The 113720-nt window shown below is 53.8% G+C and carries 111 protein-coding genes, 3 tRNA genes and 2 pseudogenes (1 of these 116 only partly in view); 51 read left to right on the plus strand and 65 right to left on the minus strand.

Annotated features, from left to right (window positions below; genetic code table 11):
* Together ACI2I2_RS09355 and yjjY are read right to left on the minus strand one after the other, a co-directional pair.
* Positions 1-233 carry the 5' portion of a tRNA/rRNA methyltransferase gene (locus ACI2I2_RS09355; RefSeq protein WP_404657664.1) on the minus strand. The gene continues 454 nt to the left of window position 1, outside the view, so only the first 233 of its 687 coding nucleotides appear in the window; it begins with the start codon at positions 231-233; the stop codon falls past the left edge of the window.
* Positions 234-632: 399 nt separating this feature from the next.
* Positions 633-773, minus strand: a complete 141-nt coding sequence (gene yjjY, locus ACI2I2_RS09360; RefSeq protein ID WP_001541509.1) for a protein YjjY — start codon at positions 771-773, stop codon at positions 633-635.
* A gap of 95 nt (positions 774-868) precedes the next feature.
* On the opposite strand from yjjY, the gene arcA reads away from it, so the two are divergent.
* A complete protein-coding gene (arcA, locus tag ACI2I2_RS09365; protein WP_312626023.1) occupies positions 869-1585 on the plus strand; it encodes a two-component system response regulator ArcA in 717 nt (238 codons plus the stop codon).
* A gap of 50 nt (positions 1586-1635) precedes the next feature.
* On the opposite strand, the gene creA is transcribed toward arcA, so the two are convergent.
* Entirely contained in the window at positions 1636-2109 is a 474-nt protein-coding gene (gene creA / locus ACI2I2_RS09370) for a protein CreA (protein WP_404657665.1), read from the minus strand.
* Between the two features lie 208 nt (positions 2110-2317).
* Between creA and robA the strand changes: the two genes are divergently transcribed.
* Positions 2318-3187: an MDR efflux pump AcrAB transcriptional activator RobA gene (robA, locus tag ACI2I2_RS09375; RefSeq protein ID WP_404657666.1), complete on the plus strand. Its 870-nt coding sequence runs from the start codon at positions 2318-2320 to the stop codon at positions 3185-3187.
* On the opposite strand, the gene gpmB is transcribed toward robA, so the two are convergent.
* A complete protein-coding gene (gene gpmB, locus ACI2I2_RS09380) occupies positions 3184-3831 on the minus strand; it encodes a 2,3-diphosphoglycerate-dependent phosphoglycerate mutase GpmB (RefSeq protein ID WP_330982239.1) in 648 nt (215 codons plus the stop codon). The two genes, robA and gpmB, sit on opposite strands and share 4 nt — an antisense overlap.
* A gap of 53 nt (positions 3832-3884) precedes the next feature.
* Between gpmB and yjjX the strand changes: the two genes are divergently transcribed.
* Positions 3885-4400, plus strand: a complete 516-nt coding sequence (gene yjjX, locus ACI2I2_RS09385) for an inosine/xanthosine triphosphatase (RefSeq protein WP_330982238.1) — start codon at positions 3885-3887, stop codon at positions 4398-4400.
* Here the strand turns inward: yjjX and trpR are convergent.
* Positions 4391-4720, minus strand: coding sequence for a trp operon repressor (gene trpR, locus ACI2I2_RS09390; RefSeq protein ID WP_404657667.1), 330 nt, complete (start codon positions 4718-4720; stop codon positions 4391-4393). The two genes, yjjX and trpR, sit on opposite strands and share 10 nt — an antisense overlap.
* Positions 4721-4808: 88 nt before the next feature.
* Complete coding sequence (gene sltY / locus ACI2I2_RS09395) at positions 4809-6746, minus strand: murein transglycosylase (protein WP_404657668.1); 1938 nt, start codon at positions 6744-6746, stop codon at positions 4809-4811.
* 252 nt (positions 6747-6998) lie between these two features.
* Here sltY and ettA point away from each other — a divergent pair, with 252 nt between their 5' ends.
* Positions 6999-8666, plus strand: coding sequence for an energy-dependent translational throttle protein EttA (ettA, locus tag ACI2I2_RS09400; protein ID WP_404657669.1), 1668 nt, complete (start codon positions 6999-7001; stop codon positions 8664-8666).
* A gap of 153 nt (positions 8667-8819) precedes the next feature.
* On the opposite strand, the gene nadR is transcribed toward ettA, so the two are convergent.
* The 3 genes from nadR to serB all read right to left on the minus strand — a co-directional run bounded on the left by nadR (position 8820) and on the right by serB (position 12515).
* Positions 8820-10052, minus strand: coding sequence for a multifunctional transcriptional regulator/nicotinamide-nucleotide adenylyltransferase/ribosylnicotinamide kinase NadR (gene nadR, locus ACI2I2_RS09405; RefSeq protein WP_404657670.1), 1233 nt, complete (start codon positions 10050-10052; stop codon positions 8820-8822).
* Between the two features lie 96 nt (positions 10053-10148).
* On the minus strand, positions 10149-11531 hold the full coding sequence (gene radA, locus ACI2I2_RS09410; RefSeq protein WP_404657671.1) for a DNA repair protein RadA: 1383 nt from the start codon (positions 11529-11531) through the stop codon (positions 10149-10151).
* A 12-nt stretch (positions 11532-11543) separates the two neighbouring features.
* Positions 11544-12515, minus strand: a complete 972-nt coding sequence (serB, locus tag ACI2I2_RS09415; RefSeq protein ID WP_404657672.1) for a phosphoserine phosphatase — start codon at positions 12513-12515, stop codon at positions 11544-11546.
* 104 nt (positions 12516-12619) lie between these two features.
* On the opposite strand from serB, the gene ACI2I2_RS09420 reads away from it, so the two are divergent.
* On the plus strand, positions 12620-13267 hold the full coding sequence (locus ACI2I2_RS09420) for a YtjB family periplasmic protein (protein ID WP_404657673.1): 648 nt from the start codon (positions 12620-12622) through the stop codon (positions 13265-13267).
* Positions 13268-13303: 36 nt separating this feature from the next.
* Positions 13304-14320 (plus strand): lipoate--protein ligase LplA, encoded by a 1017-nt coding sequence (gene lplA, locus ACI2I2_RS09425; protein ID WP_404657674.1) that lies wholly within the window; start codon positions 13304-13306, stop codon positions 14318-14320.
* Here the strand turns inward: lplA and yjjJ are convergent, their stop codons facing one another.
* The 5 genes from yjjJ to deoC form a co-directional block, all read right to left on the minus strand.
* Positions 14321-15649, minus strand: coding sequence for a type II toxin-antitoxin system HipA family toxin YjjJ (gene yjjJ / locus ACI2I2_RS09430; RefSeq protein ID WP_404657675.1), 1329 nt, complete (start codon positions 15647-15649; stop codon positions 14321-14323).
* 149 nt (positions 15650-15798) lie between these two features.
* The gene (gene deoD, locus ACI2I2_RS09435) at positions 15799-16518 is read right to left on the minus strand and encodes a purine-nucleoside phosphorylase (RefSeq protein WP_065357047.1); all 720 of its coding nucleotides are present in this window, start codon (positions 16516-16518) and stop codon (positions 15799-15801) included.
* 97 nt (positions 16519-16615) lie between these two features.
* The gene (gene deoB, locus ACI2I2_RS09440; protein ID WP_404657676.1) at positions 16616-17839 is read right to left on the minus strand and encodes a phosphopentomutase; all 1224 of its coding nucleotides are present in this window, start codon (positions 17837-17839) and stop codon (positions 16616-16618) included.
* Between the two features lie 54 nt (positions 17840-17893).
* Positions 17894-19216, minus strand: a complete 1323-nt coding sequence (deoA, locus tag ACI2I2_RS09445; RefSeq protein WP_404657677.1) for a thymidine phosphorylase — start codon at positions 19214-19216, stop codon at positions 17894-17896.
* A 122-nt stretch (positions 19217-19338) separates the two neighbouring features.
* Positions 19339-20118 (minus strand): deoxyribose-phosphate aldolase, encoded by a 780-nt coding sequence (deoC, locus tag ACI2I2_RS09450; protein WP_404657678.1) that lies wholly within the window; start codon positions 20116-20118, stop codon positions 19339-19341.
* 228 nt (positions 20119-20346) lie between these two features.
* Between deoC and ACI2I2_RS09455 the strand changes: the two genes are divergently transcribed.
* Both ACI2I2_RS09455 and ACI2I2_RS09460 read left to right on the plus strand, forming a co-directional pair.
* A complete protein-coding gene (locus ACI2I2_RS09455; protein ID WP_404657680.1) occupies positions 20347-21885 on the plus strand; it encodes a YjjI family glycine radical enzyme in 1539 nt (512 codons plus the stop codon).
* On the plus strand, positions 21857-22720 hold the full coding sequence (locus ACI2I2_RS09460; RefSeq protein ID WP_404657681.1) for a YjjW family glycine radical enzyme activase: 864 nt from the start codon (positions 21857-21859) through the stop codon (positions 22718-22720). The genes ACI2I2_RS09455 and ACI2I2_RS09460 overlap by 29 nt, the downstream gene beginning before the upstream one ends.
* On the opposite strand, the gene ACI2I2_RS09465 is transcribed toward ACI2I2_RS09460, so the two are convergent.
* Positions 22715-23992 (minus strand): NupC/NupG family nucleoside CNT transporter, encoded by a 1278-nt coding sequence (locus ACI2I2_RS09465; RefSeq protein ID WP_404657682.1) that lies wholly within the window; start codon positions 23990-23992, stop codon positions 22715-22717. The two genes, ACI2I2_RS09460 and ACI2I2_RS09465, sit on opposite strands and share 6 nt — an antisense overlap.
* 161 nt (positions 23993-24153) lie before the next feature.
* Positions 24154-24933: a TatD family hydrolase gene (locus tag ACI2I2_RS09470; protein WP_404657683.1), complete on the minus strand. Its 780-nt coding sequence runs from the start codon at positions 24931-24933 to the stop codon at positions 24154-24156.
* 436 nt (positions 24934-25369) lie between these two features.
* Between ACI2I2_RS09470 and ACI2I2_RS09475 the strand changes: the two genes are divergently transcribed.
* The 8 genes from ACI2I2_RS09475 to ACI2I2_RS09510 all read left to right on the plus strand — a co-directional run bounded on the left by ACI2I2_RS09475 (position 25370) and on the right by ACI2I2_RS09510 (position 32885).
* Positions 25370-25924 carry a fimbrial protein gene (locus tag ACI2I2_RS09475; RefSeq protein WP_404657684.1) on the plus strand — a complete coding sequence of 185 codons (555 nt, stop codon included), beginning with the start codon at positions 25370-25372 and terminating at the stop codon, positions 25922-25924.
* Between the two features lie 76 nt (positions 25925-26000).
* On the plus strand, positions 26001-26561 hold the full coding sequence (locus ACI2I2_RS09480; RefSeq protein ID WP_404657685.1) for a fimbrial protein: 561 nt from the start codon (positions 26001-26003) through the stop codon (positions 26559-26561).
* A gap of 59 nt (positions 26562-26620) precedes the next feature.
* Positions 26621-27325, plus strand: a complete 705-nt coding sequence (locus ACI2I2_RS09485; RefSeq protein WP_404657686.1) for a fimbria/pilus periplasmic chaperone — start codon at positions 26621-26623, stop codon at positions 27323-27325.
* A 39-nt stretch (positions 27326-27364) separates the two neighbouring features.
* Positions 27365-29992, plus strand: coding sequence for a fimbrial biogenesis usher protein (locus tag ACI2I2_RS09490; RefSeq protein WP_404657687.1), 2628 nt, complete (start codon positions 27365-27367; stop codon positions 29990-29992).
* Entirely contained in the window at positions 29989-30531 is a 543-nt protein-coding gene (locus tag ACI2I2_RS09495; RefSeq protein WP_404657688.1) for a fimbrial protein, read from the plus strand. The genes ACI2I2_RS09490 and ACI2I2_RS09495 overlap by 4 nt, the downstream gene beginning before the upstream one ends.
* A 13-nt stretch (positions 30532-30544) precedes the next feature.
* The gene (locus ACI2I2_RS09500; RefSeq protein WP_404657689.1) at positions 30545-31072 is read left to right on the plus strand and encodes a fimbrial protein; all 528 of its coding nucleotides are present in this window, start codon (positions 30545-30547) and stop codon (positions 31070-31072) included.
* A complete protein-coding gene (locus ACI2I2_RS09505) occupies positions 31038-31787 on the plus strand; it encodes a molecular chaperone (RefSeq protein ID WP_404657690.1) in 750 nt (249 codons plus the stop codon). Before ACI2I2_RS09500 ends, ACI2I2_RS09505 begins: the two co-directional genes overlap by 35 nt.
* 27 nt (positions 31788-31814) lie before the next feature.
* Positions 31815-32885 carry a fimbrial protein gene (locus tag ACI2I2_RS09510; protein WP_404657691.1) on the plus strand — a complete coding sequence of 357 codons (1071 nt, stop codon included), beginning with the start codon at positions 31815-31817 and terminating at the stop codon, positions 32883-32885.
* Positions 32886-32924: 39 nt separating this feature from the next.
* On the opposite strand, the gene ACI2I2_RS09515 is transcribed toward ACI2I2_RS09510, so the two are convergent.
* The 7 genes from ACI2I2_RS09515 to ACI2I2_RS09545 all read right to left on the minus strand — a co-directional run bounded on the left by ACI2I2_RS09515 (position 32925) and on the right by ACI2I2_RS09545 (position 38537).
* Complete coding sequence (locus ACI2I2_RS09515; RefSeq protein ID WP_404657692.1) at positions 32925-33998, minus strand: patatin family protein; 1074 nt, start codon at positions 33996-33998, stop codon at positions 32925-32927.
* A gap of 113 nt (positions 33999-34111) precedes the next feature.
* Entirely contained in the window at positions 34112-34273 is a 162-nt protein-coding gene (locus tag ACI2I2_RS09520; protein ID WP_071777480.1) for a DUF1328 domain-containing protein, read from the minus strand.
* 111 nt (positions 34274-34384) lie between these two features.
* Entirely contained in the window at positions 34385-34999 is a 615-nt protein-coding gene (gene osmY, locus ACI2I2_RS09525; RefSeq protein ID WP_404657693.1) for a molecular chaperone OsmY, read from the minus strand.
* Between the two features lie 334 nt (positions 35000-35333).
* Positions 35334-36923, minus strand: a complete 1590-nt coding sequence (gene prfC, locus ACI2I2_RS09530; protein WP_404657694.1) for a peptide chain release factor 3 — start codon at positions 36921-36923, stop codon at positions 35334-35336.
* 90 nt (positions 36924-37013) lie between these two features.
* Positions 37014-37688 carry a pyrimidine 5'-nucleotidase gene (gene yjjG, locus ACI2I2_RS09535; protein ID WP_404657794.1) on the minus strand — a complete coding sequence of 225 codons (675 nt, stop codon included), beginning with the start codon at positions 37686-37688 and terminating at the stop codon, positions 37014-37016.
* A gap of 20 nt (positions 37689-37708) precedes the next feature.
* The gene (rimI, locus tag ACI2I2_RS09540; protein WP_404657695.1) at positions 37709-38155 is read right to left on the minus strand and encodes a ribosomal protein S18-alanine N-acetyltransferase; all 447 of its coding nucleotides are present in this window, start codon (positions 38153-38155) and stop codon (positions 37709-37711) included.
* A complete protein-coding gene (locus tag ACI2I2_RS09545; protein WP_404657696.1) occupies positions 38124-38537 on the minus strand; it encodes a DNA polymerase III subunit psi in 414 nt (137 codons plus the stop codon). The genes rimI and ACI2I2_RS09545 overlap by 32 nt, the downstream gene beginning before the upstream one ends.
* A gap of 129 nt (positions 38538-38666) precedes the next feature.
* Between ACI2I2_RS09545 and rsmC the strand changes: the two genes are divergently transcribed.
* The 4 genes from rsmC (at position 38667) to ACI2I2_RS09565 (ending at position 40181) form a co-directional block, all read left to right on the plus strand.
* The gene (gene rsmC, locus ACI2I2_RS09550; RefSeq protein ID WP_404657697.1) at positions 38667-39695 is read left to right on the plus strand and encodes a 16S rRNA (guanine(1207)-N(2))-methyltransferase RsmC; all 1029 of its coding nucleotides are present in this window, start codon (positions 38667-38669) and stop codon (positions 39693-39695) included.
* 170 nt (positions 39696-39865) lie between these two features.
* Positions 39866-39951: transfer RNA gene (locus ACI2I2_RS09555), tRNA-Leu, on the plus strand.
* 27 nt (positions 39952-39978) lie between these two features.
* A tRNA-Leu gene (locus tag ACI2I2_RS09560) sits at positions 39979-40065 on the plus strand.
* A gap of 30 nt (positions 40066-40095) precedes the next feature.
* Positions 40096-40181 (plus strand) — tRNA-Leu (locus ACI2I2_RS09565).
* Between the two features lie 38 nt (positions 40182-40219).
* Here ACI2I2_RS09565 and ACI2I2_RS09570 read toward each other — a convergent pair.
* The gene (locus tag ACI2I2_RS09570; protein WP_404657698.1) at positions 40220-40498 is read right to left on the minus strand and encodes a DUF1435 domain-containing protein; all 279 of its coding nucleotides are present in this window, start codon (positions 40496-40498) and stop codon (positions 40220-40222) included.
* A gap of 217 nt (positions 40499-40715) precedes the next feature.
* Here ACI2I2_RS09570 and ACI2I2_RS09575 point away from each other — a divergent pair, with 217 nt between their 5' ends.
* A complete protein-coding gene (locus tag ACI2I2_RS09575) occupies positions 40716-41780 on the plus strand; it encodes a GGDEF domain-containing protein (RefSeq protein ID WP_404657699.1) in 1065 nt (354 codons plus the stop codon).
* Positions 41781-41875: 95 nt separating this feature from the next.
* On the plus strand, positions 41876-42664 hold the full coding sequence (gene fhuF, locus ACI2I2_RS09580; protein ID WP_404657700.1) for a siderophore-iron reductase FhuF: 789 nt from the start codon (positions 41876-41878) through the stop codon (positions 42662-42664).
* 65 nt (positions 42665-42729) lie between these two features.
* Here fhuF and ACI2I2_RS09585 read toward each other — a convergent pair whose 3' ends face one another.
* Positions 42730-44073, minus strand: coding sequence for a PTS sugar transporter subunit IIC (locus ACI2I2_RS09585; RefSeq protein WP_404657701.1), 1344 nt, complete (start codon positions 44071-44073; stop codon positions 42730-42732).
* A 341-nt stretch (positions 44074-44414) separates the two neighbouring features.
* On the opposite strand from ACI2I2_RS09585, the gene ACI2I2_RS09590 reads away from it, so the two are divergent.
* On the plus strand, positions 44415-44873 hold the full coding sequence (locus ACI2I2_RS09590; RefSeq protein WP_404657702.1) for a YbaK/EbsC family protein: 459 nt from the start codon (positions 44415-44417) through the stop codon (positions 44871-44873).
* On the opposite strand, the gene ACI2I2_RS09595 is transcribed toward ACI2I2_RS09590, so the two are convergent.
* The 4 genes from ACI2I2_RS09595 to pobA all read right to left on the minus strand — a co-directional run bounded on the left by ACI2I2_RS09595 (position 44815) and on the right by pobA (position 48508).
* Positions 44815-45522 carry a LuxR C-terminal-related transcriptional regulator gene (locus ACI2I2_RS09595; RefSeq protein ID WP_404657703.1) on the minus strand — a complete coding sequence of 236 codons (708 nt, stop codon included), beginning with the start codon at positions 45520-45522 and terminating at the stop codon, positions 44815-44817. The genes ACI2I2_RS09590 and ACI2I2_RS09595 overlap by 59 nt on opposite strands.
* On the minus strand, positions 45483-46205 hold the full coding sequence (locus ACI2I2_RS09600; protein ID WP_404657704.1) for a LuxR C-terminal-related transcriptional regulator: 723 nt from the start codon (positions 46203-46205) through the stop codon (positions 45483-45485). The genes ACI2I2_RS09595 and ACI2I2_RS09600 overlap by 40 nt, the downstream gene beginning before the upstream one ends.
* 215 nt (positions 46206-46420) lie before the next feature.
* On the minus strand, positions 46421-47308 hold the full coding sequence (locus ACI2I2_RS09605) for a helix-turn-helix domain-containing protein (protein WP_404657705.1): 888 nt from the start codon (positions 47306-47308) through the stop codon (positions 46421-46423).
* Positions 47309-47323: 15 nt separating this feature from the next.
* Positions 47324-48508, minus strand: a complete 1185-nt coding sequence (gene pobA, locus ACI2I2_RS09610) for a 4-hydroxybenzoate 3-monooxygenase (protein WP_404657706.1) — start codon at positions 48506-48508, stop codon at positions 47324-47326.
* Between the two features lie 276 nt (positions 48509-48784).
* On the opposite strand from pobA, the gene ACI2I2_RS09615 reads away from it, so the two are divergent.
* The 6 genes from ACI2I2_RS09615 to opgB all read left to right on the plus strand — a co-directional run bounded on the left by ACI2I2_RS09615 (position 48785) and on the right by opgB (position 54431).
* Entirely contained in the window at positions 48785-49561 is a 777-nt protein-coding gene (locus ACI2I2_RS09615) for a threonine/serine exporter ThrE family protein (protein WP_404657707.1), read from the plus strand.
* On the plus strand, positions 49552-50025 hold the full coding sequence (locus ACI2I2_RS09620) for a threonine/serine exporter (RefSeq protein WP_404657708.1): 474 nt from the start codon (positions 49552-49554) through the stop codon (positions 50023-50025). Before ACI2I2_RS09615 ends, ACI2I2_RS09620 begins: the two co-directional genes overlap by 10 nt.
* 100 nt (positions 50026-50125) lie before the next feature.
* On the plus strand, positions 50126-50665 hold the full coding sequence (gene dnaT / locus ACI2I2_RS09625; RefSeq protein WP_404657709.1) for a primosomal protein DnaT: 540 nt from the start codon (positions 50126-50128) through the stop codon (positions 50663-50665).
* A gap of 2 nt (positions 50666-50667) precedes the next feature.
* Positions 50668-51405, plus strand: a complete 738-nt coding sequence (gene dnaC / locus ACI2I2_RS09630) for a DNA replication protein DnaC (protein WP_404657710.1) — start codon at positions 50668-50670, stop codon at positions 51403-51405.
* A 60-nt stretch (positions 51406-51465) separates the two neighbouring features.
* Positions 51466-51954 (plus strand): DUF2501 domain-containing protein, encoded by a 489-nt coding sequence (locus ACI2I2_RS09635; protein ID WP_404657711.1) that lies wholly within the window; start codon positions 51466-51468, stop codon positions 51952-51954.
* 185 nt (positions 51955-52139) lie between these two features.
* Complete coding sequence (gene opgB, locus ACI2I2_RS09640) at positions 52140-54431, plus strand: phosphatidylglycerol--membrane-oligosaccharide glycerophosphotransferase (RefSeq protein WP_404657712.1); 2292 nt, start codon at positions 52140-52142, stop codon at positions 54429-54431.
* A 76-nt stretch (positions 54432-54507) separates the two neighbouring features.
* Here opgB and tsr read toward each other — a convergent pair whose 3' ends face one another.
* On the minus strand, positions 54508-56178 hold the full coding sequence (gene tsr, locus ACI2I2_RS09645; protein ID WP_404657713.1) for a methyl-accepting chemotaxis protein: 1671 nt from the start codon (positions 56176-56178) through the stop codon (positions 54508-54510).
* A 351-nt stretch (positions 56179-56529) separates the two neighbouring features.
* Here tsr and ACI2I2_RS09650 point away from each other — a divergent pair, with 351 nt between their 5' ends.
* The 4 genes from ACI2I2_RS09650 to yjiA all read left to right on the plus strand — a co-directional run bounded on the left by ACI2I2_RS09650 (position 56530) and on the right by yjiA (position 62380).
* The gene (locus ACI2I2_RS09650; protein ID WP_404657714.1) at positions 56530-58731 is read left to right on the plus strand and encodes an inverse autotransporter beta domain-containing protein; all 2202 of its coding nucleotides are present in this window, start codon (positions 56530-56532) and stop codon (positions 58729-58731) included.
* A 229-nt stretch (positions 58732-58960) separates the two neighbouring features.
* Positions 58961-61114 carry a carbon starvation CstA family protein gene (locus ACI2I2_RS09655; RefSeq protein ID WP_404657715.1) on the plus strand — a complete coding sequence of 718 codons (2154 nt, stop codon included), beginning with the start codon at positions 58961-58963 and terminating at the stop codon, positions 61112-61114.
* A 95-nt stretch (positions 61115-61209) separates the two neighbouring features.
* Positions 61210-61413 carry a YbdD/YjiX family protein gene (locus ACI2I2_RS09660; protein ID WP_330982175.1) on the plus strand — a complete coding sequence of 68 codons (204 nt, stop codon included), beginning with the start codon at positions 61210-61212 and terminating at the stop codon, positions 61411-61413.
* Between the two features lie 10 nt (positions 61414-61423).
* Positions 61424-62380 carry a GTPase gene (gene yjiA / locus ACI2I2_RS09665; protein ID WP_404657716.1) on the plus strand — a complete coding sequence of 319 codons (957 nt, stop codon included), beginning with the start codon at positions 61424-61426 and terminating at the stop codon, positions 62378-62380.
* Between the two features lie 59 nt (positions 62381-62439).
* Here the strand turns inward: yjiA and ACI2I2_RS09670 are convergent, their stop codons facing one another.
* The 3 genes from ACI2I2_RS09670 to ACI2I2_RS09680 form a co-directional block, all read right to left on the minus strand.
* Positions 62440-62748, minus strand: coding sequence for a type II toxin-antitoxin system YafQ family toxin (locus tag ACI2I2_RS09670; RefSeq protein ID WP_330982173.1), 309 nt, complete (start codon positions 62746-62748; stop codon positions 62440-62442).
* Positions 62732-63004, minus strand: a complete 273-nt coding sequence (locus tag ACI2I2_RS09675) for a type II toxin-antitoxin system RelB/DinJ family antitoxin (protein WP_404657717.1) — start codon at positions 63002-63004, stop codon at positions 62732-62734. The genes ACI2I2_RS09670 and ACI2I2_RS09675 overlap by 17 nt, the downstream gene beginning before the upstream one ends.
* Before the next feature lie 173 nt (positions 63005-63177).
* Complete coding sequence (locus ACI2I2_RS09680; RefSeq protein ID WP_404657718.1) at positions 63178-64533, minus strand: esterase-like activity of phytase family protein; 1356 nt, start codon at positions 64531-64533, stop codon at positions 63178-63180.
* Positions 64534-64898: 365 nt separating this feature from the next.
* Between ACI2I2_RS09680 and ACI2I2_RS09685 the strand changes: the two are divergent.
* Both ACI2I2_RS09685 and ACI2I2_RS09690 read left to right on the plus strand, forming a co-directional pair.
* Positions 64899-65249: pseudogene (locus ACI2I2_RS09685) on the plus strand (type I restriction-modification system endonuclease); the annotation flags it as partial.
* A 274-nt stretch (positions 65250-65523) separates the two neighbouring features.
* Positions 65524-65859 carry a SymE family type I addiction module toxin gene (locus ACI2I2_RS09690; RefSeq protein WP_404657719.1) on the plus strand — a complete coding sequence of 112 codons (336 nt, stop codon included), beginning with the start codon at positions 65524-65526 and terminating at the stop codon, positions 65857-65859.
* 72 nt (positions 65860-65931) lie between these two features.
* Here ACI2I2_RS09690 and ACI2I2_RS09695 read toward each other — a convergent pair whose 3' ends face one another.
* Genes ACI2I2_RS09695 through ACI2I2_RS09705 form a run of 3 tightly spaced genes read right to left on the minus strand, consistent with a single transcriptional unit; the run spans position 65932 to position 67245 of the window.
* The gene (locus ACI2I2_RS09695; RefSeq protein WP_404657720.1) at positions 65932-66417 is read right to left on the minus strand and encodes an Hcp family type VI secretion system effector; all 486 of its coding nucleotides are present in this window, start codon (positions 66415-66417) and stop codon (positions 65932-65934) included.
* 14 nt (positions 66418-66431) lie between these two features.
* Complete coding sequence (locus ACI2I2_RS09700) at positions 66432-66872, minus strand: DUF1493 family protein (protein ID WP_404657721.1); 441 nt, start codon at positions 66870-66872, stop codon at positions 66432-66434.
* Positions 66799-67245 (minus strand): STM2901 family protein, encoded by a 447-nt coding sequence (locus ACI2I2_RS09705; protein WP_330982165.1) that lies wholly within the window; start codon positions 67243-67245, stop codon positions 66799-66801. Before ACI2I2_RS09705 ends, ACI2I2_RS09700 begins: the two co-directional genes overlap by 74 nt.
* 299 nt (positions 67246-67544) lie before the next feature.
* Here ACI2I2_RS09705 and ACI2I2_RS09710 point away from each other — a divergent pair, with 299 nt between their 5' ends.
* Entirely contained in the window at positions 67545-69428 is a 1884-nt protein-coding gene (locus tag ACI2I2_RS09710; protein WP_404657795.1) for a potassium transporter Kup, read from the plus strand.
* A gap of 45 nt (positions 69429-69473) precedes the next feature.
* Entirely contained in the window at positions 69474-70754 is a 1281-nt protein-coding gene (locus ACI2I2_RS09715; RefSeq protein WP_404657722.1) for a DUF445 domain-containing protein, read from the plus strand.
* Between the two features lie 31 nt (positions 70755-70785).
* On the opposite strand, the gene ACI2I2_RS09720 is transcribed toward ACI2I2_RS09715, so the two are convergent.
* Both ACI2I2_RS09720 and ACI2I2_RS09725 read right to left on the minus strand, forming a co-directional pair.
* Entirely contained in the window at positions 70786-70947 is a 162-nt protein-coding gene (locus tag ACI2I2_RS09720; protein WP_404657723.1) for a hypothetical protein, read from the minus strand.
* Between the two features lie 481 nt (positions 70948-71428).
* Positions 71429-71593 (minus strand): DUF1127 domain-containing protein, encoded by a 165-nt coding sequence (locus ACI2I2_RS09725; protein WP_404657724.1) that lies wholly within the window; start codon positions 71591-71593, stop codon positions 71429-71431.
* Between the two features lie 176 nt (positions 71594-71769).
* Here ACI2I2_RS09725 and ACI2I2_RS09730 point away from each other — a divergent pair, with 176 nt between their 5' ends.
* Positions 71770-73182, plus strand: a complete 1413-nt coding sequence (locus ACI2I2_RS09730; RefSeq protein WP_404657725.1) for a PLP-dependent aminotransferase family protein — start codon at positions 71770-71772, stop codon at positions 73180-73182.
* A 40-nt stretch (positions 73183-73222) separates the two neighbouring features.
* Here ACI2I2_RS09730 and ACI2I2_RS09735 read toward each other — a convergent pair whose 3' ends face one another.
* The gene (locus ACI2I2_RS09735; protein ID WP_404657726.1) at positions 73223-73753 is read right to left on the minus strand and encodes a DUF4136 domain-containing protein; all 531 of its coding nucleotides are present in this window, start codon (positions 73751-73753) and stop codon (positions 73223-73225) included.
* Positions 73754-73993: 240 nt separating this feature from the next.
* Between ACI2I2_RS09735 and ACI2I2_RS09740 the strand changes: the two genes are divergently transcribed.
* On the plus strand, positions 73994-74665 hold the full coding sequence (locus tag ACI2I2_RS09740; RefSeq protein ID WP_404657727.1) for a helix-turn-helix domain-containing protein: 672 nt from the start codon (positions 73994-73996) through the stop codon (positions 74663-74665).
* A gap of 6 nt (positions 74666-74671) precedes the next feature.
* Here the strand turns inward: ACI2I2_RS09740 and ACI2I2_RS09745 are convergent.
* Together ACI2I2_RS09745 and ACI2I2_RS09750 are read right to left on the minus strand one after the other, a co-directional pair.
* Positions 74672-77776: pseudogene (locus ACI2I2_RS09745) on the minus strand (efflux RND transporter permease subunit).
* 3 nt (positions 77777-77779) lie between these two features.
* Positions 77780-78949 carry an efflux RND transporter periplasmic adaptor subunit gene (locus ACI2I2_RS09750; RefSeq protein WP_404657728.1) on the minus strand — a complete coding sequence of 390 codons (1170 nt, stop codon included), beginning with the start codon at positions 78947-78949 and terminating at the stop codon, positions 77780-77782.
* A 287-nt stretch (positions 78950-79236) separates the two neighbouring features.
* Here ACI2I2_RS09750 and ACI2I2_RS09755 point away from each other — a divergent pair, with 287 nt between their 5' ends.
* Positions 79237-79626, plus strand: a complete 390-nt coding sequence (locus tag ACI2I2_RS09755; RefSeq protein WP_404657729.1) for a Spy/CpxP family protein refolding chaperone — start codon at positions 79237-79239, stop codon at positions 79624-79626.
* Between the two features lie 56 nt (positions 79627-79682).
* On the opposite strand, the gene fos is transcribed toward ACI2I2_RS09755, so the two are convergent.
* Entirely contained in the window at positions 79683-80090 is a 408-nt protein-coding gene (gene fos / locus ACI2I2_RS09760) for a fosfomycin resistance glutathione transferase (RefSeq protein WP_404657730.1), read from the minus strand.
* Between the two features lie 830 nt (positions 80091-80920).
* Here fos and ACI2I2_RS09765 point away from each other — a divergent pair.
* The 7 genes from ACI2I2_RS09765 to ACI2I2_RS09795 all read left to right on the plus strand — a co-directional run bounded on the left by ACI2I2_RS09765 (position 80921) and on the right by ACI2I2_RS09795 (position 87793).
* Complete coding sequence (locus tag ACI2I2_RS09765) at positions 80921-81478, plus strand: fimbrial protein (RefSeq protein WP_404657731.1); 558 nt, start codon at positions 80921-80923, stop codon at positions 81476-81478.
* Positions 81479-81535: 57 nt separating this feature from the next.
* A complete protein-coding gene (locus ACI2I2_RS09770; protein ID WP_404657732.1) occupies positions 81536-82288 on the plus strand; it encodes a fimbria/pilus periplasmic chaperone in 753 nt (250 codons plus the stop codon).
* A 97-nt stretch (positions 82289-82385) separates the two neighbouring features.
* Entirely contained in the window at positions 82386-84800 is a 2415-nt protein-coding gene (locus ACI2I2_RS09775; protein WP_404657733.1) for a fimbria/pilus outer membrane usher protein, read from the plus strand.
* Between the two features lie 13 nt (positions 84801-84813).
* A complete protein-coding gene (locus ACI2I2_RS09780; RefSeq protein WP_404657734.1) occupies positions 84814-85905 on the plus strand; it encodes a fimbrial protein in 1092 nt (363 codons plus the stop codon).
* Positions 85906-85910: 5 nt separating this feature from the next.
* Complete coding sequence (locus tag ACI2I2_RS09785; protein ID WP_404657735.1) at positions 85911-86651, plus strand: molecular chaperone; 741 nt, start codon at positions 85911-85913, stop codon at positions 86649-86651.
* Between the two features lie 15 nt (positions 86652-86666).
* Positions 86667-87326 carry a helix-turn-helix transcriptional regulator gene (locus ACI2I2_RS09790; protein WP_404657736.1) on the plus strand — a complete coding sequence of 220 codons (660 nt, stop codon included), beginning with the start codon at positions 86667-86669 and terminating at the stop codon, positions 87324-87326.
* 80 nt (positions 87327-87406) lie between these two features.
* The gene (locus ACI2I2_RS09795) at positions 87407-87793 is read left to right on the plus strand and encodes a VOC family protein (RefSeq protein ID WP_404657737.1); all 387 of its coding nucleotides are present in this window, start codon (positions 87407-87409) and stop codon (positions 87791-87793) included.
* Between the two features lie 427 nt (positions 87794-88220).
* Here ACI2I2_RS09795 and ACI2I2_RS09800 read toward each other — a convergent pair whose 3' ends face one another.
* The 19 genes from ACI2I2_RS09800 to flgB all read right to left on the minus strand — a co-directional run bounded on the left by ACI2I2_RS09800 (position 88221) and on the right by flgB (position 106195).
* Complete coding sequence (locus ACI2I2_RS09800; RefSeq protein WP_404657738.1) at positions 88221-88727, minus strand: chemotaxis protein CheW; 507 nt, start codon at positions 88725-88727, stop codon at positions 88221-88223.
* On the minus strand, positions 88724-90664 hold the full coding sequence (gene cheA / locus ACI2I2_RS09805) for a chemotaxis protein CheA (RefSeq protein ID WP_404657739.1): 1941 nt from the start codon (positions 90662-90664) through the stop codon (positions 88724-88726). The genes ACI2I2_RS09800 and cheA overlap by 4 nt, the downstream gene beginning before the upstream one ends.
* Positions 90651-91556, minus strand: coding sequence for a flagellar motor protein MotB (motB, locus tag ACI2I2_RS09810; protein ID WP_404657740.1), 906 nt, complete (start codon positions 91554-91556; stop codon positions 90651-90653). The genes cheA and motB overlap by 14 nt, the downstream gene beginning before the upstream one ends.
* Complete coding sequence (gene motA / locus ACI2I2_RS09815) at positions 91553-92449, minus strand: flagellar motor stator protein MotA (protein ID WP_404657741.1); 897 nt, start codon at positions 92447-92449, stop codon at positions 91553-91555. Before motA ends, motB begins: the two co-directional genes overlap by 4 nt.
* A gap of 84 nt (positions 92450-92533) precedes the next feature.
* Positions 92534-93112: a flagellar transcriptional regulator FlhC gene (gene flhC / locus ACI2I2_RS09820; protein WP_404657742.1), complete on the minus strand. Its 579-nt coding sequence runs from the start codon at positions 93110-93112 to the stop codon at positions 92534-92536.
* Complete coding sequence (gene flhD / locus ACI2I2_RS09825; protein WP_404657743.1) at positions 93105-93464, minus strand: flagellar transcriptional regulator FlhD; 360 nt, start codon at positions 93462-93464, stop codon at positions 93105-93107. The genes flhC and flhD overlap by 8 nt, the downstream gene beginning before the upstream one ends.
* A 357-nt stretch (positions 93465-93821) precedes the next feature.
* Positions 93822-94550, minus strand: coding sequence for an RNA polymerase sigma factor FliA (locus ACI2I2_RS09830; RefSeq protein WP_404657796.1), 729 nt, complete (start codon positions 94548-94550; stop codon positions 93822-93824).
* A gap of 156 nt (positions 94551-94706) precedes the next feature.
* Positions 94707-96344 (minus strand): methyl-accepting chemotaxis protein, encoded by a 1638-nt coding sequence (locus ACI2I2_RS09835; protein ID WP_404657744.1) that lies wholly within the window; start codon positions 96342-96344, stop codon positions 94707-94709.
* A gap of 81 nt (positions 96345-96425) precedes the next feature.
* A complete protein-coding gene (gene flgL, locus ACI2I2_RS09840) occupies positions 96426-97316 on the minus strand; it encodes a flagellar hook-associated protein FlgL (protein ID WP_404657797.1) in 891 nt (296 codons plus the stop codon).
* An 11-nt stretch (positions 97317-97327) separates the two neighbouring features.
* Complete coding sequence (gene flgK / locus ACI2I2_RS09845; RefSeq protein WP_404657745.1) at positions 97328-98968, minus strand: flagellar hook-associated protein FlgK; 1641 nt, start codon at positions 98966-98968, stop codon at positions 97328-97330.
* A 107-nt stretch (positions 98969-99075) separates the two neighbouring features.
* Positions 99076-99987: a flagellar assembly peptidoglycan hydrolase FlgJ gene (gene flgJ, locus ACI2I2_RS09850; RefSeq protein WP_404657746.1), complete on the minus strand. Its 912-nt coding sequence runs from the start codon at positions 99985-99987 to the stop codon at positions 99076-99078.
* On the minus strand, positions 99987-101114 hold the full coding sequence (locus tag ACI2I2_RS09855) for a flagellar basal body P-ring protein FlgI (RefSeq protein ID WP_404657747.1): 1128 nt from the start codon (positions 101112-101114) through the stop codon (positions 99987-99989). The genes flgJ and ACI2I2_RS09855 overlap by 1 nt, the downstream gene beginning before the upstream one ends.
* Before the next feature lies 1 nt (position 101115).
* Complete coding sequence (locus ACI2I2_RS09860; protein ID WP_404657748.1) at positions 101116-101820, minus strand: flagellar basal body L-ring protein FlgH; 705 nt, start codon at positions 101818-101820, stop codon at positions 101116-101118.
* Positions 101821-101875: 55 nt separating this feature from the next.
* Positions 101876-102658: a flagellar basal-body rod protein FlgG gene (gene flgG, locus ACI2I2_RS09865; protein ID WP_404657749.1), complete on the minus strand. Its 783-nt coding sequence runs from the start codon at positions 102656-102658 to the stop codon at positions 101876-101878.
* 20 nt (positions 102659-102678) lie between these two features.
* Positions 102679-103416 carry a flagellar basal body rod protein FlgF gene (locus tag ACI2I2_RS09870; protein WP_404657750.1) on the minus strand — a complete coding sequence of 246 codons (738 nt, stop codon included), beginning with the start codon at positions 103414-103416 and terminating at the stop codon, positions 102679-102681.
* Between the two features lie 12 nt (positions 103417-103428).
* The gene (flgE, locus tag ACI2I2_RS09875; protein ID WP_404657751.1) at positions 103429-104643 is read right to left on the minus strand and encodes a flagellar hook protein FlgE; all 1215 of its coding nucleotides are present in this window, start codon (positions 104641-104643) and stop codon (positions 103429-103431) included.
* A 28-nt stretch (positions 104644-104671) separates the two neighbouring features.
* Positions 104672-105361 (minus strand): flagellar hook assembly protein FlgD, encoded by a 690-nt coding sequence (locus tag ACI2I2_RS09880; RefSeq protein WP_404657752.1) that lies wholly within the window; start codon positions 105359-105361, stop codon positions 104672-104674.
* Between the two features lie 9 nt (positions 105362-105370).
* A complete protein-coding gene (gene flgC, locus ACI2I2_RS09885; RefSeq protein WP_404657753.1) occupies positions 105371-105775 on the minus strand; it encodes a flagellar basal body rod protein FlgC in 405 nt (134 codons plus the stop codon).
* Positions 105776-105781: 6 nt separating this feature from the next.
* Positions 105782-106195, minus strand: coding sequence for a flagellar basal body rod protein FlgB (gene flgB / locus ACI2I2_RS09890; RefSeq protein WP_404657754.1), 414 nt, complete (start codon positions 106193-106195; stop codon positions 105782-105784).
* A gap of 258 nt (positions 106196-106453) precedes the next feature.
* On the opposite strand from flgB, the gene flgA reads away from it, so the two are divergent.
* From flgA to ACI2I2_RS09905, 3 genes are all read left to right on the plus strand, one after another.
* Positions 106454-107155 carry a flagellar basal body P-ring formation chaperone FlgA gene (gene flgA / locus ACI2I2_RS09895; RefSeq protein WP_404657755.1) on the plus strand — a complete coding sequence of 234 codons (702 nt, stop codon included), beginning with the start codon at positions 106454-106456 and terminating at the stop codon, positions 107153-107155.
* Between the two features lie 73 nt (positions 107156-107228).
* Positions 107229-107525 carry a flagellar biosynthesis anti-sigma factor FlgM gene (gene flgM / locus ACI2I2_RS09900; protein WP_404657756.1) on the plus strand — a complete coding sequence of 99 codons (297 nt, stop codon included), beginning with the start codon at positions 107229-107231 and terminating at the stop codon, positions 107523-107525.
* Positions 107526-107545: 20 nt separating this feature from the next.
* Complete coding sequence (locus ACI2I2_RS09905; RefSeq protein ID WP_404657757.1) at positions 107546-107989, plus strand: flagella synthesis protein FlgN; 444 nt, start codon at positions 107546-107548, stop codon at positions 107987-107989.
* A 127-nt stretch (positions 107990-108116) separates the two neighbouring features.
* Here ACI2I2_RS09905 and ACI2I2_RS09910 read toward each other — a convergent pair whose 3' ends face one another.
* From ACI2I2_RS09910 to fliD, 3 genes are read right to left on the minus strand one after another with little or no spacing between them, the layout of a single operon-like run.
* Complete coding sequence (locus ACI2I2_RS09910) at positions 108117-108437, minus strand: flagellar protein FliT (RefSeq protein WP_404657758.1); 321 nt, start codon at positions 108435-108437, stop codon at positions 108117-108119.
* Positions 108430-108837 carry a flagellar export chaperone FliS gene (gene fliS, locus ACI2I2_RS09915; protein ID WP_404657759.1) on the minus strand — a complete coding sequence of 136 codons (408 nt, stop codon included), beginning with the start codon at positions 108835-108837 and terminating at the stop codon, positions 108430-108432. The genes ACI2I2_RS09910 and fliS overlap by 8 nt, the downstream gene beginning before the upstream one ends.
* A 43-nt stretch (positions 108838-108880) precedes the next feature.
* Positions 108881-110401, minus strand: a complete 1521-nt coding sequence (gene fliD, locus ACI2I2_RS09920) for a flagellar filament capping protein FliD (protein ID WP_404657760.1) — start codon at positions 110399-110401, stop codon at positions 108881-108883.
* A 314-nt stretch (positions 110402-110715) separates the two neighbouring features.
* Between fliD and ACI2I2_RS09925 the strand changes: the two genes are divergently transcribed.
* Positions 110716-112173, plus strand: coding sequence for a flagellin (locus ACI2I2_RS09925; protein ID WP_404657761.1), 1458 nt, complete (start codon positions 110716-110718; stop codon positions 112171-112173).
* Positions 112174-112419: 246 nt separating this feature from the next.
* On the opposite strand, the gene ACI2I2_RS09930 is transcribed toward ACI2I2_RS09925, so the two are convergent.
* Positions 112420-113601: a methyl-accepting chemotaxis protein gene (locus ACI2I2_RS09930; RefSeq protein ID WP_404657762.1), complete on the minus strand. Its 1182-nt coding sequence runs from the start codon at positions 113599-113601 to the stop codon at positions 112420-112422.
* Positions 113602-113720 lie beyond the last annotated feature (119 nt).

The following is a 113720-nucleotide window of genomic DNA, read 5'->3' on the forward strand; positions in this document are numbered from 1 at the left end:
GTTGTCGCCACGGTAAAGTCCACATCCACCAGCGCGTCAGCAAGCGTTTTATACGTTTTTATATTTTCCAGAATATCGCCGGAGCCATGGGCAACCCACTGCGCAGCGGGTTCAAGGTGTGCCGTACTGTCGACAATACGCATTTCTGCAAATCCCATGGTCTTCATAGCACGGGCGGCGGCACCGATATTTTCGGCTCTGGCGGGGGAAACCAGCACGATTGATAAGCGCATGTAATCTTCTCTTTTTTGGGCTCACGCCGCGACAATGTGATGCACATCAACATATTGCGCGTCGCGAATTTACTTAATTGCAACAAAAAACGGTGAAAAGGTGTTTCTTAACATATAAATAAGGTTAAACTATTATCTAAGAATCGACCTATTCGGTATGTTAACAGAACGGCTATATCCTTATGTTCTTATAGGGTATTTGAAATAAGATTATCGCTCATCTTTTGGATTCAATTTATTAATCAGTTCCTCTTCGCAACCAATCCAAATGTTGAAAAAATGTGACAAAAGCTAGCATTTGGATGCGAGGATTTCACAAGACTGTTAACGTGCTACAATTGAACTTGATATATGTCAACGAAGCGTAGTTTTATTGGGTATCAGTCGTCTCTTTGCCTGTTATGTTGCTGTTAAAATGGTTAGGATGACAGCCGTTTTTGACACTGTCGGGTCCAGAGGGAAAGTACCCACGACCAAGCTAATGATGTTGTTGACGTTGATGGAAAGTGCATCAAGAACGCAATTACGTACTTTAGTCATGTTATGCCGGTCATGTTAATTTTCGACATGCATCAGGCGGGTCAGGGACTTTGGTACTTCCTGTTTCGATTTAGTTGGCAATTTAGGTAGCAAACATGCAGACCCCGCACATTCTTATCGTTGAAGACGAGTTGGTAACACGCAACACGTTAAAAAGTATTTTCGAAGCAGAAGGTTACGATGTGTTCGAAGCCACCGATGGCGCGGAAATGCATCAGATCCTGTCTGAAAATGATGTCAATCTTGTCATCATGGATATCAATCTGCCAGGTAAAAACGGCCTTCTGCTGGCGCGTGAACTGCGTGAGCAAGCCAACGTTGCCCTGATGTTCCTCACCGGTCGTGATAACGAAGTCGACAAAATTCTCGGTCTGGAAATCGGCGCGGATGATTATATCACCAAGCCTTTCAACCCGCGTGAACTGACTATCCGTGCACGTAACCTGCTCTCACGTACCATGAATCTGGGTACCGTTAGCGAAGAACGTCGCAGCGTGGAAAGCTACAAGTTCAACGGCTGGGAGCTGGACATCAACAGCCGCTCTCTGATTAGCCCGAACGGCGAACAGTACAAGCTGCCGCGCAGTGAATTCCGCGCGATGCTGCACTTCTGCGAAAACCCGGGCAAGATCCAGTCCCGTGCAGAACTGCTGAAGAAAATGACCGGCCGTGAGCTGAAGCCACACGACCGTACGGTTGACGTGACCATCCGTCGCATCCGTAAACATTTCGAATCCACGCCGGATACCCCGGAAATCATCGCTACCATTCACGGCGAAGGTTACCGCTTCTGCGGCGAACTGCAGGAATAATTCCGCAGTCCAGAATACAAAAACGGCGCAACGCGCCGTTTTTTTCGTCCTTACTCTTTCCACGGCATGACAGGCACCGCGCTAATCGCGTTCTTCGGTGAACCGTCAACAACCTTGTCTGAGTAAGTCAGGTAGATCAACGCATTGCGTTTCGCATCATAAAAACGAACTACCTGCAGCTTCTTGAAAACCAATGACGTTCTTTTCTGGAACACAACATCGCCCTGGGTTTTGCCGTTTTTAATCTTATCGCTTAACTCAATGGGCCCCACCTGTTGGCAGGAAATGGCCGCATCCGACGTATCTTCAGCCAGCCCAAGCCCACCTTTAATCCCGCCCGTTTTTGCCCGGCTGATGTAGCAGGTCACATTCTTCACATCCGGATCGTCAAACGCCTCGATCACAATCTTGTGATCCGGGCCGATCATCTTGAAGACCGTATCCACCGAACCAATCTGCTCGGCATGCGCGACGCCACCTAACACTGTCAGCAAAATTCCTGCAATTAACTTCTTGTATTTCATATTGTTACCATATTTGAAAATGACGCTTCGTGATTATTCAGTATCTTAAGAGAAAAGGTTTATAGATCACAGCTTTACAAAATCCGGGTCCAAAAATGGGCTAAAAACGCACGTTAGAGCAAAAAAAACACTGAATGCTAAAACATCAAAAAATGTTATTATCCGCTACCCTAGTTACAGGCACCTGCGTAAAGGATGAGGACATTATATGGATCAGGCTGGGATAATTCGCGATCTGCTTAGCTGGCTTGAAGGGCATCTCGATCAACCTTTATCACTGGATAATGTTGCGGCAAAAGCGGGCTATTCCAAGTGGCATCTGCAAAGGATGTTCAAGGATGTTACCGGCCATGCTATCGGCGCCTACATCCGCGCACGTCGTCTGTCAAAATCTGCGGTTGCGCTGCGTTTAACTTCGCGTCCCATCCTCGATATTGCACTGCAATACCGTTTTGATTCTCAGCAAACCTTTACTCGCGCATTTAAAAAACAGTTCAACCTGACACCAGCACTCTATCGCCGTTCGCCGGACTGGAGCTCATTCGGTATGCGTCCGCCGCTGCGCCTGGGCGAATTCACCATGCCGAAATATGAGTTTATCACGCTGCCAGAAACCCACCTGGTCGGCGTGACGCAAAGCTATACCTGCAAGCTGGAAGAGATTTCTGAATTCCGTCAGCAGATGCGCGTGCAGTTCTGGCGTGAGTTCCTCGGCAACGCACCGTCAATTCCACCGATGCTTTACGGTCTGCATGAACCACGACCAAGTCTTGAAAGAGATGACGAGCAGGAAGTGCTTTATACCACGGCATTAACGCCTGAAATGGCCAACGGTCATCTGCAGGATGCTCATCCGGTGAAACTGGAAGGCGGTGAATACGTGATGTTCACCTATGAAGGGCTGGGAACCGGTTTGCAGGAATTCATTCTGACCGTCTACGGCACCTGCATGCCAATGCTGAGCCTGACCCGTCGTAAGGGCCAGGATATTGAGCGTTTCTTCCCACAGAAAGACGCGATGAATCAGGAGCCGCCTATTCAGTTGCGCTGCGAGTACCTGATCCCGATTCGTCGTTAACGCTGCAGTTCATCCAACGCAGGGGCGTCCAGATGCGTGACGTCACCTGCGGTCTCAACGATCCAACCTGGTGCCAGCCACGGGCTTTGCTGATAATCCACTCGCGAAATTGAACAGTTGCGCAGACGCAGACGACGCTCAGCATAAGCAGGCAAGCCAAGAATGGTGCTCACCAGACAGCCTAGTGCCATGCCATGGCTCACCAGCAATGGGCGACTCCCTTCCGGCAATTCCAGACAATCTTTCAGGGCCGCGTTCATACGATCGCCCAATTCCTGCATCGACTCGCCTTCCGGAATTCGGCCATCCTCGGTACCGTTCACCAGCGTGCGACGCCAGCCCTCTTCTTCTGCGGTCAGCGAATCAATCAGGCGACGCTCCAGCACGCCCATGTCGAGTTCACGCAGGCGCGGATCGTAGGTCACACCACATCCGCAGGCCTCAGCGATGATTTCCGCAGTACGACGAGTACGGCCAAGATCGCTTGAGATGATGTGGGTGATGCCCAACTCTTTGACACGCTCTCCCACTTGACGGGCTTGCTGCTCACCTTTTTCGGTCAGCGGGCTGTCGGACTGGCCCTGAATACGTCGCTCGGCGTTCCACTGCGTCTCACCGTGGCGAACAAGGTATACCTGTAACATGCTAATTATCCGTTATACTGCGATGATGATTTTCTGTTGTAAGTGTACTGATTATGCACAATGTTGTCTCAGCCACCACCAATCCCGCCAAAATTAAGGCTATTCTGCAGGCTTTTAACGAGATCTTCGGCGAAGGATCCTGCCATATTGATGCCGTTTCCGTCGAGAGCGGCGTGCCCGAACAGCCCTTTGGAAATGAGGAAACGCGCGCTGGCGCACGGAATCGGGTCCAGAATGCCCGACTGGCCCGACCTGATGCTGATTTTTGGGTCGCCATTGAAGCCGGCATTGATGACGGCAGCACGTTTAGCTGGGTCGTGATTGAAACTCGTGAACAGCGAGGGGAAGCCCGCTCCGCCACCTTACCTTTACCCGCAGCCATCCTCGAACGCGTGCGTGCAGGTGATGCACTCGGTCCGGTGATGTCGGAATACACTGGCATCGACGAGATTGGGCGTAAAGAAGGGGCTATCGGCGTGTTCACTGCGGGTAAACTCACCCGCAGCAGTGTCTATCATCAGGCTGTAATTCTGGCGTTAAGCCCGTTCCACAATGCAGCCTATTTGTGAGTCTCTGGCAGCGTCAGTTCAAGCCACTGGCGCAGTTCAGCAGGTGCTGATTTCAGGCTGTTCGACCCACGAGTGATGGTTGCAATACCGGCGCCGAGCTCACTTTTCAGCTCGCGCTGGCTCATTTCCCCACGCAGTAACTCTTCAATGATCCTCACACGGGTACCCAGCGCTTCGCGCTCGTCCGGCGTCATCATCAGGTTCAATAGCGGCAGGTGAAGATCCGCTTCAAAGGCCTGGCGCATCAGTTCCACGAAGCGAAGCCACTCCTGGTTGCGCTGTTCCGCATTTGCAGCTGAATAAGGGGATTGTTGAGTCATGTTACGCCACCATGTTGAGGCGGACGGCACAGGGCCATCCACCGGATGTACTCTTTAGCGAGTACAAGCATAACATACTTACTGAAGATCAGTAACGCTGCTTCCACTCATCGTCCGTCAGGATCTGCGGCTTCTCACCCATGAAATAGCGGTAGTAAGCATCGTACGCCAGTACGTTTTTCACATAGCCTCGGGTTTCAGAGAACGGAATGCTTTCGACAAAGGCCGCGGCATCAATGCGTCCTGCGCTGTTGCCCTGCCAGGTTTTCACCCGTCCAGGACCGGCGTTATAGGCCGCTGAAGCGTAGATGCGGTTATTGCCAAACTGCTGATAGACATACTGCAAATAGCTGGTGCCGATATTGATGTTGGTCTCCGGATCCAACAACTGATTAGCCCCGCTGTAACCCGGAATATTGAACATCTTCACGGTGTGCGTGGCCGTGCCCGGCATTATCTGCATCAGACCCGTGGCGCCTACAGGTGAGCGTACTTTTGGATTCCATGCACTTTCCTGGCGGGCAATCGCCATCGCATAGCTTTTGCTGATCCCTTTATCGCTGGTATAGCGGGTAAACAGATCTTTGTAGGCCAGCGGGAAACGCTCTTCAAGATTGTCCCAGAGCTTACCGGCAATGGTCGCCTGCACGCTCAAATCCCACCAGCCTTCGTCAAAGGCATATTTCGCCAGTTGGCCTTGTTCATTGCGAGTGCGGCTGGAGACCAGGTTTGCCCACTCGCTGCGCGCGGTATTGTCCTGGTTCCAGTACATTAACTCACGCACACGAGCCATTTCCGGGCCGCTGACCAGCAGAGGCGCAACAGTGCCTTCAGGCTTCTCGACACGAATCGGATAATCTTCGCCAAGACGCTGGGCGGCCACCATCGGGTAAAAACCTCGCTGTTGCATCAGCGAATGCAAAATGTCTTTTGCTTCCTGATCGCGACCACGCTCCATCAGCAAGTCGGCCTGCCAGTAACGCCACTCGTCTTTGTCTTTCGCTTCCATTGGCAAGCGAGCGAGCCAGGTGTTCAGCCCACGGCGATCGCCATTACCAATGGCCATGCGAACACGACGTTCCACCAGCGAGGTAGACTGCGAACGCATGATGGCGTCATCGCGCCAGCGAGCCTGTTCGTCGGTGATATCCGTGCCCATCAGACGCCAGGCCACAATATCTCGCAGCTCCTGGGTTTGATCTTCATTCAGCTTCTGCGCCTGCACCAGTGAAGGGATCAACAGGCGAGCGTTTTCTGCATCCTGACGCGCCACGCTGGCGAACGCTACCGCCGCCATTTGGCGAGTAAAATCTGTTGCGCCCGTACTCTGAGCAAAGGTCAGCACGCTGTTGGGATTGTTCGCAAGACTGACCACCGCAGACGCGATGGTTTGATAATCTGCAGGCATCTGATTCGCCAGTGATGACACCAGACTGGTGTTACCCGCTTTCATCGCAAGGCGAATTCGTTCGAGGTAAGCCAGAGGATCCTGCGCGCCAGAAGTGCGCCACGCATTGAATAAATTGCCGCAGGCATTGGGCTGGTTCTTCCCAGTGAGCCAGAGATCTTTCGCGCCATCCCAGGCTTCCTGAGTCTGACCCACGCTGTACTTGGCATAATAGTAATTACACTGCGCTTCGGTGGTGGTGGGCTTTTCCGGGCTAAACGCCAGCAGTCCTCGCCAATCCTCCCGACGAGCCAGTTCGTTCACAAAGCGGTTTCTTAACGTGCGGGCCGCAGGCAACGTTGGATTGGCCTGCACGAAATTGCTCACGCTGACAGCAGGCTCATTCATCAGATCGTCAGTTAACTGGCGATACTCGAGATAAGGATAAAGCGGGTAGTCTTTCAGCGTCGGCATCAGGCTGTCGACCACATCCATTTGGTGATTATCCCAGGCCTGTTTAATCTGGGCGTAGCGGCTACGTTGTTCATCCAGCGAATCGGCATGCACCGCGCTGCTGACTGTCAGCAAAGCAATGCCTGCAGCCAGAAGACGCCACGTCATGGGTTTAGCTTTTTCCACAAGCGCTCCTCTTAAAGTGTGTCAATGCAGCATCATGCCGCTTCAAAAAGCTGTGTCCGGTAATTCTTCTTCCTTCTCGCAGAGTTACCGGACGCAGCCTCTCTTTATGCTAATCAGACAACCAAAATCGCGCCACGTTTCGAACACTTTTTTCCCGGAACTGTTATCGCCAACGCTTGCTGGGATTAGCGTCTGAAAAAGGCTACACTTCGCCTTTACTCCAACATCAAAATAAAAGAGGCGAAGTCCAACGTGGCTCAATTCGTTTATACCATGCATCGCGTCGGCAAGGTGGTTCCGCCGAAGCGTCATATTCTGAAAAACATCTCGCTGAGCTTCTTCCCTGGCGCAAAAATCGGGGTTCTGGGCCTGAACGGTGCCGGTAAATCTACCCTTCTGCGCATCATGGCCGGTATCGATACCGACATCGAAGGTGAAGCTCGCCCGCAGCCAGGTACCAAAATTGGCTACCTGCCGCAGGAACCTCAACTTAACCCGGAACATACCGTTCGCGAATCCGTTGAAGAAGCCGTTTCAGAAGTGGTTAACGCCCTGAAAGGCCTTGATGAAGTCTATGCGAAGTATGCCGAGCCGGATGCCGATTTCGACAAACTGGCCGCTCAGCAGGGCAAATACGAAGAGATTATCCAGGCGCACGACGGTCACAACCTGAACGTGCAGCTGGAGCGTGCAGCCGATGCACTGCGTCTGCCTGACTGGGATGCAAAAATCGCCAATCTTTCCGGTGGTGAACGCCGCCGTGTCGCGCTGTGCCGCCTGCTGCTGGAAAAACCAGACATGCTGCTGCTCGACGAACCCACCAACCACCTGGATGCGGAATCCGTGGCGTGGCTGGAACGCTTCCTGCACGACTTCGAAGGCACCGTGGTGGCGATCACCCACGACCGTTACTTCCTCGACAACGTAGCGGGCTGGATCCTGGAGCTGGACCGCGGCGAAGGCATTCCATGGGAAGGCAACTACTCCTCCTGGCTGGAGCAGAAAGATCAGCGTCTGGCACAGGAAGCTTCTCAGGAAGCGGCTCGTCGCAAATCTATCGAGAAAGAGCTGGAGTGGGTGCGTCAGGGTGCGAAAGGCCGTCAGTCTAAGGGCAAAGCCCGTCTGGCACGCTTTGAAGAGCTCAACAACACCGAATACCAGAAACGTAACGAAACCAACGAACTGTTTATTCCACCTGGAGCACGTCTGGGGGATAAAGTGGTTGAAGTCAGCAACCTGCGCAAATCCTACGGCGATCGCCTGCTGATTGAAGACCTGACCTTCTCCGTGCCGAAAGGGGCGATTGTCGGCATCATCGGTCCGAACGGTGCGGGTAAATCCACCCTGTTCCGCATGATGTCCGGTCAGGAACAGCCTGACAGCGGCAGCATCACGCTGGGTGAAACCGTCAAGCTGGCTTCCGTGGATCAGTTCCGTGACTCTATGGACAACAGCAAAACCGTGTGGGAAGAAGTGTCCGGCGGTCTGGACATCATGAAGATTGGCAACACCGAGATGCCAAGCCGTGCCTACGTGGGCCGCTTCAACTTCAAAGGCACCGACCAGGGTAAACGTGTTGGCGAGCTGTCTGGTGGTGAGCGCGGTCGTCTGCATCTGGCGAAACTGCTGCAGGTTGGCGGCAACGTCCTTCTGCTCGATGAACCAACCAACGACCTGGATATCGAAACCCTGCGCGCGCTGGAAAACGCCCTGCTGGAATTCCCAGGCTGTGCCATGGTTATCTCGCACGACCGTTGGTTCCTTGACCGTATCGCCACGCACATTCTGGATTATCAGGATGAAGGCAAAGTGGAGTTCTTCGAAGGGAACTTCACCGAATACGAAGAGTACAAGAAACGCACCCTCGGCGCAGACGCGCTGGAACCGAAGCGTATCAAGTACAAGCGTATCGCGAAATAAAAAGCAAAAAGGCAACCTCTGGTTGCCTTTTTTAATGTTTGCCCCCTCTCCCCGTGGGAGAGGGGATCTGTCCGGGACATTCTGCGCTTTTCTCCTTCTCCCTGAGGGCTGAGGGTCGGGGAGAGGGGGAAATATCAAAGAAGAAACCGGCGCTTACCCCTGCTCGCCCATCATCTGTTTTACCAGCTCAACGCAGCGCAGGAACCGGGCATCGTAGTCCGGCTCTTCCACATGAACAAATTCAATGTTGTTCTCATGGAGCATCTCCTCCAGCATGGTCTGGAATTCTTTCCTGTCTACCGAACTCCCCAGGCTGCGCAGGCCATCGGCGACCCACGGCGTGTTATTTTCCAGCAGGATCACCAGGTCAAAACGATACTCGTCGATCAGCGCCTGCACGAACGGATGCTCACGCCCTTCGTACTTCTTACAAAACGCCTGCGTGGTGACGAAATCGGTATCAATGAACGCCACCTTATTCGCATATTTCACCGCAAAATCAATGTACTGTGCATGACCCAGCGCGATTTTGTCGTAATCGGAATACTGCAACGCCATCTCATCACCGCCGAGATGGGAGAAAACGTAATCCCGCCCGTACTCCCACGCACTGGTGGTGTTGAAGATGTTCGCCAGTTTGTTCACCAGCGTTGATTTCCCGCTGGACTCACCGCCCAGAATGGCCACGGTGCGTACGAAGAACGGCTTCACCTCAGTTGGAATGTATTCCCAGTAGCGGGACGGGTTCTCACGAATTTGTGCGCCACTGATGTTCATAAACGTGCGCTGAGGATCGATAAGCACCGTTTCGATGCCCAAATGCTGACGGAACTGCGGCGCATCAGCCTCCTCGGAGGTGTAGATCCAATTTGGCTGAATCCCCTTCTCTTCCATAAACGCATTGATCCCGTTGCTCCACACGTCCCAGCCATGCGGGTACGGCTCCATGCCCTCTTCGTTAAAGGCATGAATACGAATGTTTTTCTGGTATTTGAAGGTTTGCAGTAACCAGCGCAGGCGATCGGACACCGTTGGCTGTTGCGACATCGCACTGTCTTCGAACAGAGCGCGGTCGCGCGTGTCGTCGTAACCCATGATGATATGCAGTTCATCCACCTGGCTACAGGCACGTTGGATAAGATAAATATGCCCTGTGTGCAGTGGGTAAAACTTACCGAACACCACACCGACATTCTTCTGCTGGCGAGGAAACTCCAGCCCAAGAAAACGGTGCAGCGCTTCTAATTTCTGCGCGCTCGGGCTTTTGATTTTGGCATTCAATAACTGGCTCAGATAGCCCTTGGTCATCCCGCTGGCGTCCGCCACCTGCTGCAACGTGCAGCCTTTCTGACGGATAGCGGTTTTGATGTAATCGAATGATGACAAAGGAGCCTCCTGCCTGCTGGGTTGCCCGAAACGGGCTGAAAAAACGTTGGGGCGGGTCAGCGTCAGCGCCACCCGCCAAAAGAGATAACGCTATGATTATAAGTCGTCAAAGACGTTTAATGCATCGGAAAGCTTTTTAACCCCGAAAACCTTCATGCCTTCCGGCAGTTTTTTCGGCACATTGGCCGCAGGAACAATGGCTCGCTTAAAGCCGTGTTTCGCCGCTTCGGAGATACGTTCCTGGCCGCTCGGCACCGGGCGAATCTCCCCGGCAAGCCCTACTTCGCCAAACACCACTAAATCCTGCGGCAACGCGCGATTTCGCAAGCTGGACACCATCGCCAACAGCAAGGCCAGATCCGCACTGGTTTCAGCCACTTTCACGCCGCCAACCACGTTCACGAAGACGTCCTGATCCGCCATCTGCAAACCGCCGTGACGATGCAGCACTGCCAGCAAGATAGCCAGACGGTTCTGCTCCAGCCCGACAGCCACACGGCGTGGGTTAGACATCATCGATTGGTCGACCAGGGCCTGAATCTCGACCAGCAACGGACGCGTGCCTTCCCAGACCACCATCACCGAACTGCCCGGCGTGATTTCATCGCCACGGCTCAGGAAAATGGCGGAAGGGTTGCTGACTTCGCGCAGGCCCTGCTCTGTCATGGCGAAGACACCAAGCTCATTGACCGCACCGAAACGGTTCTTATGGCTGCGCAACGTACGGAAACGGGAATCGGCGTCGCCATCCAGCATCACCGAACAGTCAATACAGTGTTCGAGGACCTTCGGGCCAGCGAGAGAACCATCTTTAGTGACGTGACCGACCATGATGATCGCCACACCGCGCGTTTTCGCAAAACGGGTAAGATAAGCCGCAGATTCACGCACCTGAGCCACACTGCCCGGCGAAGACTGCACGTCCGCCATGTGCATCACCTGAATGGAGTCGATAACCATCAGCTTCGGCTGCTCTTCTTCGGCAATCGCGCAGATTTGCTCGATGCCCGTTTCAGACAGCATATTCAGGTTGGTGGCAGGCAGGCCAAGGCGGTGAGCGCGCATCGCAACCTGCTGCAACGACTCTTCACCGGTGACATACAGGGTTTTCATCTGTTCGCTAAGCTTGCACAGCGTTTGCAGCAGCAGCGTTGATTTACCCGCCCCCGGGTTACCGCCAATCAGGATGGCACTTCCCGGTACTACGCCGCCGCCGAGCACGCGGTCGAATTCTTTGAATCCGGTCGAAAAACGCGGCAGCTCTTCCAGGCTTATCTCAGAAAGTTTCTGTACTTTCGAGACGCCCGCACTGCCGGCATAACCACTCAGACGCTCATTTCGAGCCACAACAGGTGAGGCGGCGATGCGCATTTCAGTAATCGTGTTCCAGGCATGACAGGCACTACATTGCCCCTGCCAGCGCGGATAATCCGCGCCACACTCGTTACAGACAAACGCGCGTTTTGGTGCTTTCGCCACATTAACCTCTTATTACTTTTGGTTCAGGCTGCCAGACAGGATGCAGAACACGCCCATCAGGTCAGCATGCCGAATGGTGACTTCCGTCTGCTCATTCACTTTAGGTTTGGCATGATAAGCGATCCCAAGCCCTGCGGCTTTGATCATCGGCAGGTCGTTGGCGCCATCGCCAATGGCCACGGTCTGAGCAGCAGGAATTTCATAGATTTCAGCAAGTCGCTTCAGGGTGCTGGCTTTGTACTTCGCATCGACGATATCGCCGACAACATTGCCCGTCAGCACGCCATCACGGATTTCCAGCTCATTTGCAACGGCAGCTGTCAGGCGCAATTTGTCTTTCAGATAGTCTGCAAAAAACGTGAAACCACCTGAAGCAATCGCCACTTTCCAGCCCAGCGTTTCGAGTTTCAGCACCAGCGAAGTCAGGCCCGGCATTAACGGCAATGTATCGCGCACCTGACGCAGAATATTGGCATCAGCCCCTTTCAACGTCGCCACACGCTGGCGCAGGCTGGCGGTGAAATCGAGTTCGCCGCGCATCGCGCGTTCGGTCACTTCGGACACCAGTTCTCCGGTACCCGCGAGCTTAGCGATTTCATCAATGCACTCAATCTGAATAGCCGTAGAATCCATATCCATCACCAGCAGGCCTGGCGTGCGCAGGTGGGGGATTTTGCCCAGCGGCGCAACGTCCAGAGCGGCATCATGTGCCAGACGGGTGGCACGCGGCGTCAGCGAACCGGCGAGGCGGATTACCTGATAATCCTCAACGCACCAGGCGGCAACAATCACCATCGCCGCGCCCAGCTTATGCTGGTAATCGGTCAGGCGTTGTTTATCGAGGTGGCGGCCATACAGCAGCCATCCGCTGCGTCCGGCGTGGTAATCCAGCGGCATCACTTCATCACCACTGAGTGACAGCGGCAATCCTGGCCACAGGGAAACATCGTCGGGCAAATCGCACCAGGTCAAACTGTTCGGCATTACAGCTCCAGTAATCCAGATTCTCGGCAGGAAAATAACGCATGAGGCTACCTTGTATCCAGCGCTTCTGGCAACATTAAGCTGCAAATTTTCAAAGGTGGAATATGGTTCGCGCAAAACTGAAATTTCGGCTGCATCGCGCCGTGATCGTTCTGATCTGTCTCGCCCTGCTGGTCGCCCTGATGCAGGGCGCGTCCTGGTTCAGTCAAAACCACCAGCGGCAGCGAAATCCACAGATGGAAGAGCTGGCTCGCTCATTGGCCCATCAGGTCACACTGAACCTCGCCCCCTACATGCGTTCAGAAACGCCTGATGAGAAAAAGATTAATCAATTGCTTCAGCAGCTTACCACCAACAGCCGCTTGCTGGATGCCAGCGTCTACGATGAACAGGGCGATTTGATTACCCACGCGGGCGAAAGTGTGGATGTCCGTGACAGACTGGCGCTGGACGGCAAAAAAGCCGGGGGCTATTTCAATCAGCAACTGGTGGAACCTATTCAGGGGAAGAATGAGCCTCTGGGCTATCTGCGGCTGACGCTGGACACCCACACGCTGCCGACGGAAGCCAAACAGGTGGATAACACCACCAACATTTTGCGCCTTATGCTGCTGCTTTCGCTGGCAATCGGCGTCGTGCTGACGCGTACCCTCCTGCAGGGCAAGCGCACGCGCTGGCAGCAATCACCCTTCCTGCTGACCGCCAATAAATCGGTGCCGGAAGAGGATGAAGGCGAGAAGCAGGATAAGTGATAAATTAAGTGAATCATTCAGGAAAGGAAATCTGTTATGTCGACGCTGCGTCTGCTTATCTCTGATTCATACGATCCGTGGTTTAACCTGGCGGTAGAAGAGTGTATTTTCCGCCAGATGCCCGCCACACAACGGGTGCTTTTTCTCTGGCGTAACGCCGATACGGTAGTCATTGGTCGCGCGCAAAACCCGTGGAAAGAGTGCAACACACGTCGCATGGAACAAGATAATGTGCGCCTTGCCCGGCGCAGCAGCGGCGGTGGCGCGGTATTCCACGATCTGGGCAATACCTGCTTTACCTTTATGGCAGGCAAGCCCGAGTACGACAAAACCATTTCAACCGAGATTGTGCTGCAAGCGCTGAACGCTTTGGGGGTTACCGCCGAGGCATCCGGTCGTAACGATCTGGTGGTCAAAACCCCGGAAGGCGATCGCAAAGTGTCCGGGTCAGCTTATCGCGAAACCAAAGATCGTGGCTTCCACCATGGTACTTTGCTGCTGAACGCTGATCTCAGCCGTCTGGCTAATTATCTGAATCCTGATAAGAAAAAGCTTCAGGCGAAGGGCATTACTTCAGTGCGCGGTCGCGTGGCGAATCTTACCGAGTTGCTGCCAGGGATTACCCACCAGCAAATCTGCGAGGCCATTACCGAAGCGTTTTTTGCCTACTACGGCGAGAAAGTAGTGGCGGAAGTGATCTCCCCGGATAAAACGCCTGACTTGCCAAACTTCGCCGAAACCTTTGCCCGCCAGAGTAGCTGGGAGTGGAATTTTGGTCAGGCTCCGGCGTTTTCGCATCTGCTGGATGAGCGTTTCAGCTGGGGTGGCGTTGAGCTGCATTTCGACGTCGAGAAAGGCCATATCACCCGCACGCAGGTGTTCACCGATAGCCTGAATCCTGCCCCACTGGAAGCGCTTGCCGCTCGCCTTCAGGGCAGTCTGTACCGTGCCGATGTCCTGCAACAAGAGTGCGAATCACTTTTGACGGATTTTCCCGATCAGGAAAAAGAGCTGAAAGAACTTTCCGCGTGGATTGCTCAGGCCGTTCGGTAATCAGGCGAGCCGGTCAATAACCGGCTCTACTGCGACTAATTCCTTTTGCATCTCTTTCGCTATCTGCCTGAACGCTGCGCTGATTCTGGCATCGTCTGCAATCTGCTGCCAGAAAAGCGTGGCCTGTTCAAAGGCAAACAGCCATGCCCCGCGACTGACTAACGGCTCAATTTTCAACGCCATGCTTTCCTCCCGCATCGCCCCAGCGCTGGTTGGCGCAAAGGCCATCGGCAGCATGTCATACACGGGCGTTAATAAAAGCGGCGCGTCCGAAAGATAAAATGACAGGTTCCCTGCGTGCATGTCGCTGTTGGCGATGAGCCGCCCGAAGGCCCAAATCTTTTCGACACTCTGCGCGGTTGCAGGGGTGACTTGTTTTTGCTTCTCAAGCCCGGCAACAGTTTGCGGCCACTGGCTGGTTGAGGGGCCAAATTCACTTTGTACCGCTTCAAGCGAGACCAGAGCCCGACGTCCAACGACTCCCTCACAGTCAAAACGACGAGACTCGAGAAAAACCTGCCCAGCCTCGCTACGCAACACCTGCGCCTGGCTGGCCGCTATTCCGGCATTCCTCAAAACGTCCAGCGCAACGGATTCCGCTATCAGCAGATCAGCCCATCGCTGGGTGACGGCACCTGGCTGGGGAGCGGTGAATTTCACCAGCATTTGCACCGGCTGTGAATCTCGTTCTGCAAGGCAGGTAAATTTTGGCTGTTCGCCGCCCGCAGAAGAACCGACTACTTCACCCGCCAGTGCATCCCGGGCAAGTTCGGTATAGGCACGAATCTTTTCTTCTTCAGGAATGGGCGTCGGTTCAGTGGCTTGCAGCCATTGCTGGTAACCTGTTTCCCCTATCAGCCATCCGCCCTGATTTTCGCCGCTGAAAAGCGAGAGAGCGAAAAGAATATCGTCCTCCTGCCATAAGCGAATATCTTCGGGCAATGCCAGTTGAGCCGCGAGCCTGCGGCCCCAGGCACGGCCGATAAACCCCTGCGGGCGCAAATCGTTGAGATACCAGGGCAGCCCGGAAAACCACTGCCATTCCCCGTTGTTCAGTGCAATCAGGCAGCTCCCGCGCGGCCAGCAAGGCGTTAATACGCCAAACGTCCACGCCTTGCCTGCGTCATCTACCTGCCATAAAGGAAATTCGCTGATGCCTCGAACCGGGCGGCGAAGCGCATAACGAGTGGCGCGCGCACGACCAAACTGCACCACGTGTTCTTCGCCAGCAGCCAGGCGTGAAAACGTCGCCTGACTGATGCTCAGGTGGTTCCTGAGTTCAGGGGCAGAGCGTGGGCCTTGCAATAGCAGATCGGTGAATGCGCTCATCGGTGAATAGATTCATGAATAGATACTTGAATACATTTATAGCGCTATTTTGCTGAATAACAAAGAAACTTAGTGAGGAAAGAATAGAAGAGTGAATAGATACTTTTGAGAAAACCGGGCAGTCAGCGCTGCCCGGTTGAGTACAACACTTACTCTTTATCGCCCAGCAGAACGGATTCCAGCGCGATTTTGATCATGTCGTTGAAGGTGGTCTGACGCTCAGCGGCAGTGGTCTGCTCGTGAGTACGGATGTGGTCAGACACGGTGCAGATGGTCAGGGCTTTGGCACCGAATTCTGCTGCCACGCCATAGATACCCGCCGCTTCCATTTCCACGCCCAGAATGCCGTACTTTTCCATCACGTCGAACATTTCGCCGTCCGGGGAGTAGAACAGGTCTGCAGAGAAGAGGTTACCAACGCGTGCGTCAACGCCCAGCGCTTTCGCAGCATCAACGGCGTTACGTACCATGTCAAAGTCAGCGATAGCGGAGAAATCGTGATCTTTGAAACGGATACGGTTTACTTTGGAATCGGTGCAGGCACCCATACCGATAACCACGTCGCGCAGTTTCACGTCCATACGCACAGCGCCACAGGAGCCAACACGGATGATTTTCTTCACGCCAAAGTCAGTGATCAGCTCTTTGGTGTAGATGGAGCAGGATGGGATACCCATGCCGTGGCCCATGACAGAAATCTTGCGGCCCTTATAGGTGCCGGTGAAACCCAGCATGCCGCGTACGTTGTTCACTTCACGGACATCTTCGAGGAAAGTTTCTGCAATATGCTTCGCACGCAGCGGATCGCCCGGCATCAGTACGACGTCTGCGAAATCACCCATTTCTGCGTTAATGTGTGGGGTTGCCATCTTTTATTCCCTTTTCTGGTTTTGCCGGGTGGCGCTTTGGCTTACCCGGCCTACGAGGCTGTAGGCCCGGCAAGCTTCGCGCCGCCGGGCAATGTCATCAGAACATGGCTTTGCCATATTCCATATCAGAGGTGCCAAAATACTTCGCCAGCGTCTGACCGATATCCGCGAAGGTTTCACGGTGTCCAAGCGAGCCCGCTTTCACTTTCGGGCCGTACACCAATACCGGAATGTGCTCACGGGTGTGGTCGGTACCGGTCCAGGTTGGGTCACAACCGTGGTCAGCGGTGAGGATAATGATGTCATCTTCACCCACCAGTTCCAGCAGTTCTGGCAGACGGCGGTCGAACAGTTCCAGACCAGCCGCATAACCTGCGACATCGCGGCGGTGACCCCAGGATGAGTCGAAATCGACGAAGTTAGTGAAGACGATGGTGTTATCACCCGCTTCTTTCATCTCTTTCACGGTCGCATCAAACAGCGCATCCAGGCCTGTTGCTTTCACTTTTTTGGTGATACCGCAGTTCGCGTAGATGTCCGCGATTTTACCCACGGAAACCACGTGACCGCCTTTCTCATCAACCAGTTTTTGCAGCACGGTAGGTGCTGGCGGCTCAACAGCCAGGTCATGACGGTTACCGGTACGCTCGAAGCTGCCTGCTTTGTCACCGATGAACGGACGCGCAATCACGCGGCCAATGTTATAGCCGCCTTCGGTCAGCTCTTCGCGCGCGATTTCGCACAGCTCATACAGCTTATCCAGACCGTAGGTTTCTTCGTGACAGGCAATCTGGAACACGGAGTCGGCAGAGGTGTAGAAAATCGGCTTACCGGTTTTCATGTGTTCTTCGCCCAGTTCGTCCAGAATGACGGTACCGGAAGAGTGGCAGTTACCCAGGTAACCCGGCAGGTTGGCGCGTTTCACCAGCTTATCGAGCAGCTCCTGCGGGAAGCTGTTGTGATGCTCCGGGAAATAGCCCCAGTCAAACAGCACAGGCACACCGGCGATTTCCCAGTGTCCGGACGGGGTGTCTTTGCCGGAAGACAGCTCATGTGCCCAGGCGTACGCGCCAGTCGCTTCAGCGTTGCCGTCCATACCCGCAGCAACTTTGCCTGTCGAACCTTCGTGAGCTTTCACGAGACCCAGACGGGTCAGATTTGGCAGGGTCAGCGGGCCTTTACGGCCTTTGTCTGCTTCCCCTTTTGCACAGGCTTCAGCGATGTGGCCCATGGTGTCCGCGCCCACGTCGCCAAAGCGTTCTGCGTCTTCAGTAGCACCGATGCCGAAGGAGTCCAGCACCATAATAAATGCACGTTTCATATTGTTCTCCGTACCTTGTGCTCTCTATAAAAAAGCGATCAGATCAGTATACTGCTATTCGGTGATTCGACGATAGACTGTTGGTGTTTCTTTCGGCGCGGCTTCGTTCAGTTTAATTGCCGCTTTCACCGCTTTCGCTGCTTCCTGCCAGCTGGCTTCGTCTTTCGCGTGGATCACTGCCAACGGACGTTGACCGTCAATGCTGTCGCCCAGACGTGTCATATCCGTGAAGCCTACGCTGTAGTCGAGCGCATCCGAGGCCTGACGACGACCGCCGCCCATTGCCACAACGGCCATGCCCAACGCGCGAGTGTCCATTGCGGAAACATACCCTTCCGTATCGGCGTAAACAGCTTTGCTGAGCATCGCGGTCGGCAGGTATTTCGCGTAGTTTTCGACGAAATCAGTTGGCCCTTTCTGCGCGGCAACCATACGGCCGAAGACTTCCGCCGCTTTGCCATTATCCAGCACCGCCTGAAGTTTCACGCGTGCTTCAGCTTCGTCTTTCGCCAGACGACCAGAAATCAGCATTTCCACACACAGCGCCATGGTCACGTCGAACAGACGCGGGTTGCGGTATTCACCTGTCAGGAACTGCACGGCTTCGCGCACTTCCACGGCGTTACCTGCGCTGGACGCCAGCACCTGGTTCATGTCGGTCAGCAGCGCGGTAGTCCGCACGCCTGCGCCGTTAGAAACACCCACGATAGCTTCAGCCAGCGCTTCCGACAGTTCGTACGTCGGCATAAATGCGCCGCTACCTACTTTCACGTCCATCACCAGCGCATCCAGCCCTTCCGCCAGCTTTTTGGCAAGGATAGAGGCGGTGATCAGCGGAATGGAATCCACTGTCGCGGTGATGTCGCGAGTAGCATAAAAACGCTTATCCGCTGGCGCGAGCGAGCTGGTCTGCCCAATTATCGCCACACCAACGTCTTTAATAATGTCGCGGAAACGGTTGTCGTCCGGGAAGATGTCAAAGCCCGGAATCGCTTCCAGTTTGTCGAGCGTCCCGCCTGTATGACCCAGACCACGGCCAGAGATCATCGGGACATAACCGCCGCAGGCAGCGACCATTGGGCCGAGCATCAGTGAAGTCACATCGCCCACGCCGCCGGTCGAATGTTTATCCACAATCGGGCCGTTCAGATTGAGGCTTTTCCAGTCGAGCACGGTCCCGGAATCCCGCATCGCCATGGTCAGCGAGACGCGCTCCGGCATGCTCATATCATGGAAGAAAATGGTCATCGCCAGGGCGGCAATCTGCCCTTCGGACACGGTGTTATCACGAATGCCGTTGATGAAGAAACGGATCTCTTCATCGCTCAGTGCGTGACCATCGCGTTTTTTACGAATAATTTCTTGTGCGAGAAACACGGTAACCCCCAGGGGAAAAAAGGAGAAGGCTATCAACAGGCCGGATAAGGCGTCGCCGCCATCCGGCACTAAAACAATTTGCCGGGTGGCGCTACGCTAACCCGGCCTACAAAGGGCGTAACTTAGTAGCTGCTTGCGCTCTTGCCATCGCCGTGACCCAGCGCTTTCAACAGGCTTGCCAGCAGGCTGGATGCGCCGAAGCGATAATGACGAGCGTCAGCCCAGTCAGCACCAAACAGCTCATCAGCAATGGCGAGGAATGCCTGAGCATCTTCAGCGGTACGCACGCCACCAGCCGGTTTAAAACCAACTGTTTTAGACACGCCCATATCGCGAATCACTTCCATCATGATGCGAGCGCTTTCCGGCGTAGCATTCACTGGCACTTTGCCGGTAGAGGTTTTGATGAAATCTGCGCCTGCCTTGATAGAAATTTCAGAGGCTTTGCGAATCAGCGCTTCTTCTTTCAGCTCACCGGTTTCGATGATCACTTTCAGCAGCACGTTAGCGGCGGCACAAGCATCTTTACAGGCTTTAACCAGATCGAAACCGACCTGCTCGTTACCGGCGATCAGCGCACGGTAAGGGAACACCACGTCAACTTCGTCCGCGCCATAAGCGATAGCCGCTTTGGTTTCTGCCAGCGCAATGTCGATGTCGTCGTTGCCGTGTGGGAAGTTGGTGACGGTTGCAATGCGCACATCCGGCGTGCCCTGCGCTTTCAGGGTCTTACGCGCAATCGGAATGAAACGCGGGTAAATGCAGACTGCTGCGGTGTTACCCACCGGGGTTTTTGCCTGATGGCACAGCGCGATCACTTTCGCATCGGTGTCATCGTCATTCAGGGTAGTCAGGTCCATCAGTTTTAACGCGCGCAGGCTGCTTGCAGTTAACTCAGTCATGTTATCTCCGGTGTTGAATTTTTACCTTGCGGGTCTGTGACTATTTTAACACCGACCCACGGTTGCACATCGATCCTCATCACAGTTAATGAAACACGCATGCATATTTGCATCACCATAATGAGAGTTAAATCACTCTTTATCACTGTACGAGTGGGATGGGATCAAAAGCCCGTCCGCTGCTTTTCTCTACAATGCCCTCATCGCCAACGCGTCTGAGGATCTTCTATGTCTGACTCATTTGAACAACGTTGCCAGAACATTGTGACAAGCCAAACCTTAAGCCCGGAACAAAAACGTCATTTCCTGGCCCTTGAGGCTGAAAATGCACTGCCCTACCCGGCCTTACCGCAGAGTGCTCAAGCGGCGCTGGATGAAGGCGTGATTTGCGATATGTTTGAAGGACATGCTCCTTTCAAACCTCGCTATGTCTTACCCGACTACGCGCGCTTCCTGGCTCACGGCTCGCAGTGGCTGGAGCTTGAAGGCGCGAAAGATCTGGATGACGCGCTCTCGCTGCTGACGATCCTTTTCCACCATGTCCCTTCCGTCACCTCGATGCCGGTTTATCTGGGCCATCTGGATCAGATCCTCTTGCCGTATGTTAAAATTCTAACACAAGAAGACATCGATATCCGCATAAAACGTTTCTGGCGCTACCTCGACAGAGTCCTGCCAGACGCCTTCACCCATGTAAATATCGGCCCACAGGATACGCCAGTCACACGCGCCATTTTACGTGCAGACGCTGAACTCAAGCAGGTTGCGCCAAACCTGACCTTTATCTACGATCCCGCTATCACGCCAGCAGATCTGCTGCTGGAGGTGAGTAAAAATATCTGTGAATGCAGCAAGCCGCACATCGCTAACGGACCAGTCAATGATAAAATATTCACAAAAAATCACTATGGCATTGTCAGCTGTTACAACTCGCTGCCGCTGGCCGGAGGGGGCAGCACACTGGTACGCCTCAATCTGAAAGAAGTGGCGAAACGCAGCGCCTCAACGGAAGACTTCTTCAACGTCCAGCTTCCACACTATTGCCGCCAGCAAATCAGCATTATTGATGCACGCTGTTCGTTCCTTTATGAGCACTCTCACTTCTTTGAGAATAGCTTCCTGGTGACGGAAGGGCTGATTGACCCGCAACGTTTTACGCCAATGTTCGGTATTTATGCCCTCGCAGAAGCCGTCAATGAACTGTGCGAGAAAACGAACAGCGCAGCCCGCTACGGTAATGATGAAGAAGCGAATGCCCTCGGCTGGCGCATCAGTGCGTGGCTTGCAGAGTTCGTTGAAAACACGCCGGTGAAATATGGCTGGCAGCAGCGCGCGTTGCTGCATGCACAATCCGGTATCAGTTCAGACAGTGGCACTACGCCGGGCGCGCGAATTCCTTACGGCAGCGAACCTGATCCAGTCAGCCACCTGCTCACCGTGGCGCCACATCATGCGTATTATCCTTCCGGCATCAGCGACATTTTAACGCTCGATGAAACCATTAAACGCAATCCGCAGGCCGTCATGCAGTTGTGCCTCGGCGCTTTTGCATCCGGGATGCGCGAGTTTTCCGCCAACGTCAGCGGCAACGATTTGGTTCGCGTCACGGGGTACATGGTGCGGTTATCCGATCTGGAAAAATACCGCGCCGAAGGTTCGCGAACCAATACCACCTGGCTTGGCGAAGAAGCTGCACGCAACACCCGCATTCTGGAACGTCAGCCAAGAGTAGTGAGCCATGAGCAGCAGATGCGCTTTAGTCAGTAACGTCATCCCCTTCTCCTGCGTCGACGGCCCCGGTAGCCGTCTGACGCTGTTTTTACAGGGCTGCAATCTGCGTTGTAAAAACTGCCACAATCCGTGGACGATGGGGCGCTGCAACGACTGCGGAGACTGCGCAGTGCATTGCCCGCACGGCGCACTTACGTTTCAGGCGGGTCGAGTGTACTGGCAGGAAGCGAACTGCCAGCAGTGCGACACCTGCCTGAAAATGTGCCCACAGCACGCCACGCCGATGGCGCAAATGCTGTCGGTGGAAGATGTCCTGAAACAGGTTTCACGCGCGGCCCCGTTTATCGAAGGGATTACCGTCAGCGGCGGTGAAGCCACCACTCAGTTGCCGTTTATCTGCGAACTGTTTACCGCGCTGAAAGCTACACCAGTACTGCGCCATCTCACCTGTCTGGTGGACAGCAATGGCGAGCTTGGCATAAGCGGTTGGGAAAAACTTAAACCACACTGCGATGGCGTGATGGTGGATTTGAAAGCCTGGGAAGACAGCACGCATCTGGCGCTGACCGGGCGAGGAAATGGGAGAATCAAAGAGAGCATTCGCTGGCTGGCGAAACAGAACCTTCTGGCTGAATTGCGCCTGTTGGTTATCCCGGAACACACCGACTATCTGCGTTTTATCGAGCCGTTAAGCCTGTTTATTCGGGAACTGGGAGAACTGCCGATACGGCTGAATGCGTTTCATGCTCAGGGTGTTTATGGCGAAGCGAAAGGCTGGCGAAGCGCCTGTGCAGAAGATGTGGAACCTCTGGCACAGGCGCTGAAGGTGCGGGGGATAAGCAACGTTATCCTCCCGGTACTTTACTTATAGCGCAAGGAACACGCCGGCGATGGTGGCGCTCATCAGGTTAGAGAGCGTCCCTGCCGCAACGGCTTTCAGGCCAAGCTGCGCGATATCGTGACGACGATTCGGTGCCATGCTGCCCAGGCCGCCAATCAGGATGGCAATGGACGACAGGTTGGCAAAGCCACACAGCGCGAAGGAGATGATCGCTTTAGTGTGAGCAGAAATCACCTGCAGGCCAGCCGCAGCAACCACCGCGTCTTCTTTCAGGTATTCACCGAAGTTCATGTACGCCACAAATTCGTTGATGATCAGCTTCTGACCGATAAACGAGCCCGCAACGTTTGCTTCACTCCATGGCACACCAATCACCCACGCCAGCGGTGAGAACACCCAGCCGAGGATCAACTGCATAGAGAGCTGTGGATAATCGAACCAGCCACCGATTCCGGACAGAATGCCGTTCAGCAACGCGATCAGCGCCACAAACGCCAGCAACATTGCACCGACGTTCAGCGCCAGTTGCATCCCGGAAGCCGCACCAGAAGCCGCCGCATCCAGCACGTTGGAAGGCCTGTCGATATCCGGATTCTGTTTTTCCAGATCCGGGGAATCGCTTGGGGTTTCCGTTTCAGGCAGGATGATTTTCGCAAACAGCAGACCACCCGGGGCCGCCATAAACGACGCTGCAATCAGGTATTCCAGTGGAACGCCCATTTGCGCATAACCCGCAAGAACAGAACCCGCAACAGACGCCAAACCACCGCACATGACCGCGAACAGCTCAGAACGTGTCATGGTGGCGATATAAGGACGCACCACCAGCGGCGCTTCAGTCTGACCGACGAAAATGTTCGCTGTGGCAGACAGTGATTCAGTACGGGACGTTTTCAGCACGGCACGCAGACCGCCACCCAGAATACGGATAACAAACTGCATGATGCCGAGGTAGTACAGCACCGCGATCAATGAGGAGAAGAAGACGATAACCGGCAGAACACGCAGCGCGAAGATAAAGCCGCCGCCGCCGAAGACTTCGAACATTTTGTCAGAAACCAGGCCGCCAAACAGGAAGCTGATCCCTTCATTACCGTAGGCGATAACGTTTGCTACACCTTCCGACATAGCCAGCAGAACCTGGCGACCCGCGGGGACGTAAAGGATCAATGCGCCGATACCGATTTGAATCAGCCAGGCACCGATAACGGTACGAAGGTTGATGGCACGGCGATTACTCGACAGCAGCAAGGCGATGGAAAGCAGCACCACCATGCCAATCAAGCCCATAAGGATTTGCATACAGAGTCCCTGTGTATTGAAAGTGATAAAAGGGGAGACGAATTCAAGCCCGCCGATTATAACGATCCGTCACTATTCTGTGCGTACACGTCACACGTTTTAGGCAATAAAATGAATGTAATAATAAATTATGAGATCTACATCACTGAAATTGGCGCTAATTATAATCCCGCAAATAATTTCAATGTGTTACCAGTAAGCGTTTCGGCAATTTCATCAGGCGATTCGGAACGCAGCTCGCACAGGCATTCAAAAACACGAGCAGCTTGTTCTGGGCGATTAGGTTGCCCTTGATAACCATTAAGCGGCATATCTGGCGCATCAGTTTCCAAAAGTAATGCAGAAAGTGGCAACTGTGCCATGACATCGCGTGTTTTGCTGGCGCGCGGATAGGTTATCGTTCCACCCACACCGATCTTATACCCCAACTGCACGAAACGCTCCGCCTGTTGCAGGCTGCCAGAAAACCCATGAACAACACCCGTTCGCGGGAGGTTGTGGCGTTTGAGCAACATCGCCAGTTTGTCGTGGGTACGACGTGAATGAAGGATAACTGGCAGGTCGTAACGCTTCGCCAGTTTGAATTGCGCTTCGAGGAAATAAACCTGACGTTCAAATTGAGGATCTTCACGGTAAAGATCGAGGCCAATTTCGCCAAGAGCCACCAGCTTTTGCGGCTTGCTTGCGATCTGCTCTGCCAGCAACTCAAGGCTCTCTTCAGTGTGCTTTTCAATGACAATAGGATGCAGGCCAAGCGCGGCATAGAGAGGCGAATGTGTCGCGGCCAAGGACAGCACACGCTCAAAACGTGACGCTTCGACCGCAGGCACGATGATTTTTTCCACGCCTGCCGCAGCCGCCTTTTTCAGACTGCCTTCGGCGTCATCAACAAACGGGGGGAAATCAAAATGACAATGGGTGTCGATAAACTGGAAACTCATGCCGCACCTCGGGTCCGCTAACATTCCTCGTTTAAGAATATCAAGTATAGGATCCTGAGGCGATGCCTTTATCCCCCCTAATAAAATAAGGATAAGAACAAACCTCCTTTTAATTTCAATTTCATTAAATTGAATTATCTAAAAAACTAAATTCAATATAATTACCAACCTAAAAGGTGGTAACACCTTGGTTTTAAAATACATAAATGTTTAAATTTAAACATATCAAAGAAAAACACTTAATTTTCAACAGATAAAATAAAAATGCAAAAAATGCATGATTGGTTACTTATTGACTCATAAAGCAATCTAATTAATCATCCGCGTCCTGTAGTGGACTTAAAATATTTATAACGGCATTCAGCCCTGAACGAATTTTAAGTTTCACGATGTAGGTACACTCTCAAGTATCAAATCAAATGGAATGGTTATATTCATGAAGAATAAAATTTTAGCTGTGGCTGTTACCGCAATTCTGGCGGGTGCAAGCATCAATATTGCTCAGGCTGCGGGTACTGAAACCACAGTTTCTGGTGGCATCGTTAACTTTACCGGTTCTGTGGTTGATGCGGCCTGTGCTGTTAATGCTGATTCCATCAATCAGACTGTCCAGATGGGTCAGGTTCGCCTGAAACGTATGGACGCAGAAGGGGCAACGTCGGGGACTAAAGTTCCGTTTAACATCATTCTGCAGGATTGTGAGACTTCCGTAAGTTCTCAGGTTGCAGTGACCTTTAAAGGGACCACCGATGCCACAGTGACCACGGCTCTGGCAAACACTGCGGGTCAAGGTGCTGCCCAGCAAGTTGCTCTGCAATTGTACGATCAGGCCGGTACTGAATTGACTCCGGGTGTTGAACAGTCCACGCCATTCTCGCTGCACGATGGTATCAACAACCTGACTTTCAGCGTTGATTATGTCGCAACAGGCTCGGCTGCGACCGCAGGTATTGTCAGCGGAACGACCACGTTCGACCTGCACTACCAGTAATGTTTTATGCGGCCCCAACGGCCACGGCTTGTGGGGCTGCATCTTAAGCATACGTTTATTGCAAAAGGATTGTGCGATGCGTACCAGACCAGATCACACCACTCTGATTGCTGCTGTTATCGGTTGTTGTTTACTCACCTTTAGCACACCAGGGTTAGCCAGTAGAGAAGTCTGGATTGCGGGCGGAAGAGTCGCCTTTCACGGGGGAGTCGTGAACGCTGCTTGCACCGTGGATACCGCCAGCGCACACCAAACCGTTCAAATGGGACAGGTTCGAAAAGAAGCCTTTCACAGCATTGGCGACTGGCAAGTCCCCACTGATTTTCAAATTCAGCTCGATGATTGCAGCACCAACGTGAGCAAAAACGTGTCGGTGATGTTTACCGGGCTTACCGATGGCAAAGATCCTCAAGTCTTTCAGGTTAGCGGCACCCCCAACGCAGCCCAGGGCATCGGAATTGGCATCTTTGATTCAACGGGCAACCTCGTTGTACCTAATTCAACTCCGCTTAGAAGCACCGTGCTTTTGAATGGAGAAACCGTATTGCATTTCAGCGCCAAATATCGGTCAACGGACCGGGATGTTAAGCCTGGAATAGCGCAATCAGAAGTGTGGTTTAACCTCTTATATCAGTAAATAAGCCACTTTCTATTCGGCTGGACTCTCTTTTAAAACTGAATAAATAGTAGGCAATTATGAAATTTAACACTGTCGCCAAAAATCATCGTCTAAAAGCTGCATTGGTTTCTGCTTTTCTTTTACTGACATCTCAGGCCGCGCATGCTGGCGGGATTGCGCTGGGTGCAACTCGCGTTATTTACTCGCAAGGCGAAAAGCAGGCCACGCTGCCGATTATTAACTCGACCGATAATGGCACATTCCTGATTCAGTCCTGGGTCTCTAAACCCGACGACAGCAAATCACCGGACTTCGTGCTAACGCCGCCCCTGTTTGTGATTCATCCGAAGAAAGAAAATACCCTGCGTATCATGTATACCGGGCCCAAATTGCCGACCGATAAAGAAAGCCTGTTTTATCTCAACGTGAAGGCCATTCCTTCGGTGGATAAAAGCCAGCTCAAAGGCAACACCTTACAAATTGCCACCCAGAGTGTGATCAAACTTTTTGTCCGCCCGAAGAACCTGCCGACTCAGGCGATTAACGCGCCAAAATCTCTGACCTGTAGCATTAGCGGTAGCAACCTTATCGTCAAAAACCCCACGCCTTATTACGTAACGATGGTCAACCTCTATGTCGGTGGGCAAAAGCTGCACAACACCATGGTGGCACCTCAAAACAAAGCTGAAGTCAGCATTCCTGGCGGCAAAACCGGTGCGGTCACCTTTGAAACAGTGAATGACTTCGGCGCTAACACACCTAAACAGAGCTGTGCGAAGTAAGGGGCTTCCCCTTTTTGCCAAAGACGATTCAGGGAATAAATGTCTATTTATCTGTCTACCAATCCGTTGAGGCTGTTCAGGCTGACGCCACTGGCGTTGCTTGTCGGCCTGTTTCCCATGGAGGGATTTGCGGATAACTATTTCAACCCGGCATTCTTGTCTGCTGACCCGAATGCCGTGGCTGATTTATCGCATTTTGAAAGCGACAGCCAGGCGCCCGGCGTCTATCGCGTCGACATCTATCTCAATCAGAAATTACTGGATGCCCGGGATATCACCTTTAAAGCTAAAGAGGCCCAGGGCGAAACGGGTGCGAAATCTGGCGATGGCACAGGGCTTTACCCGTGCCTGAAAATCAAATCACTTGAAGCCATGGGCGTCAATGTCAGAGCCATTGAGACGCTTAAAGACAAGCAGCCCGATGAGTGTGTGGATATCAGCAAAGTCATTCCGGACGCTCAGGCCTCTTTCAACTTTGAACAATTACGCCTTGATCTTAGTATCCCCCAGGCCGCGTTAGCGAACCAGGTGCGGGGATACATTCCGCCAGAGCAATGGGACAATGGGATCAATGCGTTATTGCTCAATTATCAGTTCACCGGCTCCAACAGCCGCAACCGTGGCGAGGCGGATGGCGGTAAACAGACCAGCTACTTCCTCAACCTTAACAGCGGGTTAAACATTGGCCCATGGCGCTTACGTGATGCGTCCACCTTTAGCTACAACAAAGACAATCAACACAGCGAGAAGTCCTGGGAGCACATCAGCACCTACGTTGAGCGCGCCATTATTCCGCTGCGTAGCACGCTGGTTATCGGCGATACCTATACCTCTTCGGAGATTTTCGATGGCATGAGCATTCGCGGCGCCAAAATGGAATCGGATGACAGCATGCTACCGGACAGCCAGCGTGGTTTTGCGCCAACGGTTCGTGGGATCGCCAAGAGCAATGCTCAGGTCACGGTCAAACAGAACGGCTACACCATTTATCAGAGTTATGTCCCACCCGGCGCTTTTGAAATCACAGACCTGTATGCGACGTCCTCAAGTGGTGACCTGACCGTTGAAGTTAAAGAAAACGACGGCAGCATTAACAGTTACACGGTGCCCTACTCTTCCGTTCCTCTTCTTCAGCGTGAAGGCAGAATGAAGTACTCCATAGTCGGTGGGCGCTATCGTAGCGGTAACGACCAGCAGGAAGATGTCAGTCTTGCTCAGTTCACCCTGATTTGGGGCTTACCGCATGGGGTGACGACTTATGGCGGATCACAGTTCACCAGGGATTACCGGGCTTTTGCTTTTGGTTTAGGGCTGAACATGGGGGATTACGGTGCCGTTTCTGCCGATATCACTCAGGCCACCAGCACGTTGATGGATGACTCCGTTCATCACGGGCAGTCTTTGCGTTTTCTGTATGCAAAATCGCTTAACGATGCAGGCACTAATATCCAGTTGCTGGGTTATCGCTATTCCACCAAAGGTTTCTACAGCCTGCAGGACACCACCTATAGCCATATGTCCGGCTACACCGTGCAGACGCAGGATGGTCCAGAGGATCACGAGCCCGCCTGGAGCGATTACTACAACCTCTATTACAACAAACGAGGCAAAGTCGAAGCCAACCTGTCACAGCAGGTCATGGATTTCGGTTCCCTGTATCTGACCGCCAGCCGTCAGAGCTACTGGAATACCGATGAGACCAACTCCCTGCTGCAGATGGGTTACAGCGGCAATGTTGGTAACGTCAATTACAACCTGAGCTACAGCTACAACCAGGCGCCGGGTTCTGACAGCAAAGACCAGATCTTCGCCCTTAGCTTCTCACTGCCACTCAGCCAGTGGCTGACGCCAGCGGATAACTCAGCCCTGCCGAAGCACAACGTTTACGCCACCCTGGGTATGAACAGCGACAGCCACGGCAATATGTCGCAAAACGCCGGTCTGAGTGGAACGTTGCTTGACGACAACAACCTTGATTACAGCGTTCAACAGGGCTACAGCAACCACGGTGGCGCGCTGAATGGCTCGGCGAACCTGAGCTATAAAGGCACCTATAACCAGGCCAATATCGGTTACAGCTATAACGACCACGGTGATTACCAGCAGGTGAACTATGGCATGTCAGGTGGCATCGTGGCCCATCGCCACGGGGTGACGTTCAGCCAGCCGTTGGGCGATACCAACGTGCTGATCGCCGCACCTGGTGCTTCCGATGTGCATATCGAAGGCAACAACGGTCTGCGCACCGACTGGCGTGGTTATGCCGTTGTGCCTTATGCCACCAACTATCGCCAGAACCGCATGGCCATCGACACCAACTCCCTCAGCAACAACGTGGATATCGATGATTCTGTTACCACCGTGATCCCGACGAAAGGCGCACTGGTGCTGGCTGAATTTAAAGCCCATGTCGGCCTGCGAGCGTTGATCACTCTGAAGCATAACGGCCGCTCGGTCCCGTTCGGGGCTACCGTTTCTCGTGATGATGAAGGCAGCGGCAGCCTGGTGGGCGATGACGGGCAGGTCTATCTCACCGCGCTGGCGCCGAAGGGCAAACTCACCGCCCAGTGGGGAAACAGCAGCAGCGCTCATTGCGAATTTGACTATGTTCTGCCGGAAGATGCAGAGCAGCAGATAATCACCCGACTCACCGGAGACTGTAAGTGAACACACGACTGTTGACGCTGGCACTGTCCTGCTTCCTGCTGGGTTTTACCCTGGATGCCGCCGGTGATGATACCGATATTGCGAACCTGGTTATTTCAGGAACCATCCTCCCGCAGACCTGTGATGTGGAAAGTGGCAGTCAAAACCAGACGGTGACGATCGGTGACTTCGCCGCCAAAGATTTCCCTTCCGTGGGGAGTGTGACCACCGCAAAAGACTTTCCGATCAATCTGACAGGATGCACTGCTGGCATCGAAGGTGCCAAAATCACCTTCACCGGAACGGCTGATACCACCGATCCCACGCTGCTGGCACTGAGCGATACCGAAGGGAATGGCACGCTGGCAACGGGCATTGGGGTGCAAATTATTGATGCCAACCAGCAGCCAATCTCAATTAACAACGCTGATTCAACTGTTTACCCGTTAACCGAAGGCGATAACCAGCTGAACTTCGCTCTGCGCTACAAATCCACCGCCGCCACCGTAACCAGCGGCGATGCGACGGCCGTTATGTACTTTGACCTCAGTTATCAATAAGGGTGACCTGACCATGAACATGAAACATTACGTCCCGGTTTTGGTTGCCAGTTTGATAGCGGCTTTGCCACTTGCCAACGCCGCAGATGGCACCATCAACGTCAAAGGCCACATCCAGGACAACACCTGTGAAGTGGCGGTCGACTCACAAAGCGTGGCCGTCAAACTGGGCAATGTCGCCAGTAAAGATTTCCGCGAAGCCGGGGATACCTCTTTGCCTCAGGCTTTCATCATCAATCTGGAGCAATGTGGCGCGGCCGTCAGCAACGTTAGCGTCACCTTTAACGGCACCGCAGATGCGAGTGACAGCACGCTATTGGCGATTCCCACAGGAACTGGCAATGCCGCAGGCCTGGGGATAGCCATCTACGATCGCGACAAGGCACTTCTGCCCATCAACACTGTCGGTGAAAGCACTAAGCTGGAAGCGAATCAGCCCGCCGTTGAACTGCTGTTCTACGCCAATTTTATGGCCAACGGTCAGCCTGTTGTCGCTGGTACGGTCAATGCTTCAGCCACTTTCACTCTGCATTATGCGTAACTTTTACCTTAGTCTTCTGCTGCTGTGCCTCACCGCCGCGAGTCATGCGGGGGTGATCATCGGCGGCACACGCTTTATCTATCATGAAGGGCAAAAAAGCCTGGGCGTGACGCTGCGCAATACCAGTAATCGAACGTGGCTGGTGAACACCACCCTTTACAGCAACGGAAAATGGGCAGGCACGCTTGCGCCAATGGCCAAACAAAATCCCGCCAGACTCAGCGCTGTTCCACCGCTTTTTAGCCTTAAGCCAGGAAGGGAAAACTCGCTACGCATCATTCAGACTTCCGCTGATTTACCGAAAGATCGCGAAACCCTGTTTACGCTGAGCGTGGCGGCTATTCCATCAGGTCACGCCAACGGTAACGCTGTGCAGATGGCGGTACGCACGAACTTAAAGCTGATTTATCGGCCTTCCGGTTTGAAAGGCGAATCCAGAGAGGCCTGGCGGCAACTCAAATGGATTCGTCAGGCCCATGGACTGCAAGTGAGCAATCCGACGCCTTACTACGTGACGCTTTTTAATCTGAGTTTCAACGGACATGCACACCCGGATGCTGGTGTCGTGGCCCCTTATAGCCAACGCACCTTCACAGACTGCCAGGCCACGGCGGGATGCCTGGTGAAATGGCAGACGCTAAACGACTTCGGCAAAATCATGCCGGTTGCAACCGCTGCACCGAGCGCTTTCGCGAATCCACGTTCCGATGACTGACTTTTAACGTTCAACCCTGACACCAACATGATGAAAAAACTATTACCCCTGATGTTCTCGCTGTTATGCCTGGGCGAACTCTTTTCCGGAGCTGCCCACGCAGCCTCAACCGGCCCTTGTAACCCTGAGGGCGGAACAGTTCCCGCCAGCTATGACTATGGCCCTAAGGAGATTAATGACCCGGACGATAATGCGTCAGGCACGTTAATCCCCGCCATTGAGCTTCAGGCGCCCAATGGCAGCATTAATATCGTTTGCAGCTGTACCGGTGGACCCTATCAGTGGCTGTGGCTGTGGGGAGACACTACACTCCCACTGGAAGATACGATTGGAGGATTAAATTTTTTCGGCATTCCTTCCAATGAATATCTCCAGGTAGCAATAGAATCAAACACTGTGGGTGGGACATATTACTCGTTTCCTTTCGAAGGTAAGCACAACTCATCCTCATCAAAACAGTATAAATGTGGGGCCTCTAACGCCATTGCAATTGGTGGGACACACACGGGGAGTCTGCTGCGCGTGACGCTGCGAATTAAAAAATCGTTCGTGGGTAATTCTTATCTGGCAAACACCTATGTGGGCTCAACTTACTGGACCATTGGCGATGTGGCAGCCCCCACCCATGGTGCCGTGGCGGCAGTCGACATGTTCATCTCCGGCAGCGTCACCGTGCCGCAAAACTGCACCATAAATGCGGGAACTAAGATTGTCGTGGATTTGGGAACCTCATTTAACGGCGACTTTAAAACTGCTGGGGAGAAAGCCAAAAACTTCACACCGAAGACCTTTAATGTGCCGGTGGAATGTAACGACGTTAATGCCTATGCCAATCTTCATCTCAGGGTGCAGGGCCGTGCCTCGAGCGATCGCCCCGAGGCGATTCAAAGCGATAACGACGATGTGGGAATTGTGATAACCAATAGCGACGGCACGATTCTCAAACCCAACGACTCGACTAGCTACGTCCCCTTCGCCCTCGACGGCTCCAGCCAGGCTAACGTGACGTTACAAACGTATCCCATTAGCACCACGGGTAAAATGCCCTCTGAAGGCACCTTCACCTCTCTGGCCCTGCTGCGCATCGATTTTGAGTGACGCTGAGGAGATCGTGGCGGCCCAAACCGCCACCTCGTTTTACGCTAACCCTTCATTATCAAAATTCGCGTCGTTAGCTTGTGGTGCATTCACCAACGCAGCCGCAGGCACATCGTTCGCTACCGCGGCTGGCGGCACGACCACGGGTGCAGGCGAAGCCACTCGCGGTTTGAAGCGATGCAAAGGGGGTTTCTCTGCGAGCATTTTTCCCATCGTTGCCAGGAAGTAGCGCCCGCACTGCCGCCCCACGTTGTAATCCTCGAGCAAGGCCGGAAGGCGGCTGCCCAGCGCCATGCTGTTGAGTGGCTTCGGCGGATAAATTTCAAGGATGCGAATTTTACCTGGTGGCGTCTCGATGAACTGCTGAATAGCGTGATACGTCTGCTCATGATGCTGAACCAGATTCACAAACGGCTGCAGGCTACTTTCCCCAAGCCAGCGTTCCATACGCTTGAACCACTGCGGGGTATAATACATCTGCGACGGCACGGTGCGGATAACCACCACCGTTTTAGCCCCACGTCTCACCGCTTCCTGTACAGGGATTGCATCGCTCACGCCGCCGTCTAACCAGTTCACCCCATCAAGCGTTACGCCTGGCCGGTAGAAACCCGGGATCGCACTGGAAGCACGAATCTGATCCATCCACGTTTCGCGTGTCGGGGAGAAATAGCCGGGCGAGTAGTCGTCTGCTCTTGAAGCACACATGTAGAAGGCTTTGCCTGCATCAAATTGGCGTGCCGCCACATCCATCGCTAAGGGCATTTTGCTGGCGGTCGCTTCAACCAGCCAATCAAGATCGATAAGGTTGCCGCCGCGCACAAAGCGCATCGGGTCGAAGAATTCGCGGGAGGTGGTGTAACGGGTGATGACTTTTCGGGCGTAGCCGGGCTGGTTGCACACATACGCGGAGAGGTTTTGCGCCCCGGCAGACGTGCCGAGAAAAAGGTCGAAAGGGTTAAATCGTGCGCGCATGAACTCATCCAGCACGCCTGCTGTGAAAATGCCACGTTGACCACCGCCTTCACACACCAGCGCAATTTCGCCGGGATTGAAAGGTTTTACGGCAAGCGGCGCAATATTGCCGAGCGTAACCGGAATTCGCTGTCCCACACTGCTTTCCCGTTTTGATTGTTCTGTTACTTCACCATAACGCAGATAAGGATTGTCTTAAACTGATAAAGCCAGCCCAATGGGCTGGCTTTTGTTACGAAAATTTAACGTCGCTATGGGCGCCGGCGTCCCATAAACAGACTGATCAGGAACAGAATGATACCGACGATAAAGACGATTTTGGCGGCGCCCGCGGCCGTACCCGCAAGACCACCAAAGCCCAGCGCGGCGGCAATTAACGCGATAACCAGAAAGATAATGCCCCAACGAAACATACGATGCTCCTTTACCATAGTTAATGTCGACCGCTTTGATGAACGCTCAGGCACTCAAAACGACAGACTCGTGCCCCCGGCAAGCTGCCGGGGAAGTATGTCTCTACAGACTTATTTCACTTTGAGGTCGTTCTTCACACTTTTTACGCCATCAACAGCTTTGGCGATGCTTTCAGCACGGGTGCTCTGTGCTGAGGAATCGACCGTTCCCGAAAGCTGAACCACACCGTCGGTGGTTTCGACTTTCACTTTACGGGAAGGCACGATGTCGTCGGCCAGCAGTTTGGCCTTGATTTCACTGGTGGTTGCGGTGTCGCCCGCATACCCCTGCATGCTTTGGTTTTTGCTGTCACGGACGTGCAGTTTGTCGCTGACGGAGGCTACGCCTTCCACGCCTTTCGCGACGCTCACCGCTTGCTCAGCCTGAGCCTGGCTTTCAACAAAACCACTCAGGGTGACCACTTTATTGTCGGTCTTCACCGAAATGTCCGTGCTTTTGATGGAGTCATGATCGACCAGCGCCGCTTTCACTTTCGCGGTGATGCTGCTGTCATCCATAAAGCCGCCAACTTTGTTCATCGAACTGTCGATGCTTTTGCCGGCGCTGTCGGCCGTGGATTGCGCTTTATCCATGGTGGATTCAGCCAGTGCAGTACCGCTCATCAGTGCCGTACCCAGCATCACAGCCAGCAGTGTTTTGGACATGTTTTTGCTTGTCATCATCATCGATTCCTGTGGTTTGCTCAGAATTTGAGCTCAGGCGATCTTCATGATCGCATTGCTGTAGGGGTGAAAATCACCGCAGTCGTACAGTTATTAATATCGCGATGGACAAGTACAGTGGGTTAATTCGCCATGTAGCACTAATTTATTAGCCAATTAAGCCAACAAACTTGTCATCACTTTGTTAAATATAGCCAACAATTTTGAGGCTGCCCGGCCAAACGGTTAAAAAGTGGCCTTTTACGGCAGGAATGGGCTCATTTAAGAACTTTCTGCAACGGAATCAACAGGCAGGAGAAAAGCGAGAGCACGGCGCAGGCCGTGCTCTGAGGAGGGATTAGTGCTCGCGGGTTTTGCGGAACTGAACGTCAGGGTAACGTTCCTGAGTCAGATTGAGGTTAACCATGGTTGGCGCGATATACGTCAGGTTATCGCCACCATCCAGCGCCAGCTGAATTTCGTTCTTGCGCTTGAATTCCTCGAACTTCTTCACATCTGAGCTTTCAACCCAACGCGCTGTCGCCACGTTAACGGATTCGTAGATGGCTTCAACGTTGTACTCGCTCTTCAGACGCGCCACCACTACGTCGAACTGCAGTACCCCAACCGCGCCAACGATCAGATCGTTGTTGGCGATTGGGCGGAAGACCTGCACCGCGCCTTCTTCTGATAGCTGAACCAGCCCTTTCAGCAGCTGTTTCTGCTTCAACGGATCTTTCAGACGAATGCGACGGAACAGTTCTGGCGCGAAGTTCGGAATGCCCGTGAACTTCATCATTTCACCCTGGGTGAAGGTGTCGCCAATCTGAATGGTACCGTGGTTATGCAGACCGATGATGTCGCCCGGGTAAGCTTCTTCCACGTGCGAACGGTCGCCCGCCATAAAGGTCAGCGCGTCGGAAATCACGACATCTTTGCCGATACGTACCTGACGCAGCTTCATGCCTTTCTCATATTTCCCGGACACCACGCGCATAAACGCCACGCGGTCGCGGTGTTTCGGGTCCATGTTGGCCTGAATCTTAAAGACGAAACCGGTGAATTTCTCATCCTTCGCTTCGACCAGACGGGTATCGGTGTTACGTGGCATTGGCGCAGGCGCCCACTCCACCAGACCGTCGAGCATATGGTCTACGCCGAAATTACCCAATGCGGTCCCGAAGAAGACCGGGGTAATTTCACCGGCCAGGAACAGCTCTTGATCGAACTCGTTGGAAGCGCCCTGCACCAGTTCAAGTTCATCACGTAGCTGCTGTGCCAGATCTTCGCCAACAGCGGCGTCGAGCTCCGGGTTGTTCAGCCCTTTGACGATGCGAACTTCCTGAATGGTGTGGCCTTTACCGGTCTGATAAAGATACGTTTCATCTTTATAAAGGTGGTACACGCCCTTGAACAGCTTACCGCAGCCAATCGGCCAGGTGATGGGCGCACAGCCAATTTTCAGCTCGCGCTCAACTTCATCCAGCACTTCCATCGGATCGCGGATATCACGGTCGAGTTTGTTCATGAAAGTCAGGATCGGCGTATCGCGCAGACGGGTGACTTCCATCAGCTTACGGGTCCTGTCTTCAACGCCTTTCGCGGCATCGATAACCATCAGACAGCAGTCAACCGCCGTCAACGTACGGTAGGTATCTTCCGAGAAGTCTTCGTGACCCGGGGTGTCCAGCAGGTTCACCAGGCAGTCGCGATACGGGAACTGCATCACCGAGGTAGTGATGGAGATCCCACGCTGTTTTTCCATCTCCATCCAGTCAGATTTTGCATGCTGGCTGGAGCCGCGGCCTTTCACCGTACCGGCGGTCTGGATAGCCTGTCCGAACAGCAACACCTTTTCGGTGATGGTTGTTTTACCGGCATCCGGGTGAGAGATGATGGCAAAAGTGCGGCGTTTCGCCACCTCTTGCAGATAAGGAGACAACGTCATAGTCAGTTCTTCTTAAGTAAACGCGGCACTAAGCCACGCATGTTGAATACGAAAATGCGGCTATTTTACCCGTACGGGAGGGGCTGACAATCAATGTTTACACAGGAGTTGCTCCAGCTCGCCGAGCGACGTTACGGTCCAGGTGGGCTTGATGTGTTCCGGCAGCACCTGCTGGTGTGCATTCAGCCAGCAGGTCGAAAGCCCTGCATTCATGCCACCCAGAATGTCAGAAGCGGCCGTATCACCCACCATCAGCACGCGCGAACGATCCGGATGACCGGCCTGTTCCAGCGCGTAATCAAAAATGCGAGCGTCAGGTTTTGCAACGCCCACTTCTTCAGAAATGATCAGCAAATCAAAATGATCGCGAAGCCCGGTACGTTCAAGACGGATTTGCTGCAAAGACGTAAACCCGTTGGTGATAATACCCATCTTCACCTTGCCCTGAAGCGAATCGAGCAGCGAAACCGCACCGGGTAATGGCGCACAAATCTCTGCCATCGCATTCATAAACGCGTCATTCAGGTCGCCAGGTTTGACGTTCAGACGAGCAGCCCAACTCTCAAAACGCTGATGCTGAAGCTGTAAAGACGTGATGGCACCATTCTGGTAATCGACCCACAGAGGCTTGTTCACGGCCTGATAGTCCTGGAAATCTTCCGCGGTAAACGTCACGCTATAGTCGAGAAACATCCGCTGTAAGCCGCTGAAAGAATCGAAGGTAAACAGCGTTTCATCGGCATCAAAGAAAATCCAGTCCCACATCTTCATCGTAAACCCTTGTCTTACATACTGATTGGCAGTGCCATTATGATGGCGTCCTCACGTCCTTCCGCGGTTGGATAGTAGTTACGTCGAACGGTTGCCTCGTTGAAGCCTAAGCTTTCATACAGGGCGATGGCGGCAACGTTCGATGCCCGGACTTCCAGCCACAGCGTGACAACGCCGCGTTTTTCTACCTCGTCGATCACCTGTTCCAACAGTTCACGGCCTAACCCACGGCGCTGAAAGGCCGGATCGACCGCAATGTTGAACAGGGTTGCTTCGTCGAGCACGATTTGCGTGATGGCGAAAGCCGCCATCTCACCGTCGACCGTCAGTTGCAGGTTCAGATAACGCTCCCCTTGATTGCTGGCTAGCGTCTGTTCGCTCCAGGGGAAAGCATGGGCGCGCTGTTCAATTTGCCAGGCGCGCGGTAAATCAGTCTGACTGAGGGAAGAAATCGTGTTCATGTGCGCAAATTTGTTGCCAGAGCGCAGCGCGAGCCGCGGTACTGGACTGAAGTTGTTCGAAGACCGGACTGTCGATGTGCGCGCCTTCCAGCGCCACGGGGTCGTTTTCACCCAAGCGCCAGCTGTTGCAACGCCCGCCCTGCGGCAGCATCGCAACCCTTTCCGGCGTAAGCTGAAGCACCTGGTCCGGCGTGACCGCCAGGGCACGGAGAATATCGCCCACCAGCGGTTCGGTCAGTGACGGCAGCGTTTCGGCCACCATCACCAGACGAATATGCTCAGGCAGAGAGATAGCGATTTCGCCCTGCAACACCGCGGGGCGACGCAATGACCACTGGGTAATGCCCAGTTGCTGTAGTTGCCAGTCTCGTCGGGATGTCATCGCGGGTTTCTCCTGTCTGTCAGGCGCGGAAATATAGCAAATTCGGCGAAGTTGCGCCAATAAAGCAGGGAGGCAGTCTTGCTGTAAACGTGTATAATCCCGCCCGTCTTCAATCCAGGATTATTTTTTATGTCTGCATTATCTCCGGCAAGTGAAGTCTTGCTGCGTCACAGTGATGATTTCGAACAAAGCCGTATTCTGTTTGCCGGTGATCTGCAGGATGACCTGCCCGCTCGTCTGGACAGCGCTTTTAGCCGTGCGCATACCCAGCAATATCACCACTGGCAGGTGCTTAGCCGCCAGATGGGTGAAAACGTTCGCTTTAGCCTGACCGCTGAAGCCGCGGACGTTGCCGAGTGCGATACGCTGATTTACTACTGGCCGAAAAACAAGCCGGAAGCGCTGTATCAGCTGACTAACATTTTGTCTCTGATGCCTGTCGGGACGGACATTTTTGTGGTCGGTGAAAACCGTAGCGGTGTGCGTAGCGCTGAGCAAATGCTCGCGGAATACGCGCCACTGAATAAAGTCGACAGCGCTCGCCGCTGTGGTCTGTACCATGGACGCCTCGAAAAACAGCCTGAATTTAACCCGGAAAAAGCCTGGGGCGAATATCAGCTCGAAGGTCTGACCGTGAAAACCCTGCCGGGCGTGTTCAGCCGTGATGGCCTCGATGTTGGCAGCCAGCTGCTGCTCTCCACCCTGACGCCACATACCAAAGGTAAAGTGCTGGATGTGGGCTGCGGCGCAGGCGTGCTCGCCACCGTGCTGGCGAGCCACTCGCCTAAAGTTCGTCTGACTCTGTGCGACGTGAGCGCACCAGCGGTTGAAGCCAGCCGCGCCACCCTGGCTGCCAATGGTTTTGAAGGCGAAGTGTTTGCCAGCAACGTCTTCTCTGAGGTCACTGGCCGCTTCGATATGATTATCTCAAACCCGCCGTTCCACGATGGGTTGCAGACCAGCCTGGAAGCCACACAGCAGCTGATTCGTGGTGCCGTGCGCCATCTGAACAGCGGCGGTGAGCTGCGCATTGTCGCCAACGCCTTTTTGCCTTACCCGAAAGTGCTGGATGAGATTTTTGGCTTTCACGAGGTGATTGCCCAGACTGGCCGCTTCAAAGTCTATCGCACTGTTATGACCCGCCAGGCGAAAAAGTAATCGCCCTGAAACGCCCGCAGGCCTTGTGCCCGGGCGTTTTGCTTTTCCTGCCGCTTAACGCCCACTTTTGCAACAATTAAAAAAAGCCGTGCAATTAACTGTTGACGAAAGTGCTAAAACCACTAGAATGCGCCTCCGTAGTAGAGATTCTTTTCAAGAGTCGATGAGTTGCGAAGGTGGCGGAATTGGTAGACGCGCTAGCTTCAGGTGTTAGTGTCCTTAGGATGTGGGGGTTCGAGTCCCCCCCCTCGCACCAACTACTACAAGATATTGCTCACACTGGGCGACGGTGGCGGAATTGGTAGACGCGCTAGCTTCAGGTGTTAGTGTCCTTACGGACGTGGGGGTTCAAGTCCCCCCCCTCGCACCAAAGAGGGCAATATCACGATAAGATTTCTGTGCGAAGGTGGCGGAATTGGTAGACGCGCTAGCTTCAGGTGTTAGTGTCCTTAGGATGTGGGGGTTCGAGTCCCCCCCCTCGCACCAGTCTCTTATCTCTCTCTTCTCTTCCCGGTTTGTCCTTTTTATCCCATCAGTTTCATATTCATCATCACCAGTATCATTCCGCTGATCAACGCGAACGCCGATGGCAGCAGCACGAAATGGCGTAATTGCCGGTGCCAGATCATGACGCAAGTCAGCAGCAAACCCAGAACAATAAGCCCTTTCCAGGTCTCGACAGAAAGACCCGCAAATCCCAACAGCGCCAACACGCCACCAGGAATCAACACGCCCCACCCACTGCCTAACGCTCGCTGCAACATGGTTTCATCTCTTAAATCGATAATGATAACCAATATCATATGATAATTTTTATCATTTGCAAGTTAAGTGAGAAAGCCCTTCCACTCTTTACTTTCACGCGAGTGACAGTCCTGGCTGAAGGTGATAAATTGTAAGAATAATCCGAATAGATTAGTGATCCTGAACAATAACTCGCGCGATTCGTTCCCGTGCGAATGTTGTCATTTCTGTCGGCTAGTGTTTCTGTAATCCCACAATAATTAATGATTTCCTGACATGACAGCACAATCCTGGCGTTCGTTGCGTATTAAAAAATATCAGTTTTCATTACGCCTGTTTTTATTCCTTAATTTAACCTCATCGCTCTTTTCGATGGTCAGCCCGGTGTATCACGTGGCGGCCGTAACACTTCCTTTGCTCACCATCACCTTGGGCAGCGCGGGTTTGCTCCTGAGCCATTGGGTCTGGCGTGAAAAGAAAATCAATATTCCGGCGATCTCAATCCTGTTTGGCTGTTTATGGGCCTGGCATGTCGCCATTAAATCACCGCTGATGCACCAGCCTAATTTCAGCTATTTGGTGATTGCCTTATTAAGCGTGCTGTTTGTCGGTGCGATTGCTTTTTCCAATAATATCATCGCGTTCACCTTACATTCGTTACCCGTTTTAACGGTTTGCCTGTTTCTCGGTGAGGGCGATCAGTGGGTCCGCATGGTCTTTTGCTTTGCCTTGCCGGTGATTGGGATAAGCATCCAGAGCGTTATCCAGAAGCGCAACGACAACTTTGCTCAAGGGCTCATGTTCAGACTGCTGGAAGAACGGCAGACGCTGAATGACCTGAGTATGCTCGACCCGCTGACCGGGCTGTACAACCGCCGCGGCCTGCAAAATCGCCTCGATACGCTGCTCTCGCTGGATGCCAGCGGGCATTACGTGTTGCTGCTCGATATCGACTACTTCAAAGCCTACAACGATCATTATGGCCACATGATGGGCGACCAGGCGCTGATTCAGGTGTCAGCCGCAGTCCGCGATGCCGTGCGTTCCAGAGACATTGTGACCCGCTACGGTGGCGAAGAGTTTATGGTCGTGCTCACCTCAACAACGGCAGAAGCCGCATTGCAAACCGCTGAGCGCATCCGTCAGCGTGTGTACGATCTTAAAATCCCACACATGTTCAACCACAGCGTAGCAACCAACGTAACCGTCAGTATTGGGCTTGCTCCATTGCTCGGGGAAGAGGTGGAGACGGCACTCGAACAGGCAGATAAAGCGCTTTATGAAGCCAAACATCTGGGGCGCAACAATATCCTTACCAGCGAAGCCTTAACCGGGCGTTGAAAACCTGCCGGGAAACGTAAAAACAGTTGCGATTGCGTTCACCTATAGCTAGGATTGGCAATCATTATCATTTAGATTTGTATCCAATCGCAGCCATGGCATACCGTTCCGCCCCTTTCAGTGAAGAGATCATCCGGCGTGCACCGCTCATTGAGCAGGGGCCGACGCTCGCTGATGCTTTGCGTGATAAAGTGGCCGAGCATCGCCCACACCTGCTCGATTTTATGCGGTTCAGCGAAACGCCTCCGCACAGCAGCATGACGCTCTCAACGTGGAGCCATCCCGCTGAACTCACTTCCCTGCTGGCGACCTATTCCGACCATATTTACCGCAACAACCTGACGCAGGCACGAGAAAACAAGCCTCTGCTTTCGTTGTGGGCGCAATGGTATTTCGGCTTACAGGTTCCTGCGTTGATGCTTTCGTTGCTGACGGAAGAGCGCGCACTCGATCTTTCCCCGCACCATTTTCACGTCGAGTTTCACGAAACCGGTCGTGCGGCCTGTTTCTGGGTCGATGTGCAGGAAGATCATGCCCTCACTCAGGCCTCCTCTATTGAGCGAATGGAACGCCTGGTGACGCAAGCCCTGATGCCTGTTGTCGCCACGCTGGAAGCAACGGGTGATATTAACGGGAAGCTCATCTGGAGTAATACCGGCTATCTGATTAACTGGTATCTGAATGAGATGAAGACGTTGCTGGGTGATGAGCAGGTCAATGCTCTGCGTGAGCATCTGTTCTTCTCAAAACAACTATCGGACGGCCAGGACAATCCACTTTGGCGAACTGTTGTCATGCGTGAAGGCGTGTTAGTGCGTCGCACCTGCTGCCAGCGCTACCGCTTGCCAGACGTGCAACAGTGCGGTGACTGCACGCTAAAATAAGCACATTCAGAATGCAAAAAGCCCCGGTCGCATCACGCTACCGGGGCTTTTTTGTTTTGCTTCAGTTATGCAGCCTGACCCGCTTCCTCAGCGGAACGTTGCGCTTCTTCAGCTTCCTGCGCCAACAGCTGTTTTTCATACACTTTGAAGAACGGATAGTAGATGACGGCGGAAACACAGGCCAGCAGCACCACCAGAATCACCGCACGGAAATCCCAGCCCAGCGCCCACGCAGCACCCACTGGCGCTGGCGCAGTCCATGGCACAACGGAGATGACGCGGCCAATCAAATCGAGTTTCATTGCCGCCCAGGCCAGCGTAGCGTTAACCATTGGGGCCAGCAGGAACGGAATGAAGAACACCGGGTTCATCACGATCGGCGTACCGAAGATAACCGGTTCGTTGATGTTAAAGATGCTCGGCACCACACCCAGACGCCCAATCGAACGCAGGTGCGCGGACTTACTGCGCAGATAGCAGAACACCAGACCCATAGTGGCACCGGACCCGCCGATAACAATAAAGAAGGTCCAGAAAGCTTCCATAAAGATGTGCGGCAGCGGAGCACTTTGCGCCAGTGCTGTCTGGTTCAGGCCCAGGTTGGTCAGCCAGAACATCTGCAGCATCCCGGAAACAATTGCCGCACCGTGGATACCCGCAAACCACAACAGGTGACCAATCAGCACCGCCAGCAGGATAGCCGGCAGGGAATCAGCGGCCGACACCAGCGGCTTAAACAGTGACATGATGGCCTGAGGGATCAGCATGTCGAACTGGCTTTGGATGAACAGACTCAGAGGATAGAGCGTTAACACCACTACCAGCACCGGGATCAGCAGGTCGAAGGAGTTTTTGATCATCGGCGGCACCTGATCGGGCAGGCGAATACCAATGTTACGCACCTTCAGGAAACGCATCATCTCTACGCAATAGATAGCCACCAGGATGGCGGTAAAGATGCCTGTACCGCCCAGGCTATGAACCGGCAGAGTGCCGTCTGTTTTCGGTGCAGCGACCAGCAGGAAAGCCATGATCGACAGCATCGCACTCATGAAGGGATCGATCTGAGCGCTTTTCTCGTAGTGCTTGCCAAGGTTGTAGGCAATGGCCGCACAGATATAAATGGACATAATGCCCATCGTCATATCGAACGGCGTCAGAATGCGGCCTTCAAATTGTTTTGCCATATCCAGCCAGGCTCTTGCGAAGCCCCAGGTGGTATCTGGAGAAAACGGCGGGTAAGCGAACACCAGCAGGAACGACCCCACAATCATGAACGGCATTGCGGAGATAAAACCATCACGAATAGCCATGACGTGACGCTGGGATGAAATGCGTCCCGCAACGGGGCTAACGTAGTTTTCTACAAAACGGAATATCAAGTTAAACGCGGCATGGTTAGCAGACATAGCAGCTCTCCTGACAGGCTATAGACGTAAGCACAACGACGGTTAGTGTGCCGCGATGCGCAATCCTGAACTGTGAGTTCACTACCACGCCGGGAAGTCGTCCCGAGTTGCAGTTTTTAGAGTGACATTTCATACACGGCTCTTATTTTTTTATCGATACAGAGGAAGTTACGCTCTCAGTATTAATCGCCTGCTCGTTGTTCTGCAACCGGTTACTGTAACCGGTTGCAGTGAATGTGAAGAGGATCGAGAAATCGATGAAATGCAGGGATGACGCATACTCTTATTTACAGCATGAATGGCTTATGCCAGATTTATTTGGTTTATGTCAGGAGAGAGCTATGAGTCTGCAATCCGTGCGGGAATTTTTCGCTGACCGCGCCCCCGATATCGAAATTATAGAACTTAATCAGAGTACTGCGACCGTCGCTCTTGCCGCCGCCGCCCATAACGTCCTGCCGGGGCAAATCGCCAAAACGTTGTCCCTCAAAGTGAAAAACGAGGTCATTCTTGTCGTCGCCAAAGGCGATGCCCGCCTTGACAATAAAAAGCTGAAAAATGCGTTCGGGGCGAAAGCCCGTATGCTGAGCAGCGACGAAGTGGTGACCTGGACGGGGCATCCTGTCGGTGGCGTCTGCCCTTTCGGCCTGGAAAATCCGCTGACCGTGTATTGCGACATTTCGCTGAAAGCGTTCCCCGAGGTGTTACCTGCCGCAGGCGCAACGCATAGCGCCGTTCGCCTCACTCCCGACAGGCTAGCGGAGCTGGCAGAAGCGACCTGGATTGACGTTTGTCTTTAAGAGTCGTGACTAAAGGGGTATGCAGTGGCTGATAACACAGGATGTCTGCCGCACACAGCAGGCCAGTATCATTACTGACGCCAAGTTTTGTCATCACATTAAACTTATGCGTGCGAATGGTTTTGGCGTTTCTTTCCATCCGCACCGCAATTTCGGCAATGGAAAGCCCTGTCCCCATGTAATACAGCAGCGTGCGTTCGGTGGGGCTCAATCCCACCGCGTCAGCCTCCACACTGCTCCCCGGCTTCAGCTTGCGGCTCAGCAGCGTTTTAGCCTGCAACAGCAGTTCCTTGGTCGTCATCGTTTTGATCAGCATGCCATGCAGAAAAATCGGCGATAAATGGTGAATCAACCGGGCCTGATGAGCATTTTCAGTCAATAACACCCTGAAAGTCCTCGGCGCGGCTTTCGCCAGATGCGTAAAAAATTGGATACATTGTTGCCGGGAGTCACGGGTATCGGCGACAGAGTAAATCGCAAAATCATAGGCAGGGTGCGCCGGGTGAGCAAACCAGTGTTCGCTGTCCCTGAAGGCATATAACTGGCACGGACAATTAAGCCTTTTCTGCAGCAGTTGCCGGAAGCCTTCCACCGTCAGTGCACAATTCTCTATGATAGCGACATGTCTTTTTGTGGTGTGATTTTCCATGGCATAGGTTCCTCCCTTATCGGAAGAAGGTTGAGCACCTTCATACCTTGAGTTGAATTGAGCCAGGCATACATCTCCGCGTTTCCTCGCAGCGCCAGGCGTCGCATTGCACTGTTCTTTTGAGCACTGACCGTTTTGTGGCTCTTTTTGAGCAACATGGCTATCTGATTCACCGCCCAGCCTTTCGCCAGTAACCGCAGCACCTGACGCTCAGAGTGGGTCAAGGTGACGATTTTCCCCATCGATGGCTCCACCGGCGATGAATCAGGGGAAAGCAGCAGCATGCTGATATGATCGATTTGGTCACTCTGCTTACGAATGGCATTCACCAGTTGCGGGACGGGCTCCGCTTCTGATAAAAGCGTGCTGGCTGGGCGCAGTAAATATTCAATGGCGAAGGGATATGCCGCCTGGCTGACCATAAATATCCAGCGGCTCTCTTTATATTGATTCATTAACGCATAATATCGCTCACAAAGAGATTTTTCCTGCAAGTGATCTGCTCGCAAATCAATAATAATCAGATTTGCTTTATCTAATTGAGTGGAGGTTAACGCCTCTACACTGGAATATTTCACCACTTCATACTCAGGGAAATTTTCCTTTATGATGGTACGAATGCCGGATTGATAAACCGGTAACTTGCTAATAATTAAGCAGAATTTTTTAAGGACCGCAGACATAACACCTCCCTTGCATGTTGCAGATTTTTTATGTGAATAACTCGATACTCATTAATCACTCATTGATTAACGCATAATGAAAACAATAGATTTATAGCGTATAAAGCAGTGATAAACATGAATGTAAATAACAAAAAACACACTAGCACACAATAAATAAATCCGCTATCCGCCGCGCGGATCAGGATATTAACACACAGAGTAAACAATATTATTTATGGGATATCTTTACTTCTTTTCATATTTTCCCTGAATATTTTTGGCGAGACCCCGGCATAGCGTCTGAAAAAACGAGAGAAATACGTCGCATCACTAAACCCCAAATAATCAGAGAGTTGAGTAACAGTCATGCTGGTATATTGCAGGCTTCGTTTCGCCTCAAGCATGAGGCGTTGATGTAACACATTCAGCGCACTGCAATCATAAAATTCGTGGCATAAATAATTAAGATGGGTCACGGACAGACCGATGGCTTGTGCGTAATCAGACAAAGGAAGGTGTTCGCGATAGTGGCTTTCAATCTGTCGGGCAAACTGCCGCATCACCGCGCGTCTGCGCTCCGCTTTATCCTCAACGGGCAGACTGCCCTGAACCTGACGATTCAACCAAACCAGAAGCGCACTCAACATCGCATGCAACATCAGTTCGCGCGCGTCGTTATCCTGCTGGTACTCATCCAGCAGCGTCGAAAAAAGCGTGCGAATATGCAGACGAGACTGTTTCACCGCAATGCAATGTGGCCGACTCAGCACCGCCATCTGGCGACCAAACTCCGCTTCAAAGCGGGTTAATAGCGGTAACGCCAGAGAAAGCACATAGCCTTGCGTACCAGGCGAAAAGCGGAAACCGTGGACACACAGCGAAGGGACAACCTGAATACAGGCTTCGGTGACCACGATTTTTTCGCCCTCAACTTCAATCTCTGCCTGCCCTTTATGCAGATAGAGAATCTGTACCAGCTCCGCATGCTGATGCACACGGATATGCCACTCATAGAGGCTGCTGCGCTGGTGAATGGACTCACAGTGCAGCAATTCAGGCGTCGGCCAGCCCATCTGCTCACCATAAAGCTTAAAAACAGGAACGATGCTGTGCTGTGCCATAACTCTCCTGTGCGGTTAGCGGACGGTCTCATAAGGCAAACCGACATAGTTTTCGGCAATGGTTGTTAATCCCGCCCGCGATCCGAGATAGTAGCGACGATCGGCCTCCTGCATTTTTCGGTCAAAAGGACTCTTGTCATGAAAATCGTGCAGCAGGTGCGTCATGAACCAGCTAAACCGTTCACCTTTCCAGACGCGATTCAGTGCATAACTGGAATAACTCGCCAGCAAATCTTCGCGCCCGTGATGGTAAAACTGGCACAGTACGCGCCATAAATAGTTCACATCTGACGCCGCCAGATTCAGCCCTTTTGCGCCCGTTGGTGGCACGATATGCGCCGCGTCACCAACCAGGAACAGCCTGCCGTATTGCATGGGCTCAACCACGTAACTGCGCAATGGCGCGATGCTTTTCTCAAGTGAGTGACCAGTCACTAACTTACTAGCCAGATCCTCTGGCAAGCGGCATTTCAGCTCCTGCCAGAAACGTTCATCGCTCCAGGCCTCCACGCTTTCGCTCAGCGGCACCTGCAAATAGTAGCGGCTTCGGGTTAGTGAGCGCTGACTACAAAGCACAAATCCGCGTTCGTGATGGGCGTAAATCAGCTCAGGATTCACCGGAGGCGTGTCCGACAACAACCCCAGCCAGCCAAACGGCCAGACGCTTTCGTATTCCCGCAGCACAGATTTCGGAATGCTTTGCCGCGCCACCCCGTGAAAGCCATCGCAGCCCGCAATAAAGTCAGACTCCAGCCGACACACTTCGCCCTCTTTTTCAAAAGTCACCGAGGGCTTATCCGTTTTCATGTCGTGCAGCTCAACGTTGCTCACGCCATAGATGATCGGCGCCCCGCTGCTGGCACGCGCTTCCATCAGATCACGGGTCACTTCAGTCTGCCCGTAAACCATCACACTCTTGCCTTCTGTCAGCTCACTCAGTGGGACGGGAATGCGCACCCCATCAAACAAAAACTCTACGCCGTGATGCACCAGCCCTTCCGCATCCATCCTTTTAGCGACACCGGCCTGACGCAGTAAATCGACGGTTCCGCTTTCCAGGATCCCCGCACGAATACGACCCAAAACGTACTCGGGTGTCTGGCGTTCGAGGATCACGGTCGCAATGCCTGCGTTATGCAGCAGTTGCCCTAACAACAGTCCTGACGGGCCCGCACCAATGATGGCAACCTGAGTTTTCATGATGGCTTCGCTCCAGAATGGTTAATTATTTGTTTGTTTTATGTTTCGATAAAGTGTCTTCATGCATTTTTGATAAGCAGAGCGTGAAAAAGAAGGGCATAAAACGAGCAAAACCTGCACTTTTCAACGATCTTGCAAAAGTGTGCGGCAGTTCAAAAAACAGCCACTCGCGCAGTTTGCTATCCGCAGGTTGTTTGATCTCGCCGGGCCATGGCTGGCGCGGGCTTCAGGTACAACGGTGTTTTGAGCGCGGTGAACGAGGGCTGGCGGAAAGTGATGGAAGCAGAACAAGCCATACAACGAAAAGTGACGCGGCTGTGTGTTCAGTGCGCGTTGCTGTTGTTGCAGCACGGCGCAGAAAGCGCCCTGGTGGACGAACTTTCCACGCGTCTGGGTTTAGCGCTGGGTATGGACAGCGTCGAAAGCGCCATTTCCTCAAACGCCATCGTATTAACGACGCTCCACAACGGCGAGTGCCTGACGACCACCCGCAAGAACAACGATCGCGGCATCAATATGCATGTGGTCACTGAAGTGCAGCACATCGTCATCATGACTGAACATAAGCTGCTGGATGCCAGTGGTGTGGAAAAACGCTTCGGGCAGATAAAACCACTGCGTTATCCGCGCTGGCTGGTTGTCACGCTGGTAGGCTTGTCGTGTGCGTGTTTCTGCAAACTCAATAACGGCGGTTGGGATGGCGCTTTCGTCACCTTCTGTGCCAGCACCGTGGCCATGTATGTCCGCCAGGTCCTGACGCACCGTTCCCTGCATCCGCAAATCAACTTCTGTATCACGGCCTTTGTGGCGACGACTGTTTCAGGCTTGATGTTGCGCCTGCCTGCTTTTGAACAAACGTCGACCGTGGCAATGGCCGCCAGCGTGCTGTTGCTGGTGCCTGGCTTTCCGTTGATCAATGCCGTCGCCGATATGTTCAAAGGCCATATCAATACCGGCCTGGCTCGCTGGGCGATAGCCAGTTTGTTGACGCTGGCGACCTGTATTGGCGTGGTAATGGCTATGACGTTATGGGGGTTACGAGGATGGGCGTAATACACTTCTTTCTGGCATTGATTCAGGACGCGGTTCTGTCGGCCATTCCCGCCGTCGGTTTTGCGATGGTGTTTAACGTGCCACAGCGTGCTTTGCCCTGGTGTGCGTTGCTGGGCGCCATCGGCCACAGCTCAAGAATGGCGATGATGCTGGCGGGTATGAACATCGAATGGGCCACGTTTATCGCCTCGCTGCTGGTTGGCAGCATTGGTATTCAGTGGTCGCGCTGGTATCTGGCGCATCCGAAAATCTTCACGGTAGCCGCGGTTATCCCCATGTTTCCGGGCATTTCGGCTTATACCGCCATGATTTCCGCCGTAAAAATCAGCCATATTGGCTACAGCGAAGCGCTGATGGTGACCCTGCTGGAGAATTTCTTAAAAGCCACCTCGATTGTGGGCGCGCTTTCTATCGGGCTTTCCATCCCCGGTTTATGGCTGTATCGCAAACGCCCGCGCGTTTGACTCTGCCCGGCAGAGCCTCTGCCGGGAATCTCCTCCCGCGACGCACTCTGTGCTACTATCAGGCCATGTTCTGCCTGTCCCGTTTTATTGAGTAACTGCCATGTCTTCCAGAGTGTTAACGTCCAGTGTTATCGGCATTGATGCGCTCCTGCGCGATCCCGAGAGTGTGCTAAAAAATGCCGATAACGGTGCTATCGCGGTCTTCGCCAACAATGCTCCGGCGTTTTATGCGCTGACACCTGAACGTCTGGAACAGCTGCTGGCGCTGGAAGCAAATCTGGCGCGTCCAGGCAGTGACGTCACCCTCGACGGGCAATTCTTTGATGAGCCCGTGGCCGCACCGATTGCCGTGCCGATGGGGAAATTTCCGATGTATGCCGACTGGCGTCCTGATGAAGATTTCCAGCGTATGGCGGCACTCTGGGGCATCGCCCTGACCCAGCCCGTCACGCCAGAAGAACTGGCCGCGTTTACGGCGTACTGGCAGGCGGAAGGCAAAGTTTTCCATCACGTGCAATGGCAGCAAAAACTGGCGCGAAGCGTGCAAATGGGCCGCGCGAGTAACGGCGGGCAACCGCGACGCGATCTCAATTCGCTTTCCGAGCCAGACAGTCAAATTCCACCTGGATTCCGAGGTTAACGATGAAAAATGTTGGTGATCTGATGCAACGCCTGCAAAAAATGATGCCGAAACATATCGAACCGGCATTCAAAACAGGTGAAGAGCTACTGGCCTGGCAAAAGGAGCAAGGCCAGCTTCGCTCTGCGGCGCTCGAACGTGAAAACAGAGCGATGAAAATGCAGCGCACGTTTAACCGTTCCGGCATTCGTCCGCTGCATCAAAACTGCTCATTTGATAACTATCGCGTTGAAAGCGAAGGCCAAATGAATGCGCTGTCCAAAGCTCGCCAGTATGTGGAAGAGTTCGACGGCAACATCGCGAGCTTTATCTTTTCTGGCAAACCGGGCACCGGTAAAAACCATCTGGCCGCCGCCATCTGTAATGAATTGCTGCTGCGCGGTAAATCCGTGCTGATCATTACCGTGGCCGACATCATGTCCGCCATGAAGGATACCTTCAGCAACCGCGAAACCAGCGAAGAACAGCTGCTTAACGATCTGAGCAATGTTGATCTGCTGGTGATCGACGAGATCGGCGTGCAGACCGAATCTCGCTACGAAAAAGTGATCATCAACCAGATTGTCGATCGCCGCTCGTCCTCCAAACGCCCAACCGGCATGCTGACCAACAGCAACATGGACGAAATGAACAAGCTGCTGGGCGAACGCGTCATGGATCGTATGCGCCTGGGCAACAGCCTGTGGGTGATTTTCAACTGGGACAGCTACCGTAGCCGTGTCACCGGCAAAGAGTATTGAGACGAATCTGATCGCACGCAGCGTTATACTGAGCGGGTTTCGTTCAACAGAGTCGATCTCATGAAAACTGCTAACTACTTTCTTTGCACAGCGGCGCTGACCAGCGCCCTGCTTTCCACCAGCGTCTTTGCCGTGTCGCTCACTGACACCCTTTCCAGCGCAGCAAGCCAGCTTAGCGGCCAGAGCGGAAGCACGCAGGGCGGCTCTTCGCTCTCTTCCCTGACCAGCCTGCTCGGCAACAGCCAGTCGTTAAGCGCGGACAACATGAACAACGCCGCAGGCATCCTGCAATACTGCGCTAAACAGAAACTGGCTTCCGCCACTGACGCCGAAAACGTCAAAAATCAGGTGCTCGGCAAACTGGGCCTGGACACACCCACGGAGCAAAAAGCCGATACCAACTATATGGACGGTATTCAGGGTCTGCTCAATGCGCAAAACGGCCAGCAGCTCAACCTGACCACGCTGGGCAATTCTGAGCTGGGAAAACAAGTTAAAACCAAGGCTTGCGATCTGGTGATGAAGCAAGGTCTTAATTTCCTCTCCTGATCCCCCGCAAAGACCCGCCCACAGGGGCTGTGAGCGGGTTAAAAATCACTCACTTTCAATACAATTCTGAAACACAGCACATTTTTTTGACGCTACAATTGCAGCATTATTGCACTGCAATTACAGTGTACGGTCGAAAAATGAGTCGCTGGTCAACGGATGGCCAGGGTAACTGAGGATGTGCTGTGTCCGAGCTTGTTTCTATCGCTCTGTTTCTCGCTTCTGTGGTGATCTACGCATGGAAAGCGGGCCGAAATACCTGGTGGTTTGCTTCCACCCTGACGGTGCTCGGCCTTTTTGTGGTGCTGAACCTGACGCTCTACGCCAGCGATTATTTCACCGGTGACGGCATTAATGACGCCGTGCTTTACACCCTGACTAACAGCCTGACCGGCGCGGGTGTCAGCAAATATATTCTTCCCGGTGTGGGCCTTGTGCTGGCGCTGGTGCTGGTTTTTGGCGGTTTGGGCTGGGTCTTGCGTCGCCGTCGCCATCATCCTCATCATTTCGGCTACAGCGTACTGGCACTGGTGCTGGCGCTTGCGTCCGTGGATGCCAGCCCGGCATTCCGCCAGATAACAGAACTGGTTAAATCCCAGTCTCGCGATGGCGACCCTGATTTTGCGGCCTATTACAAAGAGCCGTCGAAGACTATTCCCAATCCAAAACTCAACCTGGTTTACATCTACGGCGAAAGCCTGGAACGCACCTATTTTGATAACGAAGCGTTTCCTAATCTCACGCCAGAACTGGGCAAACTGAAAAACGAAAGTATCGATTTCAGCCACACTATGCAGCTGCCGGGCACCGATTACACCATCGCGGGCATGGTTGCGTCACAGTGCGGCATTCCGCTGTTTGCGCCCTTCGAAGGGAACGCCTCCGCGTCGGTGTCGAGCTTCTTCCCGCAGAATATCTGCCTTGGCGATATCCTGAAAAACTCCGGCTACCAGAACTACTTCGTGCAGGGCGCAAACCTGCGCTTTGCCGGAAAAGACGTGTTCCTGAAATCCCACGGCTTCGACAATTTGTACGGTTCCGAAGAGCTGAAAACCACCGTCGCAGACCCAACGTACCGTAACGACTGGGGTTTCTACGACGATACCGTGCTTGATGAAGTGTGGAAAAAGTACGAAGCGCTGTCGAAATCCGGCCAGCGTTTCTCGCTGTTCACCCTGACCGTCGACACGCATCACCCGGATGGCTTTGTCTCACGCACCTGTGACCGTAAAAAGTATGAAATTGACGGCAAGGTGAATCAGTCGTTCAGCGCCGTCACCTGTAGCCAGGAACACGTTGCTGCACTTATCGAAAAAATCAAAGCTTCGCCGTATTTCAAAAACACGGTGATCGTGGTGTCTTCCGATCATCTGGCGATGAAAAATACCGCCTGGGACTACCTCAACAAACAGGATCGCAGCAACCTGTTCTTCGTGATCCGTGGCGACAAGCCGCAGCAGGAAGTGATGGCAACCAAGCGCAGCACCATGGATAACGGCGCAACCGTGCTCGATATTCTCGGCGGCGACAACTACATCGGCCTGGGTCGCAGCAGCCTGTCGGGGCAGTCGCTGGCAGAAATCTTCCTCAATATGAAAGAGAAAGTGCTGGCGTGGAAACCCGATATCATTCGTCTGTGGAACTTCCCGAAAACCATCAAGGACTTCACCATCGACGAGCAGAAAAACATGATTGCGTTTTCCGGCTCGCACTTCCGCCTGCCGCTGCTGCTGCGTGTTTCCGACAACCGTGTCGAACCGCTGCCGGAAAGTGAATACTCCGCACCACTGCGCTATCAACTGGCAGATTTCGCCCCGCGCGACAACTTCATGTGGATTGACCGTTGTTACAAGATGGGCCAGCTGTGGGCACCGGAACTGGCGCTCTCCACGGACTGGTGTGTCTCTCAGGGCCAGCTTGGTGGGCAGCAAACCGTTCAGCACGTGGATAAAGCACAGTGGAAAGGCAAAGCCGCCTTTAAAGATACGATCATCGACATGGAACGCTACAAGGGCAACGTCGACACGCTAAAAGTGGTGGACAACGATATCCGCTACAAAGCCGACAGCTTTATTTTCAACGTCGCAGGCGCGCCAGAAGAAGTGAAGCAGTTCAGCGGTATTTCACGTCCTGAAAACTGGGGACGCTGGTCGAATGCGCAGCTCGGTAACGAAGTGAAAATTGAATACAAAGAACCGCTGCCACCGAAGTTCGATCTGGTGATCACCGCCAAAGCTTTTGGGCCGAACGCCAATAAACCGATCCCGGTTCGCGTGGGGAACAGCGAGCAGACGCTGACGCTGAGCAACGATGTCAGCACCACCACGCTGCATTTTGATAATCCCACCGGCAGCAATTTGCTGACCATTGCGCCACCGGACCCGCAGTCCACCAATGAAGGCAATATTCTCGGTCATTCGCCGCGCCAGTTGGGGATTGGGATGGTTGAAATTAAAGTGGTGAAATCAGAAGGGTAAAGCGGAATAACATCAGGATTTATAGGATATTGTAGGCCCGGCAAGCTTTAACGCCGCCGGGCATTTTCATCAGACGTCAGAACGTTTCCCAGTTATCACCGCTGTCCGTTACCGCGGCTTTGCGCAGCGTGGCAGGGGCTTGAGAGGACGTTTTTACGCTAGCCTGTTCACGCTTCGCCGCCAGCTGTGATTGCTGAATGCGGAACACCGCCACGGCCTGCGTCAGGCGGCTGGCTTGCTCTTCCAGCGCGGCAGCAGCAGAAGCAGACTCTTCCACCAGCGAGGCGTTCTGCTGTGTCACACGGTCCATTTCCGCCACTGCGAGGCCAACCTGGTCGATACCGCGGCTCTGCTCATCAGACGCAGAAGCAATCTCGCCCATGATGTCGGTCACGCGAGTTACCGCGTTCACAATCTCATCCATGGTTTCGCCCGCGCTTTCGACCAGCGTAGAACCCACTTCAACACGGCTAACAGAGTCTTCAATCAGACTCTTAATTTCGCGCGCTGCCTGAGCACTGCGCTGCGCAAGGTTACGCACCTCGCCCGCCACAACCGCAAATCCACGGCCCTGTTCACCTGCACGCGCGGCTTCCACCGCGGCGTTCAGTGCCAGAATATTGGTCTGGAAGGCAATGCCGTCGATAACGCTGATAATGTCGGCAATTTTCTGCGAACTGCCCGCGATATCGCGCATGGTCTGCACCACGTTATCGACCACTTTGCCGCCCTTCTGCGCGGTTTCTGAAGCGCTCAACGCCAGATGGCTGGCCTGACGGGCGTTCTCAGCGTTCTGTTTCACTGTCGCCGTCAGCTCTTCCATGCTCGCAGCGGTTTCTTCCAGAGAAGCGGCCTGCTGTTCAGTCCGAGAAGAGAGATCGTTATTGCCCATCGCGATTTCGCTGGCACCGCTGTAAATGGCATCGGCACCGTTACGCACTTCGCCTACGGTACGCACCAGTTCGCCCTGCATGTGACGCAGAGAATCCGCCAGTTGGCCCATCTCGTTGCTGCCATGCACGTCGATTGGCTTAAGCAAATCGCCGCCAGCAATATGACGAATGCTTTCGATCACGCGGGTAAGTGGGTTGATCAACGCTTTGTGGATCCCCGCCCAGACGCCGATGATCACCACCAATACCGCAAGCAGCACGCTTATCAGCACCCAGATCGCCTGGTTGTAAGAGCTGCTGTTATCCGCCACCGCAACTTCATACAGATGATCGTTTTGCTGGAAATAGCTCACGTATGCTTTCTCAAACCCATCCTGATAGCTCTGCGTTGGCTGATCGAAGAAGTCGTTGATCTTGCCCGCACCCAGCAACTGGATCAGTTCCGCCAGTGCGCCATGGTAGATATCGTAGTTACGCTTAATGTCGAGAGCCGCCGCTTCACTCTGACGAGGATCGCGTGGCTGCGCTTCATATTCCGCCCAGCGCTTCTCGGCATCGTCCAGCGATTTGCTGGCAATCTGCATCAGCTCAGCCACGGTAGCCCCGCTACCAATGTGGTTCTGATCCATCATGTAGCGGATCCCGGCGCGGTTAAGGGTATTTCGGGTTTGCAGGAGTGAAACCCAGCTGCCATTCAGCGTGGATTGCTGTTGGCGAATGGTTTGCAGAACAGTGAAGTTTTCTTTGTCGTGCTTCAGCGCGTTAAAGAACAAGCCACCTGATGTCAGTTGTAAAAGGCCAAATAAGACCAAAACCAGCACGAGGCTGGTGACAATTTTAATACGGTTTAACATTTTTTCTCTTTCCAGTGGGAAGTTAACAGTTATTCGGCCTGAGAAGAGAAAACTTTAAGGAAAAAAATGCTTTTGCTTGCTGCCTGAGCGAGCATTTCTACCTGTAATAGATTTCTTAAAGCAGAGTTTTTTAATAAATAGATTAAGGCGTTACTGCGTTGGTCCAGTCCGTTACACTGCGCCGCTCGTCAATCGACGCTGATGTCGATTGCTGGTGTGGCTACGTTTGGGAACTTTTGGGTACTTAAGGGACTAAGAGTGAGGGAACCTCAATCATATACTCACTGCGAATAACAGGATTGACCGACAGCCGCTCCGCGTAATTAACCGATTATTACCCTGGAAAAAAGCGTGCTGAAAACAAAATCGCCTGTCACCTCTTCCGTCGTCTGGCTCCTGACGACGCTGCAAATCTTGTTCCCCGTTGCCTCTTTCGCCGCCTCCGGTCACACAACCGAAGCGCCTGAAAGCTTTGCCTTAAGCGAACCCCTGACGGCTGCAGCACAAAACCTCTCGAGCCAGAGTAATGCGCCTCTCAAATCCACAGCCAAAACGCTCGCGACCGGGGCAACAGCCTCCACTGCCCAGGAATGGCTGAATCAGTTTGGTACCGCCCGTATTCAGCTCAACGTCGATGACAATGGCGATTGGGGAGACAGCTCCTTCGATTATTTACAGCCGATTTTCGACAATAAAAAGCTGACCCTGTTTGCCCAGTTAGGCCTCCGCGCCCCCGATGGACGTTTCACCAGCAACACCGGGCTTGGCGTGCGAACCTATTACGTCAATAACTGGATGTTCGGTGCCAACGTCTTCTTCGATCACGATTATGAAGGGAAAAACAGCCGCGTCGGTGTCGGCGGCGAAGCCTGGACGAATAACTTCAAACTCTCGGCTAACGGCTATGTCGGCACTACCGACTGGCATCGCTCCCGCGATTTTGACAACTACGATGAAAAACCAGCAGATGGTTTTGATGTACGAGCTGAAGGTTATTTGCCCGCCTACCCGCAACTGGGTGCCAGCGTGATGTATGAAAAATACTATGGCGATGACGTGGCGCTGTTCGACAAAGATCACCTGCAAAGCAATCCTTCCGCCGTGACCGTGGGCGTGAGCTACACGCCGGTTCCGCTGGTTACCGCGGGCGTCGATTACAAGCGCGGTCAGGATTCGCTGGACGAAGTGCATTTTTCCCTGAACTTACGTTATCAATTGGGCGAGTCCTGGCAGTCACAAATTTCGCCGGACCAGGTCGCGTTGCGTCGCAGCCTGGCAGGCAGCCGTTACGATTTGGTTGAGCGTAACAACACCATCGTGATGCAATATAAAAAGCAGGCTCAAACCGAAGAAGGTCTGGCGGACATGACCCTCAGCGTGGTGCAAAACAGCAGCCCGGCTGACGGCAAAACCGCCAATCAGGTTAGCGTGCATGCCGTCACCACCAGTGGTCAGCCAGCTAAAAACACAGCGGTAAGCTGGAGCGTCACCGGCAACGGAAAACTGAGTGCGGCAAGCAGCGTAACGGACAGCAACGGCAATGCTCAGGTCAGCGTCACCGACACCACCGCCGAAGCCGTCACTATTACCGCCACCGCAGGTTCGCTGATTCGCACCACCAGCACTTTCGCAACGTCCAGCGCAACGCTGAGTCTGGAACAGACAAAAGATAACAGCCTTGCGAATGGCGTTGATCAGAATCAGGGGCTGGTGACCGTGAAAGACAGCAATGGCAATGCGCTGTCTGGCGTGGCATTGAGCTGGAAGGTCAATAACGGCGCGACCATCGTGCAGAGCGACAGCAAAACGGACAGCCACGGGCAAGGCCGCATCAGCCTGACCAGCACCAGCGCAGGCCCGGTAAACGTCAGCGTCAGCAGCCAGAACGAATCCGCCTCAATGGCATCCCACTTCGCTGCGGCACAAGTCGCATCAGTGACCGTGACGATGAGCAGCAATAACAAGCCAGCCGACGGCACAACGCCCGCCGTGGCAAAAGCGCAGGTGCTCGACAGCAACGGGAAGCCGATGAAAGACGTCACGGTGAACTGGGCAGCGACAGGCAGTGCCATCGCCAAATCACCGACAACCGTGACCACTGACGCACAAGGCGAAGCCACATTTAGCCTGGCAGACAGCGTGATAGAAACCGTCGTGGTGACTGCTCAGGCAGGCAGTCAAACCGGGCACAGCAGCGCCGTCTTCACCACCAGCAACATCAAGGTTGCCACTATCGCGCTCACCGCAACGGGCTCCGGTAGCCAGAGCGATCCTGTGCGCTATACCGCCGTTGCCCGCAACACCGCGGGTGAAACAGTCCCAGGTGCACACGTTGTGTGGTCTGGAGGCATTGTCGAAAACCCGTCCATCATCTGTAACACCGGCGACAGCACCACCAACGGCAGCGGCAAAGCCAGCAAAAGCTGCTACAACAGCACTGCCACGCTGATTACGAATGTCACCACCAATATCGTCGTGGCACCGACTGACGTCGTGCACCCGATGGTTGAGGTCACAGACGGCGTGACGCAGGACTTTGCGCCAACGCCGTAGCCCTTTCACAGGAATATTATGTGACTGAATTCACATAATATTCCTGCTTCTTCCACCGGATAACCACTCACCGCCTCCAGCGACCACTCGTCACCCCATACAACCACTCACTCAGTTTCCCCACACCGCGCGCGCGAAGGTCTGGCACTATCGCCGCAGCATCAAAGCCACTACCTCGATTAAGCATTCGCATCATTTTATTCATTCTAAAAAAAACCGGGTTTTCACTATGGATATGAAAAAACTTCTCAAACATGTGCCCTGGGCCATCGTCGGGATCATCGGGGCATTTTGCCTGTCGGTGGTTGCGCTGCGTCGCGGGGAGCATATCAGCGCCCTGTGGATCGTCGTCGCGTCCGTGTCGGTCTATCTGGTGGCCTATCGCTACTACAGTCTCTACATCGCCCAGAAGGTGATGAAGCTCGACGAGACCCGCGCCACACCGGCGGTGATCAACAACGATGGTCTGAACTACGTGCCGACCAACCGCTACGTGCTGTTCGGCCACCACTTTGCCGCTATCGCAGGCGCAGGCCCGCTGGTTGGCCCGGTGCTTGCTGCACAGATGGGTTATCTGCCGGGCACATTATGGTTGCTGGCTGGTGTGGTGCTGGCAGGTGCGGTACAGGACTTTATGGTGCTGTTTATCTCCTCGCGCCGTAACGGTTCTTCGCTTGGCGAAATGGTGAAAGAAGAGATGGGCCGCGTGCCTGGCTCAATCGCGCTGTTCGGCTGCTTCCTGATCATGATAATCATCCTGGCGGTGCTGGCGCTGATCGTGGTGAAAGCCCTGGCTGAAAGCCCGTGGGGCGTATTCACCGTCTGCTCAACCGTGCCGATTGCGCTGTTCATGGGCATCTACATGCGCTTCCTTCGTCCGGGCCGCGTGGGTGAAGTGTCAGTTATCGGGATTGTGCTGCTGGTTGCTTCCATCTGGTTCGGTGGCGTCATCGCCCACGACCCGTACTGGGGCCCGGCGCTGACCTTCAAAGACACCACCATTACCTTCGCATTGATTGGCTACGCGTTTGTTTCTGCGCTGCTGCCAGTGTGGCTGATTCTGGCTCCGCGTGACTATCTCGCGACCTTCCTGAAAATCGGCGTCATCGTCGGTCTGGCGCTCGGCATCGTTATCCTTAATCCGGAACTGAAAATGCCTGCGGTCACGCAGTACATCGACGGCACCGGCCCACTGTGGAAAGGCGCGATGTTCCCGTTCCTGTTTATCACCATCGCTTGTGGTGCGGTTTCCGGCTTCCATGCGCTGATCTCCTCCGGCACCACGCCGAAGCTGCTGGCGAATGAAAAAGATGCGCGTCTGATTGGTTATGGCGCGATGCTGATGGAATCCTTCGTCGCAATCATGGCCCTGGTAGCAGCGTCCATCATCGAGCCAGGTATGTATTTTGCGATGAACACCCCGCCAGCAGGCCTCGGCATTACCATGCCAAACCTGCACGAAATGGGCGGTGAAAACGCAGCGATGATCATGGCACAGCTGAAAGATGCCAGCATTCACGCCGCGGCAACCGTTAGCTCCTGGGGCTTCGTGATTTCGCCTGAGCAAATCATGCAAACCGCGAAAGACATCGGCGAACCGTCCGTACTGAACCGTGCCGGTGGCGCGCCAACGCTTGCCGTCGGTATCGCACACGTGTTCCACAAAGTGCTGCCGTGGGCGGACATGGGCTTCTGGTATCACTTCGGTATTCTGTTCGAAGCGCTGTTCATCCTGACGGCACTTGACGCCGGTACCCGTGCGGGCAGGTTCATGCTGCAAGACTTGCTGGGTAACTTCGTACCATTCCTGAAGAAAACCGACTCCTTCATCGCAGGCGTTGCAGGCACCGCGGGTTGCGTAGGTCTGTGGGGTTATCTGCTGTATCAGGGCGTTGTCGACCCGCTCGGCGGCGTGAAGAGCCTGTGGCCACTGTTCGGGATCTCTAACCAGATGCTGGCGGCTGTCGCGCTGGTGCTCGGCACCGTGGTGCTGGTGAAAATGAAACGCACCAAATACATCTGGGTGACCGTGGTCCCTGCTCTGTGGCTGCTGCTGTGCACCACCTGGGCGCTCGGCCTGAAGCTGTTCAGCGCCAACCCGCAACTGGAAGGCTTCTTCTTCATGGCTAACCAGTACAAAGACAAAATTGCCACCGGTGGCGCAGACCTCACCGCCCAGCAGATTGCTAACATGAACCATATCGTGGTGAACAACTACACCAACGCGGGTCTGAGCATTCTGTTCCTGGTGGTGGTGTACAGCATCATCTTCTACGGCATCAAAACGTGGATGAAGGCTCGCAACATTGAAGCGCGCACGGACAAAGAAACCCCTTATGTTCCTGTGCCGGAAGGTGGCGTGAAGACTTCTTCACATCATTAACAGAGCTGCGGGTGGCGCGATGCTTACCCGCCCTACACTCTCCCGTAGGCCCGGTAAGCTTAGCGCCACCGGGCATTTACTTACCAGGATGAGCAATGTTTGGTAACTTAGGGCAAGCCAAAAAATACCTGGGTCAGGCGGCAAAGATGCTGATTGGCATCCCGGACTACGACAACTATGTCGAGCACATGAAAACCAATCATCCGGATAAGCCGTACATGACCTACAACGAATTCTTCCGCGAGCGACAAGAAGCGCGCTACGGCGGCAGTGGAGAAGGCGGCATACGCTGCTGTTAAAGGAGAAAGTATGACCCCGATTGCAGTCACCCTTCTGACAGGATTCCTCGGCGCAGGCAAAACCACCCTGCTGCGCCACATTCTCAACGAGCAGCACGGGTATAAAATCGCCGTCATCGAAAACGAATTTGGCGAAGTCTCCATCGACTCAGAACTGATTGGCGACCGCGCCACGCAGATCAAAACCCTGACCAACGGCTGCATCTGTTGCAGTCGCTCCAACGAACTGGAAGATGCCCTGCTGGACTTGCTCGACAGCCGCGATCGCGGTGATATCGAGTTCGACAGGCTGGTAATAGAATGCACCGGTATGGCCGATCCTGGCCCAATCGTACAAACCTTTTTCTCCCATGAGATCCTCTGCGAACGCTACCTGCTCGACGGCGTGATCGCCCTGGTCGATGCCGTGCATGCCGACGATCAAATGAACCAGTTCACCCTCGCGCAATCACAAGTGGGCTACGCAGACCGCATCCTGCTGACCAAAACCGACGTAGCGGGCGACACCGAAAAACTGCGCGAACGCCTTTCTCGCATCAACGCTCGCGCGCCTGTTTATACCGTCACCCATGGCGATATCGAACTATCACAACTGTTCAACACCAACGGCTTTATGCTGGAAGAGAACGTCGTACAACCGAAGCCACGTTTTCACTTTATGGGCGATAAACAGAACGATATTGCCTCTATCGTCGTCGAACTCGACTATCCAGTCGATATCAGCGACGTGTCACGAGTGATGGAAAACCTGCTGCTGTCGTTTGCCGACAAACTGCTGCGCTACAAAGGGATGCTGTGGATTAATGGTGAGCCCAACCGCCTGCTGTTCCAGGGCGTGCAACGCCTCTACAGCGCCGACTGGGACCGCCCGTGGGGCGATGAAACCCCGCACAGCGTGCTGGTGTTTATCGGCGTGCAATTGCCGGAAGAAGAGATTCTGGCGGCGTTTGCCGGGTTGAAACAGTAACGGCGCAGGGAAGTATCCCCTCTCCTCAATGAGGAGAGGATGGTGGGATAAAAGGAAGATTATTCGAAGAGTTCAGCGTGTGTGCCTAAATCGGTAAAAATGATCAGATGCCGGGCTTCATCGACTTTATAAACCAGCAGATAATCGCCGCCGATGTGAAGCTCTCTGTAGCCCTGCATTTCACCACTCAGAGCGTGATCGCTATATTCAGCGGGAAGTGGCTGTCCGGAAAGAACACGCGACATGATCGAAGCGGTCTCTTTCATGTCGCGGCGACCCGCTTTGTTGTAACGTTCCCAGGCTTTTATAAACGTCTTCGTATAGTCGGACCGGTAAGGAAGAGGGGCGCGTTTAGCTTTTTCCGTCATTTAAGCTGTCCATTAGCTCATCCACACCGTCAAAACGTCCATTCTGGTGTGACATCATTTCATCCGTCTCTTTCATGGCTCTGCGTAATCGGGCTGACGGATTACGTTTCACCTCAAAAGGGATCCCCTCGTTTTGTACTATTTGCTCGGCAAACAGCCGGATGGCCGTGCTCCAGTTTAACCCGCAGCTTTCGAGCACCGAGCCCGCCCGGGCCTTCAGCTCGCTATTGATTCGCGATCGAATGACAGAATCCATCGTTTCCTCCTTTGCAGTTGTAGCCACATTGTAGCCACAAAAAACGCATCAGCCCATAGAAAAGATGAAAAAAAGAGCAAAACTTATCTCCCTCACATCCGCCAGGACAGGAACTTTTTCTCCCTCTCCCTTTGGGAGAGGGCTGGGGAGAGGGGGAGCAGACCGCACAGTTGTTACATCAACGCCTCAGGCAACGTCACCACCCAAAGCTCGCTCTGCGACTCCGGTTTTTCCAGCGGCTTAATGCCGATCGTCGTCGCCACAACCTGATCATCCACGGTCAATTTCCCCTGATCGTTAACCCGATAATCTTTCAGCTTTTTCCCTTCCACCGGATCTTTCAGTGTGGTCTTCACGCCGAAGTCATTATCGTTCGCCACCGCCAGGGTTTTGCTGTCGATCAGCGCCAGCCCTTCTGCTTTTTCCTGCTGCCAGCCAAGCTTACGCAGATCGACTGCCAGCGTTTTCGTCGCTAACGTGATCCCGCGCTTCGCCAGTTGATCCGCTGTATCAAACTCAGGGTATTCGCCTGGTTTATCAAAGGCCGCCAGATCGCTCGCCTTGCTAAGATCGACTTTGTAGATGTTATTGCGCATCACATCGTTTTTATCGCCGCCCTGCTCTATCAGCAGGATGTGATTGTTATCCAGCGCCACGATGTCACCGATTTTGGCATCGCTGTTTTTGCTGTACACATCATCAATCGGGTAGCCATACATCGCCGTTTTCCCGCTCGCCGGATCAAAGCTCACCAGACGTGTAAAAACAGCCTTCTTCTTGCTCTTGCCGTCGATATCCAGCGTGCTCTGCACCGCCGCGATAATACGGCCATCCGGCATACGCGTGATGCCTTCAAAACCACGGTTCGGCTGACGCCACTTAATGATATTCGGCAAACCGCCCGCGATAGATTTCTCGCCATCCGCCGCCTGCGGGCCATGTATCGCCAGGATCTTGCCTTTGTTGTCGATATTAATCAGGAACGGGCCGTATTCATCGCACAGCCAAAAACCGCCCTTGCCGTCCGGAGTAATACCTTCGGTATCCAGCCCACGGTTATCACCGTTCAGTTTTTGCAGCGTGTCGCTCAGCGCCACTTCGTTAGTGGAGCCAATCACCCCGCTCTGCAACGGCAGGCCGTTGATCGGGCCTTTGTCATCATGCAAAGCACGCACGTCCGTCGCCTGCGCTTTGCCGTTTTCCACACGAATGGAAAGCAACTGCGGCGCAAAATCCGGCGTCACGAAAATCTTGGCTTCCTGTTTACCGACATTCGGCGAATCCGCATTGGGGCCACGATCCGTCACCGTCGCAAACGTCAGCGCATCGCCCTGCTTACCGGTAAACAGCAATCCAGAGCCAATCCCGACCGGCAGCCCATTAGGAAAAGCAGAGGCAAAAGCGCCGCTGTAATTGATGTGCGACCCTTCCGGGAAGCTCACCACATAACGTTCAGCGGTCGGTTCCACAGCCAGAGCAGGAAGAGAGAAAGCGGAGAGTAAAGCCAGAGAGATGAGTTTTAATTTCATGTTTTTCGTTTCCTTAACAAATGACGAAAAACATAGAGAAGGGAGATGACAGAAAAATGACACGATTTGACCTGCCCGAAATTCTAAAAAGAACCTCGCCTGTTTTTGAAATAATAAAAATCATATTCACCAAACAGATCATTTACACCTGATAAATCACTGGAAATTATACCTAAGCCATTGTTATTTATCGCTTTTCAATAAATAAATACCATGCAACTCCGTTTCCGTAATTTTATTCATCAGCAGGATAGACATTGCTCCGGGGAGCAGAGAGCCAAATGGAAAATCCCGGCTTTATTGATATGAACGGCGCAGCCAAGAGTCACGACCAATCTCATCAAGTCGATGCAATTCAGCAGGAACTTAGCGAGGAAGACACTCGTCAGCTTATTGATACTCAATTATGCAAAGCAGGATGGGAAGCTGACAGCAAGCGCCTGACATACGCACGAGGGGTGGTCCCTGAAAAGGGGCGAAATTTGGCTATTGCGGAATGGCCTACTGGTCTTGACGAAACAGGGAAAACGGGTTTTGCCGATTACGTCTTATTTATTGGGTTAAAGCCAATCGCTATTGTCGAAGCCAAACGTAACAACATCGATGTCAGTGCAAAACTGGCAGAATCCTATCGCTACAGTCAATGCTTTGATAACCAGTTCCTGAACCAGACACTCCAGTCACATTTTCCCTCTCATGAACTCCATGAAAATATCAGAAAAAGTGACGCGAAAGAAAGCCTGATACACTGTATATTCAACGCGCCTTCGGGTGCGTTTTTCATTATTAAATCCATCTGAACACATTAAGAAAAAACATAATAATAAAAGCCAATAAACGCCGAATTAAAAGAAAAAAATACCCCATTTAAAGATGGCTTTTATCCCCCCCACTGGATAAAGTAACAGTGAAATAAAAAAGACGCGAAACGAAGGTGCAGCAACACCCTCGCCCGCTAACCAAAAACCCTATTTCAAGAGAATAGAAATTATGGCTGAAATGAATCGTATAGAAGAGTGGATGAAACCGGTAGTGTTTCCTTCCAATTTGCGCAGTTATACCGTCTCTTATGTGAGCACGGCTTCAAAAACCGACAAAACCCCAGCGATTATTCTGCGCGGGCAGTGGCTGGAAAAAGCCTTTTTCCCGGCAGGGCGCAAAATTGAAGTCCGAGTGATGGACGAATGTATCGTCATTACCGCCAAAACCCTCAAGCCCACGCTGGAAGACACCATGTTCCGCATTCAGCAGCTCTCTGAACGCAAGCAGCAGCAAATCATGGAAATGATCGAGATGGTGGAGAGCAGCAAAAACACCTTTAACTGATCGCTCTACGGATCCGGGAGGTTAAGCCTCCCGGTATCATTGTGGGTATGTTGAGGACAAGTCACTTCGCTACTATGCCGTCACTCGTTCATTCCAGGCATCTGTATACTGAATATTCCCGTCACAATATTTCCATGTAATTTTTTCGTAGCGGAATTCAACTCGCTCCATGTGATTACATTTTTCAACAGTCTTCGTGTTGTACATCACCGGTGTCACGGCAACGATTTTTACGCCTTCAAGTAACATATTGAAGTACTCAACTTCCTGTCCTGCATCATTAATTTCATACCATTTAATCTCAGCGGATTGCAGCGACTGACCTGTTGCCACCGCTTTGTAGAGATACGGCGTTGAGCTATCGAACTCTTTTTCAATAATCATGGGGGCGTGAATACGCGTACCGGTGATCTTTCCCGTATTATTATCAGTAGGAATATGCAAACCATGACCAAAGCCGATAATTTCTATGCTATCTTCCCGATGCGCAACGTCACATGATCCTTTGATCAGCGAGCCGCCATCATCTTTGAGCCATAGGTGAGAAGGGATTGCCATTTTTCAAACTCCTTTTATTCATCATAAAGCCAGTAACCAGCTTTAGCTGATTCCACCAGCATCTTTAACGTTAACGGTTCCGGCTCGATCCATTTCCACTTATTCTTTTTTGAGCGTAAGAAGTTCAGTGGCATAAAGACTTCCTCATTAGGCCAGTACTTTATGAATGAAAAATGCCGTTTATCTACGCCAAACAAAGTAAAATATTGCTCTACTATTTCCACTGCATCTTCATTCGCCCATGGAAATTTCCCAGTGGACAAACTGGTTTCCATAGTCAGCTCAGGTCGTCTAAACAAAGGAAACATTGGCTTATTCCAGTTTTTTTTGTACCAGTCTATTACCCTTTGTTCTACGTCATTTATCTCTGTCATTAAGCACCTACCACAGACGATCTGAAGGATGTACAATCGTGTTATATTTATTGACTGATTTAAACATGATAACTGACACATCGACCGCAAGGATCACCCAACCTACCACTGGAATAGTTCTTCCTACGAAAGTTCCTAACCTTTGGGTCATGATTCGTTTCACATTTGGCGGAAACCCAACCCACGTAGGCAATCGAACGGGCAGCATGCGATCACGAAAAAGCTTTCTTGAGTATATTGATGCGACTGATGTTCCTGGCGTTGCGCCCGCAAATTTCCCTGCCACGGTCACACTGTTTGACCCCAGATAAATGCCCGTTACTGCGGCGATATCTGAGATACCGAAATGGTCGAGCGTTTCATCTATGGTTATCCAGAAAAATAACTCGCCAGCACTCAGATTAGAAGAGCCATCATAAAAATAGGTTCCGTTGAGTTCCTCTACCGTATCCATTCGAGAGTCCTTATTTACAATGAACCGATAGAATATCGTTTTATTTCAATCGAGGCGAAGTTTTTTTCCTTTACGACACATAATGTCCATAACATTAATTTTTACTTCACAGTTATTTAGCTGGGGTAAATAAGGCGTTCAGCCATATCCTGTTATTAATGGTTCATTTAATAACTCCGATCGGTGGCTGCGCGTTCACCGGGGCTAACCCCACACCCTTCCCCACAGGCAAAACCAACCTCCCCCATCTGTTCTATATTTCTATCAGGCCACAACCAACAGGATTCCCCATGGATCAGATGGCGCAGGCAGCGGATAGCACGACGGAGCAGAAAACGCCCGGCACAGTGTGGCTGGCGGGCGGCGCGCTTGGTGTGGTGTTTGGCGATATCGGCACCAGCCCGTTGTATACCCTGAAAACGGTGATCCTGCTGACCGGCAGCAGCCCGACGCCGCCGCTGATCCTCGGCTTACTTTCTCTGATTATCTGGACGCTGATCCTGGTGACCTCGGTGAAATACGCGGCGTTTGCCATGCGCTTTGATAACCGTGGTGAAGGCGGGATCATGGCGCTGATGTCGCAGCTTCAGCATCTGCGTAAAGGGCGTGCGCTGATCATCTTTGCCGGGCTGCTGGGTGCCGCGCTGATTTATGGCGATGGCGCGATTACGCCCGCGATTTCAGTGCTCTCGGCGCTGGAAGGGCTGAATATTGTCTTCCCGGAAGCTCAGCATTTGGTGCTGCCTGCTGCGGTCACGATCCTCGTTGCGCTGTTTGCCATTCAGCCTTTTGGCACGGCGAAAATTGGCAGAGTCTTTGGCCCGATTATGACACTGTGGTTCATGGTGATTGCTGCGCTGGGCGTCTGGGGCATTCTTCAGCACCCGACGGTGTTGCTGGCGATCAATCCCTGGTACGGCTTCCACTTTTTGCTTTCAAACGGGCTGGTCAGTTTTTTAGTGCTGGGCGGCGTGTTTCTCTGCGTGACGGGTGCGGAAGCGCTGTATGCCGACATGGGGCATTTCGGCAAAAAACCTATCTGGCTGGCGTGGTACGGCATGGTGTTTCCCGCCCTGGTGCTGAACTATGCCGGTCAATCGGCGCTGCTGCTCTCCGGCGCGGATATCTCGCACAACATCTTTTTCCGTCTTTGTCCGCCCGCGATGCAAATCCCCCTGGTGATCCTCGCCACGCTCGCCACCATTATCGCCAGCCAGGCCATCATCACTGGCGCTTTCTCGATGACGCGCCAGACTATCCAGCTTGGCTGGCTGCCGCACTTGCGCATCAAGCAAACCGCGGCGGATAACTACGGCCAGATTTATATCGGCATGGTCAACTGGCTGTTGATGGTGGCGACTGTGTTCCTGGCTGTGTTCTTCAGGTCTTCCGATAACTTAGCGGCGGCTTATGGCATCGCAGTGTCGCTGACCATGCTGATGACCTCCGGCCTGCTGTATGTGGCGATGCGCCAGATTTGGCACTGGAGCAAGCTCGCCAGCACGTCAGTCGCCCTGCTGTTCCTCGTGATTGATACCAGTTTCCTGATAGCGAACCTGATCAAGGTGCTGGACGGCGGCTACATTCCGCTGCTGCTGGCGGCGATGATTTGTACGGTGATGATCGTCTGGCACCGCGGGATCAACGCCACGCTCGATGCCATCAACGAAAAAGAGATGCCGCTCGAAACCTTCTTCAACAAGCTGCGCGATAACAACATTCCCCGCGTGCCCGGTTCGGCGGTGTTTTTGACACGTTCAAAAAACGGCGTGCCGCCGGTGATGCGCTGGCATGTCGCCCGCAATCGCTCATTGCAGGAGAACGTGCTGACGCTGACCATCTCCGTGCTTAACGTCCCGCGAATCACTCACTTAAATCGTCTGGTGATCACCAGAGTCGCCCCGAATTACTGGCGTGCTGTTGCGTATTACGGCTTTATGGAACACCCGAACATTCCGGCGCTGCAAAGCGAAATCACCAGCCGCCGCTGCCCGTTTGAACTGGAGGATGCCACCTATTATCTCGGCCACGAAACCATTGTCGGGCGCGAGAACGGGCAGGGTATCGCCAAATGGCAGCGCAGTTGTTTTGCCTTTATGGCGCGCAACTGCACCCACGCGACGCACTACTATCATCTGCCTGCCGATCAGGTCGTTGAAATCAGCCGACGGGTGGCGATTTAGTCGCGTTTTTTGCACTCCCCTACCGTCGCGCTCTATGCTTAGGCCATGGACAAAATAGCTGAACTCAAACGCGCCAAACTGCTGGCGCTCTCACTGCTGCTGATTGCTGCAGCGATTTTTATCACCACGTTGTTCCTGCCACCTGCGCCGTGGGTCGGGGCGCTGAAGGCCATTTCGGAAGCGGCGATGGTCGGTGCGCTGGCCGACTGGTTTGCGGTGGTGGCTCTGTTTCGGCGCGTGCCGCTGCCGTTTATCTCTCGCCACACGGCGATCATTCCACGCAATAAAGACCGGATTGGCGACAATCTCGGGCAGTTCGTGCAGGAAAAATTTCTTGATACCCAGTCGCTGGTGAATCTGATTCAGAAGCACGAACCGGCGCTGATGATTGGCAACTGGTTCAGCCAGCCCGATAACGCACAGCGTGTGGGTCAGCACTTGATCAAGGTGATGGGCGGTTTTCTGGAACTGACCGATGACTCACGTATTCAGGGCTTGCTCAAACGCGCGGTGCACAAGGCAATTGATAAAGTTGACCTGACGGGTACCAGCGCGCTGATGCTGGAAAGCATGACCAAAAACAACCGTCACCAAAAGCTGCTGGATGCACTGATTGCCCAGTTGATTGCGCTGCTCAAGCGCGAAAGCAGCCGCGAATTTATCGCCCGGCAAATCATTCACTGGCTGGAGAAAGAGCACCCGCTGAAAGCCAAAGTGTTGCCCACCGAGTGGCTGGGCGAGCACAGTGCGGAGATGGTGACTGAAGCGGTCAATACGCTGCTCGATGACGTCAGTCAGGACAGCGCCCATCAGGTACGCCAGGCTTTTGATCGCGCGGTGTTGAAGCTTATCGATAATCTGAAAGCGGACCCGGAAATGGCCGCCAAAGCCGAAAACATTAAGCGCTACCTGAAAAACGATGAGACGTTTAACCGCTATCTCGGCGAGATGTGGGCCGACCTGCGTCAGTGGCTGAAAGAAGATCTTAGTGCGCAAGACTCTCGCGTGCAGAAACGGATTGCCGAAGCCGGATTGTGGCTGGGTGAAACGCTGGTGACCGACGAAGCGCTGCGTGCGTCGCTCAACGGCCATCTGGAGCAGGCAGCCCGCCGGGTTGCACCGGAGTTCGCCACCTTCCTGACGCGCCACATCAGCGACACGGTAAAAAGCTGGGATGCGCGCGATATGTCGCGCCAGATTGAGCTGAACATCGGCAAAGATCTCCAGTTTATCCGCATTAACGGCACGCTGGTTGGCGGCACGATCGGCCTGATCTTGTGGGGGTTATCGCAACTGCCTGCGTTGGTGATGCCTTTGATTCGGTAAGGTGACGGGGCCTGCGCCCCGTCGGTTTCTTTTACTGCTGAGCCCGCAATAACACGCCCTTCAGCTGTAGCTCAATATGCTGAGCCACGAACTTATCGAATTTGAGGTTTTCCGCCTCAACATTCAGTCGTCCAAACAGTACAAGCGCGGTTGTCACGACGATAACGAGCACATCACAAGGTGATATTTTCATTACCCTGCCTCCCTGCAAGGTCAGCTCACCGAGGCTAATCCGGGCGTTCACGACGATTGCAATCAAAGTTGCGGATTTCGATTGCCTGAGCTGACCCGGTTGACTGGCTTTCATACCCGGCGGGAGCTACCCCGTTGAAAGGCCCATGGCAAGGACTGCCTCACCAGTCATACGCACGGAGTTAACGTATGACTGGTGAGCAGAGCACTTGCTACCGGGCAGCTCAGTTTCTTCATCCACGGACATATTCTGCCTGTAGACCACAAAATTAAAATGGTTATTTCGGGAAGCAGCTTCACGTTTTCAGCTGAAAGTCGGTTGCAACACGCAAGCAAATCAGTACACTTCACGTTGTGGGTTTCGATTGCCTGAGCTAGTGCAGCATCCGGGCTTAACTTCCCCGAATGGACAGGCCGCTAACCTGTCAGCACAGTAAAAAAGCCGCTTTCAAAGCGGCTTTTTTACGTCTGCTTTCCGGTAGTTAGCCGTAATCATTACGACGTAACCCGATGTCCTTCAGCTGTTCATCGCTGAGTTTATCCAGCACCCGCCGCGTCTGGTGGGCACGCCAGCTCTGTCTTACCCATCGGCCCATCAGCACGAAAATCTGAAACGGCGCTTTTGCTCTGTTCTCGTAAAATTCCATCCTGCACCTCCCCACGCTGTCGATGGCTTATCATCGCCGGAGCGGCCTTTACAATACAGATGCAAAATGTACTTTTATTTAACATACAGATTCGCTAAAACAGGGTCTGAACGGCATTCTGGCGGCCAATCTGTACTGGTTTTGGCGTCTGTATGGTGAAAATTGGGGATACAGCAATGATACGTTATCAGCATCTGGCGAACCTGCTCGCCGAGCGAATCGAACAAGGGCTGTATCGCCAGGGCGAAAAACTGCCTTCGGTGCGCGCACTCAGTCAGGAACACGGTGTCAGCATCAGCACCGTCCAGCAGGCTTATCAGACGCTGGAAACCTTGCAGTTGATCACCCCGCAGCCACGCTCGGGCTACTTTATTGCCCCGCGCAAAGCCCAGCCGCCGGTGCCCGCCATGACTCGCCCTACCCAGCGCCCAGTGGAGATCACGCAATGGGATCAGGTGTTGGATCTGATGAGTGCTCGCGGCGATAAGGCGATCACCGCGTTTGGCGGCGGTTCGCCGGATGTTTCCCAGCCAAGCCTGAAACCGCTGTGGCGTGAAATGACCCGCGCGGTGCAGCACGGGGCTAACGACATTTTCAACTACGACACCCTGCCCGGCCGCCGCGAACTGCGCGAACAAATCGCCCGTCTGATGCTGGATGGCGGCACGGTGGTCACCGCCGACGATATCGTTATCACCAACGGCTGCCATGCCGCGCTGGCCGTTGCGCTGCTGGCGGTATGCCAGCCGGGCGACATTGTGGCGGTGGAATCCCCTTGTTATTACGGCACCATGCAGTTGCTGCGCGGCTACGGGATCAAAACGATCGAAATCCCAACCGACTCACAAACCGGGATCAGCATAGAAGCACTGGAACTGGCGCTGGAGCAGTGGCCGATCAAAGGCGTTATCCTGGTGCCGAACTGCAACAATCCGCTGGGATTTATCATGCCCGATGCGCGTAAACGGCAGATCCTTTCTCTCGCACAACGCCACGACATCGTCATTTTTGAAGATGATATCTATGGCGAGCTGGCGAACGACTATCCGCGCCCAAGCACCATTCGATCGATGGATATCGACGGTCGTGTGCTGCTGTGCAGCTCTTTCACCAAGACCGTTGCGCCGGGGCTGCGCGTGGGCTGGATTATTCCGGGCCGCTATTACGACCGCGTGCTGCACATGAAATACGCCACCAGCGCCACCAACGTGCCGGTGACGCAGCTTGCCGTCGCGGCGTTTATCCGTGAAGGGCATTACCATCGCCATCTGCGACGGATGCGCCAGCTTTATCACAGCAATATGGAAACCTACACCTGTTGGATCCGGGAGTATTTCCCCTGCGGGATCTGCGTCACCCGGCCGCAAGGTGGCTACATGCTGTGGGTCGAATTGCCAGAAAAGGTCGATATGGTGTGTGTCGCAAAACAACTGTGCGAGCTGCGCATCCAGGTCGCGCCCGGTTCACTGTTTTCAGCCTCGGGGAAATACCGAAACTGCTTACGCATCAACTGCGCTCTGCCCACCAACGATAAACACCGTGAGGTCATGGAAAAACTGGGCGAGGCGATTCATCTGGCGATGGAGTAAGGCGTTCGCAGCCCAAACCGACTGCGAACGTTTAAAGAGCTCAGCCAGACACCGTATTAGTCGGCCATTGTTTGAAGACATTCGCCACCGCATGATTCACATCTGACGTGGTGAGTGCTTGATTATAGCCGGGCGAAAATTGGCTGATCGCGCCCTGCCAGACCTGCTGTTTTTTCTGCGGGTCGACCACGTCAATCACCAGGCTGTTTTCCGTCCACTGTTCCGGCATCCGGTCGTAGTTTTGCCATTGCCATGCGCCGCCCCAGCCGACAAACGCCGGGGAAAGGCCGTATTCCATACCGTCTTCAAGTTGGGAATGGGTGTAGATAATCAGGTCGGGCTTATCGCTGCGCTGATAGCCGCGCTGCGCCATCTGCAGGCCAATCGCATCCTGCAAATATTTCTGCTGTAGCGTGAGATAACGCCCTGCGCCTGGTTGGGCGAAATTATACGTCTGGTAGTGGGTAAAGTTAACGCTGTGGTCATAGTCACTTTGCACGGTAGGCTCATTGGCACAGCCCGCCAGGGCGAGACACAGTGTCGCCAGCGAAAGAGAATGCGCGATACGCATAGTGGCCTCCGAAGAGAAAAAGAAAGGAAAACCATTCTTTGCAGATATAAATAAGCATAGCTCGTCCATCCTGCGCAGAATCGATGCTACGTAAGCAGAAGTAAGAAAGTTCATTCAGTGATGAACACGTTCCGGGCCCAGAAACAGATGTTAATTAACTGCCCGGAAAGCCGTTTGAAGCGCTCAGGTAATTGTTCTAAGGTGTAGGAAAATTCTCACACCTGCAAAAGTTGACCCACCATGACCCTCACCCCCACACCGCATGCCGATGACCCTTTCCAGCTGACGCTGGATAAAATCATGGAATTAAAACCGCTGGACAGTCTTGAGCGGTTAATGGCGGCGCTGTTGCCGGAAGCGGAGAAAATTGTCGCCCGTCGGCCACGCAGTTTTCAAAAAAATGGCCCGGAAATTTACCTGCTCACAGAAGGTAATTTTTGGCTGCATCGCCGGGCTGACGATCTGCAAATGAGCATGGCGAAAGCCCCGCATATTTTTGGTCTGGCCGAACTCGCTATCCCGGTGGGCGACATCACCTATGTGAAGTTTGCTGCCGACTGCGAAGTTTTTGCCCTTTCAGGCGCCAAAGCTCAGGCGCTTTTCAATCAACAGCCTGAACTGTGGCAGGATGTCGCGAAAGTCCTTGCATACCATCTGCATTTTTCCAGCTGGCGAGATTTGCATCTGCTGAACGACAACGCTTACGACACCATTCGCGGCAAGCTGCTGGAGCTGGAAAAACACGACGAAACACTGCGCAAAAACACCACCATCCTCAATTACATTCTTGGCTCGACCAAGCTGTCGCGCAGCACCATTTTACGGGTGTTAAAAGACCTGACGGAGGGCGGTTACGTGGAAGCGCAACGGGGCAAACTGGTGAAAATCGTTCACCTGCCGCTGCGCTATTAAGATGTTTTATCGGCGGCCAAAGCGCCGCATCACCACCACGTAAAACACTGGCACGAAGAAAATCGCCAACAGCGTGGCGCTGATCATCCCGCCCATGACGCCTGTCCCTACCGCATTTTGCGCGCCGCTGCCCGCACCGTTGCTGACGACCAGTGGCAAAACGCCAAGAATAAAGGCCAGCGAGGTCATCAGAATCGGACGTAAACGCATCCGCACCGCTTCCAGCGTGGCTTCCATTAACGCTTTGCCTTCTTTTTCCATTAGATCTTTGGCGAACTCGACAATCAGAATCGCGTTCTTCGCCGACAGCCCGATGGTGGTCAACAACCCGACCTGGAAGTAAACGTCATTGCTGAGCCCGCGGAACGTCGCCCCGAGCAACGCGCCAATCACGCCTAACGGCACGACTAACATCACCGCGAACGGCACCGACCAGCTCTCATAAAGCGCTGCCAGACAAAGAAACACCACCACCAGCGAAATCGCGTACAGCGCAGGCGCCTGGTGCCCCGAAAGCTGCTGTTGATAGGACATGCCCGTTCACTGATAGCCAAATCCTTGTGGTAATTTGGCGGCCAGTTTTGCCATCAACATCATCGCCTGACCAGAGCTGCGGCCCGGAGCTGGCTCACCCAATATTTCCATCGACGGCTGGCCGTTGTAACGCTCCAGACGTGGCGAACCGTATTCCCATTTGGCGCTGGCGAACGCCGAGAACGGCACCATCTGGTTATGTTTGCCCTTCACATACCAGCTGTTGATATCGTCCGGCAGCATGCGGAAATCTTCATCCGCCTGCACGTAGACTTTTTTCACTCGCCCACGGTCGAGGAAGTCATTCACATACGTGCCGCCCAGCGCCGTAGAAAGAGTGTTGTTGATGGCATCGTTGCTGACGCCCAACGCCTCGGCTTTATCCTGGTCAATCTCAAGCTTCATCTGCGGCGCATCTTCCAGCCCGTTCGGGCGGATTTTGGTCACCACATTGGGGAACTTATGCGCCATAAACAGCAGCTGATTACGGGCTTTGGTCAGCGCCGCGTGGCACTGATTGGCCTTGTCGATAAGCTCGAAGTCGAAGCCCGTCGCCGTGCCTAAATCCGTTATCGCAGGCAGGTTGAAAGCGAACGCTACGCCGTCTTTTACCGTGTGAGCGAACGTCTGGTTGGCACGATGAATAATCGCCTCCACGTGATTCGCCGCCCCGCTGCGTTCGCTCCAGTCTTTCAGGCTGACAAACGCCAGGCCGTTGTTTTGGCCGTTGCCGTTAAAGCCAAAGCCCGCCACGGTAAACACCGAATTCACGTTGGCCTTTTCCTGGTGCAAATAATAGTGCGTGACGGTATCGAGACTCGCCTGAGTGCGCGCCTGCGTGGCCCCGGACGGCAGTTGCACCATGTTCATAAACACGCCCTGATCCTCATCCGGCAGGAATGAAGTGGGCAGCAGGATAAACATCGCCGCCATTCCCAGCACGATAACGACATACAGCGCCATCATGCGCCCGGTTTTGCGCAGAACTCGCCCGACGCTGTCCTGATAGTGATCGGTACTCTTGTCGAACAGGCGATTGAACCAGGCGAAGAAGCCTTTTTGCGGCGCGTGATTCCCCGGTTTGAGCAACGTGGCGCACAGCGCAGGCGTGAGGATCATCGCCGTCAGCACCGACAGCACCATCGCCGACACAATGGTCACCGAGAACTGGCGGTAAATCGCGCCGGTAGAGCCGCCGAAAAACGCCATTGGGATGAAGACCGCTGACAGCACCATGGTGATGCCGACCAGCGCGCCCTGAATTTGCCCCATGGATTTGCGCGTCGCTTCTTTGGGCGACAGCCCTTCTTCCATCATCACGCGTTCGACGTTTTCGACCACCACGATGGCGTCGTCCACCAACAGCCCAATCGCCAGCACCATGCCGAACATCGTCAGGGTGTTAATCGAAAACCCGCAGGCCGCCAGTACCGCGAAGGTACCGAGTAAGACCACAGGCACCGCGATGGTCGGGATCAGCGTCGCTCGCAGGTTTTGCATAAACAGATACATCACCAGGAACACGAGGATTATCGCTTCCAGCAACGTCTTCACCACTTCGTGAATGGAGATTTTCACGAACGGCGTGGTGTCGTAGGGATAAACCACTTTCATGCCCTGCGGGAAGAATGGCTGAAGCGTGTTGATTTCATCCTTTACCGCCTGTGCGGTATCCAGCGCGTTCGCGCCAGTCGCGAGTTTAATGCCCAATCCGGCGGCAGGCCGTCCGTTGTATTCAGCGCTGGTGCTGTAGTTTTCACTGCCAAGCTCGATGCGTGCCACATCACGCAGGCGAACCTGAGAGCCATCTTCATTCACACGCAAAATGATATTGCCGAACTGCTGCGGCGAGCTCAGGCGAGTCTGAGCGATGATCGACGCATTCAGGCGCTGAGACTGTGGCGCAGGCAACGCGCCAAGCTGGCCGCCCGCAATCTGGTTGTTCTGCGATTTTATCGCTCGCACCACATCTTCAGTGGTGAGCTGATAGTTGTTGAGCTTGTTCGGATCAAGCCAGATACGCATGGCGTACTGCGCACCAAACAACTGAACCTGACCCACGCCCTGCGTACGGCTGACAGGATCTTGTACTGTTGAAGCGACGTAATCCGCCAGGTCAGCCTGGGTCAGCGAACTGCCTTTTTCACCGGTAAAGCCCACCACCATCAGAAAGCCGCTGCTGGCTTTCTGCACGTTGATCCCCATGCTCTGCACGGTTTGTGGCAACAGCGGCATCGCCAGTTGCAGCTTGTTCTGTACCTGCACTTGTGCGATATCCGGATCGGTGCCGTTGGTGAACGTCAAAGTCACCGTGGCATTGCCCATCGCATCGCTGTTGGAAGACATGTACATCAGGCCATCAAGCCCATTCATTTTTTGCTCGATAACCTGCGTGACGGTGTCTTCCACCGTTTTCGCATCCGCGCCAGGGTAGCTCGCGGTTATCTGCACCGCAGGCGGTGCGATGGTTGGATATTGCGAGACCGGCAGTTTGAGGATCGACAACCCGCCCGCCAGCATCAGCACAATGGCGATAACCCAGGCAAAAATGGGACGGTTGATAAAGAAATTCGACATCGCTTATTTCCCCGCCCCGTTGGCCCACGCCGCCATGCTGTCGTCTTCCGTGGCTTTCACCGGCATGCCCGGGCGCAACATCAACTGACCTGTCACAATCACTCGATCGCCAGCTTTCAGCCCAGAAGACACACGCCACTGGTTGCCCATCGCTTGCGCGGCGGTCACTGGGCGTAACTGCGCCTTATTGTCTTTGTCGACAACCAGAGCGGTAGCATCGCCACGTGGTGTCCGCGTGATCGCCTGTTGCGGTACCAGCAAGGCGTTTTCACGAATGCCTTCCGTCAGGTGCGCACGCACAAACATGCCCGGCAACAGAACGTTATCCGCATTTGGGCAAACCGCACGTACGGTGATGGAGCCCGTCGTTTGATCAACGGTCACATCCGAGAATTCGAGCTGACACTGCTGCGGATAAAGCCGCCCATTGTCCATTTGCAGCATCACGTCGGCTTTGCCGTCTTGCTGTTTAATTTCACCGTTTTCCAGCTCGTTTTTAAGGCGCAGATAGTCGTCGCTGGATTGCGTGACATCGACATACACCGGGTCGAGTTGCTGAACTGTCGCCAGGGCAGACGACTGCCCGTTGGTCACCAGCGCGCCTTCTGTGACGCTGGATTTACCTATCACGCCCGAAATCGGAGAAGTCACGCGGGTATAGTTGAGATTGATTTGCGCGGTTTGCACTTCTGCCGAAGCCGCCACCACCTGAGCATCCGCCTGCTGTGCGTTGGCAACGGCAGTGTCGTAATCCTGCTGGCTGACGTAATGCGTTTTGATCAGTTTTTGATAGCGGTTTGCAGTCAGGTGCGCCTGAGTGGCTGCTGCTCTGGCTTTCGCTAAATCCCCTTTGGCGCTGTTGAGCGCCGCCTGATAAGGCGCAGGGTCGATTTGGTACAACGACTCGCCTTCCTTAACGTGGCTGCCCTCAACAAAATTGCGCTTGAGGATAATGCCGTTCACCTGCGGGCGAACGTCCGCCACCCGAAACGCCGACACGCGGCCTGGCAATTCGGTTTGCACGGGAAGAGGCTGGGCGCGAAGTGTCACCACTCCCACAGGATGAGGGGCTGCGCTGGCTGAAGGGGCTGCGGTGCGATCGCAAGCTGTTAAGAGCATGGCGCATGACATGAGCAGGCCACCAGCAAAAGCTCTGTGAAGCGTATTCATCATAATTCCGCCTGATAAGTCCGAGAATATTGTTATTTATTGCGAGCCACGGACTATACAAAATAAGGCACCGGGAAAGAGTTTCATTTGGGACTAATGAAACGTTGCCGGGAAATCACCAGCCGAATTACCTTATTTCCGGCGTCGGAGAGTTTATTTCTGGCGGCGTGACAGACTGCATCATCATGCAGGTACTTAAACCTTGAAAGTCCGATTCCTCTGCCGCTAAGGGCTTTTGCGGCAGAGGCTTTTTCAGACTAAAGGGCAGAACAACAAAGGAGTCAACCATAATGAAATTCCCAACGATTATTCTGGGTCTCTCAACTTTTATTTTTTCGGGCATGACGCTGGCCGCAGAAGCTCCGACCAAACCGGAAGAAATGAACAGTATTTTAAATCTGAATAAGCAACAAAAAAGCCAGCTGATTAAACTGCATGCCACCGCAGAGCAGTGCATGAATAATATCGATGCCGGAAAATATCAGCCGCGCCTGTTCCTGGAGATGGTGAAGAAAGGCAAAGTGGACGACGCCGTGTTTGAACAACAAATGGCCGTACAAAACACCCTTCACACCCAGGCAGCGCACTGCAAAATCAGCTACTACACCAGCATCAGCAACATGCTGACGCCAGAGCAGAAGCAGAAGCTGGTTGAGCTTTACCAGCAGAACCTGAAGTAATCCCGCCCTCTTTTCCTCTTTTATCAGCATGTTGAAGGGAAACGTCGCGTTTCCCTTTATTCGTCGTAAAACACCATCCCCGCATAGGGTTTTTCGCGACACGCTGCCAGACGTTGCGCCAGGCTACCAACATGCAGCTCTAGCTTATGGCCGTCCGGGTCGAGGAAATAGTACGACGCACCTTCGCTTTTATTGTCTTTCCACACCACCGCGCCCTGTGCGACCAGCCCTGCCACCGTTTGCTCAAAGTCTTCCTCAGACACGCTGAAGGCGTAATGGGTGTAGTCGCTGTTCTCAGCCACATGGGTATCTACGGAAAGGCAAAACCACAGCTCGCCACAGCTAAAGTAAGCCCCATTGTCCCAACGTGCGTGCAGGCGCAGGCCGGGTAACGCCCGATAAAAACGCAGGCTACGTTCAAGGTCGGTGACAGCAAGTGTCAGATGATTCAGGCCATTTAGCATCTTGTTCTCCTGTTGCATGCCCTTATTGAAGCGAATTCCAGGCTTCTGTCCAGGACATTTCCCCCTGAGCACGGTGAGGCACACGCAACAAAACATCGCCAAAAGACAATCGACAGTGAAATATGTTTTTACGTCAGCTTTTGAAGGGCTTTGTAGAGTTTTTTCTGTTGAGCTTTCGTTTAATTTCAAAATAAAAGATCGTGCGACCTTTTATTGCTCAAACTTCACACAATTTAACAAAAGATTCGAAAGTTAATAATTTCATGCCGTATAAGAATTTTCTTACAAAGCATTAAACCTGCTTACACATCAAGCCTAATATACTGATTAACAATCACTAATTGCAGTTAATCTACGAATAGCATCGAGAATATTCCCAACTCTGTCACAAACGCGTTACCAACCCTAAAAACATGGATGATATGTAAAATTTCGGATCGTAATCAGATCTAAATTTGTGTAAATATTGACTCAAGATAGTTATTGGAAAACCATGTTTACGATGCGTATTGATCCAGATCAATTTATTGCGTTTATAAAATTTTATCTTTATTTAAGCAAAACCTTCTTATAAAAAGCTAACATTCGCTAAGTTATCGGTAACGAAAAGTGCGGAGCCAGGTAGCGACCCAGAAAAAGAATTTATTCACTACAAATAAATAATGGTAGAAAATTCCTATTATTGTGCATTAAAAACTTGCCGTATATCATATTCACCGTAAACCGGCGAAATTTATCTCTTATATATCTTAATAAGAGCGGTACCCTATACCGTTTAATAAATATCGCCATTGTCAGTCCATTTATATTCAACCCAACAGGGAATTATCATGCGTAAATACACAACGGCTCTTTCAGCTGCAGCTCTGGTTGTTTCTTCTGCCTTCACTGCGTCTGTTTTCGCGGCGGATGGAACCATTACAATTAACGGGAAAATCACCGACACCACCTGCACCATCTCTGTTGATGGCGGCAGCAACGACGCGACCGTAACGTTGCCAACCGTGTCTTCCACCTCACTGGCCGCTTCCGGTCAGACTGCGGGCGCAACTCCGTTCAATATTTCTCTGAGCAACTGTTCAGGCACTTCATTGAACACCGCCAGCACCTATTTTGAGCCAGGCGCTTATGTCGACAGCGTTACCGGTCGTCTGAATATCGACTCCACCGCGTCTGACGCCGCCACCAACGTTCAGGTTCAGCTGCTCAACGCCAACATGAACGCCATCGTGGCTGGGGCTTCTGTTGCCAACGGTCAGAACGACGTACCGGTTGATATCAGCGCGGGCAACGGCACCCTGAATTACTTCGCGCAGTACTACGCGACTGGCGCGTCTACCGCGGGTTCCGTCACCACTCAGGTCGACTACACCATGACCTACCAGTAAGTGCTCTACGGAGTAAAGGCCCCGGCCTTTACTCCCCTTTAAGATGAGGGTTTTTTGATGTTTAAGTTTTTATTGTCCGCCCTGACGTTATGTCTTTCTGGCGTATTCTCCAGTGGAGCATGGGCTGAAGTTGTTATTAATGGCACCCGTATTGTCTTTAATGCCAATGAAAAAGAATCGGCTGTGCAGTTAAAAAATAACGGCAAGAATCCTTATCTTTTACAGCTGTGGATGGACAACGGTGATCCCAAATCTCGTCCGGGTGAGGCCAAAGTACCGTTTGTGATTACGCCGCCGATTGTGCGTATTGATCCGCATAAAGGCCAGGCGGTGCGCATCATGGCGAATGCCCCTGCATTGCCACAAGACAGAGAGTCACTGTTCTGGTTCAACATGCTGGAAGTGCCACCGAAACCGACGGCCAAAGTGAACGCCGGGGATAATCTGTTGCAGCTCGCGTTCAGAACCCGAATTAAATTTTTCTATCGTCCGGCCAATTTAAAGCCCGAACCGCTGGCTGCTTATAAAAACCTGAAGTTCGATATTGCCAACACCAACTTAATCATCACTAACGACTCACCGTATTTCATTACGTTTAACAAGCTGGACATTCGAAAAACGAAAAACAGCGAAATACTGGCTACCGTCGAGAAATTCCCACAGCGCATGGTTGAGCCTAAGGGAAAAATAACGCTACCGCTGGCCATTAAAAAGCCCACAGAGCTAAACAGTGGAACGCTTTATTACAGCGTGATCAATGACTACGGAGGAGAGTCAAACAATGAGCAGGCATTACAACACAGACAATAAGATTAAAGCGTCCTCATTACGTTTAAACAAGATTGCTCAGTTTGTTCTCTTTTCTCTCTTTTTCACCCAAACCGCGGCGGCTGAAAATAATAATGATGTGGAATTTAACAGCGCATTTTTACGTTCCGCCGTTGATGTCAGTGCGTTTTCACAGGGAAACCCGGTGGCGGCCGGGAGCCATACCGTCGACCTCTATCTGAATGAAAGATGGAAAGGCCGTGCCGAAGTGCAATTTGAAAACGTCAAACCCGGCGACAGCGTGGCGCAACCATGCTTTACCGCCAGGACCCTGGCGCTGCTTGGCATTGATACAGCACATCTCTCGCCGGAAGGGTTGGCACAGCTGAACCGCAGCGAAAGCTGTGTGCGCATTGCCAGCCTCGCGACCGGCCTGAGCGCCAATTATGACGTTGCCAGCCAGCAGCTTCAGGTGCAGGCCCCGCAAATCTATTTGTTGCGAAACGCTCGCGGCTACGTCAGCCCTGAATTGTGGGACGACGGCATTCCCGCCGCCACGCTGCAATATGACTACAACGCCTGGCACTCTGAAATGTCGAACTCGTCGTCACTCTCCACCCAGTATTTAGGGTTGCGTGGTGGCATGAACTGGGACGTGTGGCGCTTGCGCTATCGCGGCACGTTTAACTGGAACAAAGGTCAGGGCTGGCATTACGACAACACCAATACCTATTTAGAACGGGCGATTGTGCCGCTGCGTAGCAAGCTGGTGATGGGCGAATCCACCACCGACGGGCAGGTTTTCGACAGCGTGGGTTTTCGCGGGGTGATGATGACCTCAGATGACCGCATGTATGAAGACTCGCAGCGCGGCTATGCGCCTGTAGTGAACGGCATAGCCAACACCAACGCTCTGGTGCGCGTCAGCCAGCGCGGGGTGCGTATCTATGAAACAACAGTGCCGCCGGGGCCGTTTGTGATTAACGATCTGTATCCGACGGGCACCGGCGGCGACCTGCTAGTCACCATTAAAGAAGCCGATGGCAGCGAGCACAGTTTTACGGTTACCTACGCTTCGATCGCAGAACTGCTGCGCCCTGGCACCACGCGCTACACCCTGATGGGCGGGCGTTACCACAACAGCACCGTCAGCGAAAAACCGCAAATTGCGATGGGCACCCTTCGCCACGGTTTCACCAACCTCATCACCGGGTATACCGGGGTGCTGGGCGGGGAAGATTATCAGTCTGTGGCCGGGGGGATCGCGCTGAACACGCCTGTTGGTGCGGTGTCTTCCGATATCACTCACGCTCGCACCACTTTGCGCAACGACGTGAAGCGTGAAGGACAAAGCGTACGTTTTGCCTTCGCCAAAATCTTGCCGGTGGTCAACACCAACGTGACGCTCGCCAGCTACCGCTATTCCAGCTCGGGCTATTACGACATTGATGACGCGATGCTGCTGCGCAGCGGGCAATGGGGCTACACCGACAACTACACCAACAGCATCAACCGAAAAAACCGCATTCAGGTGAGCGCCAGCCAGACGATTTCCGACACGCTCGGCAGCTTTAACCTCAGTGCCAGCATGCAGGATTACTGGAATCGCGACGGCAGCGACACCGAATATCAGGTGGGTTACACCAACGCGTTTAAGCATTTCAACCTGAACGTTAACGCCAGCCGTACCCGTGACCTGGTCAACGGCCAGTGGGATAACAAAATTGCCATCGGGATTTCCTTGCCGCTGGGCGACAGCGCCCAGGCCATGTATCTCAACTCAACCTATGTGCAGGAACGCGATCACCAGGGCGTGCAAAACTCGGTGGCGGGCAGCGCAGGGGCCGATCGCCAGTACAACTACAGCGCGTTCACCAACGTTGATCACTATAAGGACAACGGCACCAAAACCACCGGCGGCGTCAGCGGCGACTGGACCTCACCGTGGACCAGCATGGGCGGCAGTTTCTCGGCTGGGAATGGCTATCAGCAATACGGCATGAACCTCTCCGGCGGGGCTATCGCTTACCGCAACGGCGTGGTGCTGACGCCAATCATGGGCGACACCATGGCGATTGTTGAAGCCGACAACGCCAGCGGGGCGAAAGTCACCAACAACAGCAGTTTGAGCCTCGACAACAGCGGGAAAGCCGCCGTGCCGTACCTGACGCCGTACCGTCAAAACACCATCGAGCTGGACCCAAAAGGCTTGTCGAACGACGTGTCTTTGGATGTCACCAGCCAGAACAGCGTCCCGACTTCCGGCGCCGTGGTGCTGCTGAAGTACAAAACCGATATCGGCCATTCGGTGCTGTTTAACGTGAGCCACGCCGGGGAAGAACTGCCGTTCGGCGCGCCGTTGCTGGATGAAAGCAATAATACCGTCGGCTATATCGCCCAGGGCGGGCAGAGCTTTGCCCGAGTCAAAAATGAACGTGGCGTGCTGCGAGTGCAATGGGGCAATGGCAACCCTCAGCAGTGCACTATCCAGTATCAGTTACCGGCGACCTCCGCCACCGAAGCCCTGCGTCAACAAGATGTTGTCTGTCATTAAAGGAGCCAGACCGATGAACAAAACTCTTTTCCTTCTGCTGGCTTCGTTACTGGCCTTAACCGGGCTGACTCGCCCGGCCTTCGCCGATGGCACCTGGGTGAACTGCAACCGCACCAACGGCTATTACCAGTATTTTGACTCCACCTCGATTCAGGTAGGGAAAGACGCGGGCGTGGGCGATTTGCTCGGGACCTGGGTCACGTCGTCCAACCCTACCGCGTGGACCTGCTCGCACGTCAGCAATTATCAAAGTTATGTCGTGCCAATGGCGGTTCAGGGTTATCCGCCGTACACCATCTGGGGCACCACGTCGGTGGACGGACAAAGCTATAACGTGTACAACACCGCGGTCAAAGCGGGCCTCGGTTATATTGCCCGCTGGCGCTACACCGTGAAGGGCCAGACCAGCGACTGGTATCCACTCACCGTCGCTAATGGCGTGTACCAGACACCGTCACAGCTTTTTAATGTGAGCTACAGCAGCAGCACGCCGAGCTGGAATATTGGGGTCGATGTGCAGGTGCGATTTGTGAAGACCTCCAACTCGCTCACTGCGGGCAGCACCTCGGTGTTTGACCCGATGTATATGCGCACTTACCAGACCTACGGCGGAAGCTCGTTTGCCGGAGGCGGCACTTACATGATTGCCGATTTTCTGGCGGGCAACCTGAACGTCATCACCACGGGCGGCACCTGCACCACTTCAAACGTGAGCGTGAATTTGCCCCCTGTCAGCCGCAGCGACTTTACCGGGCCGGGGTTCACCGCAGCGCGCACTGATTTCGATCTGAAGTTCACCAAATGCCCGGCGGGATTAGCCAGCATCAGCTACCTGTTCACGCCCACCACCACCATCGTGAATAACAGCATCGGTGTCTTTAAGCTCGACAGCAGTTCAACCGCCAGCGGCGTGGCACTGCAATTGTTGAATGACCAGGACATTCCGCTGAATTTCAACACGGCATATTTGCTGAGCAATTACGATCCGTCGGTGACCAACGGCAATTACACCGTGCCGCTGCGAGCCGGGATTTACCAGACCGACAACAGCGTGTCTTCTGGCAGCGTCAGCGGGTCGGTGACGTTTACCCTGAGTTATAAGTGACCTTGATGAGAAAAAAGTCCCTGACAACCGTCACGCTGAAAGGCGCACTCGTGCTCTTCACGCTGCTTTTCAGCCTGTGCGCATCCTCTGCCACGTGGGTAAACCGCACGCGCATTATTCTCAGTGAGCAGGAAAATGACATGACATTTTCAGTATTCAATGAAGGCGACTTGCCCGCATTGATGCAGCTCTGGAGCGATCGTGACAACCTGCTCGACCGACCAGAAACCATCAAAATGCCCTTTTTGATAACGCCCCCCGTTTTCAGGCTGGAAGCGGGCAAATCGCGTGCAGTGAGGATCCAACTGCTTCAGCAACACAAAGCGCTGCCACAAAACATCGAGTCTTTGTTCTGGCTCAACGTGCTGGAAGTGCCACCGAAAAGTGCAGCGCCTGCGGGAAGCCAAATTCTGCAAATGGCGTTCCGCACTCGTATCAAATTGTTCTATCGCCCGGCGGCGCTTGCCAACGTGCAGCTTGAAAACGGGGTGAAACAGCTGGCGGCCTCTCAGGTGCCCTGCGCGCAGTCGCCGTGTTTGCGCCTGAAAAGCACTTCGCCGCTGCACATCACGCTGCTCGCTATCACCTTGACGAACGGGACAAAGATATCGGCTTTGCCACAGGACGGCATGATTGCCCCTTTCTCAACACTCGACATCCCTCTGCCTGCGGCTCACGGGGCTGCAACGCTGAAGGAAGTGACCTGGGTAGATGACTATGGCGTTGCAAATCACCTCACGAAATAAGAAAAGGACGGTCTTATGATTGGCTTTAATTCAGCCTCCCTGCGCTACAAATTTATCTATCTCACTAAAAATGTTTATCACGGCATTGCGGTGAATTCGCTGTATTCGGAAGCGCTGAAAGGCTCGTCACTCAGCATGGCGAGCGACTATCCGATCCCGTTTTACATGATTGATAAATATCTTAATTTCATCCCGTTCTCGCTGCGTTTTAACAGCATTTATCAGCAGCGCGGCGGCAATTTTGAATCTGACGTGATCCTGCCGACCAAACGGCTGGAGACAAAGTGGATAACCTTCAGCAACATTCTGTTCTTTGTGGACATGTGCAACCCGGAGCGCAACTCATTTTTATCGCTCGGCCCGCAAGATTCTCTGGAAACGATCCATCAAAAGCTGGAGGTTTATTTGCAGCACTGCGCCGCGATCGTCAACAACGACAAAAAAAGGCAAAGTCCGGCGTTTTCTTTCTCGCTGCGCGATCAGGAGATGGTGTTTCACATTCTGGCCGGGCTGAGCATCAAAGAGATTGCCCAACAGCTCGGCGTCAGCGACAAAATGGTCTACAAAGAGCGAGACCAGTTGACCCGAAGACTGGAAATGCAGCAGGAACCGTTCACGTTTAAGCGCCTGGCGATGCGCAATCGGGTGCCTGTGGATGAACCATTGGTGAGTTAACAGAATCACCACGCAGACCGTGCAATCTCCTTGTCGCTCCAGTAGCTTAGAACGCATTATCTGTTGATTCTGGAGGATGTATGAAGATTGCCCACGTGGCCTTATGGACCCGAGATCTCGACGCTCAAGCCGCCTTCTGGCAGCGCTATTTCGACGGAAAGCCCAACGAGAAATACCTCAGTAAAAACCGCCCAGGATTTGCCTCTTATTTCATCACGCTGGCAGATGGCCCGACCGTGGAATTGATGACCCTGCCCGAACTGCCGAATGCGCCAGAAAACCGCGAGTTTTGCGGCTGGGCACACATTGCGTTGAACGTAGGCGATAAGCAGGCGGTCGATGCACTGTCGGCGAAAGCACGTGAGGAAGGAATTTTGAAAAGCGGCCCGCGCATGACGGGCGATGGCTATTATGAAGCGGTGATCACCGATCCTGACGGTAATTTGATTGAGCTTGTTGCAGGGTAATCCTGAGGCGCCTTCGCCTGGACAAGTTGAGGCGCTTTAACTAGTGTGCATTGAATAACGCATAGCGCACTATTCCGTTCACTTTATGACTGGCAGTCACCTTAACTTTCGCTGCACGTGAACGGGTTAAGGGAGCCTCTCGCGTCTCCCTTAACAATCCCGGCGACCCCGCGAATGAAACCGGTGCTTTGCACTAAACCTCCCTGCCAACCAGCTGCCTGTGGCCGGCTCGACTCGACGTCCCTGTCTCATTTCGCCTCAGTCCGCCATCCATGGCGGCCTGACCTTGTCATCTGGTCGTCAGCTCGGCGGTTTCAGCGGGGACCAACACCGGTGCCCACTGAAGCCGATGTGTGGGGTTTTCGTCCGGCTGAAAATCACCTCAACCTTCAGTGACTGACCGGGGCAGTCCTGCAGGTTCAGGAACCTACCCCGCAAACGCCTCTGCCACTTTGTCCATCAGCGCCATCTCTTCGCGGCTTAGCAATTTCTCGATATTCACCAGGATTATCATCCGGCTGTCCAGCACGCCGAGCCCCAGCAGGTAGCGGCTCGACAATACTGAGGCCACTTCTGGCGTCGACTTGATTTGCTCGACGTCCATCGACAGGACATCCACTACGCCATCCACCACGATCCCGACTACGCGATCGTTTAGATTCAGCACGATCACCACCGTGTTTTCGTTGTCGTCGCAGACGGGCAACTGGAAGCGCACGCGCAGGTCGACGATCGGGACGATCACGCCACGCAGGTTGGTCACACCGGTAATGAAATCCGGCGCGTTGGGGATGCGCGTCAGGCGATCGCAGCCGCGAATTTCCTGCACTTTGAGGATCTCAATGCCGTACTCTTCCTGACCCAAACGGAAGACGAGATATTCTTGCGCCGTGGCGTCGGCGCTGGCAGATTTACTGCCCATTGCAAGCGTCATGCTACTACTCCTTCCACACCGGCGACGTGCCGGGGGCTTTTTCTCTGCGGATGGTTGAGGGAGGACATTTCGACCACATCGAGGATCAGCGCCACGCTGCCGTCGCCGAGGATGGTGGCAGCCGAAACGCCGGGAACTTTGCGGTAGTTTTGCTCAAGATTTTTCACCACCACCTGCTGCTGACCAATCAGTTGATCGACCCACAGGGCATAGCGGCAACCGGCGCTTTGCACAATCACCACAATCCCTTCTCCCGCAGGGATCACGCCCGGGATGGCTAAACGTTCGCGCAGCATCACCAGCGGCAAATATTCACCGCGCACGTGCAGCAGGCGTTCCTGATCGACAAAGCGGTAAAGCATGTCTTCTTTTGGCAGCAGGGATTCCATCACCGCGCCCAGCGGCAGGACGTAAATTTCATCGCCCGTTTTCACCAGCATGCCGTCGAGAATAGCCAACGTCAGCGGCAGAATGATGCGAACCGTGGTGCCCTGGCCTGGCGTGGAGAGCACATCCACGTGTCCGCCCATCGCCAGAATGTTACGACGAACGACGTCCATGCCCACGCCGCGACCGGACACATCGGTCACGCTTTCGGCGGTGGAGAATCCGGCGGCGAAAATCAGCATCCACACTTCTTCATCGCTGATGCTATCGCTGACGTTCATGCCCTGAGAGCGTGCTTTGGCGAGGATTTTTTCGCGGTTAAGCCCTGCGCCATCGTCCGTGACTTCAATCACGATGTTGCCACCGTGGTGTTCTGCGGAAAGCGTCAGGTTGCCCGTGGCCGATTTGCCGTTGGCCACACGAACCTCTTTGGCTTCAAAGCCGTGATCGAGGCTGTTGCGTACCAGATGCGTCAGCGGGTCGATAATGCGTTCAATCAGGCTCTTGTCGAGCTCTGCCGAGCCGCCTTTCAGCGTCAGTTCGACCTCTTTGTTGAGTCGTGATCCCAAATCGTGAACCAGACGCGGGAAGCGGCTGAAGACATAATCCATCGGCATCATACGAATCGACATCACCGATTCCTGAAGCTCGCGGGTATTGCGCTCAATCTGCGCCACGCAGTTCAGCAGCTGATCGTGGTTGCCTGGCTCAAGGGCGCGGGTCAACTGTGAGAGCATCGCCTGGGTGATAATCAGCTCGCCGACCTGATTAATGATCTGGTCAACCTTGTTAACCGCCACGCGAATACTGCTGGATTCCTGAGTCGCAGGTTTGGCGGGTGCAGGTGTGCGAACAGGCGCAGCCACTGGCGGTTCAACAGGCTTTGGTACCGCTGTAAATGGCTGAATGGCAATCTGTGCAGCATCCAGAACGAAGCACAGCACCGCCGTGATGTCATCGGCGGACGCAGTCGTCGCAAGCTGTGCCGTCATGCTTTTGGCAGACGTTTCCACCTGCAAGAGTTCGCCGAGGTGGGCCAATTCTTCACGCAGTAGCGTTTGCTCGTTGCTGTCGATTTCGCTGAGCGTCACCTGCAATGTGATGGTGCCGTTCTCCTTTACGATCGGAGGCGGCGCTTCCACCGTCACCGCGCTTTTGACACCCTGTTCCTGTAAGGCGATGTCCCGCAAAGCCTCGCAGATATAGCGAAAACTCGCTTCATCCGGCTCCTGCGAAGACTGATAGGCTTCCAGTTGCGCTTGCATAATGTCTTTACTTTCCAGAAATAGATTAATGAGAGGCCGGCTGAGCACCCGTTCGCCACTGCGGGCCTGGTCGAGCAGGTTTTCCAGCAGGTGAGTCGTCTCCTGCAACGCATCAAACCCAAAGGTGCCTGCGCCGCCTTTCAGGGAATGCGCGACGCGGAAGATGGCGTTGAGCTGCTCTTTATCCGGCGAGGCAAGATCGAGCTGCAGCAAATGCTGCTCCATTTCGGCGAGCAGCTCGGCGGCCTCACTAAAGAAAATCTGCGAAAAATCATTCACGTCCATCGGTATAACCCTGAACAGGCTGAAGTGAAGTCTCGTTGAGCTCCGTTTCCGGGCGTTGAGACAGCGTATTTTCCATCAGGATTTCCCGCTCCTTCGGCTTGCTGAGCACCAGAATACTGATGCGACGATTACGCGGGTTATCCGGTGCGACATTTTCGAGCGACATCCGGCTGGCAGTGCCGATCACCCGCAAGAAGCGCTCATCGCTCAGGCCCGCGCTCACCAGCACGCGACGGGCTGAATTCGCACGCCCGGCGGAAAGCTCCCAGTTGCTGTACCCCCCTTCTCCACCGGCATACGGCAAGGAATCGGTGTGTCCGGTCAGGCTCAGTTTGTTCGGCAACTCGTTAAGCAACGGTACCAGCGCTTGCAGGATGCCGTTCATGTACTGCTCCGGGCGTTCGCTGCCGACTTTGAACATCGGGCGATCCTGCGAATCCGTTATCTGGATCAGCAGGCCGTCGTTGGTCAGGGTCAGCAGCAGGTTAGATTTGAAATTGTTGAGCCGCTGATCGGTTTCGATCATCGCCTGCAGCTTTTCTTTGGCCTGCTTCAGGCTCTGCATACGCCGCTGGCGTTCCATGCTGTCGAGCTTGCCTTTAAAGACTTCGCCCTGCTGTTTGATCAGGTCATCGCCGCCGCCGGGGATGATGCTGTCGCTGAGGCTGGTTTTATTACCCTGCGCCATCGACGGTTTAAGCGGCATTCGGAAGTAATCGGCAATCAATTCGCGCTGCATATCGGTGGACTGCGACAGCAGCCACATCACCAGAAAGAATGCCATCATCGCGGTCATAAAATCGGCATAGGCAATCTTCCAGGTGCCGCCGTGATGCTCGCGCTTTTTCTTCTTCCGCTTGCGCGAAATAATGACAGGAGCTCCGCTCTTCATGCCGCCGCATCCGTGGTTTTGCCTTTCACACTGGCGTTCGATTTCACTTCACGAACGTGTTCTTCCAGCTCTTCAAAAGACGGGCGCTCGCTGGTGAAGATGGTTTTACGGCCAAATTCCACCGCAATCTGCGGGGCGTAACCGTTAAGGCTGGAGAGCAAGGTGACTTTAATACATTGCAGGATTTTCACCTGATCGGTGCTTTTCTGGCGTAACAAGGTCGCCAGCGGCAACACGAAACCGTAAGCAATCAGAATACCGAGGAAGGTACCGACCATGGCGTGGGCGATAAGCATCCCAAGTTCCGCGGCAGGCCGGTCGGCGGCACCCAGCGCGTTCACCACGCCCATCACCGCCGCCACAATCCCGAACGCCGGGAAGGCATCGCCCACCGTGTTCAGACTGTGCGCCGGGACTTCGAGTTCTTCTTCGCAGGTCTCAATTTCTTCGTCCATCAGCGCTTCAATTTCGTGCGAGTTCATGCTGCCGCCAATCATCAGACGGAAGTAATCGAGCACGAAGTTGCTGAGCATCGGGTCGTTCATCAGGCGGGGATAAGCGCTGAAAATGTCGCTGCTCTGCGGCTCTTCGATATCCTTTTCCAGCGACATCAGCCCCTGAACGCGGCTTTTCGACAACAGCAAAAACAGCAGCGCCATTAAATCCATGTACACCGCTTTGTTGTAGCGCTTACCGGAGAACAGTTTGACCAGCGCACGGCCCGTGGCTTTCAACGATTTCACGTTGTTGCCGACAATAAACGCCCCGACCCCGGCACCGCCGATAATCAATAACTCCACCGGCTGAAACAGGGCGGCCATCTGCCCGCCCGCTAACACAAAACCACCAAAAACAGTTGCTATGACAACAAGATAGCCAATGATAACTAACACAAACTCTCCTTTTGATTTTCAGTCCGGCAGCGCGTTTAACGCCGCCGTCTCAATGCCATCTTGTGTGCCACATCCGTCAAAAAATCAGGCCGTCGCCGCCGTCAAATCACTGGCCGCAAACGGGTTAATATGCCCGACGTGGCTGACCTGAGATTTTTTAAAGGCCCGCGAGGGTGGGCTGCACAAGCTGCAGGTAAACGGGTTTTTGATGTACTCGGTGGTCACCACAAACCCGCCCTGGCACACGTTGCAGGCTTTGCGGGAAATAATGCCGCAATCAATAAAGCGTAATAATGTCCAGGCGCGCGTCAGGCCCAGCACCGGTTTTTCATCGGTGCGCGAGCAACACTGCTCCAGATATAAACGGTAAGTCTTCATCAGCGTGCGAATCGGACGCCCGGACTCGGTCTGTTTTAAATAGAGATAAATGTTATAAAACATCGACGAGTGAATATTCTGTTCCCAGGACATAAACCAGTCCTCGGAGAACGGCAGCATGCCTTTCGGTGGCGGGCAACCGCGCAACTCTTTATATAAACGCAACAGGCGACGACGACTGAGCGACGTTTCTGATTCCAGTACTTGCATTCTTGCGCCGAGGGAAATTAACCCCATGGCGATATTCACTTCTTCAATTTCTTGCAGCAGGCTTTTCTCACACATTCCAGGCACCTCGCTCGACTTCGACAGGTTCTTCACTCAGAGAATTAAGCAGATTGGTCGACAAAATAATGCCGGTGTGGATCTGCTGCAAAGCTTCAATTCGAGAATCCTTGGTCAGATTCTCAATCACCATTTCATCGTCAACACGTAGACGACAAATAAGTTGATTGGTCGCAGCCAGTTTCATTAACTGCGGCAGTGACAGTTCCTTTAAGTTGTCAATCGTCCCTTCAGACAATCCGAGACGAAAGCCGGCAGCAAATTTGTCCTGGCGAATAAGCTGCTGCGCTAACAGCAAATAAGACAAATTGATATCGTGGATATGTTGCAAATATTCATCAAAACTGGACACAGAAAACGCCTCAATATTCATCAGCCAGAAACTGGCGAGTCAAAGGTGGTAATGAGAATTACCGGACTGATGCAGAGGATCTTTTGGCATTGATATTCCTTATTCCCCACAAGGGAGACAGAGGGAATAGAAAATTCTCACGCCAATGCCAAAGGATGACTGCATCTCGAAACTGAGCAAATGATATCCACTAAGAATTTTCCGTACAACGCCTACGAAAAGTCTTAAAAACAAGGATTAGCAACAAATCATTGATTTTATTGATTAATAACGGTTATTAATCGTTCTTAAAAATCACCCCTTTAACAAAAACAGCGGTAAATTCAGCATGTTAACATTGTTAATGTTACCAACCTGTTACTCTTGTGCTTCATAATCCATGCGGCTTCGTAACCGTTTTATTGCCAGGCTATGCAATTGACTGACCCGCGTTTCGGTTATACCGAGCACTAAACCAATTTCTTTCATGTTTAAATCTTGCTGGTAGTAAAGCTGCAATATTCTTTGTTCCCGTTCGGGGATCATCCGAATATGGTCGGCAATGTTCTCCATCAGGTTCTGCTGGATAGCTTCGTTAATCGGATTCAGGGCGGCATTGTCATCGCCGTTGTTTTCCCATACGTCTGCGAAGTTTTCCTGCAACTCATCCATCGAATACATTTGGCTGCTGTTATTGTCAGCCAGCATTTGATGAAATTCCCTCAGCGACACACCCATGCGTTCAGCAATATCAGATTCCGTTGCTTCGCCGCCTTTTTCCTGCTCGACTTGCTGGATAATGACGCTTATTTCACGCGAATGCGTTCTGACTCGTCGCGGAACCCAATCACGTTCACGTAATTCATCCAACAATGACCAGCGAACGCGCTGGATAATCCAGGCGCTCAGCGTGACACCTTTTTTTGGATCAAAACTTTCAATGGCGCCAAGAAATCCCATTGCGCCGGCCTGGATTAAATCATCCAGTTCGACACTGGCCGGCAGGCGTTTTTGCAAACGTAATGCTTCCTGCCTGACCAGATAATGGTATTTCGACCATAATGCCGTTTTGTCTTCAAGCCCTTCGGCCGTGTATATCCCGTCCACGTTCCCTTCCACCCATTATTCTCAGTGAGAATTATCCGGTGAAACTGAGCATTCAAATAGTGCGATAAGCTTTTATAAAAATGCCCAATCTGGTACTTCGTGCGAACCTGAAAACATTTATCTCGATAATGGCTAACACGCCGGGACATTCTGAGATCAGAACGTTTCCCATTGTGCATTTTCATCTTTCGCCAGCGTCGGCGCACGACGGCCTGCGGTGTCGGCTTGCGCTACGGTTTTCACCGCGCTCTCATCGTTGCTGAGGACAAACTGCGCCACCAGCTTCTCAAGCGAATCAGACTGCGCTTCCAGCTCACCCGCTGCAATGGCCGCTTCTTCTACCATCGCGGCGTTCTGCTGGGTGACGAGATCCATTTCATTCACTGCCTGTGAAATCTGGTTGATACCCGCACTTTGCTCGTCGGAAGCCGAGGTGATTTCGCCCATAATTTGCCGCACTTGCGCCACCGAGGTAACGATATCCTGCATCACTACGCTGGCCTGATTCACCTGACGTGAACCGGTGTCCATATTACTGACGCAGGTGTTGATCAACTGATTGATCTCTTTTGCCGCGTCCGCGCTGCGTTTGGCGAGGTTACGAACTTCTTCCGCCACCACCGCAAAACCACGCCCTTGCTCACCGGCACGCGCAGCTTCCACCGCCGCGTTCAGCGCCAGGATATTGGTCTGGTTGGCAATGCTGTCGATAACACCGTTGATGTCAGCAATCTGACGCGAGCTTTCAGTGATTTGCGCCATGATTTGCTCAAGGCTTTGCATCGCTTCGCCACCGTGCTGGGCATTATTGCTCGCACTTTCAGCCAGTTGACGCGCCGCATGAGCGTTATCCGCATTCTGGCGCACCGTCGTTTTGATTTGCTCCATGCTGGCGGCGGTTTCCTGCAACGCCGCCGCCTGCTCTTCGGTGCGTGAAGAGAGATCGTTGTTGCCGTGGGCAATTTCCTGCGCATTGGTGTGAATGTGCAGCACGCTTTCACGAATACCCAGAATGGTGCTGGTGAGCGAGGTGCGCATCTGCTCCAGCTCTTGCAGCATTTTGCCGATTTCGTTGTTGTTGCCGACTTCCACCGCTTTGCTCAGATCGCCTGCCGCCACTCTTTTCAGCAGTTCAACGGTCATTTCCATACGGCGAACCAGCGTGTGGCGCAGCCAATAGCGAACCGCCAGCAGCATCGCAATCGCCATCACCACCACGATAATGCCTACCGTTATCATGTTCTGATAATCGGACTCGGCTTCGTCGATATAACCCTGACTCTGCTCATCTGTGATGGTGTTATAGGCTTCAATTTTCGTGCGCAGAGCCGTACGCAGTTTCATGTCATCTTCAAGCGAGCCGGTGTATTCCTGCGGGCGATGCAGATAATCAAGTTTATGCTGAACGCCACCATAGACGGCATCGAACGCTTTTTTCACTTCTGCCGCCGCGTTACTCTCTTCTTCAGAGTTAAACGGCGAGGCCATGTACGCTTCGATATTGTCGTGTGCGCTTTTGAGTAATTTCTGCGTGTGCCCCACCAGTTCCGGCGAAAGCGTGCTACCCAGTGAAGCCTGCAACATCAGGCCGTTGGCGTTTGCCAGCGTCGCGCTGATGTTATAGGCCGCATCACGCATCTCGTTATTGTTGTCTGACGCCACGAGGATACGTTTGAAATTGCCGTTATTGGAGACGGAATTAAAAACAGAGAAAGCCGTAATGCCAAACAGCATGATCGCGAATAACGCGATAATCAGGCTAATAGCCGTGTAGATATTAAGTTTCTTTAACATAGTTAGCGTACGCCCGCCGCGGACAAAACCTGCCCGTACGCGGAGGGCGCCCAGTGATGGTTTAAAGAGAAGAAGCCTGAATTACTTGGTAAACAGGTTCATTTTTTGCATCGCCTGAAACACCATCATTGAGGCATTCAGCGCGTATTCAGACATTTTGGAATCCATCACCAGCGAGGTCATGGTGCCGTAGTCCGAACCGATGGCGTTCTGGATGTTGACGATCATGTCGTTGATTTGGACGTTGCCACTCAGGTCTAAAGCGTCAATCTGCTGCAGGTTGGTACCCAGTTCCGCCTGCGCTTTGCCCAGCTTGGTAATGCCTGCACTGACGGCTTTACTCGCGGCGCTCAGTGCATCTTTCAGCTCCTGGTCACCGGTTGGGTTCTGGAGTTCAGCGGCGGCTTTTTCCAGCACTTTGAAGATGTCGCCAAACACGTCTGAACCCAAATGGCCGACAGTCATTTCGGTGCCTTCGGCGACGGTTTGCTTGCGTGCTTCGATGCCGCCCACATAGTTGCCATCGGCATCAAACGGTGCCCTGTCGGTCATAAAACCGGAGAAAATATAGCGCCCGCTGCCGTCGCGGCTGTTTGCCAGGTCGAGCAAGTTGGCACGAATGCCTTCAATCTCTTTCCCCAGCGCCGCCCGGTCTTCTGGCGAATAGGTATCGGTTTGGGCGGCGACAATTTTTTCTGTCAGATTGGTGGTCAGCAGGTTGCCGACCGAGCTCAGCGTATTGTCTTCGTGCTGCAGTGAATTGCGCACGCTGGAACGCACAGTGCTGTACAGCTCAAGCTTGGCCAGCGCGTCCTGATATTTCACCGCATCGGTGGCAGCCGCGGGATCGTCCGATGCGCGCAGCAAGGATTTCCCGGCGGATAAACGCAGGTAGATATCGTTGTTATCACTCACGCGTTTCGCCATGCTGTCCGCGCTTTGTTTAAACATATAAAGCGTACTTAATCGCATCATTGAGTTCCTTATCTGATCGACAACAGCGCGTCAAACATGGTGTTGGCCGTTTCCAGAATCTGGGCGTTAGCCTGGTAGTACTGCATAAACATCTGCATGTTGACCGTCTCTTCGTTGGCATCCACGCCAGAGAGGGCCTGCTTGGTGTCGTATTTGGTGTCGAGGTCGATTTTGGCCGAGGTCAGCGAGGAATTGACGGCGCGAGCGTTCGAACCAATGGTGCCGACCAGTTTGGTATAGGCTTCGGTCAGGGTCGCTTTGCCAATCAGCCTCTCGTTCTGGATTTCCAGCATCGCTTCCAGGTTTTTGTTGTTGCTGACCCCGCCGCCTGCCATATCGGAAGCCGCAATCTCGTTGCCGTTTTTGATGGCTCGCGAAATCCCTTCTGCCGCACCCGCCACAGGATTAACCACAAAGCTGTCGCCTGCGTTGAAGGTGCTGCCCGCCGGGATCTCAATTTCCAGACCGTCAAACTTCAGCGTGCCGCCCGTCGCATCGACGGTAATCGGGCGCCCATCAGCCCCTTTCACCGTCCAGTTAGCGCCGTCAAAGCCGATGGTATAGTCTTCGGCGTTCACGGCTTTGTAATCGGTGACGTTGATGTTGCCGAGGCTGCTGCCGCTGGTGTTATTGGCATTGGCGATGGCTTTGATTTCCGGCAGCGAGAACAAGTCCTGACCGACGTTGCCATCCAGATCCAGACCTTGACCGTTCTGCTCGTTGAAGCGGCTGGCCATCTGGAACGCAATCTGGTTCAGCTCATTACGCGCCACCGCCAAATCTTCGTTGCGGAATTTGAACAGCCCGGCGAGGCGGCCTTTGGTGAAGCTAGTTTCGTTGACCGGTGAAGCCACACCATCGCTGCCGACGTAAGAGACGATCACTTTGTTCGGGTCACTGGCAGAAGGGCTGGCGGAAAACTCGAAGTTTTTGCCACCCGACACCAGAGGGCGCCCGTCAGCCAGGGTCACATCCACACGCCCGCTCACGCGGTTTTCGGTCACTTCAATGCCCATTTGCTGGCTCAGGCGAGCTAACAGATCGTCGCGCTGATCCAGCAGATCCGCAGGCGGCGTGCCGCTTTGCGCCTGAATACGCTCCAGTTGGGTGTTGATCTCCGCCAGTTGCCCGGTGAAGCTGTTAATGTCCTTAACGCTTTGTTCGATATGGGTGTTGGTACTTTTTTCCAGACCGGTTAAGCGTTTCCCGCTGTCGTTGTAACGCTGAGTCAGTACGCCAAGGGAGTTAAACACCGCGGTGCGGTTGGCCGGGTCTGCGGCATCGCCGCTCATGGTCGCCATCGCTTTGAACAGGTTGTTCAGCGAAACCGACACGTTGTCCGACTCATCGCCCAGCATGTTGTCGATATCAGCCAGTTGCTCCTGGCGACCTAGAAACGCGTGGTAGGTTGAGATAGAGCCACGCAGCTGGTGATTGGTGAACGCGTCATAAGCACGCTGCACGCCAACCACCTGTGCGCCATAGCCGTAGAAACCGCGTGCCGTCGCCAGCCCGCCGGACTCACCGATAATGATATCGCGGCGGCTGTAGGTGCCGGACATGCTATTGGTGAGGTTGTTGCCGACCACGCTAAGGGCTGCTTGCCCCGTCGCCAGGCCGCTTCTCGCGATATTAAAGAGGTTATTCATAAGGAGTCCAACAGGTTCCGTTGTTGATGCCCGGCCCGCAGGCCGGTCAAAAAATCAGTGCTCTGTTACTTTCATCGGTGATTACGAAATTCTCTAAAACGACTTTGCTAAAAAATTTTCGACAAGTCGTTTTGGTAAGCCGCCACGCCCTGCTGAATGTCGCCTTTCACTTTCTGAATGATGGTGATGAGTTTTTTGGCGTACGCCGGATCGGTGGCATAGCCGCCCGCCTGCAGCGCTTTCGCGCCCTGCTCTGCACTGTTGGATTGCACCACGTTGTGGTAGCGCGGGTTCTTGGTCAGCAGCTTCGCGTAGTCGGACAGCGCGTGTTCGTAGGAGTCGTAAACGCGGAAAGCCGCTTTGACTTTGCGCTTCACGCCGTTGAGGTATTCAGTGGTGGTGATTTCGGTCGTTTTGCCCTGCCAGTCGCCGGTGGCCTTGATACCAAACAGGTTATGGCTCGGCTTGCCGTCCGCAGTCTGAATTTCACGCCGCCCCCAGCCGGATTCCAGCGCGGCCTGCGCGAGGATCAGATGCGGATGCAAACCGCTTTTCTCTGCCGCTTCCTGTGCAGGACGCATCAGGCGCGTAATGAACGGATGCGCGCCTTCAGCCGGTTGCTCGAACGCCACGCGAGCAGGTAAACGCAGTGGGCCGGTGGCCGCTGCTGGCAACGAATGAGGGTCGCTTCCTGGCGCGGCGATGTTGCGGTTTTCGCTTTCCCCGCCTAACTGACGGACGATAAGATCGGCAAAGCCGAGCTGACCACTCCCGGCAATGTTTTGCGCCACCTGCTGATCGTGCAGCGCGGTGAACATCTCTGACGACTGGCTGTGCATCAGGTCGTCCTTGATGGTGGCTTCGCGCATGCTTTTCATCATCATCTGCACGAAGATGCCTTCCATCTGCTGCGCGGCCGCTTTCAGTGCGCCGGGCGACGAACGCCCGGCCTCACGTTTGAGCGTATCGAGGGAACGGACATCAAACGCCGGGTGGTTAAATTTATCCGCCGCATTCATCAGTTCACCTCCAGCTTCGCCCGCAGACAGCCTGCATTTTTCATCGCCTGCAAGATAGACATCAGCTCGTTTGGCGTTGCGCCCAGGTTGTTCAACGCGCGTACCACAGTGTTGAGATCGGTACTGCTGCGCACGTTTTGCAGCGAACCGCCGCGATCGCGCACCGAAATATCCGTTTGCGGCACAACGACCGTTTCACCGCCGCCAAATGGCGTATCAGGTTGGCTGATAACGTTGTTCTGTGTCACTTCCACGGTCAGTGAACCGTGCGCCACGGCGCAGGCATCCAGCGAAACGTGGCGGTTCATTACCACTGATCCGGTACGTGAATTCACAATAACTTTCGCGTCCTGCACGCTGACGCGCAGCGGAATATCCTGAATGTTCGCCAGGAAACGCACGCGCGATGGGCCATCGGCTGGCGCAAACAGACGCACCGTACGGGCATCTTCCGGGATAGCCGCGCCGCCGCTGTAACGACGGTTGATTTCGTCGCTTATCTGCTGGGCAAGGGAGAAGTCAGATTCGTTCAGTTGCAGGCGCACCACATTCTGTGTCGCAAAATCATTCGGCACTTCTCGCTCGACGGTCGCCCCACCGCTGATTCGCCCGCCGTTCAGTTGGTTAACCTGCACACGGCTGCCGCCCGCCTGAGCACCCGCGCCGGAAATCAGCACGTTGCCCTGCGCCATGGCGTAAATCTGGTTATCTGCGGCTTTCAGCGGTGTCATTAACAGCGTGCCGCCGCGCAGGCTTTTGGCGTTTCCAAGCGAAGAAACCACAATGTCGATTTTGTCGCCGGAACGGGAAAACGGCGGCAGATCAGCCGTCACCATCACCGCCGCGATGTTTTTCAACTGCATGTTGGTGCCAGGCGGCACGGTGATGCCCAGTTGAGAAAGCATGTTGCTCAGGCTTTGCCCGGTAAACGGGGCCTGCATGGTCTGGTCGCCAGTACCATCAAGCCCGACCACCAGCCCGTAACCCATCAGCGAGTTGGAGCGCACGCCCTGCACGGTCACCAGATCGCGAATACGCTCGGCATGAACCATTTTGGGCACGCTCAGCATCATGCCGTAGAGCAGGATGCCGGTAAAAAACAGGACTATTTCTTTTTTCATCGTCATATCAGAAAGGTGAAAGGTTCAGGAACAGACGCTGCAACCAGCCCATGGTCTGCGCTTCGTTGATGTAACCGTTGCCGACATACTCAATTCGCGCATCCGCCACCTGGGTGGACGGCACGGTATTGCTGCCGCTGATGGTGCGAGGGTTCACCACTCCGGAGAAGCGAATAAATTCCGTGCCCTGATTGATGGCGATTTGCTTTTCGCCGACCACCCGCAGGTTGCCGTTCGGCAGCAGCTGATTGACGGTGACGGTAATCGTGCCGGTGAAGGTGTTTCGCGCCGCCGCGCCGCCTTTTCCGGCGAAGTCGTTTTTGCCTTCGGCGTCAAAATCCGCTTTGCCGTCACCCAGCCAGCTGTTCATTTTGGTCGGCACCGCAATCAGGCCCATTCCGGCCGACCCATTACGGTTGGCACTGGCGGAGGAGCTTTTGCTGGCGCTGACGTTTTCCTGCAACAGGATGGTCAGGGTGTCGCCAACGTTGCGCGGTCGTCGGTCTTCAAACATCGGCTGATAGCCGTAGTTCATGCCTTGTCCAGCCATAAACAGCGAGCCGCCGGCAGCAACCGGTGCCATCGGTGAGGGTTCTGCCGACGTGGGGCCTTCCACCAGAGGTTTTTGCAGAATATGCGCGCAGCCACTCAGCAGCAGAGCGCCAGTCAGCAGGGCAAAACGGGAAGGCAAGTGCGTAAGAAGTGTTTTCATTTCCGTGTCGGTAACAGGTCTGACGGCCCGATTTCAGGCCGTCAGAGAGAGGGAATTACAACTGAGAAAGGCGCTGCAGCATCTGGTCAGATGCAGAAACGGCTTTGCTGTTGATTTCGTAGGCACGCTGAACCTGAATCATGCTCACCAGCTCTTCCGCCACGTTGACGTTGGAGGTTTCGATGTAAGTCTGTTTCAGCGTCCCGGCATCTTCCATGCCCGGGTTGAGTTCGTTCGGTGCGCCGGAAGCTTGAGTTTCGCTATACAAGTTGCCGCCAAGGCTTTCCAGACCCGCTTCGTTGACGAAGGTCGCCAGCGTCAGCTGTCCAATCTGCTGCGGCTGCGCCTGGTTCGCCAGCGTGACGCTGACAATCCCGTCCGGGCTGATAGACAGTTTTTTCGCGTCAGTTGGCACTGTGATCCCCGGTTGAATCGGGTGACCTTCGGCATTCACCAGTTGGCCATTTTCGTTTTTGTCGAAGTGACCATCGCGGGTGTACGCCGTGCTGCCATCCGGCATCTGCACAGAGAAAAAGCCTTTGCCTTCAATCGCCACGTCCAGCTCGTTGCCGGTCTGGTTTAACCCGCCCTGCGTGTGAACACGCTGGGTAGACACCGGGCGAACACCGGTACCCAGTTGCAAACCACTTGGCAGCGTGGTCTGCTCGGAAGCCTGAGCGCCGGGCTGACGCATGGTTTGATAGAGCAGGTCCTGGAACACTGCACGCTGGCGCTTAAAGCCGTTGGTGTTGACGTTGGCAAGGTTGTTGGAAATAACATCCATATTGGTCTGCTGCGCTTCGAGACCAGTTTTTGCTGTCCATAAAGAACGGATCATGTGTGACTCCTGGTGAGCAATTAGCTCACGCTTAGTAGCTGGTTAGCCTTCTGGGCGTTCTCGTCGGCGGTGCGGATGACCTTCATGTTCATCTCGAAGCCGCGTGAGGTGGCGATCATCTCGGTCATCGCCCGTACCGGGCTGACGTTGCTGCCCTCCAGGGATTCCGGGCTGAGGCGCAGCGTGTCGTCCTGCGCCAGCGCGCCACCCACGGCGGGTTGGAACAGGCCGTTATCGCCGTGCAGCAAATCGCTCATTGCTGCGTTGACCATCTTCAGACGCCCAACGGGCACCACGGCTGTCGGATCGTCGCCCGCGCCCAGCGAGGAAAGGGTACCGTCAGCGGCAATCGTCACTTCAGACTGCGGCGGCACCACCAGCGGCGCACCATCGCCCATCAGCGGATAGCCGTTAACGCTCAAAGCGCCTTCGCTGTCGACATTGATGCTGCCGTTGCGGGTGTAACCTTCGCTGCCATCCGGCAGAGCTACGGCTAACCAACCGTCCTGCGGCAGCGCCACATCGAGGTTGCGTCCGGTGTGAGTAATCGGCCCCATGGTGTTGTCATGAAAAGGCGAAGACTCCGCCACCAGCGCGCGGGTGCGCAGGGTTTCGCCCTCAATCGGCACTGAGCGAAAGGCCGCCAGTTGAGCGCGGAACCCCGCCGTCGAGCTGTTGGCGAGGTTGTTAGAGGTGACCGCCTGACGGTTGAGCGCCGCATTAGCGGCACTCATGGCGGTGTATATGGCGCGATCCATCGTCAGCTATCCTTAACGCAGGTTAACCAGCGTCTGCAGAAGCTCAGACTGGGTTTTGATGGTCTGGGAGTTCGACTGGTAGTTGCGCTGGAAGACGATCATGTTGACCATCTCATCGCCCAGTTCGACGTTGGATTGCTCCAGCATCCCGCCGCTGATGGTGCCGAACGTGCTGGTGCCCGAGGTGCCAAAGAACGGTTGCCCAGACTGCGGCGTTTCGGACCACAGGTTGTTGCCTTCAGACGCCAGGCCGCCCGAGTTGGCGAAATCGGCCATCACCACCTGAGCCACGTTCTGGCGCTCGCCGTTGCTGTAAACCACCACGACTTCACCACTTTTACCAACAGTGAAGTTCAGCATCTTCCCAGCGCCGTAGCCGTCTATCTTGTCCAGCTTGGTGGAATAACTGTTGTCGTACTTGGTGATGCTGGCGAAATCGATCTCCACGCCAAGAGGATTCGAACCATTAAATGCTGCGCCGTTGACGGTCAGTTTGGTATTGGGGCCTTTGAGTTTACCGTTGGTATCAAACTCGAGATCCAGTTCGGTCAATCCGTCATTGGGGCCTGTCGGCGAGGTTTCGTTACGGGAATACGCTGTCCATTCCCCGGCGGCGGTCTGCACGTAATAAATCTTAATGGTGTGCTTGTTGCCGAGGCTATCGAACGCTTCCACCTGGCTTTGGTAGTTAAAGGTGTTTTCGTCCTTGTAATCAAAGTCCGCTTTGCTGTGAAGGTCGGTATCACCCGCAGGCAGGTTACCTGTCAGAGAACCTGCAGTGGAAGCCAACGGCGGCATATCGTCAGAAGGAATTCTGATGGGGCCAATCGGCGAGCCCGGGTTGATGACCGGCGGCGTGCCGCTGGCCTGATAGCCCGTCAGAAACAGACCGTTGGTGCTGCTGATAATGTTGCCGTTTTTATCCTGCTCAAACTGCCCGTTGCGGCCGTAAAACACACCGCCGCCCTCAGTCTGCATACGGAAGAAACCGCGCCCGGTGATACCCATATCCAGCGCGCTGTTACCCGTGGTCAGGCCACCGTCTTTGAAGTTCTGGGTGACACTTCCCACCTGCACACCGAGGCCAGTGCCCCCGGCAAAAATATCGGCGAAGGCAACAGAGCCCGCTTTAAACCCCGCAGTCTGTGAGTTAGCAATGTTGTTGCCGACCACATCCAGCGCTTTCGAGGCGGCCTTCAGACCGCTTAAACCTTGTGAAAAACCCATAATCTGCTTCCAGAGAGTAAGTAATGAATTATTTTTGAATGACGTACACGTCGAAGGCACTGACCGGATCGCGATCGCGCAAATGAAGCACTGCGCCATCCTTGGTCATCGTCACACCCTGAACCTGGTCCTGAACCAGAGAGGTGACCGTCGGCGCTTCGCCTTCCGCACTCTTCGCGTCGAGCGTCACGGTGTACTCTCTGTCCGCAGGCGGTGCTTCTGGTTTGAAGTCTTCGAGATCGTCGAGGCTGTAAGTCTTCACACCCGACTTCACGTTCTTCAGCTCGGCGGTATAGGCGTTGCCCTGGTCGTCCGTCAGGGTGACGGTGACCGTCTCGGCGTCCTTATCCAGCATGAAGTTGAAGGAGTCAGGCAATTCAGCGCCGTCTTCCTCTGTGCCCGATCCAAAGGCGACTTTCGGTTCGCCTTCCACCAGCACGGTGCGCCCTACCCAGGAGGCTGCGCCCAGACTGCCGAGATAGCCCATCATTCCCTGCACGCCGTCCATCGCGGAGTTGAGCTTTTCGATGCCCGCCGCGGTGTTGAACTGTGCCAACTGGGAAGTAAGCTGGTTGTTGTCCATCGGGTTGGTGGGATCCTGGTTTTGCATCTGCGCCACCAGCAGCGTCATAAAGCTCTGAGAGAGATCGGCTGCGCTGTTGCCGGTGCCGTACGACCCGGCGCTGCTGTTATTGTTGTTAACGGAAGAGACCGCCATGATTTGTCCTTACTGACCCAGGGTTAAGGTTTTCAGCATCAGCGTTTTGGCGGAGTTCATCACTTCCACATTGGCCTGATAGCTGCGTGAGGCCGAAATGGTGTTGACCATCTCATTCACCACGTTGACGTTAGGCATGCGTACATACCCTTGTTCATCTGCCAGCGGATTACCCGGCTCATACACCATGCGGTCTGGCATCGTGCTTTCCACCACGTCGCTGACTTTCACTCCACCGATGTCCTGGCCTGCGGCAGCGTCCACTTCGAACACCACCTGGCGGGCGCGATACGGCTGTCCGTCCGGCCCGGCCACGCTGTCGGCATTCGCCATGTTGCTGGCGCTGACGTTCAGGCGGCGGGATTGGGCTGCCATCGCCGAACCCGAAATATCAAACACACTGAATAACGACATCGCTCATTACCCCTGACTTAATACAGTCATCATTTTCTTAATATCCGCCCCGAGGAACGTCAGCCCGGATTGATATTTCACGGCATTATCCGCGAAATGAATTCGCTCCCGGTCCATGTCCACGGTATTGCCATCTGCGCTCGGCTGATCCGGCACGCGATACAGCAACTGGCTGTCATCAAAAGGAACCGACTTCCCTTCAATATGTTTATTCGACGTTAAAGAAAGGGAGACCGATGTTTTCGCCACGGCCTGGTTGGCCATGGTATTTTTTAACTGCTGAGAAAAGTCCATATCTCGCGCCAGATAGCCCGGGGTATCGGCATTGGCGATATTCGATGCCAGCACATCCTGGCGGCGCGAAAGCAGACTCAACGCTTCCTGTTGAAAGCGAAACGCATCATCAAGTTTATTGACCATTACACAGGCTCCTGCCTCGCTTTATCCAAACCGCGATAGTGTAGACAGCGCTGGTGAAATATCACACTGTAAAGACCCGACAAAAATATGCGTAATTAGCGAAATCAGAATGGATATTAAGACAGGGAAATAACGAAGCATTTAAATAGCGACAAAAGTGTCAGCATTTGCCGCAATAAATCAGCTTAGGATGCGTATATAATTTAATCACAGCTTTATTTCAGCCACACTTTACGCTTATTTCATAAAGGCAACAAGATGACGTTCTCTCTCTTCAGAATAGCCGCGCTAACCTGGGCCTGTTCTGTTCCGGTTTTTGCCAGCGCCCCGTCGACGGACACGGTAAAACAGCATTTGCAGCTCAAACTGGAAGCGCTGTTTCAACAGCCTGTTGCGGCGCAAGGCGACGTGGTCAGAACAGTTACTTTGCTTGCCAGCCCGCAGCAAATTGCGGCGGTGTGTGAAACACCAGAACTCAGCGTTGCAGGCCAGGATAACCGTCTGACAGGAAAAAGAACGGTCGTTGCCCGCTGTGGGACGCGCAAAATCTTCCTGCCCGTTCGCGTCAACGCCTCCGGCACCTGGTGGGTGGCAAGCCAGAGTCTGCCGAGCGGTGCCATCCTTCAACAAAGCGACATTGAGCCGCACACGGGGAATATCGACGGACAGCCTGCGGGGTTAATTTTCCAGCCCGAAGAGATTATCGGCCAGCGTCTGACCCGAGCCCTCATCGCCGGGAAGCCAGTTTTGCAAAACCAGTTGCGCCAGCAGTGGCGGCTGCATGCGGGGCAACAGGTGGATTTGGTGACCACCGGGAACGGCTTTCGCATTCGCGGTCAGGGCAAGGCGCTGAATAACGCCGCCATCGACGACACGCTGAGAGTGCAAACCGCCAACGGCCAGACTGTGAGCGGAAAAGTCGCCCCTGACGGCCAGGTGATGATTTTTTTACGACAATAATTTTAGTTTTTTCGTGGATCCCCGATGAAGAGGTTATACACAGCCCAAAACGAAAAAACAGGCGAGGACACCGATGAGTATTGAAAGTACCAAACCAACAGCGCCGGTTAACGGCCTGAGCAACAGCCAGGAACTGCGCACCCGCAACGCACAGCAGGAAAACAGCGTTAATACCGCGCCTGCACAAGCGGAGAAAGGTAGCGAAGTCACCCTGAGCGCATTAACCCGACAGATTCAGACCGACGACAGCCGCGATGTGGATTATGCCCGCGTGGCAGAAATTCGCGCCGCGCTGGCCGCCGGAGAATTACCGCTAGACCCCGAAAAAATTGCCCACTCGCTGGTGCAGGACATGTTTCAGTTTCACTAATCGCAGGACGTTTTTCACTTATGGATAAGCTGTACCCGATACTGGCACAAATGAAGACGTCTCTGGATGAGCTGGAGGCGATCATGATTGAAGAGGTCAATCAGCTAAACCGCCCACAGATTAACCCGGTTTCGCTGCAGGTGCTGACGGACAACAAAAGCCAGCTCCTCTCCACCATCCAGTACTACGACGAATTGCGCCGCCAGCAGGAACAGCTGTCGGCTATCGTTGCCCCCTATCCGCAGCAGAATAAGCTTTCTGTTTGCTGGCAGCAGGTGACTGAGAAAGTGCGCAGTACCAAGGCGCTGAACCTGAAAGTGGAAGCGTTGCTGCAAAGCCATATGCAGAAAAACCAGCACATGCAGCGGGTTGTCGAGCAGGTCGGCCACACCAACACGCTTTACGGCCCGGCGGGAGAATCCAGCCAGCCGACCACCGGTCGGAAGTACAACATCAGCATTTAACTGTCCTTTCTTGTCTTGTCCTCATACTTTGCTCGCCCTTGTGGCGGGCTTTTTTTTTATTCATTGCCCAGCGGCGCTGCGCTTGCAGGGCCTACATGTCTCGAATCTGGAATAAAAAAAACCGCTGTCAGACAGCGGTATAGGCATTTGCGGAGGCGCGGGATTTTCGCAATGAGGACATTTCCGTACTCAATGAATGAAGGCGGGCCTGAATGCACTGCATCAGGGTGGCGTCGACCCCAAGCAGGATTTCTAATCGCTCCACGGCGGCCTCTTTGACCGCCTGTTCAAGCAGACTGAAGTTCACCTGCCCTATCTCATTCAGCACGCGGGAGTAGTCTTCCACTTCATTGGTGAACGCTTCCCACTCCTGCTGTTCGGCATACGACAACAACACGCTGTTGCGTGCAATCAGCGCGTCAATCTGCGCAATGATGGTGTTATCCATGCGCCACCTGTTTATTCAACGGATCAATCGCTTTCCAGGTCTCAGACAGGTCAACCATCAGCGAAATCAGGTGCGGCATGTTGTCGCCGTTTTTGGTCAGATTCGCTTCCAGCAAATTGCGCGAAACGTACTCGTACAGGCTTTCGAGATCTTCGGCAATTTTGCCGCCAATCTCATGATTGAGGCCAGCACGCAGGCCGTTATCAATGATGTTAATCGCCCGGGAGATCATCTCGCCACGGCGAGCAATATTGCCCTGCTGAAAATAGATTTCTGCCCGGCGCATGGCGTTAATCGCGCCATCGAACAGCATCACAATCAGTTGATGCGGCGTGGCACCTGCGACCTGGCTTTCAAGGCTCGCAGCGGTGTAGGCATTGCTGCCCGTTTTGGTATACATCGTTACATCCTGCCGGGCAGGCGAGCTGCCCGGATTGAGTGGGTTAGCCCATGATCCCGAGCAGCGCAGACTGCAGCTGCTGGCTCATGTTGTTCATTTCAGACATCGCTTTGTCGAGGCGCAAAAACTCTTTTTCGCTACGCTTGAGGCTCTCTTCAATGCGTCTTTCCACATTGGCGATTTGCGCGGCGACGCGCTTCTCTTGCGCCTTCAGGCCTTTAATCGCCGAGTCGATAGCGCCTTCTTTATTGGAAACAGATTCGCTGTCACCGAGGTAGGTTTTAAACACGCCGTCCATGCGGTCCTTCAGCCCTTCCGCGCCGCCTTTGCCCAGGAACAGCGCTTCCACTTCTTTAGGATTGTCTTTCAGCGCGGCATCGAGCTTTTTATTATCGATGGACAGGACGCCCAGCGTGCCGGTGCGATCGTCCCCCACGTTGCCATCAAACTTGACGGTAATGCCCAGGCTGCCGAGGGTGGCGAACACGTCGCTGGACTCGCCAAAATTGCCGCCCACGGAAGATTTCATCTGGCTTGTCAGGCGGCGTAACGTGCCGTCACCAAACAGCGCACCGTTGTCTTTATTGGGCTGAACCAGCTCCCCTTCTTTGACATTTTTTTCCGGCTCTTTGTAGAGGCTGGCGGTGCCCGCCGCGCTCAGGAAGCTGTTGTAGTTTTTGACGAACTCCTCAATCAGGCTTTTCACCTTCGAGGTGTCGGCGGTGACGGAAAGTGTTTCCGCCTTTGGATCGCCAGCACCATCATCCGGTGACACTTCGCGCAGCTCAAGGGTAATGCCAGTGATCGCATCGCTGATGGTGTTTGAGCTGTGGGAAGAAGGCTCGCCGTCAATTTCAATCTCGGCATTTTTTGCCGCCACCATCAGCCCTGCTTTTTTTGGATCGTACCCAGGTGCTGCCGGATCGTTGTTTGGCTTCGCCGGGTCGTAATCCAGGACTTCAGCCAGCTTGCTGTCACCCGTGACCGAAACGGTCATCTCCCCGTCTTCACCGGTTTTTTTCGAGGTCAGCACCAGCTTGAACTTCCCGTTATCAGCGGCACGGACCTCAGCGGTCACTTCGCCGTTCTGGGCGTTGATCTTTTTCGCGACCTGTTCGAGGGAGGTTTCATCTTTCTTCAGCTCAACGTCCATCTTTTTGCCATCACCGGTGGTGATAGTCAGCGTACGGGTGGCAGCAGAATCGCCAAGCAGTTCATCTTTTTTGGCCTGCGCAGCGGTGCCAATTTTGTGCGCCGTCGCCAGTTGCTTCACGACAATGCCGTAGCTGTTGGGGATGGCCCCTTTGCCTGCTGTCGCTTTAAACGTTTTGTTATCGCCAAGGCTGACGCCGTTAAAGCCTTCGTCCTGCAATTTGCCGAGGGTGGTTTTAAGGGTATCCAGCGAACTGGAGATTTTGCCCCAGGACGACACCTGGTTGTTATAAGAATCCTGCTTCAGCAAATAAGGGTTCAGTTTCTGGCTTTCAGCCTTTTGCAGCTGAGCCAGCATTTCAGGGATATTCAGTCCGGAGCCGCCAATGCCCGGCACAGAGAAAGCAGCCATAATAAGTCCTGTAATAAAGAGTGGGGAATCACTTATTCCCATCGGATTATCTGGCAGTAAGTTTAATTTTTTACCTTTCTACCAACAATGCAGCGACCCGATAAAGACACAGTATTGCGCTTATTAAGGCATTGATATTGCCTATCGCGATAATTGCCGTCAGTTTTGCCGCTAATTATCAATATGTAAAAAAAACCACAAAAAATATTTTAGTGCTAACCCGGCCTCCCCGATAAATAAGTTATGCGCAACATGACTCGCATAGTTCCCTGTCAACTGCACTGCAGTTCTCATTTATTTAAAAGGATATAAATATGGCCCAGGTCATTAATACCAACTCACTGAGCTTGATGGCTCAGAACAACCTGAACAAATCTCAGACCTCTCTGGGTACCGCTATCGAGCGTCTGTCCTCCGGTCTGCGTATCAACAGCGCGAAAGACGATGCAGCGGGTCTGGCGATTTCCAACCGTTTCACTTCTTCTATCCGTGGCCTGACTCAGGCAGCACGTAACGCCAACGACGGTATCTCTCTGGCACAGACCACCGAAGGCGCACTGGGCGAAGTGACCGAGAACTTACAGCGTATTCGTGAGCTGACCGTTCAGGCGAAAAACGGCACCAACTCTGCCGATGACCGTAACTCCATCCAGAAAGAAATCACCGCTCGTCTGGACGAAATCAAGCGTATCTCTGATACCACCAACTTCAACGGCGTGAACGTACTCGACGGTTCTAAAGATAAGCTGACCATTCAGATCGGCGACAAAGATGGCCAGACCATCGACATCGACCTGAAAAAGCTGGATATCGAATCTCTGGGTCTGGATAAGTTCTCTGAAGAGTTTGGCAAGATTGCCGATCACCTGAAAGACTCTCAGTTCGCCAAGGCGGGTACCGCTATTACAGCAACCTCAACAGGCATTGATTTCGGTGGCGCCAAGGTATGGGATTCCAGCACGGGCGATCTGGATACCATTGCCGAAGCCATTGATCCTGGCTATGACAATACCGACATCGAGCTGGTGAGTTCCGGTACAGGTGCTGACATGAAGTTCTATGCGCTCGATACTAACACTGGCAAAGCTTATGAGATGGAGATCACCTTCGACGAAACAGGCGCCAAAGCAACTGTCGGTTCCGCGGCTAAAGGCGAAGAAATTACTGCACTGGATTTCGACACGCTGAAAAACGGCCCAAGCAAGCTGAAAGACTTCACTGAAGTCAAAGCGGATGGCGAAATCACCGATGATACTGGTGCTGCTTTCCAGCTGGACGCAGCCAAACTGGACAAAATCTCCACCGATCTGTTCGGTTCTGACGCAGCAACCAGCGGCATGACCATCTACTCTGCGAAAGGCGGCAACCCGAATGAATTCTTCGCCGTTGACGCCAACGGTGAGATGACGAGCTTTACCGTCGATGCAGCAGGTGATGCAACCGCAGTTGCGATGAACGAAGTGGACAAACACGCGATGGCTAAAGCGACCAACGGTGCCGACAGCCTGCTGGCTAAGCTGGACTCGGCGCTGACCGAAGTGACCAACTTCCAGGCTGACCTGGGTGCCGTCCAGAACCGTTTCGGTTCTATCATCGCGAACCTGAACACCACCGTTATCAACACCACCGAAGCTCGCTCCCGTATTCAGGATGCTGACTTCTCTGTGGAAGTGTCTGCGATGAGCCGTTCTAACATCCTGCAACAGGCGGGTATCTCCGTGCTGTCTCAGGCAAACCAGGTTCCTCAGAACGTCCTGAGCCTGCTGCGTTAATCCTTAAAGCGTCCTACCACCTCATTGGGTGCGCGTTCCATACCGCGCACCAATTTGCCCTCCTCTGGAGGGCTTTTTTATGTCTGCTCATTGCCCGGCGGCGCTTTGCTTGCCAGGCCTACAACTCACTCTTTTCGGCACTTTCATTACCCAGTAGGCCGGGTAAGGCGTAGCCGCCACCCGGCACACACTAACTTCTTTTGTAGGCCGGGTAAGCGCAAGCGCCACCCGGCACACACTCAAACGTTAACCGCGGGTCTTCTGGGTCAGAGAATTGGCGACGGTATACACTTCTTCAATCAACACATTGTTGCTCTGCCCGCCTGCCGGAGCACTGTTTTGCGCCTGCATCATGGCATCCGTCACCAGCGCGCGCAGCTCTTTAGAAGAACGGGCGCAGCGCTGAGCCAGATTACGGGCTTCGACAGCAAACACGCTTTCTTCATCGTGCAACGTAAAGCTAAAGGCGCGGCTGGCGAGCGGCACCAGATTGCCGGTGCTGTCAGCAATTTGCTGCGCCGCCTGTTGCAGTGCATTCATCGCCTGCACTATGCCGACTACGCTTTCGGTCAACATCGCTACCCGATTGGCATTTTCTTCCGGCACCTGCAGCAGCATTTCATTTTTTTGCGCCACCACCGTCGCCGCGCTGGCGATGGCCTGCACCTGCTCGCCCATTTCATCCATCAACGGCAGCAGTTGGGTGTGTTGTTCCCGTAGCGCTTGAGATTCGCTTTTCATCAGCGCAGGCAGTTCTTGCTGTAAACGTGAAAGGTGCTGATTCAGGCTGCGCACCAGCGTCAACGTGGACACCAGCACCAGCGTCGCCAGCGGCCAGGGGTGATGCAGCCCGCCCAGAGGACGCTCGCCAAGATGGCGGCTGGGAATGTCGATAGCCAACAGCCAGGGCGTTTCAGCCACCGGTTGCACAATCAGCGTGTGTTCCCCGCTGGCGGTGCGAAAACGCGTCTGGCGCATCCCTTCCCCGCTTTGTGCCAGCAGCGTGCGCAGCGGGATCGCCATCGGCAAGTCCATATCGCTCAGCGACTGCATATTGGCCGCGCCTGCGGCTTCGCCAATGATTCGCCCGGAGGTGTCGACAATCCAGATGCGTCCGCCCAGCCTGTCGCCGAGCTCTTTAACCAGCGCGTTGAAGAAGTTGCGTTCCACGCTCGCCTGCACATCAGCATCGCTGCCGTCCGGCAAGGATTTATCCAGCGCGTAGCTTTTCAGCGTCACCACGCTTTCGGTCATTGAGCGCTGCTGCGCTTCAACCCGGTCGAGCTGCTCGCGCAGTTCGGTGGCGAGTTTATCCACCTGGTGGCGCAAGCGCTCACCTTCCGATTTGATGAAATGGGGCATCACTCCGTACTGGATAACCACCAGCAGAGCGACAACGAGAATAATCGCGATAACGGTCAGTAACATTGCATAACGCCTGTGAATTCATAGGCAGCACAGCGCTGCCCTTACAGGGTTATTTTATTATGGGAGGGAGGGGGAAATACGCAGCTTGAACCGCCAATAACCGCGCACTTTTGCAGCGC

The organism is Scandinavium sp. NPDC088450 (assembly GCF_044900545.1).
GTDB lineage: Bacteria > Pseudomonadota > Gammaproteobacteria > Enterobacterales > Enterobacteriaceae > Scandinavium.

Bases quoted from the DNA above. Each gene is read 5' to 3' on its own strand.
- yjjY (WP_001541509.1), bottom strand. From the start codon at position 773: ATGACTAAAGTACGTAATTGCGTTCTTGATGCACTTTCCATCAACGTC.
- arcA (WP_312626023.1), top strand. From the start codon at position 869: ATGCAGACCCCGCACATTCTTATCGTTGAAGACGAGTTGGTAACACGC.
- creA (WP_404657665.1), bottom strand. From the start codon at position 2,109: ATGAAATACAAGAAGTTAATTGCAGGAATTTTGCTGACAGTGTTAGGT.
- robA (WP_404657666.1), top strand. From the start codon at position 2,318: ATGGATCAGGCTGGGATAATTCGCGATCTGCTTAGCTGGCTTGAAGGG.
- gpmB (WP_330982239.1), bottom strand. From the start codon at position 3,831: ATGTTACAGGTATACCTTGTTCGCCACGGTGAGACGCAGTGGAACGCC.
- yjjX (WP_330982238.1), top strand. From the start codon at position 3,885: ATGCACAATGTTGTCTCAGCCACCACCAATCCCGCCAAAATTAAGGCT.
- trpR (WP_404657667.1), bottom strand. From the start codon at position 4,720: ATGACTCAACAATCCCCTTATTCAGCTGCAAATGCGGAACAGCGCAAC.
- serB (WP_404657672.1), bottom strand. From the start codon at position 12,515: ATGCCGAACAGTTTGACCTGGTGCGATTTGCCCGACGATGTTTCCCTG.
- ACI2I2_RS09420 (WP_404657673.1), top strand. From the start codon at position 12,620: ATGGTTCGCGCAAAACTGAAATTTCGGCTGCATCGCGCCGTGATCGTT.
- lplA (WP_404657674.1), top strand. From the start codon at position 13,304: ATGTCGACGCTGCGTCTGCTTATCTCTGATTCATACGATCCGTGGTTT.
- yjjJ (WP_404657675.1), bottom strand. From the start codon at position 15,649: ATGAGCGCATTCACCGATCTGCTATTGCAAGGCCCACGCTCTGCCCCT.
- deoD (WP_065357047.1), bottom strand. From the start codon at position 16,518: ATGGCAACCCCACACATTAACGCAGAAATGGGTGATTTCGCAGACGTC.
- deoB (WP_404657676.1), bottom strand. From the start codon at position 17,839: ATGAAACGTGCATTTATTATGGTGCTGGACTCCTTCGGCATCGGTGCT.
- deoC (WP_404657678.1), bottom strand. From the start codon at position 20,118: ATGACTGAGTTAACTGCAAGCAGCCTGCGCGCGTTAAAACTGATGGAC.
- ACI2I2_RS09455 (WP_404657680.1), top strand. From the start codon at position 20,347: ATGTCTGACTCATTTGAACAACGTTGCCAGAACATTGTGACAAGCCAA.
- ACI2I2_RS09460 (WP_404657681.1), top strand. From the start codon at position 21,857: ATGAGCAGCAGATGCGCTTTAGTCAGTAACGTCATCCCCTTCTCCTGC.
- ACI2I2_RS09465 (WP_404657682.1), bottom strand. From the start codon at position 23,992: ATGCAAATCCTTATGGGCTTGATTGGCATGGTGGTGCTGCTTTCCATC.
- ACI2I2_RS09470 (WP_404657683.1), bottom strand. From the start codon at position 24,933: ATGAGTTTCCAGTTTATCGACACCCATTGTCATTTTGATTTCCCCCCG.
- ACI2I2_RS09475 (WP_404657684.1), top strand. From the start codon at position 25,370: ATGAAGAATAAAATTTTAGCTGTGGCTGTTACCGCAATTCTGGCGGGT.
- ACI2I2_RS09480 (WP_404657685.1), top strand. From the start codon at position 26,001: ATGCGTACCAGACCAGATCACACCACTCTGATTGCTGCTGTTATCGGT.
- ACI2I2_RS09485 (WP_404657686.1), top strand. From the start codon at position 26,621: ATGAAATTTAACACTGTCGCCAAAAATCATCGTCTAAAAGCTGCATTG.
- ACI2I2_RS09490 (WP_404657687.1), top strand. From the start codon at position 27,365: ATGTCTATTTATCTGTCTACCAATCCGTTGAGGCTGTTCAGGCTGACG.
- ACI2I2_RS09500 (WP_404657689.1), top strand. From the start codon at position 30,545: ATGAACATGAAACATTACGTCCCGGTTTTGGTTGCCAGTTTGATAGCG.
- ACI2I2_RS09505 (WP_404657690.1), top strand. From the start codon at position 31,038: ATGCTTCAGCCACTTTCACTCTGCATTATGCGTAACTTTTACCTTAGT.
- ACI2I2_RS09510 (WP_404657691.1), top strand. From the start codon at position 31,815: ATGATGAAAAAACTATTACCCCTGATGTTCTCGCTGTTATGCCTGGGC.
- ACI2I2_RS09520 (WP_071777480.1), bottom strand. From the start codon at position 34,273: ATGTTTCGTTGGGGCATTATCTTTCTGGTTATCGCGTTAATTGCCGCC.
- osmY (WP_404657693.1), bottom strand. From the start codon at position 34,999: ATGATGATGACAAGCAAAAACATGTCCAAAACACTGCTGGCTGTGATG.
- prfC (WP_404657694.1), bottom strand. From the start codon at position 36,923: ATGACGTTGTCTCCTTATCTGCAAGAGGTGGCGAAACGCCGCACTTTT.
- yjjG (WP_404657794.1), bottom strand. From the start codon at position 37,688: ATGTGGGACTGGATTTTCTTTGATGCCGATGAAACGCTGTTTACCTTC.
- rimI (WP_404657695.1), bottom strand. From the start codon at position 38,155: ATGAACACGATTTCTTCCCTCAGTCAGACTGATTTACCGCGCGCCTGG.
- ACI2I2_RS09545 (WP_404657696.1), bottom strand. From the start codon at position 38,537: ATGACATCCCGACGAGACTGGCAACTACAGCAACTGGGCATTACCCAG.
- rsmC (WP_404657697.1), top strand. From the start codon at position 38,667: ATGTCTGCATTATCTCCGGCAAGTGAAGTCTTGCTGCGTCACAGTGAT.
- ACI2I2_RS09570 (WP_404657698.1), bottom strand. From the start codon at position 40,498: ATGATATTGGTTATCATTATCGATTTAAGAGATGAAACCATGTTGCAG.
- ACI2I2_RS09575 (WP_404657699.1), top strand. From the start codon at position 40,716: ATGACAGCACAATCCTGGCGTTCGTTGCGTATTAAAAAATATCAGTTT.
- fhuF (WP_404657700.1), top strand. From the start codon at position 41,876: ATGGCATACCGTTCCGCCCCTTTCAGTGAAGAGATCATCCGGCGTGCA.
- ACI2I2_RS09585 (WP_404657701.1), bottom strand. From the start codon at position 44,073: ATGTCTGCTAACCATGCCGCGTTTAACTTGATATTCCGTTTTGTAGAA.
- ACI2I2_RS09590 (WP_404657702.1), top strand. From the start codon at position 44,415: ATGAGTCTGCAATCCGTGCGGGAATTTTTCGCTGACCGCGCCCCCGAT.
- ACI2I2_RS09595 (WP_404657703.1), bottom strand. From the start codon at position 45,522: ATGGAAAATCACACCACAAAAAGACATGTCGCTATCATAGAGAATTGT.
- ACI2I2_RS09600 (WP_404657704.1), bottom strand. From the start codon at position 46,205: ATGTCTGCGGTCCTTAAAAAATTCTGCTTAATTATTAGCAAGTTACCG.
- ACI2I2_RS09605 (WP_404657705.1), bottom strand. From the start codon at position 47,308: ATGGCACAGCACAGCATCGTTCCTGTTTTTAAGCTTTATGGTGAGCAG.
- pobA (WP_404657706.1), bottom strand. From the start codon at position 48,508: ATGAAAACTCAGGTTGCCATCATTGGTGCGGGCCCGTCAGGACTGTTG.
- ACI2I2_RS09615 (WP_404657707.1), top strand. From the start codon at position 48,785: ATGGAAGCAGAACAAGCCATACAACGAAAAGTGACGCGGCTGTGTGTT.
- ACI2I2_RS09620 (WP_404657708.1), top strand. From the start codon at position 49,552: ATGGGCGTAATACACTTCTTTCTGGCATTGATTCAGGACGCGGTTCTG.
- dnaT (WP_404657709.1), top strand. From the start codon at position 50,126: ATGTCTTCCAGAGTGTTAACGTCCAGTGTTATCGGCATTGATGCGCTC.
- dnaC (WP_404657710.1), top strand. From the start codon at position 50,668: ATGAAAAATGTTGGTGATCTGATGCAACGCCTGCAAAAAATGATGCCG.
- ACI2I2_RS09635 (WP_404657711.1), top strand. From the start codon at position 51,466: ATGAAAACTGCTAACTACTTTCTTTGCACAGCGGCGCTGACCAGCGCC.
- tsr (WP_404657713.1), bottom strand. From the start codon at position 56,178: ATGTTAAACCGTATTAAAATTGTCACCAGCCTCGTGCTGGTTTTGGTC.
- ACI2I2_RS09655 (WP_404657715.1), top strand. From the start codon at position 58,961: ATGGATATGAAAAAACTTCTCAAACATGTGCCCTGGGCCATCGTCGGG.
- ACI2I2_RS09660 (WP_330982175.1), top strand. From the start codon at position 61,210: ATGTTTGGTAACTTAGGGCAAGCCAAAAAATACCTGGGTCAGGCGGCA.
- yjiA (WP_404657716.1), top strand. From the start codon at position 61,424: ATGACCCCGATTGCAGTCACCCTTCTGACAGGATTCCTCGGCGCAGGC.
- ACI2I2_RS09670 (WP_330982173.1), bottom strand. From the start codon at position 62,748: ATGACGGAAAAAGCTAAACGCGCCCCTCTTCCTTACCGGTCCGACTAT.
- ACI2I2_RS09675 (WP_404657717.1), bottom strand. From the start codon at position 63,004: ATGGATTCTGTCATTCGATCGCGAATCAATAGCGAGCTGAAGGCCCGG.
- ACI2I2_RS09680 (WP_404657718.1), bottom strand. From the start codon at position 64,533: ATGAAATTAAAACTCATCTCTCTGGCTTTACTCTCCGCTTTCTCTCTT.
- ACI2I2_RS09690 (WP_404657719.1), top strand. From the start codon at position 65,524: ATGGCTGAAATGAATCGTATAGAAGAGTGGATGAAACCGGTAGTGTTT.
- ACI2I2_RS09695 (WP_404657720.1), bottom strand. From the start codon at position 66,417: ATGGCAATCCCTTCTCACCTATGGCTCAAAGATGATGGCGGCTCGCTG.
- ACI2I2_RS09700 (WP_404657721.1), bottom strand. From the start codon at position 66,872: ATGTGTCAGTTATCATGTTTAAATCAGTCAATAAATATAACACGATTG.
- ACI2I2_RS09705 (WP_330982165.1), bottom strand. From the start codon at position 67,245: ATGGATACGGTAGAGGAACTCAACGGAACCTATTTTTATGATGGCTCT.
- ACI2I2_RS09710 (WP_404657795.1), top strand. From the start codon at position 67,545: ATGGCGCAGGCAGCGGATAGCACGACGGAGCAGAAAACGCCCGGCACA.
- ACI2I2_RS09715 (WP_404657722.1), top strand. From the start codon at position 69,474: ATGGACAAAATAGCTGAACTCAAACGCGCCAAACTGCTGGCGCTCTCA.
- ACI2I2_RS09720 (WP_404657723.1), bottom strand. From the start codon at position 70,947: ATGAAAATATCACCTTGTGATGTGCTCGTTATCGTCGTGACAACCGCG.
- ACI2I2_RS09725 (WP_404657724.1), bottom strand. From the start codon at position 71,593: ATGGAATTTTACGAGAACAGAGCAAAAGCGCCGTTTCAGATTTTCGTG.
- ACI2I2_RS09730 (WP_404657725.1), top strand. From the start codon at position 71,770: ATGATACGTTATCAGCATCTGGCGAACCTGCTCGCCGAGCGAATCGAA.
- ACI2I2_RS09735 (WP_404657726.1), bottom strand. From the start codon at position 73,753: ATGCGTATCGCGCATTCTCTTTCGCTGGCGACACTGTGTCTCGCCCTG.
- ACI2I2_RS09740 (WP_404657727.1), top strand. From the start codon at position 73,994: ATGACCCTCACCCCCACACCGCATGCCGATGACCCTTTCCAGCTGACG.
- ACI2I2_RS09750 (WP_404657728.1), bottom strand. From the start codon at position 78,949: ATGATGAATACGCTTCACAGAGCTTTTGCTGGTGGCCTGCTCATGTCA.
- ACI2I2_RS09755 (WP_404657729.1), top strand. From the start codon at position 79,237: ATGAAATTCCCAACGATTATTCTGGGTCTCTCAACTTTTATTTTTTCG.
- fos (WP_404657730.1), bottom strand. From the start codon at position 80,090: ATGCTAAATGGCCTGAATCATCTGACACTTGCTGTCACCGACCTTGAA.
- ACI2I2_RS09765 (WP_404657731.1), top strand. From the start codon at position 80,921: ATGCGTAAATACACAACGGCTCTTTCAGCTGCAGCTCTGGTTGTTTCT.
- ACI2I2_RS09770 (WP_404657732.1), top strand. From the start codon at position 81,536: ATGTTTAAGTTTTTATTGTCCGCCCTGACGTTATGTCTTTCTGGCGTA.
- ACI2I2_RS09780 (WP_404657734.1), top strand. From the start codon at position 84,814: ATGAACAAAACTCTTTTCCTTCTGCTGGCTTCGTTACTGGCCTTAACC.
- ACI2I2_RS09785 (WP_404657735.1), top strand. From the start codon at position 85,911: ATGAGAAAAAAGTCCCTGACAACCGTCACGCTGAAAGGCGCACTCGTG.
- ACI2I2_RS09790 (WP_404657736.1), top strand. From the start codon at position 86,667: ATGATTGGCTTTAATTCAGCCTCCCTGCGCTACAAATTTATCTATCTC.
- ACI2I2_RS09795 (WP_404657737.1), top strand. From the start codon at position 87,407: ATGAAGATTGCCCACGTGGCCTTATGGACCCGAGATCTCGACGCTCAA.
- ACI2I2_RS09800 (WP_404657738.1), bottom strand. From the start codon at position 88,727: ATGACGCTTGCAATGGGCAGTAAATCTGCCAGCGCCGACGCCACGGCG.
- cheA (WP_404657739.1), bottom strand. From the start codon at position 90,664: ATGGACGTGAATGATTTTTCGCAGATTTTCTTTAGTGAGGCCGCCGAG.
- motB (WP_404657740.1), bottom strand. From the start codon at position 91,556: ATGAAGAGCGGAGCTCCTGTCATTATTTCGCGCAAGCGGAAGAAGAAA.
- flhC (WP_404657742.1), bottom strand. From the start codon at position 93,112: ATGTGTGAGAAAAGCCTGCTGCAAGAAATTGAAGAAGTGAATATCGCC.
- ACI2I2_RS09835 (WP_404657744.1), bottom strand. From the start codon at position 96,344: ATGTTAAAGAAACTTAATATCTACACGGCTATTAGCCTGATTATCGCG.
- flgL (WP_404657797.1), bottom strand. From the start codon at position 97,316: ATGCGATTAAGTACGCTTTATATGTTTAAACAAAGCGCGGACAGCATG.
- flgK (WP_404657745.1), bottom strand. From the start codon at position 98,968: ATGAATAACCTCTTTAATATCGCGAGAAGCGGCCTGGCGACGGGGCAA.
- flgJ (WP_404657746.1), bottom strand. From the start codon at position 99,987: ATGAATGCGGCGGATAAATTTAACCACCCGGCGTTTGATGTCCGTTCC.
- ACI2I2_RS09855 (WP_404657747.1), bottom strand. From the start codon at position 101,114: ATGACGATGAAAAAAGAAATAGTCCTGTTTTTTACCGGCATCCTGCTC.
- ACI2I2_RS09860 (WP_404657748.1), bottom strand. From the start codon at position 101,820: ATGAAAACACTTCTTACGCACTTGCCTTCCCGTTTTGCCCTGCTGACT.
- flgG (WP_404657749.1), bottom strand. From the start codon at position 102,658: ATGATCCGTTCTTTATGGACAGCAAAAACTGGTCTCGAAGCGCAGCAG.
- ACI2I2_RS09870 (WP_404657750.1), bottom strand. From the start codon at position 103,416: ATGGATCGCGCCATATACACCGCCATGAGTGCCGCTAATGCGGCGCTC.
- flgE (WP_404657751.1), bottom strand. From the start codon at position 104,643: ATGGGTTTTTCACAAGGTTTAAGCGGTCTGAAGGCCGCCTCGAAAGCG.
- ACI2I2_RS09880 (WP_404657752.1), bottom strand. From the start codon at position 105,361: ATGGCGGTCTCTTCCGTTAACAACAATAACAGCAGCGCCGGGTCGTAC.
- flgC (WP_404657753.1), bottom strand. From the start codon at position 105,775: ATGTCGTTATTCAGTGTGTTTGATATTTCGGGTTCGGCGATGGCAGCC.
- flgB (WP_404657754.1), bottom strand. From the start codon at position 106,195: ATGGTCAATAAACTTGATGATGCGTTTCGCTTTCAACAGGAAGCGTTG.
- flgA (WP_404657755.1), top strand. From the start codon at position 106,454: ATGACGTTCTCTCTCTTCAGAATAGCCGCGCTAACCTGGGCCTGTTCT.
- flgM (WP_404657756.1), top strand. From the start codon at position 107,229: ATGAGTATTGAAAGTACCAAACCAACAGCGCCGGTTAACGGCCTGAGC.
- ACI2I2_RS09905 (WP_404657757.1), top strand. From the start codon at position 107,546: ATGGATAAGCTGTACCCGATACTGGCACAAATGAAGACGTCTCTGGAT.
- ACI2I2_RS09910 (WP_404657758.1), bottom strand. From the start codon at position 108,437: ATGGATAACACCATCATTGCGCAGATTGACGCGCTGATTGCACGCAAC.
- fliS (WP_404657759.1), bottom strand. From the start codon at position 108,837: ATGTATACCAAAACGGGCAGCAATGCCTACACCGCTGCGAGCCTTGAA.
- fliD (WP_404657760.1), bottom strand. From the start codon at position 110,401: ATGGCTGCTTTCTCTGTGCCGGGCATTGGCGGCTCCGGACTGAATATC.
- ACI2I2_RS09925 (WP_404657761.1), top strand. From the start codon at position 110,716: ATGGCCCAGGTCATTAATACCAACTCACTGAGCTTGATGGCTCAGAAC.
- ACI2I2_RS09930 (WP_404657762.1), bottom strand. From the start codon at position 113,601: ATGTTACTGACCGTTATCGCGATTATTCTCGTTGTCGCTCTGCTGGTG.